The organism is Acidovorax sp. FW305-C-20-28, assembly GCF_058783375.1.
This window is the reverse complement of record NZ_JBYSYM010000001.1, coordinates 110,946-218,212: the sequence shown is the minus strand read 5'-3', so window position 1 is coordinate 218,212 and position 107,267 is coordinate 110,946. Positions and strand designations below refer to the sequence as shown.

The 107,267-nt window shown below is 68.6% G+C and carries 111 protein-coding genes and 1 pseudogene (1 of these 112 only partly in view); 55 read left to right on the top strand and 57 right to left on the bottom strand.

Translation table 11 applies throughout. The features are described from left to right. The 5 genes in view from AC3WOH_RS01070 to AC3WOH_RS01050 are tightly spaced (at most 43 nt apart) and all read right to left on the bottom strand, a layout consistent with a single transcriptional unit that may run on beyond the window. Positions 1 to 529, bottom strand: the 5' portion of a protein-coding gene (locus AC3WOH_RS01070) for an ABC transporter ATP-binding protein (protein WP_492227566.1). Its footprint begins 290 nt before the window's first position; 529 of the gene's 819 nt are visible here — the first part of the coding sequence; it begins with the start codon at positions 527 to 529; its stop codon lies off the left edge, out of view. Positions 530 to 536: 7 nt separating this feature from the next. Further along, positions 537 to 1,724, bottom strand: coding sequence for an ABC transporter substrate-binding protein (locus tag AC3WOH_RS01065; RefSeq protein ID WP_492227565.1), 1,188 nt, complete (start codon positions 1,722 to 1,724; stop codon positions 537 to 539). A gap of 43 nt (positions 1,725 to 1,767) precedes the next feature. After that, positions 1,768 to 2,805: a branched-chain amino acid ABC transporter permease gene (locus tag AC3WOH_RS01060; protein WP_492227564.1), complete on the bottom strand. Its 1,038-nt coding sequence runs from the start codon at positions 2,803 to 2,805 to the stop codon at positions 1,768 to 1,770. Further along, positions 2,805 to 3,689: a branched-chain amino acid ABC transporter permease gene (locus tag AC3WOH_RS01055; protein WP_492227972.1), complete on the bottom strand. Its 885-nt coding sequence runs from the start codon at positions 3,687 to 3,689 to the stop codon at positions 2,805 to 2,807. The genes AC3WOH_RS01060 and AC3WOH_RS01055 overlap by 1 nt, the downstream gene beginning before the upstream one ends. A 2-nt stretch (positions 3,690 to 3,691) precedes the next feature. Next, on the bottom strand, positions 3,692 to 4,558 hold the full coding sequence (locus tag AC3WOH_RS01050) for an ABC transporter ATP-binding protein (protein WP_492227563.1): 867 nt from the start codon (positions 4,556 to 4,558) through the stop codon (positions 3,692 to 3,694). Between the two features lie 149 nt (positions 4,559 to 4,707). Here AC3WOH_RS01050 and AC3WOH_RS01045 point away from each other — a divergent pair, with 149 nt between their 5' ends. Then, a complete protein-coding gene (locus AC3WOH_RS01045) occupies positions 4,708 to 5,436 on the top strand; it encodes a TetR/AcrR family transcriptional regulator (RefSeq protein WP_492227562.1) in 729 nt (242 codons plus the stop codon). Here the strand turns inward: AC3WOH_RS01045 and cueR are convergent. From cueR to AC3WOH_RS01030, 3 genes are all read right to left on the bottom strand, one after another. Next, complete coding sequence (cueR, locus tag AC3WOH_RS01040) at positions 5,433 to 5,861, bottom strand: Cu(I)-responsive transcriptional regulator (RefSeq protein ID WP_492227561.1); 429 nt, start codon at positions 5,859 to 5,861, stop codon at positions 5,433 to 5,435. The genes AC3WOH_RS01045 and cueR overlap by 4 nt on opposite strands. Further along, complete coding sequence (locus tag AC3WOH_RS01035) at positions 5,858 to 6,079, bottom strand: heavy-metal-associated domain-containing protein (protein ID WP_492227560.1); 222 nt, start codon at positions 6,077 to 6,079, stop codon at positions 5,858 to 5,860. Before AC3WOH_RS01035 ends, cueR begins: the two co-directional genes overlap by 4 nt. Positions 6,080 to 6,190: 111 nt before the next feature. Then, positions 6,191 to 7,279: a flavodoxin family protein gene (locus AC3WOH_RS01030; RefSeq protein ID WP_492227559.1), complete on the bottom strand. Its 1,089-nt coding sequence runs from the start codon at positions 7,277 to 7,279 to the stop codon at positions 6,191 to 6,193. A gap of 109 nt (positions 7,280 to 7,388) precedes the next feature. On the opposite strand from AC3WOH_RS01030, the gene AC3WOH_RS01025 reads away from it, so the two are divergent. The 3 genes from AC3WOH_RS01025 (at position 7,389) to AC3WOH_RS01015 (ending at position 12,180) form a co-directional block, all read left to right on the top strand. Next, entirely contained in the window at positions 7,389 to 9,641 is a 2,253-nt protein-coding gene (locus AC3WOH_RS01025) for a heavy metal translocating P-type ATPase (protein WP_492227558.1), read from the top strand. A gap of 146 nt (positions 9,642 to 9,787) precedes the next feature. Next, complete coding sequence (locus tag AC3WOH_RS01020; RefSeq protein WP_492227557.1) at positions 9,788 to 11,452, top strand: methyl-accepting chemotaxis protein; 1,665 nt, start codon at positions 9,788 to 9,790, stop codon at positions 11,450 to 11,452. 149 nt (positions 11,453 to 11,601) lie between these two features. Next, on the top strand, positions 11,602 to 12,180 hold the full coding sequence (locus AC3WOH_RS01015) for a hemerythrin domain-containing protein (protein WP_492227556.1): 579 nt from the start codon (positions 11,602 to 11,604) through the stop codon (positions 12,178 to 12,180). Between the two features lie 5 nt (positions 12,181 to 12,185). Here the strand turns inward: AC3WOH_RS01015 and AC3WOH_RS01010 are convergent, their stop codons facing one another. Further along, a complete protein-coding gene (locus AC3WOH_RS01010) occupies positions 12,186 to 13,313 on the bottom strand; it encodes an alkene reductase (RefSeq protein WP_492227555.1) in 1,128 nt (375 codons plus the stop codon). 172 nt (positions 13,314 to 13,485) lie between these two features. On the opposite strand from AC3WOH_RS01010, the gene AC3WOH_RS01005 reads away from it, so the two are divergent. The 4 genes from AC3WOH_RS01005 to AC3WOH_RS00990 all read left to right on the top strand — a co-directional run bounded on the left by AC3WOH_RS01005 (position 13,486) and on the right by AC3WOH_RS00990 (position 17,546). Beyond that, positions 13,486 to 14,715 carry a YbfB/YjiJ family MFS transporter gene (locus AC3WOH_RS01005; RefSeq protein ID WP_492227554.1) on the top strand — a complete coding sequence of 410 codons (1,230 nt, stop codon included), beginning with the start codon at positions 13,486 to 13,488 and terminating at the stop codon, positions 14,713 to 14,715. Positions 14,716 to 14,847: 132 nt separating this feature from the next. Continuing rightward, on the top strand, positions 14,848 to 15,864 hold the full coding sequence (gene tauA, locus AC3WOH_RS01000) for a taurine ABC transporter substrate-binding protein (protein WP_492227553.1): 1,017 nt from the start codon (positions 14,848 to 14,850) through the stop codon (positions 15,862 to 15,864). Continuing rightward, entirely contained in the window at positions 15,854 to 16,669 is an 816-nt protein-coding gene (locus AC3WOH_RS00995; RefSeq protein ID WP_492227552.1) for a taurine ABC transporter ATP-binding protein, read from the top strand. The genes tauA and AC3WOH_RS00995 overlap by 11 nt, the downstream gene beginning before the upstream one ends. A 4-nt stretch (positions 16,670 to 16,673) precedes the next feature. Further along, positions 16,674 to 17,546, top strand: coding sequence for an ABC transporter permease subunit (locus AC3WOH_RS00990; protein WP_492227551.1), 873 nt, complete (start codon positions 16,674 to 16,676; stop codon positions 17,544 to 17,546). Positions 17,547 to 17,567: 21 nt separating this feature from the next. Here AC3WOH_RS00990 and gstA read toward each other — a convergent pair whose 3' ends face one another. The 3 genes from gstA to AC3WOH_RS00975 form a co-directional block, all read right to left on the bottom strand. Next, complete coding sequence (gene gstA, locus AC3WOH_RS00985) at positions 17,568 to 18,176, bottom strand: glutathione transferase GstA (RefSeq protein ID WP_492227550.1); 609 nt, start codon at positions 18,174 to 18,176, stop codon at positions 17,568 to 17,570. A 97-nt stretch (positions 18,177 to 18,273) separates the two neighbouring features. Next, positions 18,274 to 19,044, bottom strand: a complete 771-nt coding sequence (locus AC3WOH_RS00980) for a class II aldolase/adducin family protein (RefSeq protein WP_492227549.1) — start codon at positions 19,042 to 19,044, stop codon at positions 18,274 to 18,276. Between the two features lie 94 nt (positions 19,045 to 19,138). Then, positions 19,139 to 19,582, bottom strand: coding sequence for a GNAT family N-acetyltransferase (locus tag AC3WOH_RS00975; RefSeq protein WP_492227548.1), 444 nt, complete (start codon positions 19,580 to 19,582; stop codon positions 19,139 to 19,141). A 178-nt stretch (positions 19,583 to 19,760) separates the two neighbouring features. Between AC3WOH_RS00975 and AC3WOH_RS00970 the strand changes: the two genes are divergently transcribed. Beyond that, the gene (locus AC3WOH_RS00970; protein ID WP_492227547.1) at positions 19,761 to 20,642 is read left to right on the top strand and encodes an ABC transporter substrate-binding protein; all 882 of its coding nucleotides are present in this window, start codon (positions 19,761 to 19,763) and stop codon (positions 20,640 to 20,642) included. A gap of 68 nt (positions 20,643 to 20,710) precedes the next feature. Here AC3WOH_RS00970 and AC3WOH_RS00965 read toward each other — a convergent pair whose 3' ends face one another. Beyond that, the gene (locus tag AC3WOH_RS00965) at positions 20,711 to 21,850 is read right to left on the bottom strand and encodes a GlxA family transcriptional regulator (RefSeq protein WP_492227546.1); all 1,140 of its coding nucleotides are present in this window, start codon (positions 21,848 to 21,850) and stop codon (positions 20,711 to 20,713) included. Between the two features lie 157 nt (positions 21,851 to 22,007). Here AC3WOH_RS00965 and AC3WOH_RS00960 point away from each other — a divergent pair, with 157 nt between their 5' ends. From AC3WOH_RS00960 to AC3WOH_RS00940, 5 genes are read left to right on the top strand one after another with little or no spacing between them, the layout of a single operon-like run. Beyond that, positions 22,008 to 22,787 (top strand): amino acid ABC transporter ATP-binding protein, encoded by a 780-nt coding sequence (locus tag AC3WOH_RS00960; RefSeq protein ID WP_492227545.1) that lies wholly within the window; start codon positions 22,008 to 22,010, stop codon positions 22,785 to 22,787. After that, on the top strand, positions 22,784 to 23,449 hold the full coding sequence (locus tag AC3WOH_RS00955) for an amino acid ABC transporter permease (RefSeq protein ID WP_492227544.1): 666 nt from the start codon (positions 22,784 to 22,786) through the stop codon (positions 23,447 to 23,449). Before AC3WOH_RS00960 ends, AC3WOH_RS00955 begins: the two co-directional genes overlap by 4 nt. Then, positions 23,446 to 24,132, top strand: coding sequence for an amino acid ABC transporter permease (locus tag AC3WOH_RS00950; protein WP_492227543.1), 687 nt, complete (start codon positions 23,446 to 23,448; stop codon positions 24,130 to 24,132). Before AC3WOH_RS00955 ends, AC3WOH_RS00950 begins: the two co-directional genes overlap by 4 nt. Continuing rightward, entirely contained in the window at positions 24,129 to 25,556 is a 1,428-nt protein-coding gene (locus AC3WOH_RS00945) for an amidase (protein ID WP_492227542.1), read from the top strand. The genes AC3WOH_RS00950 and AC3WOH_RS00945 overlap by 4 nt, the downstream gene beginning before the upstream one ends. 19 nt (positions 25,557 to 25,575) lie before the next feature. Next, on the top strand, positions 25,576 to 26,460 hold the full coding sequence (locus tag AC3WOH_RS00940) for an amino acid ABC transporter substrate-binding protein (protein WP_492227541.1): 885 nt from the start codon (positions 25,576 to 25,578) through the stop codon (positions 26,458 to 26,460). A 169-nt stretch (positions 26,461 to 26,629) separates the two neighbouring features. Here AC3WOH_RS00940 and AC3WOH_RS00935 read toward each other — a convergent pair whose 3' ends face one another. From AC3WOH_RS00935 to AC3WOH_RS00915, 5 genes are all read right to left on the bottom strand, one after another. Continuing rightward, positions 26,630 to 27,085, bottom strand: coding sequence for a carboxymuconolactone decarboxylase family protein (locus AC3WOH_RS00935; protein ID WP_492227540.1), 456 nt, complete (start codon positions 27,083 to 27,085; stop codon positions 26,630 to 26,632). A 125-nt stretch (positions 27,086 to 27,210) separates the two neighbouring features. Then, positions 27,211 to 28,107: an RNA polymerase sigma-70 factor gene (locus AC3WOH_RS00930; protein ID WP_492227539.1), complete on the bottom strand. Its 897-nt coding sequence runs from the start codon at positions 28,105 to 28,107 to the stop codon at positions 27,211 to 27,213. Between the two features lie 77 nt (positions 28,108 to 28,184). Next, positions 28,185 to 28,913: an aldolase gene (locus tag AC3WOH_RS00925; protein WP_492227538.1), complete on the bottom strand. Its 729-nt coding sequence runs from the start codon at positions 28,911 to 28,913 to the stop codon at positions 28,185 to 28,187. 28 nt (positions 28,914 to 28,941) lie between these two features. After that, positions 28,942 to 30,168, bottom strand: coding sequence for a diaminopropionate ammonia-lyase (locus AC3WOH_RS00920; RefSeq protein WP_492227537.1), 1,227 nt, complete (start codon positions 30,166 to 30,168; stop codon positions 28,942 to 28,944). A 16-nt stretch (positions 30,169 to 30,184) separates the two neighbouring features. Continuing rightward, positions 30,185 to 31,363 carry a M20 aminoacylase family protein gene (locus AC3WOH_RS00915; RefSeq protein WP_492227536.1) on the bottom strand — a complete coding sequence of 393 codons (1,179 nt, stop codon included), beginning with the start codon at positions 31,361 to 31,363 and terminating at the stop codon, positions 30,185 to 30,187. Positions 31,364 to 31,522: 159 nt separating this feature from the next. Here AC3WOH_RS00915 and AC3WOH_RS00910 point away from each other — a divergent pair, with 159 nt between their 5' ends. Continuing rightward, positions 31,523 to 32,020, top strand: a complete 498-nt coding sequence (locus AC3WOH_RS00910) for an Lrp/AsnC family transcriptional regulator (protein WP_492227535.1) — start codon at positions 31,523 to 31,525, stop codon at positions 32,018 to 32,020. On the opposite strand, the gene AC3WOH_RS00905 is transcribed toward AC3WOH_RS00910, so the two are convergent. The 4 genes from AC3WOH_RS00905 to AC3WOH_RS00890 are packed head-to-tail and all read right to left on the bottom strand — an operon-like array spanning position 32,021 to position 33,978. Continuing rightward, on the bottom strand, positions 32,021 to 32,281 hold the full coding sequence (locus AC3WOH_RS00905; RefSeq protein WP_492227534.1) for a YkgJ family cysteine cluster protein: 261 nt from the start codon (positions 32,279 to 32,281) through the stop codon (positions 32,021 to 32,023). It abuts the gene before it with no gap. Positions 32,282 to 32,308: 27 nt separating this feature from the next. Continuing rightward, positions 32,309 to 32,896 (bottom strand): NADPH-dependent FMN reductase, encoded by a 588-nt coding sequence (locus AC3WOH_RS00900; protein ID WP_492227533.1) that lies wholly within the window; start codon positions 32,894 to 32,896, stop codon positions 32,309 to 32,311. A gap of 49 nt (positions 32,897 to 32,945) precedes the next feature. Further along, positions 32,946 to 33,446, bottom strand: a complete 501-nt coding sequence (locus AC3WOH_RS00895; RefSeq protein ID WP_492227532.1) for an anthrone oxygenase family protein — start codon at positions 33,444 to 33,446, stop codon at positions 32,946 to 32,948. A 34-nt stretch (positions 33,447 to 33,480) separates the two neighbouring features. Then, a complete protein-coding gene (locus AC3WOH_RS00890; protein WP_492227531.1) occupies positions 33,481 to 33,978 on the bottom strand; it encodes a Crp/Fnr family transcriptional regulator in 498 nt (165 codons plus the stop codon). Positions 33,979 to 34,247: 269 nt separating this feature from the next. On the opposite strand from AC3WOH_RS00890, the gene mnmG reads away from it, so the two are divergent. The 16 genes from mnmG (at position 34,248) to AC3WOH_RS00810 (ending at position 48,502) form a co-directional block, all read left to right on the top strand. Then, complete coding sequence (gene mnmG, locus AC3WOH_RS00885) at positions 34,248 to 36,221, top strand: tRNA uridine-5-carboxymethylaminomethyl(34) synthesis enzyme MnmG (protein WP_492227530.1); 1,974 nt, start codon at positions 34,248 to 34,250, stop codon at positions 36,219 to 36,221. Further along, positions 36,199 to 36,960 (top strand): hypothetical protein, encoded by a 762-nt coding sequence (locus AC3WOH_RS00880; RefSeq protein ID WP_492227529.1) that lies wholly within the window; start codon positions 36,199 to 36,201, stop codon positions 36,958 to 36,960. The genes mnmG and AC3WOH_RS00880 overlap by 23 nt, the downstream gene beginning before the upstream one ends. Positions 36,961 to 37,028: 68 nt before the next feature. Then, the gene (gene rsmG, locus AC3WOH_RS00875; RefSeq protein WP_492227528.1) at positions 37,029 to 37,706 is read left to right on the top strand and encodes a 16S rRNA (guanine(527)-N(7))-methyltransferase RsmG; all 678 of its coding nucleotides are present in this window, start codon (positions 37,029 to 37,031) and stop codon (positions 37,704 to 37,706) included. A gap of 99 nt (positions 37,707 to 37,805) precedes the next feature. Continuing rightward, a complete protein-coding gene (locus tag AC3WOH_RS00870; protein ID WP_492227527.1) occupies positions 37,806 to 38,420 on the top strand; it encodes a LysE family transporter in 615 nt (204 codons plus the stop codon). A gap of 17 nt (positions 38,421 to 38,437) precedes the next feature. Continuing rightward, positions 38,438 to 39,238, top strand: coding sequence for a ParA family protein (locus AC3WOH_RS00865; protein WP_492227526.1), 801 nt, complete (start codon positions 38,438 to 38,440; stop codon positions 39,236 to 39,238). Between the two features lie 35 nt (positions 39,239 to 39,273). Next, positions 39,274 to 39,846, top strand: a complete 573-nt coding sequence (locus AC3WOH_RS00860; protein WP_492227525.1) for an RBBP9/YdeN family alpha/beta hydrolase — start codon at positions 39,274 to 39,276, stop codon at positions 39,844 to 39,846. Between the two features lie 12 nt (positions 39,847 to 39,858). Then, positions 39,859 to 40,155 carry a cupin domain-containing protein gene (locus AC3WOH_RS00855; protein ID WP_492227524.1) on the top strand — a complete coding sequence of 99 codons (297 nt, stop codon included), beginning with the start codon at positions 39,859 to 39,861 and terminating at the stop codon, positions 40,153 to 40,155. A 2-nt stretch (positions 40,156 to 40,157) separates the two neighbouring features. Continuing rightward, positions 40,158 to 40,418, top strand: coding sequence for a hypothetical protein (locus AC3WOH_RS00850; protein ID WP_492227523.1), 261 nt, complete (start codon positions 40,158 to 40,160; stop codon positions 40,416 to 40,418). A gap of 14 nt (positions 40,419 to 40,432) precedes the next feature. After that, positions 40,433 to 41,350 (top strand): ParB/RepB/Spo0J family partition protein, encoded by a 918-nt coding sequence (locus AC3WOH_RS00845; protein ID WP_492227522.1) that lies wholly within the window; start codon positions 40,433 to 40,435, stop codon positions 41,348 to 41,350. 205 nt (positions 41,351 to 41,555) lie between these two features. Beyond that, complete coding sequence (locus AC3WOH_RS00840; RefSeq protein ID WP_492227521.1) at positions 41,556 to 42,851, top strand: hypothetical protein; 1,296 nt, start codon at positions 41,556 to 41,558, stop codon at positions 42,849 to 42,851. Between the two features lie 7 nt (positions 42,852 to 42,858). Continuing rightward, a complete protein-coding gene (locus AC3WOH_RS00835) occupies positions 42,859 to 43,605 on the top strand; it encodes a class I SAM-dependent methyltransferase (RefSeq protein WP_492227520.1) in 747 nt (248 codons plus the stop codon). Positions 43,606 to 43,926: 321 nt separating this feature from the next. Next, on the top strand, positions 43,927 to 45,480 hold the full coding sequence (locus AC3WOH_RS00830; protein ID WP_492227519.1) for a COG3014 family protein: 1,554 nt from the start codon (positions 43,927 to 43,929) through the stop codon (positions 45,478 to 45,480). Positions 45,481 to 45,512: 32 nt separating this feature from the next. Beyond that, positions 45,513 to 45,911: a YcfL family putative periplasmic lipoprotein gene (locus tag AC3WOH_RS00825; protein WP_409961563.1), complete on the top strand. Its 399-nt coding sequence runs from the start codon at positions 45,513 to 45,515 to the stop codon at positions 45,909 to 45,911. 29 nt (positions 45,912 to 45,940) lie between these two features. Then, positions 45,941 to 46,555 (top strand): penicillin-binding protein activator LpoB, encoded by a 615-nt coding sequence (gene lpoB, locus AC3WOH_RS00820; protein ID WP_492227518.1) that lies wholly within the window; start codon positions 45,941 to 45,943, stop codon positions 46,553 to 46,555. A gap of 28 nt (positions 46,556 to 46,583) precedes the next feature. Continuing rightward, positions 46,584 to 47,516, top strand: coding sequence for a hypothetical protein (locus AC3WOH_RS00815; protein ID WP_492227517.1), 933 nt, complete (start codon positions 46,584 to 46,586; stop codon positions 47,514 to 47,516). A 23-nt stretch (positions 47,517 to 47,539) separates the two neighbouring features. Next, entirely contained in the window at positions 47,540 to 48,502 is a 963-nt protein-coding gene (locus AC3WOH_RS00810) for an alpha/beta fold hydrolase (protein ID WP_492227516.1), read from the top strand. Positions 48,503 to 48,509: 7 nt separating this feature from the next. Here AC3WOH_RS00810 and AC3WOH_RS00805 read toward each other — a convergent pair whose 3' ends face one another. Further along, positions 48,510 to 49,934: a hypothetical protein gene (locus tag AC3WOH_RS00805; RefSeq protein WP_492227515.1), complete on the bottom strand. Its 1,425-nt coding sequence runs from the start codon at positions 49,932 to 49,934 to the stop codon at positions 48,510 to 48,512. A 323-nt stretch (positions 49,935 to 50,257) separates the two neighbouring features. Then, a complete protein-coding gene (locus tag AC3WOH_RS00800; RefSeq protein WP_492227514.1) occupies positions 50,258 to 50,890 on the bottom strand; it encodes a flavin reductase family protein in 633 nt (210 codons plus the stop codon). A 359-nt stretch (positions 50,891 to 51,249) separates the two neighbouring features. Between AC3WOH_RS00800 and AC3WOH_RS00795 the strand changes: the two genes are divergently transcribed. From AC3WOH_RS00795 to AC3WOH_RS00775, 5 genes and pseudogenes are all read left to right on the top strand, one after another. Further along, positions 51,250 to 51,909, top strand: coding sequence for a hypothetical protein (locus tag AC3WOH_RS00795; protein ID WP_492227513.1), 660 nt, complete (start codon positions 51,250 to 51,252; stop codon positions 51,907 to 51,909). Continuing rightward, the gene (locus tag AC3WOH_RS00790) at positions 51,909 to 53,144 is read left to right on the top strand and encodes an efflux RND transporter periplasmic adaptor subunit (RefSeq protein WP_492227512.1); all 1,236 of its coding nucleotides are present in this window, start codon (positions 51,909 to 51,911) and stop codon (positions 53,142 to 53,144) included. The genes AC3WOH_RS00795 and AC3WOH_RS00790 overlap by 1 nt, the downstream gene beginning before the upstream one ends. Beyond that, positions 53,141 to 55,113 (top strand): annotated as a pseudogene (locus tag AC3WOH_RS00785) (MacB family efflux pump subunit). Before AC3WOH_RS00790 ends, AC3WOH_RS00785 begins: the two are co-directional and overlap by 4 nt. Before the next feature lie 8 nt (positions 55,114 to 55,121). Next, complete coding sequence (locus tag AC3WOH_RS00780; protein ID WP_492227511.1) at positions 55,122 to 56,546, top strand: efflux transporter outer membrane subunit; 1,425 nt, start codon at positions 55,122 to 55,124, stop codon at positions 56,544 to 56,546. Beyond that, positions 56,543 to 57,019 (top strand): Fur family transcriptional regulator, encoded by a 477-nt coding sequence (locus AC3WOH_RS00775; RefSeq protein ID WP_492227510.1) that lies wholly within the window; start codon positions 56,543 to 56,545, stop codon positions 57,017 to 57,019. The genes AC3WOH_RS00780 and AC3WOH_RS00775 overlap by 4 nt, the downstream gene beginning before the upstream one ends. Positions 57,020 to 57,101: 82 nt before the next feature. Here AC3WOH_RS00775 and AC3WOH_RS00770 read toward each other — a convergent pair whose 3' ends face one another. After that, the gene (locus AC3WOH_RS00770; RefSeq protein ID WP_492227509.1) at positions 57,102 to 58,109 is read right to left on the bottom strand and encodes a LacI family DNA-binding transcriptional regulator; all 1,008 of its coding nucleotides are present in this window, start codon (positions 58,107 to 58,109) and stop codon (positions 57,102 to 57,104) included. Between the two features lie 300 nt (positions 58,110 to 58,409). Here AC3WOH_RS00770 and AC3WOH_RS00765 point away from each other — a divergent pair, with 300 nt between their 5' ends. From AC3WOH_RS00765 to AC3WOH_RS00750, 4 genes are read left to right on the top strand one after another with little or no spacing between them, the layout of a single operon-like run. Then, positions 58,410 to 59,417, top strand: a complete 1,008-nt coding sequence (locus tag AC3WOH_RS00765; RefSeq protein ID WP_492227508.1) for a sugar ABC transporter substrate-binding protein — start codon at positions 58,410 to 58,412, stop codon at positions 59,415 to 59,417. A 51-nt stretch (positions 59,418 to 59,468) separates the two neighbouring features. Further along, the gene (locus AC3WOH_RS00760; protein ID WP_492227971.1) at positions 59,469 to 60,428 is read left to right on the top strand and encodes an ABC transporter permease; all 960 of its coding nucleotides are present in this window, start codon (positions 59,469 to 59,471) and stop codon (positions 60,426 to 60,428) included. Continuing rightward, a complete protein-coding gene (locus AC3WOH_RS00755) occupies positions 60,428 to 61,219 on the top strand; it encodes an ATP-binding cassette domain-containing protein (RefSeq protein ID WP_492227507.1) in 792 nt (263 codons plus the stop codon). Before AC3WOH_RS00760 ends, AC3WOH_RS00755 begins: the two co-directional genes overlap by 1 nt. Positions 61,220 to 61,237: 18 nt before the next feature. Further along, complete coding sequence (locus tag AC3WOH_RS00750; protein WP_492227506.1) at positions 61,238 to 61,879, top strand: nucleoside/nucleotide kinase family protein; 642 nt, start codon at positions 61,238 to 61,240, stop codon at positions 61,877 to 61,879. 140 nt (positions 61,880 to 62,019) lie between these two features. Here AC3WOH_RS00750 and AC3WOH_RS00745 read toward each other — a convergent pair whose 3' ends face one another. After that, on the bottom strand, positions 62,020 to 62,940 hold the full coding sequence (locus AC3WOH_RS00745) for a LysR substrate-binding domain-containing protein (protein WP_492227505.1): 921 nt from the start codon (positions 62,938 to 62,940) through the stop codon (positions 62,020 to 62,022). Between the two features lie 111 nt (positions 62,941 to 63,051). On the opposite strand from AC3WOH_RS00745, the gene AC3WOH_RS00740 reads away from it, so the two are divergent. Then, a complete protein-coding gene (locus AC3WOH_RS00740) occupies positions 63,052 to 63,459 on the top strand; it encodes a tautomerase family protein (RefSeq protein ID WP_492227504.1) in 408 nt (135 codons plus the stop codon). A gap of 27 nt (positions 63,460 to 63,486) precedes the next feature. Here AC3WOH_RS00740 and AC3WOH_RS00735 read toward each other — a convergent pair whose 3' ends face one another. Together AC3WOH_RS00735 and AC3WOH_RS00730 are read right to left on the bottom strand one after the other, a co-directional pair. Continuing rightward, positions 63,487 to 64,062 (bottom strand): DUF4124 domain-containing protein, encoded by a 576-nt coding sequence (locus AC3WOH_RS00735; protein WP_492227503.1) that lies wholly within the window; start codon positions 64,060 to 64,062, stop codon positions 63,487 to 63,489. 108 nt (positions 64,063 to 64,170) lie between these two features. Further along, the gene (locus tag AC3WOH_RS00730; RefSeq protein ID WP_492227502.1) at positions 64,171 to 65,010 is read right to left on the bottom strand and encodes an AraC family transcriptional regulator; all 840 of its coding nucleotides are present in this window, start codon (positions 65,008 to 65,010) and stop codon (positions 64,171 to 64,173) included. Between the two features lie 98 nt (positions 65,011 to 65,108). Between AC3WOH_RS00730 and AC3WOH_RS00725 the strand changes: the two genes are divergently transcribed. After that, positions 65,109 to 66,356, top strand: a complete 1,248-nt coding sequence (locus AC3WOH_RS00725) for an MFS transporter (RefSeq protein ID WP_492227501.1) — start codon at positions 65,109 to 65,111, stop codon at positions 66,354 to 66,356. Between the two features lie 32 nt (positions 66,357 to 66,388). Here AC3WOH_RS00725 and AC3WOH_RS00720 read toward each other — a convergent pair whose 3' ends face one another. From AC3WOH_RS00720 to AC3WOH_RS00695, 6 genes are all read right to left on the bottom strand, one after another. Further along, complete coding sequence (locus AC3WOH_RS00720; protein WP_492227500.1) at positions 66,389 to 67,267, bottom strand: sugar phosphate isomerase/epimerase family protein; 879 nt, start codon at positions 67,265 to 67,267, stop codon at positions 66,389 to 66,391. Between the two features lie 5 nt (positions 67,268 to 67,272). Beyond that, positions 67,273 to 68,484 (bottom strand): dihydrodipicolinate synthase family protein, encoded by a 1,212-nt coding sequence (locus AC3WOH_RS00715; RefSeq protein WP_492227499.1) that lies wholly within the window; start codon positions 68,482 to 68,484, stop codon positions 67,273 to 67,275. A 37-nt stretch (positions 68,485 to 68,521) separates the two neighbouring features. Continuing rightward, positions 68,522 to 69,685, bottom strand: a complete 1,164-nt coding sequence (locus tag AC3WOH_RS00710) for a Gfo/Idh/MocA family protein (protein WP_184855143.1) — start codon at positions 69,683 to 69,685, stop codon at positions 68,522 to 68,524. 105 nt (positions 69,686 to 69,790) lie between these two features. Next, complete coding sequence (locus AC3WOH_RS00705) at positions 69,791 to 70,783, bottom strand: tripartite tricarboxylate transporter substrate binding protein (protein ID WP_492227498.1); 993 nt, start codon at positions 70,781 to 70,783, stop codon at positions 69,791 to 69,793. Positions 70,784 to 70,978: 195 nt separating this feature from the next. After that, entirely contained in the window at positions 70,979 to 71,311 is a 333-nt protein-coding gene (locus AC3WOH_RS00700; RefSeq protein WP_492227496.1) for a hypothetical protein, read from the bottom strand. 16 nt (positions 71,312 to 71,327) lie between these two features. Continuing rightward, entirely contained in the window at positions 71,328 to 71,978 is a 651-nt protein-coding gene (locus AC3WOH_RS00695) for a TetR/AcrR family transcriptional regulator (protein WP_492227495.1), read from the bottom strand. Between the two features lie 285 nt (positions 71,979 to 72,263). On the opposite strand from AC3WOH_RS00695, the gene AC3WOH_RS00690 reads away from it, so the two are divergent. After that, on the top strand, positions 72,264 to 73,664 hold the full coding sequence (locus AC3WOH_RS00690; protein ID WP_492227494.1) for an alpha/beta hydrolase: 1,401 nt from the start codon (positions 72,264 to 72,266) through the stop codon (positions 73,662 to 73,664). Between the two features lie 63 nt (positions 73,665 to 73,727). Here AC3WOH_RS00690 and AC3WOH_RS00685 read toward each other — a convergent pair whose 3' ends face one another. From AC3WOH_RS00685 to AC3WOH_RS00640, 10 genes are all read right to left on the bottom strand, one after another. Further along, entirely contained in the window at positions 73,728 to 75,965 is a 2,238-nt protein-coding gene (locus tag AC3WOH_RS00685; RefSeq protein ID WP_492227493.1) for an NADP-dependent isocitrate dehydrogenase, read from the bottom strand. Positions 75,966 to 76,259: 294 nt separating this feature from the next. Further along, positions 76,260 to 76,811 (bottom strand): tetratricopeptide repeat protein, encoded by a 552-nt coding sequence (locus tag AC3WOH_RS00680; protein WP_492227492.1) that lies wholly within the window; start codon positions 76,809 to 76,811, stop codon positions 76,260 to 76,262. A 30-nt stretch (positions 76,812 to 76,841) separates the two neighbouring features. Further along, entirely contained in the window at positions 76,842 to 77,522 is a 681-nt protein-coding gene (gene pdeM / locus AC3WOH_RS00675) for a ligase-associated DNA damage response endonuclease PdeM (RefSeq protein WP_492227970.1), read from the bottom strand. 44 nt (positions 77,523 to 77,566) lie between these two features. Next, on the bottom strand, positions 77,567 to 80,275 hold the full coding sequence (locus AC3WOH_RS00670; RefSeq protein ID WP_492227491.1) for a ligase-associated DNA damage response DEXH box helicase: 2,709 nt from the start codon (positions 80,273 to 80,275) through the stop codon (positions 77,567 to 77,569). Further along, a complete protein-coding gene (locus tag AC3WOH_RS00665) occupies positions 80,272 to 81,981 on the bottom strand; it encodes an ATP-dependent DNA ligase (protein ID WP_492227490.1) in 1,710 nt (569 codons plus the stop codon). The genes AC3WOH_RS00670 and AC3WOH_RS00665 overlap by 4 nt, the downstream gene beginning before the upstream one ends. After that, positions 81,978 to 83,039 (bottom strand): ligase-associated DNA damage response exonuclease, encoded by a 1,062-nt coding sequence (locus AC3WOH_RS00660; protein ID WP_492227489.1) that lies wholly within the window; start codon positions 83,037 to 83,039, stop codon positions 81,978 to 81,980. The genes AC3WOH_RS00665 and AC3WOH_RS00660 overlap by 4 nt, the downstream gene beginning before the upstream one ends. A 77-nt stretch (positions 83,040 to 83,116) precedes the next feature. Then, on the bottom strand, positions 83,117 to 83,362 hold the full coding sequence (locus AC3WOH_RS00655; RefSeq protein WP_492227488.1) for a hypothetical protein: 246 nt from the start codon (positions 83,360 to 83,362) through the stop codon (positions 83,117 to 83,119). Beyond that, on the bottom strand, positions 83,334 to 83,570 hold the full coding sequence (locus AC3WOH_RS00650) for a hypothetical protein (RefSeq protein WP_492227487.1): 237 nt from the start codon (positions 83,568 to 83,570) through the stop codon (positions 83,334 to 83,336). Before AC3WOH_RS00650 ends, AC3WOH_RS00655 begins: the two co-directional genes overlap by 29 nt. Before the next feature lie 119 nt (positions 83,571 to 83,689). After that, the gene (locus tag AC3WOH_RS00645) at positions 83,690 to 84,274 is read right to left on the bottom strand and encodes a hypothetical protein (RefSeq protein WP_492227486.1); all 585 of its coding nucleotides are present in this window, start codon (positions 84,272 to 84,274) and stop codon (positions 83,690 to 83,692) included. A 29-nt stretch (positions 84,275 to 84,303) separates the two neighbouring features. Further along, a complete protein-coding gene (locus AC3WOH_RS00640) occupies positions 84,304 to 84,807 on the bottom strand; it encodes a DUF2199 domain-containing protein (protein ID WP_492227485.1) in 504 nt (167 codons plus the stop codon). Between the two features lie 55 nt (positions 84,808 to 84,862). Between AC3WOH_RS00640 and AC3WOH_RS00635 the strand changes: the two genes are divergently transcribed. Next, entirely contained in the window at positions 84,863 to 85,393 is a 531-nt protein-coding gene (locus AC3WOH_RS00635; RefSeq protein ID WP_492227484.1) for a BON domain-containing protein, read from the top strand. Positions 85,394 to 85,553: 160 nt separating this feature from the next. Further along, positions 85,554 to 87,140: an ABC transporter substrate-binding protein gene (locus AC3WOH_RS00630; RefSeq protein ID WP_492227483.1), complete on the top strand. Its 1,587-nt coding sequence runs from the start codon at positions 85,554 to 85,556 to the stop codon at positions 87,138 to 87,140. Positions 87,141 to 87,395: 255 nt separating this feature from the next. On the opposite strand, the gene AC3WOH_RS00625 is transcribed toward AC3WOH_RS00630, so the two are convergent. The 7 genes from AC3WOH_RS00625 to AC3WOH_RS00595 form a co-directional block, all read right to left on the bottom strand. Further along, a complete protein-coding gene (locus tag AC3WOH_RS00625; protein ID WP_492227482.1) occupies positions 87,396 to 88,865 on the bottom strand; it encodes a M81 family metallopeptidase in 1,470 nt (489 codons plus the stop codon). Next, positions 88,862 to 90,121, bottom strand: a complete 1,260-nt coding sequence (locus AC3WOH_RS00620; protein ID WP_492227481.1) for a Zn-dependent hydrolase — start codon at positions 90,119 to 90,121, stop codon at positions 88,862 to 88,864. Before AC3WOH_RS00620 ends, AC3WOH_RS00625 begins: the two co-directional genes overlap by 4 nt. Before the next feature lie 24 nt (positions 90,122 to 90,145). Continuing rightward, entirely contained in the window at positions 90,146 to 90,871 is a 726-nt protein-coding gene (locus tag AC3WOH_RS00615) for an ABC transporter ATP-binding protein (RefSeq protein ID WP_492227480.1), read from the bottom strand. After that, positions 90,868 to 91,668 carry an ABC transporter ATP-binding protein gene (locus AC3WOH_RS00610; RefSeq protein WP_492227479.1) on the bottom strand — a complete coding sequence of 267 codons (801 nt, stop codon included), beginning with the start codon at positions 91,666 to 91,668 and terminating at the stop codon, positions 90,868 to 90,870. Before AC3WOH_RS00610 ends, AC3WOH_RS00615 begins: the two co-directional genes overlap by 4 nt. Then, the gene (locus AC3WOH_RS00605) at positions 91,665 to 92,666 is read right to left on the bottom strand and encodes a branched-chain amino acid ABC transporter permease (RefSeq protein ID WP_492227478.1); all 1,002 of its coding nucleotides are present in this window, start codon (positions 92,664 to 92,666) and stop codon (positions 91,665 to 91,667) included. Before AC3WOH_RS00605 ends, AC3WOH_RS00610 begins: the two co-directional genes overlap by 4 nt. A gap of 8 nt (positions 92,667 to 92,674) precedes the next feature. Continuing rightward, positions 92,675 to 93,535, bottom strand: coding sequence for a branched-chain amino acid ABC transporter permease (locus AC3WOH_RS00600; RefSeq protein ID WP_492227477.1), 861 nt, complete (start codon positions 93,533 to 93,535; stop codon positions 92,675 to 92,677). Positions 93,536 to 93,626: 91 nt separating this feature from the next. Next, complete coding sequence (locus AC3WOH_RS00595; RefSeq protein WP_492227476.1) at positions 93,627 to 94,832, bottom strand: ABC transporter substrate-binding protein; 1,206 nt, start codon at positions 94,830 to 94,832, stop codon at positions 93,627 to 93,629. Between the two features lie 257 nt (positions 94,833 to 95,089). Between AC3WOH_RS00595 and AC3WOH_RS00590 the strand changes: the two genes are divergently transcribed. Further along, entirely contained in the window at positions 95,090 to 95,944 is an 855-nt protein-coding gene (locus AC3WOH_RS00590) for a FadR/GntR family transcriptional regulator (RefSeq protein ID WP_492227475.1), read from the top strand. Positions 95,945 to 96,113: 169 nt separating this feature from the next. Here the strand turns inward: AC3WOH_RS00590 and AC3WOH_RS00585 are convergent, their stop codons facing one another. Then, a complete protein-coding gene (locus AC3WOH_RS00585; protein ID WP_492227474.1) occupies positions 96,114 to 96,440 on the bottom strand; it encodes a YnfA family protein in 327 nt (108 codons plus the stop codon). A gap of 118 nt (positions 96,441 to 96,558) precedes the next feature. On the opposite strand from AC3WOH_RS00585, the gene AC3WOH_RS00580 reads away from it, so the two are divergent. Then, positions 96,559 to 96,903, top strand: coding sequence for an NIPSNAP family protein (locus AC3WOH_RS00580; protein ID WP_492227473.1), 345 nt, complete (start codon positions 96,559 to 96,561; stop codon positions 96,901 to 96,903). Next, a complete protein-coding gene (locus AC3WOH_RS00575; protein ID WP_492227472.1) occupies positions 96,900 to 97,244 on the top strand; it encodes an antibiotic biosynthesis monooxygenase family protein in 345 nt (114 codons plus the stop codon). Before AC3WOH_RS00580 ends, AC3WOH_RS00575 begins: the two co-directional genes overlap by 4 nt. A 43-nt stretch (positions 97,245 to 97,287) precedes the next feature. On the opposite strand, the gene AC3WOH_RS00570 is transcribed toward AC3WOH_RS00575, so the two are convergent. The 3 genes from AC3WOH_RS00570 to AC3WOH_RS00560 all read right to left on the bottom strand — a co-directional run bounded on the left by AC3WOH_RS00570 (position 97,288) and on the right by AC3WOH_RS00560 (position 100,369). Then, entirely contained in the window at positions 97,288 to 98,028 is a 741-nt protein-coding gene (locus tag AC3WOH_RS00570) for a metallophosphoesterase family protein (protein ID WP_492227471.1), read from the bottom strand. A 30-nt stretch (positions 98,029 to 98,058) separates the two neighbouring features. Next, the gene (locus AC3WOH_RS00565) at positions 98,059 to 98,808 is read right to left on the bottom strand and encodes a hypothetical protein (protein ID WP_492227470.1); all 750 of its coding nucleotides are present in this window, start codon (positions 98,806 to 98,808) and stop codon (positions 98,059 to 98,061) included. A gap of 136 nt (positions 98,809 to 98,944) precedes the next feature. After that, entirely contained in the window at positions 98,945 to 100,369 is a 1,425-nt protein-coding gene (locus tag AC3WOH_RS00560) for an FAD-binding oxidoreductase (RefSeq protein ID WP_492227469.1), read from the bottom strand. Between the two features lie 196 nt (positions 100,370 to 100,565). Here AC3WOH_RS00560 and AC3WOH_RS00555 point away from each other — a divergent pair, with 196 nt between their 5' ends. From AC3WOH_RS00555 to AC3WOH_RS00535, 5 genes are all read left to right on the top strand, one after another. Next, positions 100,566 to 101,354: a GntR family transcriptional regulator gene (locus AC3WOH_RS00555; RefSeq protein WP_492227468.1), complete on the top strand. Its 789-nt coding sequence runs from the start codon at positions 100,566 to 100,568 to the stop codon at positions 101,352 to 101,354. Then, positions 101,351 to 102,169, top strand: a complete 819-nt coding sequence (locus tag AC3WOH_RS00550) for a transporter substrate-binding domain-containing protein (protein ID WP_492227467.1) — start codon at positions 101,351 to 101,353, stop codon at positions 102,167 to 102,169. The genes AC3WOH_RS00555 and AC3WOH_RS00550 overlap by 4 nt, the downstream gene beginning before the upstream one ends. A gap of 72 nt (positions 102,170 to 102,241) precedes the next feature. Beyond that, positions 102,242 to 102,916, top strand: a complete 675-nt coding sequence (locus AC3WOH_RS00545) for an amino acid ABC transporter permease (RefSeq protein ID WP_492227466.1) — start codon at positions 102,242 to 102,244, stop codon at positions 102,914 to 102,916. A gap of 1 nt (position 102,917) precedes the next feature. Continuing rightward, positions 102,918 to 103,571 carry an amino acid ABC transporter permease gene (locus tag AC3WOH_RS00540; RefSeq protein ID WP_492227465.1) on the top strand — a complete coding sequence of 218 codons (654 nt, stop codon included), beginning with the start codon at positions 102,918 to 102,920 and terminating at the stop codon, positions 103,569 to 103,571. Further along, entirely contained in the window at positions 103,555 to 104,346 is a 792-nt protein-coding gene (locus AC3WOH_RS00535; RefSeq protein WP_492227464.1) for an amino acid ABC transporter ATP-binding protein, read from the top strand. The genes AC3WOH_RS00540 and AC3WOH_RS00535 overlap by 17 nt, the downstream gene beginning before the upstream one ends. A gap of 88 nt (positions 104,347 to 104,434) precedes the next feature. Here AC3WOH_RS00535 and AC3WOH_RS00530 read toward each other — a convergent pair whose 3' ends face one another. Further along, on the bottom strand, positions 104,435 to 104,902 hold the full coding sequence (locus AC3WOH_RS00530) for an EF-hand domain-containing protein (RefSeq protein ID WP_492227463.1): 468 nt from the start codon (positions 104,900 to 104,902) through the stop codon (positions 104,435 to 104,437). A 276-nt stretch (positions 104,903 to 105,178) separates the two neighbouring features. On the opposite strand from AC3WOH_RS00530, the gene AC3WOH_RS00525 reads away from it, so the two are divergent. Beyond that, on the top strand, positions 105,179 to 105,628 hold the full coding sequence (locus AC3WOH_RS00525) for a hypothetical protein (RefSeq protein WP_492227462.1): 450 nt from the start codon (positions 105,179 to 105,181) through the stop codon (positions 105,626 to 105,628). A 233-nt stretch (positions 105,629 to 105,861) separates the two neighbouring features. After that, positions 105,862 to 106,434, top strand: a complete 573-nt coding sequence (locus tag AC3WOH_RS00520) for a cob(I)yrinic acid a,c-diamide adenosyltransferase (RefSeq protein WP_492227461.1) — start codon at positions 105,862 to 105,864, stop codon at positions 106,432 to 106,434. A gap of 21 nt (positions 106,435 to 106,455) precedes the next feature. On the opposite strand, the gene AC3WOH_RS00515 is transcribed toward AC3WOH_RS00520, so the two are convergent. Further along, positions 106,456 to 107,244 (bottom strand): GntR family transcriptional regulator, encoded by a 789-nt coding sequence (locus AC3WOH_RS00515; protein WP_492227460.1) that lies wholly within the window; start codon positions 107,242 to 107,244, stop codon positions 106,456 to 106,458. Positions 107,245 to 107,267 lie beyond the last annotated feature (23 nt).

The following is a 107,267-nucleotide window of genomic DNA, read 5'->3' as shown; positions in this document are numbered from 1 at the left end:
GCGAGGGCTCGTCGAGCAGGATCAGCTGGGGCTGGGCGATGAGGGCGCGGCCGATGGCCAGCATCTGCTGCTCGCCGCCCGAGAGATACCCCGCCAGACCCTTGCGGCGTTCGTGCAGGCGCGGGAAGTAGCCGTAGACGCTGTCGAAGTCGGGCCTGGCATCGCCCCGGCCCGTGAGCGCATAGGTGGCGGCCACGAGGTTCTCTTCGACCGTGAGGTCCTCGAACACGCGGCGGCCTTCCATCACGTGCGAGAGCCCGGCGCGCACCAGCTGCTGCGGCGCCAGGCCTGCCGTGGGCTGGCCGTTGAAGCGGATGCTGCCCGACTCCACCGTGCCGTCTTCGAGCGCGAGCAGGCCCGAAATCGCCTTGAGCGTGGTGGACTTGCCCGCGCCATTGCTGCCCAGCAGTGCCACGATCTGGCCGCGCGGCACGGCCAGCGACAGGCCGCGCAGGGCCTGCACGACCTGGTTGTAGATGACCTCGATGTTGTTGACTTCGAGGACCGGGGCCGGGGCTTGCTGGGTCATGGCAAGGTCACAATTTGATCCAGTCGGAGGCCGCCACCATTTTTTGCGCCTTCATGTCCGCGCGGTACACGCGGCCCACGGGAATGGAATTGCCGCTGATGGTGATCGGCACGCCGATCAGGCCGCCGGTGTCGAAGTCCTTGATGCTGTTGAGCGCGGCTTTGAGGTTCTTTCCGTCGAGCGGCTTGCCTGCATCGAGGCAGCGCTTGGCCGACTCGGTGAACAGCATGGCGGCCAGGAAGCCCTGCACGTAGGCAGTGCTCTGGTACTCGGGGCGCATGGCGCGGATCTTCTCCAGCATGGGCGCCTTCTCGGTGTCGTAGTAGTAGCGGTAGGGCATCACGCCCATGAAGCCGTCGGCGGCCTCGCCCATCTTCATCACGGTGGAGCTGTCCATGGTCCAGAAGGTGCCCATCCACTTGCTGGTCATGCCCTGTTGCTTGCCCTGGGTGATGAACTCGGGGATGGGCGCGAGGATGTAGCCGTGGAAGATGGTGTAGTCGGGTGCGGCACGGCGCAGCTTGATGACCTCGCCCGAGACGTCCACGCTGCCCGCGGGCGTCATGATCTTGATGGGCACCGACAGGCCCAGCGCCTTGGCGGCGGCCTCGCTCTTGTCGATGGGGTCGCGGCCGAACTCGGAATCGGAGTACACGAAGGCCACCTTGGCGCCGGGTTTCTCCTTGGCGATGTGCTTGAGCAAGATGCCGAACATCTCGGTGTAGTCCGGGCCCACGAGGAACTGGTTCGGGTACTTCTTGGGGTCGTTGAGTTCGCTGGCGAACGAGGCGCCGGCCATCAGCGTGGTGCCGGCGCGGTCGAGCTCGGGGTTGATGGTCTTGGAAAAGCCCGTGGAGTCGCCGTAGTAGAGGTTTACCTTGTTCTGGCTGGTGATCTTCTTGTAGGCCGCCACCGAGACGTCGACCTTGTAGCCCGTGTCCTCGGGCACGTACTTGAGCTTGCGGCCCTTGATGCCGCCTGCGTCGTTGACCATCTTCACGTAGTCGCCGATGCCGGCGTTGATGCCCACGCCCGCGAACGCGAACACACCGGTGAGCGGGATCGAGCCGCCGATCACGATGTCCTCGCCGCTGGCCTGCGCGGTGGCGGTGAGCGGTGCGGCCAGCGTGGCGCCGGCGGCGAGCAGCAGGGAGCGGCGGCGCTGCGAGGTGGGGGATGCGTTGGTGGTGGGCATGGTGCTTGTCTCCTTCATGGTTTTATGGGCTGTGGCGGCTCTCTCAATTGCGGAAGGGCCACAGATGGAAAAAGCGGCGAATGCGCCGCCACACTTCTGCGAGCCCCTGTGGCTCGAACACCAGAAATCCGATGATCAGCAGGCCGAAGATCACGGTGCGCACGGGCGAGAGAAACACCGTGAGCTCGTTGCCGCCGGGCAGCAGGTCGACCACCAGTTTGAGCAGCTCGGGCACCATGGTCATGAACACCGCACCCAGGATGCCGCCCAGGATGGAGCCCATGCCGCCGACGATGATGGCCGCGAGGAAGAAGATGGACATGAGCAGCGGAAAGCTCTCGGGCGTGACCACGCGGAAAAAGTAGGCCCAGAGCCCACCGGCCACGCCCGCATAGAACGAAGACAAGCCGAAGGACAGCAGCTTGTAGCGCAGCAGGGGGATGCCCAGCACCTCGGCCGAGATGTCGCGGTCGCGGATGGCGATGAAGGCGCGGCCCACGCGCGTGCGAAACAGGTTGGCTGCGCCCAGCAGCATGAGCACGGTGACCGGCACGATCACCCAGTACAGGCGAAACGAGGTGTCGAGGGCCATGCCGAAGAATTTGGCCGGCGGCACGCTCAGGCCGCCGGTGCCGCCCGTGAACTTCCAGTTGGCGAAGATGAAGTGCGCGATGAACGAGGCCGCGATGGTGGCGATGGCCAGGTACAGGCCCTTCACGCGCAGCGAGGGGATGCCCACGACGATGCCGCCCAGCATGGCGACGAAGCCGCCCGCCAGCAGGTTGAGCACGAAGGGTGTGCCCACGCGCGTTTCCAGCACGGCCACGGTGTAGGCCCCCAGGCCCATGAAGGCCGCTTGCCCCAGGCTCACCAGGCCCGTGTAGCCGGTGAGGATGTTGAGCCCCGTGGCGCTGGCCACGTTGATGCTGACCAGGCAGGCCAGGTAGAGCCAGTAGTCGCTGGCCATGAACGGGAAGAGCAGCAGCAGCGCCGCGGCCACGGCGAGCCAGACCTTCTGCGTGCGCGAGTCGAACAGCGCCGCATCGGCGACGTAGGATTCCTTGAGGGTGCCTATGCGCATCAGAGTCTCTCGATTTCGTGGGTGCCGAACAGGCCGTATGGGCGCACCAGCAGCACCGCGACCAGCACGATGAAGGTGGCCAGGAGCTTGTATTCACCGCCCAGGTAGGCGCCCGCCAATGCTTCGACCAGGCCGATGAGCAGCCCGCCCAGCAGGGCGCCCAGCACGCTGTCGAGCCCGCCCACGATGACGACGACCAGCACCGACAGGCCGAACACGCCCATGCTCGACGAGATGCCGCCGATGGAGCCGACGATGATCCCCGAGACCGCCGCGATCATGGCCGAGGCCACCCAGGCCAGCGAGAACACGCGCGGCACGTTGATGCCGACCGAGTAGGCGGCGGCCTGGTCGCTGGCCGTGGCGCGCAGGGCCACGCCGCCGCGCCAGAAGCGGAACACCAGCAGCACCGCCGCGATGAAGGCCACGGCGATCATGGCGCCCCAGAACACCTTGGGGGCGAGGAAGGCGTCACCCACCATGATGGGCTTCGTGGGCATGAACTCGGGCAGGCGGCGCTGGTCGGCGGTCCAGATCATCTCCACCAGGCCCACGAGCACCGAGGCCAGGCCCACGGTGACCATGAAGACGGAGATCGGCGGCTCGCCCAGCAGCGGGCGGATCATGGTGCGCTCGATCACCGCGCCCAGCAGGCCCGAGCCCAGCACCGCAGCGGGAATGGCCAGCCACAGCGGCAGCGCGAAGGTGGCGGCAAAGGTGAAGAACAAATAGGCGCCGACCATGAGCAGTTCGCCGATGGCGATGTTGACCACGCGCGTGGCCTTGTAGACCATGACGAAGGCCAGCGCCGCCAGGGCGTACAGGCCGCCGCCGGCAATGCCGGTGAGGCTGATCTCGAAGAGGTAGGCCCAATCGACATTCATCATCATGCGGTGGCTCCCTGCACGGGTGCAGCGGCGCCCGCCTGGAACCGGGCGCGCAGGTCGCCCACATTGCCCGCGCCCAGGTAGGCGCGGACCACCTCGGGGTTGGCCTGCACCTCGGCCGGCGTGCCCTGGGCGATGACCTGGCCGAAGTTGAGCACCACCACATGGTCCGACAGGTCCATCACCATGCCCATGTCGTGCTCGACCATGAGCACGGTGACGCCCCATTCGGCGCGCACGTCGAGGATGAAGCGTGCCATGTCCTCGGTCTCCTCGCGGTTCATGCCGGCCACGGGTTCGTCGAGCATCAGCACCTCGGGCTGCATGGCCAGGGCGCGGGCCATCTCCACGCGCTTTTGCAGGCCGTAGGGCAGGGCCGAGACGGGGGCGTGGCGGATGTGGTCGATCTCCAGGAAGTCGATGATGCGCTCCTCGATGTCGGCGCGCAGCTGCGCCTCTTCGCGGCGCGCGCGGCCGATGTAGAGCAGCGCGTCGAGCACGTTGGTCTTGAGGTGCGCGTGGCGGCCGAGCTTGATGTTGTCGAGCACCGTCATGCCGCGAAACAGCGCGATGTTCTGGAAGCTGCGCCCCAGGCCCAGGCGGGCGCGCTGCGGTGCCGGCACGCGCGTGATGTCCTGGCCCTTGAAACGGATGGCGCCGCTGGCTGGGCGGTAGAAGCCCGAGATGGTGTTGAACAGCGAGGTCTTGCCCGCGCCGTTGGGGCCGATCACGGCGGTGATGGAGCCGGCCTGCACGCCAAAGCCCACGCCGGTGAGCGCCTTGACCCCGCCAAAGGCCAGGGTCACGCCATCGACCTGCAGCAGGGGCGCGCTGGCGGGGGGAATGCCGGGTGGGTGTGTCTCCATTGGCTTTCTAATGCGGGTTTGTGCTGACCAGAAAATGCCTGCAGCGCTGCAGAAATTTCCTACTTGTGCGTAAACTGTTTACTCGCGAGTAGATTCTGGAAGCCCCTGCGCCAAACCAGCATCCGTACTTTCCCGAGGAATTGCCTGCCATGCCCAGCCCCACCGTGTCGCCCCCCCGCAGTGCCGAGCGCCCCTCTGCCTCGCCCTGGGCGCCCGCGACCCACCGCGAACAGCAGCGCGAGGCCAAGCGCAATGCCGTGCTGCAGGCGGCCGCCCAGCTGTTCAATGAACGCGGCTTTCACGCCACCTCGCTCGACGACATCGCCGCGCGGCTGAACGTGACCAAGCCCACGCTGTACTACTACGTGAAGAACAAGGACGAGATCCTGCTGCAGTGCGTGAGCAAGGGCCTCGAAATGATGCTCGAGGGCATCGATGCCTCGCGCGCCGCTGGCGGCAAGGCCATCGACCAGCTCATGACCTGCATGCAGGTCTATGCGCGCATCGTCACCGAGGATTTCGGCAAGTGCCTGATCCGCGTGGGCGACGAGCAGTTGCCGCCCGAGAGCCGGGTGGAGCTGCGGCGCCTCAAGTCCGCCATCGACAAGGAATTCCGCCGCCTGGTGGCCGAGGGCGTGGAGGAGGGCTCGTTGCAGCCCTGCGACCCGAAGATGACGGCCTTTGTGATCGCCGGCGCGCTCAGCTGGATCGGCCGCTGGTACCAGCCTGGCGGCGAGTACACGGCCGAGCAGGTGGCCGAGCAGTGCATTGCGACGCTGTGCCAGGGCGTGCTGCGGCGTGCCACCGATGGGGCCGCGGCCAAGGCGCCTGCCAAGCGGGTGCGCAAGGCCGCGCCGGCCGCCCGCAAGCGCACTTAGTGCCGGGCAGGGGCTGGCTCCCCGGCCAGGTCATCGAGGATCGGGCAGTCCGGCCGCTCGTCCCCATGGCAGCACGAGACCAGCGTCTGCAGGCTGCGCTGCATGGCCTGCATGGCGGCGATGCGCTCTCCCAGGTCGGCGATGTGCTCCTGCGCAATGCGCTTGACCTGGCTGCTGGCGCGGCTGCGGTCCTGCCACAGGGCGAGCAGGCCGGCGATCTCCTCCATCGAGAAACCCAGATCGCGTGCGCGGCGGATGAAGCGCAGGCCGTGCACGTCGGCTTCGGTGTACTGGCGGTAGCCGCTGTCGGTGCGTGCCACGCCGGCCACCAGGCCCAGGGATTCGTAGTGGCGCACCATGCGCGCCGAGACACCGGCGCGGCGCGCGGCCTCGCCGATGGGCACGGGCCAGGCGGTCTTGCTCATGCCGCGACGGCGTAGCCTTCTTCGGCGATGGCCGCGGCCAGCGCTGCGCGGTCGGCGCTGCTGCGCTCCACGCGCACACTGCCGCTGGCGCGGTCGATGCGCACCGTGGCATCGGGGTCCACGCCCTGCACGGCCTGGGTTACGGCGCGCTCGCAATGGCCGCAGGTCATGCCCTGAACCTGGAAGTCGTAGCTGGTGGGGGTGAACGGTGCTGTCATGGGAAGGCTCCTTGCTGAAAAAGTCATTGGGATGGCAGGGAGCGTAAACCTTCACATGGCGGCAAGGTCAAGCGCTGTGCACAAGACCTTGGCGCGGGCCGCCTTTTGCAGCTACTTGGGGCGCGGCCGCTTCACGCGTGCATCGGGGCGCGAAAGCCGGCCCGCGCGCAGCTCGCCCACGGCCACCGCCAGGGCCTGGGCAGCCCCACGGATCTCGGCCTGCATGGCAGTGTCGCGGTCCAGTACCTCGTGGCTTTCGGCATAGCTTTCGTAGTAGCCGATGTAGCGGTCCAGGCGGGCGGCGGGGCCGGCGTCGATGAAGCCCATCCAGTCGAGCCAGTCCGACAGGCCGCGGCGCGTCATCTCGATGCCGGCCACGTCGCCGTGCACGGCCAGGGCGTAGGTGCGGCCTTCCAGGTGCTTGGGGTAGCCCCAGCCGGCCAGCTCCAGCGCCTTGGCCTCGGCGGACTTCTTGCCGTGGGTGCTGGTGGGGTCGGGGTTGCCGCCGTCGGCGCAGACCAGGCGGTCGATCATGAGCTTGAGCGGGCTGGGCGATTGGTACCAGTACACGGGGGTGATGATCATCACCCCGTGCGCGGCGGTCCAGCGCTCGTAGATCTCGTTCATCCAGTCGCCGGTCTGGCGCATGGCGTGGTTGGGGTAGCAGCTGCACGGAAAGTGGCACAGCGGCATGGCGGTGGAGACGCAGCCCTTGCAGGGGTGGATATGGCGGCCGTAGTCCGACGTGACGCGGCTCAGGTCGAGGGTGTCGACCTCGATGTGCTCGGCCGCCAGCACGTCGCGCGCCATGTTCAGCATGCGCCAGCTCTTGGAGATCTCGCCGGGGCAGGTGCCGTCGTTGCGGGCCGAGCCGCATACCAGCAGCACGCGCGAGGGGCTGGCCGGGTCGGCCCAGCGCTGGCGCGCGGCATCGATGCGCTCCTTGGCCTCGATCCAGTCGACCGACAGTTCGTAGTCCGGGTCGGCATAGCCGGGGCCGGCCTTGCGCGTGCGCGGGGCCTTGCGGTTGTCGTCGTAGTTGCGCCAGGCGATGGCTTCGATGCGGTCCAGTGCGTCGGCAGCCTCCTGGGCAAAGCGCGGGTCTTGGAAGTCCAGCAGAAAGCGTTCGCGGAAGGCGGCGCGGTCCAGCGGGTCCGGGGCCTGGCCGGTGCGCGCCCGGGGGGGTGTGGGGCTTGTCATGGAGAAAATTCGACCACCGGCCGCCCGGCGGATGTATCGGACAAGGCGCCGACTTGATCTGCGGCAAGGGCTTGACCTTGACACCATGGCAAGCTGTAACTTCGCTGCCATGAACACACTTTCTTCCACCCCACTCCCCGATCCGGCGCTGGCAGCACCGGCCCTGCAATTCGACCTGGGCGTGGGCGGCATGACCTGCGCGAGCTGCGTGGGCCGCGTGGAGCGCGCGCTGCGCAAGGTGCCGGGCGTGCAGGAGGCCTCGGTCAACCTGGCCACCGAATCGGCCCGCGTGGCCCTGGCCGCGCCCGCAGGCAGCGACGCGGCGGCGCTGGAGGCACAGCTGCGCCGCGCGGTGCGCAATGCGGGCTATGAGCCACTGGCCAAGGGGGAGGGCGAAGCGGCCGAGGATCTCTCGCCCTGGGCGGGCTTCCTGCCCGTGGGTGTGGGCCTGGCGCTCTCGGCTCCACTGGTGCTGCCCATGCTGGGCGACCTGTTCGGCCAGCACTGGATGCTGCCCGCCTGGCTGCAGTTCCTGCTGGCCACGCCGGTGCAGTTCATCCTGGGCGCGCGCTTTTACAAGGCGGGCTGGCATGCGGCCCGGGCGCTGACAGGCAACATGGACCTGCTGGTGGCCGTGGGCACCAGCGCGGGCTGGGGCCTGTCGGTGTGGCTGTGGCTCACGGCGCACGCAGGGCATGCGCCGCACCTGTATTTCGAGGCCTCGGCCGTGGTGGTCACGCTGGTGCTGCTGGGCAAGTGGCTGGAGGCGCGCGCCAAGCGCCAGACCACGGCGGCCATCCGCGCGCTGCATGCGCTGCGCCCCGATGTTGTGCACCTGCTCGGCAAGGCCGGCGAGGTGGACGTGCCCGTGGCCGAGGTGCTGGTGGGCGACCGGCTGGTGGTGCGCCCGGGTGAGCGCATTCCGGTGGACGGCACGGTGCATGAGGGCCACACGCAGGTGGACGAATCCATGCTGACCGGCGAGCCCCTGCCCGTGGCGCGCGAGGTGGGTGCGCCGCTCACGGGCGGGTCCATCAATGGCGATGGGCGCATCGTGATGGCCGTGACGGCCGTGGGCGCCGAGACGGTGCTGGCCCACATCATCCGCCTGGTGGAGGATGCGCAGGCCGCCAAGGCGCCGCTGCAGCGCCTGGTGGACAAGGTCTCGGCCGTGTTCGTGCCGGTGGTGCTGCTGATCGCCCTGGCCACCCTGCTGGGCTGGCTGTGGGCCGGTGCGGGGCTGGAGGTGGCGCTGATCCATGCCGTGGCGGTGCTGGTGATCGCCTGCCCCTGTGCGCTGGGCCTGGCCACGCCGGCCGCCATCATGGCGGGCACGGGCGTGGCGGCCAAACACGGCATCCTGATCAAGGACGCGCAGGCGCTGGAGCGCGCCCACCAGGTGGACACGGTGGCCTTCGACAAGACCGGTACGCTGACCGTGGGCCAGCCGCGCCTGACCGCCTTCGAGGTGGTACCCGGTGTGGACGAGGCCGCCGTGCTGGCTGCCGTGGCCGCGGTGCAGAGCGGCAGCGAACACCCGCTGGCGCGCGCCGTGGTGCGTGCGGCGCAGGAGCATCAGCTGGCCCTGCAGGCCCCCGATGCCGTGCGCGCCGTGCCCGGCCGGGGCACGGAGGGCGAGGTGCAGGGCGCCAGCGTCCTCGTGGGCAGCCTGCGCTGGATGCAGGAACTGGGCGTGGAGCTGGGCGCCCTGGCGCGCCGTGCAGCCGACCTGCAGGCCGAAGGCGCCACCGTGTCGGTGGTGGCCGAGCGCACGGCCCAGGGCCTGGCCTTGCGCGCGCTGCTGGCCTTTGGCGACGAACCCAAGCCGGGCGCGCGCGAGGCCTTGGCGGCCCTGAAGGCCCGGGGCATCCGCACGGTGATGGTCTCGGGCGACAACCGGGGCGCGGCCGAGGCCATGGCGCGCCGCCTGGGGCTGGACCCGGCGGCCGGCGAGGTGCGGGCCGAGGTGCTGCCCGGCGACAAGGCCACGCAGGTGGCCGCGCTGCAGCAGCAAGGCGGCCGCGTGGTGGCCATGGTGGGCGATGGCGTCAACGATGCACCGGCCCTGGCCGCCGCCGACGTGGGCATGGCCATGGGCAATGGCACGGACGTGGCCATGCATGCGGCCGGCATCACCCTGATGCGCGGCGACCCGCTGCTGGTGGCGGCGGCGCTCGATATCTCGCACCGCACGGTGCAGAAGATCCGCCAGAACCTGTTCTGGGCCTTTGCCTACAACGTGGCCGGCATTCCGCTGGCGGCGCTCGGTTACCTGAGCCCGGTGGTGGCCGGGGCGGCCATGGCGCTCAGCTCGGTCAGCGTGATGGCGAATGCCCTCTTACTCAAGCGCTGGCGCATGTGATAAACACGTATGGCGTGCGGTCACACATGTCTGGCAAACTGCAACGTTTTGTTGCAGTCGGGCGGACACGGGGGCAGGGTGCTTGCATGGCAGAGTATCCCTTGCAGTCCGGCACCGGCATCCCTACCAAATGAAGGATGACAGACATGAATCTTTTCACGCTCATGCGGCAGTTCACCATTCGATTTCGAATGCTGGGTGCCATTGCCGTGGTGCTGGGCCTGCTGGGCCTGCTCGGTGGGGCCGGCATGCTGGGCATGTTCCGCATTGCCGCGCTCAGCGAGGACTTCATGTCCCACTCGTTCGCCGAAGTGGGCCACATGGCCGAGCTGCGCGGCGAGATGGGCACCATCCGCCAGCTCGAGAAGGACATGATCATCGGCTATGAAAAGCCCGAGGTCGTGAAGGCCGCGCACGCCAAGTGGCTGGCCAGCCAGGAGAAGGCCAAGAAGGTCGCGAACCAACTGCTCGAAGGACCGGAAGACGCGAACAACCCGGTGGTGCGCGACATCATCAAGCGCCTGGACAGCTACCGTGAGCAGTTCGCCCATGTGGCGCGCCAGCTCGAAGCCGGCGGCTACGACACGGCCACCATCGCCAACCGCATGAGCGGCAAGGCCGTGGCCGAGTTCGACCAGGCCGACAAGCTCATGGTGCAACTGGACACGGTGCTGCGCTCCGACGTGACCCAGGCCGTGGAACAACAGGGCAAGGTGACCAGCCAGACCAAGTGGCTGTTCGTGCTGGCCGTGCTGATCACCGTGGTGGTGGTGGTGCCGCTGACGCTCTTGAACATGGTCTCCATCTGCAACCCGCTGGCCGAGGCGCGCCGCATGGCGCAGGCGATCGCTGGGGGTGACCTGTCGCAGCCCATCCGCGCCGAGGGCAAGGACGAGGTGGCCGACCTGCAGCGCGCGCTGGGTGACATGCAGCAGGGCCTGGGTTCGCTGGTGGCGCAGGTGCGCGATGCCAGCGGCAACATCGCCACGGCCAGCCAGGAGATCGCCACGGGCAACCAGGACCTGTCGCAGCGCACCGAGCAGACGGCCAGCAACGCGCAGGAGGCCGTGGCCTCGCTGTCGCAGCTGACCTCCACCGTGCAGCAGACGGCCTCGTCCTCGCAGATGGCCAACCAGCTCGCGGCATCGGCATCGAACACCGCCACGCGCGGCGGCTCGGTGGTGCAGCAGGCCGTGGCCAGCATGCAGGAGATCTCGGCCTCGAGCCGCAAGATCGGCGACATCATCGGCCTGATCGACTCCATCGCCTTCCAGACCAACATCCTGGCGCTGAATGCGGCCGTGGAAGCCGCCCGTGCGGGCGAGCAGGGCCGCGGCTTTGCCGTGGTGGCCTCGGAGGTGCGCAGCCTGGCCCAGCGCTCGGCCGCGGCGGCCAGCGACATCAAGGGCCTGATCCACAACAGCGTGACCGCCGTGGACGGCGGCGTGCGCCACGTGGAAGACGCCGGCACGGCCATGAAGGAAATCGTGGCCAGCGTGCAGCGCGTGGGCGACATCATCGGCGAGATCACGGCGGCGGCCACCGAGCAGTCCGCCGGCATCGGCCAGGTGAACCAGTCGGTGGGCGAGATCGACCGCATGACGCAGCAGAACGCGGCGCTGGTGGAGGAGTCCGCCGCGGCCGCTGAGTCGCTGCGCGAGCAGGCGGCGCGCCTGTCGCAGGTGGTGCAGCAGTTCCAGCTGGCCGAATCGATGTCCCATGGCGGCCACGGTGGCGGCCCCGTGGCCCAGCCGCAGCAGCACGCATCCTTGCGCGCACCCTCGGCCTCGCGCCCGCTGCTGGCACGCTGATACCGGCCCCCAGGCGGTCTGCACAAGGCCCCGCGCGCTTCGGCGAGCGGGGCCTTTTTCATGGGCAGGGTTGACTTGCGTCAGCCGGCGCGCGGGGCCTGCATGGCACCCTTGGGGTTGTTGAACAAACACCATCCCGGAGCCGTGCCATGCCCTACACCAGTCTGCAAACCATCCGTGAAGAGCATGCCTCGCTGGCGGCCGTGCTGCGCTCGCTGGAGCTGATGCTCGACCGGGGGCCGGGCGATGCGCCAGCCCCGTTCTTCGATGTGATGCGCGCGATGCTGTTCTACATCGACGAGTTTCCCGAGCGCCAGCACCACCCCAAGGAATCGCAGTGGCTTTTTCCGCGCGTGGCCGAGCGTGCACCCGAGGCGGCCGAGGCCATTGCCCGGCTGGAGCGCGAGCACGCCGGGGGCGAGGCCGCCGTGCGCGAGCTGCAGCACCTGCTGTTGGCCTGGGAACTGCTGGGAGAGACGCGGCGGCCCCCGTTCGAGGAGGCCCTGCACCGCTATGTGGCCTTCTACCTGGAGCACATGCGGCTGGAGGAGTCCGTGGTGCTGCCGGCGGCGCATGCGCACCTGGAGGCCATGGACTGGGTGGAGATGGACATCGCATTCGCAGCGAATGCCAACCCTCTGGAGTCCGGCCCAGCCCGGGATGCAGCCTATGACCGCCTGTTCACGCGCATCGTGATGCGAGCCCCCAGCCCTATCGGGCTGGGGTAGATGCCTTACGTCGCCTCAGCGAGCGTGGGGTAGTCGGTATAGCCCTTTTCGCCGCCGCCGTAGAAGGTGCTCTGGTCCCAGGCGTTGAGCGGGGCTTTCTGGCGCAGGCGCTCGACCAGGTCGGGGTTGGCGATGTACAGCTTGCCGAAGGCCACGATGTCGGCCGAGCCGTCGGCCACGGTCTTCTCGGCCAGGCTGGCGTCGTAGGCGTTGTTGGTCATCCAGGCGCCCTTGCCGCCGGCTGCGCGGTAGGCGGCCTTGAGGGCGGCGTAGTCGAAGGGGCGGTCGGGCAGCTCGCGTGGGCCGCCGGTGGCGCCTTCGATGATGTGGATGTAGGCCAGGCCCAGCGGGGCGAGCTGGCGCACCACGTAGTCGAACAGGGGTTGCGGGTCGGCGTCCACGATGTCGTTGGCAGGCGTGACGGGCGAGAGGCGGATGCCGACCTTGCCACCGCCCACGGCGTCGACCGCGGCGCGCGTGGCTTCGAGCAGCAGGCGGGCACGGTTTTCGATGCTGCCGCCGTAGTCGTCGGTGCGCTGGTTGGCGCCGGTCTTGAGGAACTGGTCGAGCAGGTAGCCGTTGGCACCGTGGATCTCCACGCCGTCGAAGCCGGCGGTCTCCACCGCGTTGCGCGCGGCGGCGGCGTAGGCGTGCACGATGCCGGGCAGCTCGGAGGCGTCGAGCGCGCGCGGCTGCGAGGTTGGCGCAAAGCTGCCCTTGCCGGTGGCGCGGTCGATCAGATAGGTCTTGGACTTGGCGATGATCGCCGAGGGCGCCACGGGCGCGCCGCCATCGGGCTGCAGGTCGTTGTGCGAGATGCGGCCCACGTGCCACAGCTGGGTCACGATCTTGCCGCCGGCTTCGTGCACGGCGCTGGTGACCTTTTTCCAGGCGTCGAGCTGCTCGGTGCCGTACAGGCCGGGCACGTCGGCATAGCCCTGGCCCTGGTGGCTGATGGCGGTGGCCTCGGTGATCAGCAGGCCGGCGCTGGCGCGCTGGGCGTAGTAGGTGGCGGTGATGCCGGCCGGCACGGCGTTGGGCGCACGGTTGCGCGTGAGCGGCGCCATGGCGATGCGGTTGGCCAGGTGCAGGTCACCGACCTGGATGGGATCGAAAAGCGAAGGTGTGGACATGCTGCGGTGCTTTCTATCGTTCGTTCCTGCGGAGGTCGCAGGGACCGGAAATGACGGACAAGCGTATTCGCAATCGGCAAAGCCTGCAGTGGACTGGCGCAACCAAGGGCAAGGGATTTGTGCTATTTTCAGGCGCCCGGGGCGACAGCGTGGCGGTGCCCTGCGCGGCACAATGGCCGCCATGAGCACTGCCGCCCCTGCGCCTTCTTCTACCCCCTTGCTGCGCCATGGCCTGTGGCTGGCCGTGGCCCTGTCGATGGGGGCGGCGGTGTCGCTGGGCATCACGCGCTTTGCCTATGCGCTGCTGCTGCCGCCCATGCGCGCGGACCTGGCCTGGTCGTACACGCTGGCCGGTGCCATGAACACGGTGAACGCGCTGGGCTACCTGCTGGGTGCGCTGGCCACGCCCTGGCTGCTGCGCCGCCTGGCGCCGGGCACGGTGCTGGTGGCGGGCTCGGTGCTGGCCACCGTGTTCATGGGCCTGTGCGGCTTTTTCGTGGAGGCCGCCCCGCTGCTGCTGCAGCGCCTGCTGGCGGGGGTGGCGAGCGCGCTGGTCTTCGTTTGCGGCGGGCTGCTCGCTGCGCGGCTGGGGGCGCAGCAGCCCGGGCGCAGCGGGCTGCTGCTGGGCCTGTACTACGGCGGCACGGGCTGGGGCATCAGCCTGTCGGCCGTGCTGGTGCCGGCAGTGCTGGCTGCCGCACCGGGCCCGCACCCCTGGGCCTGGGCGTGGTGGGCGCTGGCGCTGGCCTGCGTGGCGGCCACGCTGGTGCTGCTGTGGCCGGCGCGGGCGCTGCAGGCCCTGGCGGCACCGGCTGCTGCGTCTGCACAGCCGGCAAGCGGCAGCGTGCGCTGGGCTGCATTTGCGCCAGCGCTGCTGGGCTATGGCCTGTTCGGCGTGGGCTATATCGGCTACATGACCTTCGTGGTGGCGCTGCTGCGCGAGCAGGGCGCCAGCGGCACGGCCGTGACCTGGTTCTATGCGCTGCTGGGGTTGGCCGTGGTGCTGTCCTCGCGCATCTGGGCGGGCCTGCTCGACCGCAGCTGCGGCGGGCAGGCGCTGGCCCTGCTCAACGGCCTGCTGGGCGTGGCCACGGTGCTGCCCGCGCTGACCTCGGCCTGGCCGGTGGTGCTGGCCTCGGGCCTGCTGTTCGGGGCGGTGTTCCTGTCGGTGGTGGCATCCACCACGGCGCTGGTGCGCCACAACCTGCCGCAGGCGCTGTGGGCCAGCGGCATCAGCGCCTTCACCATCGTCTTCGCGGGGGGGCAGATCGTCGGGCCCACGGTGGTGGGCTGGATCGCCGATGGCCCCGGCGGCCTGGCGCGCGGGCTGGTGTTCTCAGCCTGCGCGCTGTGGGTGGGCGCAGCGGTGGCATCGCGGCAGAAGCCATTGGTTGCTGCATAGACGCTTTTCGCATATCCAAGCGCGAAAGCAGTGCAAGGCCGCGAGGGCCCTGCTGCCTAGAATTTTTCTTTCCTGCCGGACCGTTTCGGGCTGGCGTCGACAGACCCGAGAGAGAAAAAGGAATTCGTCCCGATGGCAGCAACACGCAGAACCAGCATCCAGGCCGCGGCCCTGGCCGTGGGCATGGCCCTGGGCTTCAGTGCCCTGGCGCAGACGCGCGAAGTGGTGATCGGCTACCAGGACATGGTCGTGCCCTGGCGCCATGCGCAGGAAACGCGCGAGGTCGAGAAGCGCACGGGCTACAAGGTCACCTACCGCAAGCTGGGCAGCGGCGCCGAGGTGGTGCGCGCGCTGGCCTCGGGCGCCATCCACATCGGCGAGGCGGGGTCCTCGCCCATTGCCTCGGCGATTTCGCAGGGCGTGCCCGTCGAGGTGTTCTGGGTGCTGGACAACATCAACGATGCCGAGGCCCTGGTGGCGCGCAACGGCGCGGGCGTGAACAGCCTGGCCGACCTCAAGGGCAAGAAGGTCGGCCTGCCCTATGTGTCCACCACGCACTTTCATGCGCTGGTGGCGCTGCAGGACGCGGGTGTGGACCCCAAGAGCGTGCAGATCCTGAACCTGCGCCCGCCCGAAATCCTGGCGGCCTGGGAGCGCGGCGACATCGACGCCACCTTTGTCTGGGACCCGGTCCTCGCCAAGGCCAAGGCCGGCGGCAAGGTCATCGTGACCTCGGGCCAGATCGCGGCCAAGACGGGCAAGGCGACCTTCGATGGCTTGGCGGTGAGCAAGTCCTTCGCCAAGGAGCACGACGCCTTCCTCGCGCAGTTCGTGCAGGTGCTGGCCGATGCCGACAAGGCCTACACCGGCAACAAGGCCGCGTGGAGCGCCGATTCGGCCGAGGTCAAGTCCCTGGCCAAGTGGAGCGGGGCCGAAGCGTCCACCGTGCCCGCAAGCCTGGCGCTGTATGCCTTCGTGCCGCCCACCGAGCAGGCATCGAACCAATGGCTGGGCGGCGGCAAGGATTCGGGCGTGGCGAAGTCGCTGGCGGCCACGGCGGCCTTCCTCAAGGAGCAGGGCACCATCCAGAACGTGCTGCCCGACTACGCCGTGGGCGTGAACCCGGCCTGGGTCCGGCGTGCCAAGTGACGACGACAACGCCGAGGGCCTGCGCATACGCGGCCTGAATGTGCGCTACGCCGGTGCATCGCCCGTGCTGGCGCTGCAGGACGTGGACCTCGACATCGCGCGCGGCGAGCTCGTGGTGGCGCTCGGTGCCTCGGGCTGCGGCAAGACCACGCTGCTCAACTGCATTGCGGGCTTCACCGAGGCCTCCTCGGGCCGCATCACGCTGAATGGGCGCGAGGTGGCCGGGCCCGGTGCGGAGCGCGGCGTGGTGTTCCAGAAGCATGCGCTCATGCCCTGGCTCGACGTGGTCGACAACGTGGCCCTGGGCCTGCGCCTGCGCGGCGTGCCGCGCGAGGAGCGGCGCCGCCTGGCCACCGAGCAGCTGGCCCTGGTGGGGCTGGAGGCCTTTGCCAGGGCGCCCGTGTGGCAGCTCTCGGGCGGCATGCAGCAGCGCGTGGGCATTGCGCGCGCGCTGGCCAGCGACCCCGAGGTGCTGCTCATGGACGAGCCGCTGGGTGCGCTCGACGCCTTCACACGCGAGTCGCTGCAGGAGCTGGTGCTGCAGCTGTGGCAGCGCACGGGCAAGACCATTTTCTTCATCACCCACGACGTGGAGGAAGCGCTGTTCCTGGCCTCGCGCCTTATCGTGATGACGCCGCGGCCGGGCCGCATCGCGCAGCAGCATGCGCTGGACTTCAACCGCGAGCACCTGGCGGGCCGGGCAGCACGCGCGGTGAAGTCGGACGCGCAGTTCATCGCCTGGCGCGAGCGCGTGCTGGACTGGATCGCACCCAGCGTGGCCCAGGGGGAGACAGCCGGTGCCTGATGCGATGAGCCAGATCCTGGTGATCCCCGGTATCGGCCGCGATGCACCCGGGGCCGCCGTGCCCGCGCAAGCGGCCTTGCCGCGCGCCGTGGCCCCCTTCCGCCTGCCCGGCAGCGGGCCCAGCCGCGCCATCAGTGCCGCCACCGTGGCCGCGTTGGTGGCGCTGTGGTGGCTGGCCACGCAGCGCGGCTGGGTGCCGCCGCTGTTCCTGCCCGCGCCCGAGGCCGTGCTGCGCGCCTTCGGCGATGCCTGGCGCGGCAACATCCAGGGCGGCGAGCCCTTGTGGAAACACCTGCAGTGGAGCGCGATCCGCGTGTTCGGCGCATTTGCGCTGGCGGTGGTGACGGCCGTGCCGGTGGGCATTGCCATGGGCGTGAGCCGCGTGGCGCGCGGGGTGTTCGATCCGCCCATCGAGTTCTACCGGCCGCTGCCGCCGCTGGCCTATTTGCCGCTGATCGTGATCTGGCTGGGCATCGACGAGGCGTCCAAGATCCTGTTGATTTACCTGGCGTGTTTTGCGCCCATCGCGCTGGCCGCCAAGGCCGGCGTGCGCAGCGCCAGTGTGGAGCAGATCAATGCGGCGCTGTCGCTGGGCGCCAGCCGCTGGCAACTGGTGCGGCACGTGATCGTGCCGGCCGCGCTGCCCGAGATCCTGGTGGGCCTGCGCATCGCCATCGGCTTTGGCTGGACCACGCTGGTGGCTGCCGAGATGGTGGCGGCGACCGTCGGGCTGGGGCAGATGGTGCTCAATGCCTCCAACTTCCTGCGCACCGATGTGGTGGTGATGGGCATCCTGGCCATCGGCCTGGTGGCCTGGGGCTTCGACTGGTGGATGCGCTGGCTGGAGCAACACCTGGTGCCCTGGAAGGGGCGCTGAGCCCCTCCGGGGTTGGCTGGCTTACTTCAGCAGGCCTTCGGCCTTCATGGCTTCCTGCACGGCGGGGCGGGCGCCCACGCGCTCGCGGTAGGCCGCCAGGTTCGCCAGGGCGGAGATGTCCACGTTGGTGGGCTTGGCCCAGTTGGTCACGGTGAACAGGTAGCCGTCGGCCACGGTGAACTGCTCGCCCATCAGGTACTGCTTGTCCGCGAGCTGGCCGTCCACCCACTGCAGGCGCTGCAGCAGCTTCTCGCGCGCCATGGTCTTGTATTCCTCGGGCGTGGCGGGGTTGAACAGGGGGCTGAAGCCCTTGTGGACCTCGGTGCCGATGAAGGTCAGCCATTCCTGCAGGCGGTAGCGCTGCAGCGAGCCATTCTGCGGGGCCAGCATCTTGAGCGGCACCTGGTCGGCGATGTACTGCACGATGGCCGGGCCTTCGCGCAGGCGCGTGCCATCGTCCAGCTCCAGCATGGGCACGTAGCCCAGCGGGTTGATGGTGTAGTAGTCCGTGCCATCCTGCAGCTTGTGGCTCTTGGTGCTGGCCAGCACGGGCGTGTAGGCCAGGCCTGCTTCGTGCAGGGCGATGTGCGGGGACAGGGAGCAGGCGCCAGGAGAGTAGTAGAGCTTCATTTTTGGGTCCTCTGGTGAAAATGGCAGGAGCCCACTATCCTATGCGTTGCGCCCGCCTTTTGCATGACGCGGGCGGTAAAGCACCGCAGGGCCCGTGTCAGGTGTCGTAACCAGGTGCATCGCGCTGCGCCTTGCGCAGCAGCGACGGCCAGACAAAGGCACCGCCCAGCCCGCCGGTCTGCACGCGCATGGCCTGGGCCACGCCGCTCACGATCTGCGGGTCCACCGAGGTGACTTCGCCGCCGGCCTGGGCGTCGATCTGGATGCGGCAGGTGTTCTCGAAGGTGTACATCGACAGGAAGGCATCGGCGATCGACTTGCCCACGGTGAGCAGGCCGTGGTTGCGCAGCATGAGGAAGTTGGCCTCGCCCAGGTCGGCCTGCAGGCGCGGCTTTTCCTCGTCGCGGAAGGCCACGCCCTCGTAACCATGGTAGGCCAGCGAGGCCAGCACGAAGGTGCTCTGCTGGCTGATGGGCAGCACGCCGCATTTCTGCGCGCTCACGGCGACCCCTGCGCGGGTGTGGGTGTGCAGCACGCACTGCGCATCAGGCCGGGCCTCGTGCACGGCGCTGTGGATCACGAAGCCGGCCGGGTTCACGGGGAAGGGCGAGTCGTGCAGCTTGTTGCACTGCATGTCCACCTTGATCAGGCTCGACGCGGTGATCTCGTCGAACATCAGGCCATAGGGGTTGATGAGGAACTGGTGCTCGGGGCCCGACACCGATTCGGGCAGCTTGGCGCTGATATGGGTGAACACCAGGTCGCTCCAGCCGTACAGCGCCACCAGGCGGTAGCAGGCGGCCAGGTCGCAGCGCAGCTGCCATTCTTCGGGGCTGACGCTCTCTTGCAGGGAGGGGATGGCGATCATGGGGCGTGTCTCCTGGAATGTCTTGTGAGGGAAAGCCACTGTAGGGCGCTGCGCGCACGGGCGCTGTCAGGCAGGCTACACAAGCCGCAGAAAGTCAGGGCGCCGCAGCACCGGTCTCGTAGAGGGCGGGAAAGTAGCGCTCCATCAGCGACTGGGGGCGCAGCGGCGCGGTGAAGCCGAAGCTGGCATACAGGCCATGGGCGTTGCTGGTGGCCAGGGTGAAGCGGCGCAGGCCCTGGAGGTCGGGGTGGTCCATGACGGCCTGTACCAGCTGCCTGCTGTAGCCCCGGCCGCGGAACGCCGGCAGCACGAACACATCCACCAGGTTGGCGAAGGTGGCGCGGTCGGAAATCACGCGCGCAAAGGCCACCTGGGCACCGTCCACGAAGCCGCCAAAGCACAGCGAATGCGCCAGCGCGCGCTGCACCGTGGCCAGCGGAATGCCCCGGGCCCAGGTGGACTGCTCGGACAGAAAACGGTGGATGAGTGCCACGTCGAGCGCGGCCGGGTCGGTGGAAATGCGCAGGGTGGTGTCCATGGCAAAAAGTATACGGATGGGCGGGCGAGGCGGCTGCAGCGGTGTTTTCCCGCAATGTCGCGGGCATTCCATTTCGCCGTGCGCGCCTCCAATCGCGGCGTGGCGGGCGTCCCTACAGTCGATTCACCCCATCGCCCGATGGGAGGAAACAACCCCCGGACTTCTGGAGATCACCACCATGTTCATCACCACGCCCACTTCAAAAATCGGGAGGCTGCTGGCCTCGTTCGCGGCCGCCACCGGCCTCTTGTCCCTGGGCCTGTCCGCCCATGCCCTGGAGACCGTGGACAAGGGCGCCTTCACCATCGCGTTCTCGGGCGACATGCCCGGTACCGGCTACCAGGACGGCAGGATGGTGGGCTACGACGGCGAGATCCTGCAGCGCGCCGCCGAGTCGCTCAAGCTCAAGGTCAAGCCCGCGCTGATGGAGTGGTCGGGCACCATCGCCTCGGTGCAATCCAAGCGCGTGGACGTGATGGCCGGCACCATGGGCTGGACGGAGCAGCGCTCCAAGATCATGGCGCTGAGCGATCCCATCCACTATTTCAAGAACGGCATCACGCAGTCCGACAAGACCGACTGGAGCAAGCTCCGGGACCTGGAGGGCAAGAAGGTCGGCACCATCACGGGCTTCTCGTTCATCCCGGAGCTGCGCAAGATCAACGGCCTGCAGCTGGCGCTGTACGACACCTCGGACGCGGCCGTGCGCGACCTGCTGGCCGGGCGCATCGACGCGGTGATCGGCGACCCGCCGGTGATGCAGTACGCGATCTCGCAGAACCCGCAGTGGAAGATCAAGTTCAATGCCTTCACCGATGCCTCGCCCGACTACCCGCTGCTCACGGGCCTGGGCCAGGTGGTGTTCGGCCTGAACAAGGACAACCCCGAATTGCTCAAGGCGGTGAACACCGAGATCGCCAAGCTTTGGCAGAGCTGCGACCTGCGCAAGATCGGCAAGGCCTATGGCCTGGTGCAGGATGTCTGGTACGTCCCCGTGGGCCAGAACGCCCGGGCCGGCGTGGACCGCGCGGCGGACTGGAAGCTGCCGTCCTGCAAGTGACTTTCTGACTCCTGGCGAGCCGCATGCATGCCCCGTGGGCACGCATGCGGCTTTCTTGCTGGCTTGCCTCAGGCCTCCACGGTGCCGGCCTGCAATGCCTTGCGCATGCGCCCTGGCGGCATGCCGTACAGCTGCTGGAAATGCCGGATGAAGTGCGAGGCATCGGAGAAGCCGCACTCGTAGGCGATGGTGATGATGGGCAGCTCGGTGCTGGTGAGCATCCAGCGTGCGTATTTGAGGCGCGCGTTGCGGTAGTACTCGGACGGGGTGGTGCGCGTCTCGGCGAGGAAGACGCGTTCGAGCTGGCGGCTGCTCGAATCCACGAGGCGCGCGATGACCGCGATCTCCAGCGGCGTGCCGATGTTCTTTTCCATCAGCACGATGGCCTGGCGCAGCTTGTCGTGGTCGGCCGTGCCGTAGCCCAGCGCGTGGCGGCGCGCCACATGGGTGCTGCGTGCGGCGGGGTTCACCGTCATCTGGTGGATGACCTTGGCCGCACGGTCGGGGCCGCAGTGCAGGCGCACCAGCTCGGCCGTGAGCTCCACGATGGAGATGCCGCCCGCGCAGCTGATGCGGTCGCCGTCAAACACGTAGTGGCAGTCGGTGCTGTAGTCGAGCGCGGGGAAGGCGGTCTTCCAGTCCTCCACATGGTAGGGGTGCACACAGGCGCGGCGCCCGGCCATGAGGCCCGCGTGCGCGAGTGCGAACGTGCCCGTGCAGATGCCGATCAGCGGCTTGCCCTGCGATGCCGCTTCGCGCAGGAAGGCGGTGTAGCGCGGGTGCACCGTGGGGATGGCGGGCAGCAGCCCGCCGATGACGGCGATGTAGTCGTAGTCGTTCTCGGACGAGAGCGAGTCCTGCACCGCCACGGGCACGCCGCAGCTGGCCTGCACCGACTGGCCGGGTACCCCGAGGATGGTCCACGAACAGCGGATCTGGCGGCTCTGGTCGCCCACGTCGGCGGCGTGGCGCAGGCCGTCGCACAGGCCGGCCAGCGAGAGCAGGGGGAACTGCGGCCACAGCAGGATGCCCACGCGCAGTTCCGTGGCCGTGCCCGAGGGCCTGCGCTTGGGTGCGGCCACTGCCTTGGCTGCATCAAGCTTGCCGATCAATGCACCAATGTCGCCTGTGTTCTGTGCACTGGCCTGGTGCGGTTGCGCACCAATCTTGGCAGGATTGAGGTCGGCTCGGTGTTTGGGTGGTGGCATGGGGTTTTCCCTGCATGTCGCATACGTTCAATATAGCGGCGACCGCCTGCAATGAACAGAGGGGCACCCTTCCTAGCATGGAGGCACTGGGTAACGAGGGCGAACGGCTGCAAGGACCGTGCCGCGGCACCCGTTGTCTTGTCTGGAGAACCATGCTGTGAACGACGACCAACCCCCCCTGCTGCGCGTGAGCGGCCTCAAGAAAAGCTACGGCCCGGCCGAGGTGCTCAAGGGCATTTCCTTCGACCTGAAGAAAGGCGAGACGCTGTCGCTGATCGGGCCCAGCGGCTCGGGCAAGTCCACCTGCCTGCGCTGCCTGAACTTCCTGGAAAAGCCCCAGGCCGGCGAGGTGCTGCTCGGCACCGAGCGCATCGGCCAGCGGCCCGATCGCAAGGGCGGCTGGCGCCTGATGAGCGACACCGAGATGGCGCCGCAGCGCCGCGAGATCGGCATGGTGTTCCAGCTGTTCTACCTGTGGCCGCACCTCACGGTGAGCGAGAACGTGGCGCTGGCCTCCATCAAGGCGGCAGGCATGCGGCGCGACGAGGCCCATGCGCTGGCCGAGGAGATGCTGGAGAAGGTGCACCTGCGCCACAAGGCCGATGCCTACCCCGAGCAGCTCTCGGGCGGGCAGCAGCAGCGCGTGGCGATTGCGCGCACGCTGGCACAGAAGCCCCAGCTCATCCTGTTCGACGAGCCCACCTCGGCGCTCGACCCCGAGCTGGTGGGCGAGGTGCTGGGTGTGATCCGCGAGCTGGCCGAGGAGGGGCGCTCGATGATCCTGGTGACGCACGAGATCCGCTTTGCGCGCGATGTGGCGGACCGCGTGATCTTCATGGATGGCGGCCACATCGTGGAAGAGGGCCCCGCCGCGCAGGTGATCAACCAGCCCCGCATGGAGCGCACGCGCAGCTTCCTCGGCCAGGTGGGGGCATGAGCATGCCGGGCATCGACACCCTGACCCTGATCGTGGCCACGCTGGCGCGCGGCGCGCTCACGGCCGCGCAGGTGGCCCTGGGCGCGGGCCTGCTTGCGGCCGGCCTGGGCCTGTTGCTGGCGCTGGTGGTGGTCTTCGTGCGCAATCCGTTGCCGCGCGCCGCCATCGCGGCCTATGTGGAATGGATGCGCAACGTGCCGGCGCTGGCGCACCTGTTCGTGCTGTACTTCGGCCTGGCCTCGGTGGGCGTGCGGCTGTCGCCGCTCACGGCCGCCGTGCTGGGCCTGGGCCTGGTGGGCGCGGCCGTGCTCTGCGATGTGTTCGCGGCCGGCCTGCGCTGCCTGCATGCGGGCCAGCGCGAGGCGGCCCTGGCCGTGGGCCTGACGCCCGCGCAGGCACTGCGTTCGGTGCTGCTGCCGCAAATGCTGCGCGTGACCTTGCCCTCGCTGGGCAACTATGCGAGCCAGCTCGTCAAGGACACGTCCATCGCCTCGGCCATCGCGGCACCGGAGGTGATGTTCTACGCGCGCAACCTGGTCACCTCGACCTTCGAGACGCCGCTGATCTACCTGACGGCCATGCTGCTCTACGCGGCCATGGTGCTGCCCATCAGCTGGGCCTTTGCGCGGCTGGAACGCCGCACCGCAGGGGGTGTGCGATGAATGCCTTTTTCGCGATCTATGCCGAGTACCTGGGCGAGTGGGGACCGCGCCTGCTGCAGGCGGCCCGGGTGACGGCCGAGCTCTCGGCCATCGGCTTTGCCATCGCGCTGGTGCTGGGCGCCGTGCTGGTGTGGATGCTGCGCAGCGGCGTGGGTGTGCTGCGCCATGCCGCCAACGGCTTCATCCAGCTGCTGCGCGCGGTGCCGCTGCTGGCCCTGCTGCTGGCGGTCTACTTCGCGCTGCCTTCGGTGGGCATCACGCTGTCGGGCTACTGGGCCGGGGCCATCGGCCTGGGGGTGCACGGTGCGGCCTATGTGGCCGAGATCCTGCGCGGCGGGCTGCAGTCGGTGCATGGCGGGCAGCGCGAGGCGGGGCTGGCCGCGGGCCTTACGCCGCGCCAGGTGTTCCTCTGCGTGACGCTGCCGCAGGCCCTGCGCGTGATGCTGCCGCCGCTGCTGTCGAGCTATGTGGCGCTGCTCAAGGACAGCTCGCTGTGCGCGCTGATCGCCACCAACGAGTTGATGCTGGCAGCGCGCGCCATGTCCAGCGAGTACTTCCTGCCGCTGCACATCTTCCTGCTGGTGGGCTTGCTGTACTTCGCCATCGCCTTTCCCCTGTCGATGTGCTCGCGGCTGCTGGAACGCCGCCTGGCCCAGGGACGCCGCACGGTGGGTGCGGCATGACCACGACGACCAAGGATTCCATGACCTCCCTGACCTATGCACCGCTGGAGCAGCTGGCCCAGGCCATCCAGCACGGAGAGCTGACGAGCGAGGCGCTGCTGGAGGCGCAGCTCGCGCGCATCGCGCGCCACGGCAAGCAGCTGCATGCCTTCACCGAGGTCTATGCCGACGAGGCCCGCGCCGCGGCGCGTGGCCTGGACCAGATGGCACGCGCCGGCATCCGCCTGGGGCCGCTGCACGGCGTGACGGTGGCGGTGAAGGACTTGTTCGAGGTGGCGGGCAAGCCCATCGCGGCGGGATCGAAGGCGCGGCCGCCGCGCACCTCGGTGGTCAGCGCGACCGTGGTGGAGCGGCTGCGTGCAGCCGGCGCCGTGGTGATCGGCAAGACGCACACGGTGGAGTTCGCCTTTGGCGGCTGGGGCACGAATGCCGTGATGGGCACGCCCTGGAACCCCTGGGACCTGCGCACCCACCGCACGCCGGGGGGCAGCAGCAGCGGTTCGGCTGTGGCGCTGGCGGCCGGCCTGTGCACGGCCAGCATCGGCACGGACACGGGGGGCTCGGTGCGCATCCCGGCGGGTCTGTGCGGGGTGGTGGGCCTCAAGACCACGCGCGGGCTGGTCAGCCGCCACGGGCTCATCGAGCTGTGCCCCACGCACGACACGGTGGGCCCGCTCACGCGCACGGTGCGCGACAGCGCCATTTTGCTCGACGTGCTCTCGGGCCCCGACCCGCGCGATGCCGTCTCGCTGCCGGTGCCCGCACGCGCGGTACTGCCGCAGCTCGATGCGGCGCGCGGCGTGGCCGGCATGCGCATGTGGGTGCTGCCCGAGGCCGAGCGCGCGGACGTGGCCCCCGAGGTGCTGGCCGCCTGCGACGAGGCCGTGCGCGTGCTCGAAGGCCTGGGCCTGCAGCGCGTGGAGCGCGCGCTGCCGCAGAGCCTGGCCGAATCCATGCGCGTGGCCGGCAGCCTGATGAGCGCCGAGGGCTATGCGAACCTGGGTGCCCTGTTCGAGCAGGAGGGGCTGGAGTTCGACCCGCATGTGCGCCGGCGCATCCTGCTGGGGCGCGACATCGGGGCGGCGCAGTACCTGCAGCTGCTCAGGCTGCGCGAGCAGGCCAAGGCCGAGATGCTGGCCGCCATGGACGGGGTGGACGTGTGCGCCTTTCCGACCAATGCCATCGCCGCGATCCCGCTCACCGAGGTGGACGAGCTGGCCACGCCGCTGTCGCGCCTGGGCCGCTTCGTGAACCTGCTGGACCTGTGCTCGGTAGCGGTGCCGGCGGGCTTCACGCGGGCCGGCATGCCGGTGTCGCTGCAGTTCATTGCGCGGCCGTTCGACGAGACCACGGCCCTGCGTGTGGGCCAGGCCTTCGAGCGCGCGACGCGCTGGTACCTGGCCGTGCCGCCGGGCCTGGGCTAGGCCGCACGAGGAGCCCACCATGCATGCACGCGTTCTCGCAAAGTCCCTGCCGCTCCTGGTCGCGCTGGCCTTGTTGGGGCCGTTGTGCCAGGCGCAGGGCACGACGGGCGGCGCGCTGGCCCGCATCGCGCGCAGCGGCACGGTGCAGGTGGGCTACATCCCCACGCCGGGCACCTTTGCCTTCCGCGATGCGGCGGGCAACACCGTGGGCTATTCGATCGCGGTGTGCATGAAGGTGGTGGAGGCCCTGCGCAATCAGCTGGGCCGGCCGGACCTGCGCGTGGCGTTCCGCCCGCTGGAGGCGGCGCAGCGCATCCCGCTGCTGCAGGCCGGCAGCATCGATATCGAGTGCGGGGGCAACACCAACACGGTGGGCCGGCAGAAGGCGGTGGATTTCTCGCACACGCTGTTCACCACCGGCGTGCGCTTTCTCGCGCGCCAGTCGGTGCAGCTCGACGGCGTACCCAGCCTGTGGCGCCGGCGCATTGCGGTGAGCAAGGGCACGACGGCGCAGGAGACGCTGCAGCGCGTTGAACGCGAGCAGGAGATCGCCGTGACCGTGGTGGCCACCGACGCTGAGGGCGTGCGCCTGGTGGAGCAGGGCGAGGTCGATGCATTCGCGCAGGACGATGTGCTGCTCTACGGCCTCATCGCATCCTCGCCGCTGCGCGGGGAGCTGCATGTGACGGGCCGCCACCTCACGGTGGAGCCCTATGCCTTCATGCTGCCCAAGGACGACGTGCCGTTGCGCGAGGTGGTGGACCGCACGGTGCTGGGGCTGATGCATTCAGGCGAGCTGGCGGCGCTGTACCGCCAGTGGTTCGACACGGCCACGCTGCGCATCCCGATGAGTGCGCACATGCGCGAGAACATCCGCTACCCCAACAAATACGGTATTCCGTAGTGAAGCACCCCCTGAGTCGCTTCGCGCCTTCACCCCTCTCTCGACCCGCTGCGCGGGTCGGGAGGGGGACGCTCCCAGCGCGGCGGGGCGGCCCTTGCGCGGGAGCACTGGCATTGGCCGCGCCAGTTGCATGCGTTGCGTAGCGCAGTAAATGGCCCAGATGGCCGGCTCAGGTCCCCTGCGGGATGGGGCTGCGCATGCCGGCGTTGATCAGGTTCCAGGCGTTGATGACGCCGATGGCAAAGCCGAGTTCGGCGATCTCGGTGTCGTTGAACTGGGCCTTGAGCAGGGCGAATTCCTCGTCGCTGGCGTCGCTGTGCGGCGTGGCGGTGATGATCTCGGCCCAGCGGAAGGCGGCACGCTCGCGTTCGCTGAAGAAGGGGGCTTCGCGCCAGCCGGCCACGGCGTTGAGGTGGCGCGGCTCCATGCCGTCCTTGACGAGGTAGGTCCAGTGCATGTCCATGCAGTAGGCGCAGCCGTTGATCTGCGAGACGCGCAGGAACACGAGTTCGGCCAGGCGGGCGCCGATGCTGCCCTTCTTGATGGTTTCGGACAGGTTGACGAGGCCCATGAAGGCCTTGTTGGCGAGCTGGTGGTAGGGCAGGCGGGCGGTGTGCTGGGACATGGTGAAAACTCCGTTGGGTGGTGATGAAGGGTTGAAACCTGGAAGGCGCCGAGCCTTTCGTTGCCTTCCATACCCTTCAAGACGCGCGGGCCTGTGCCGTTGTGACAGCCGCGCCCAAAAATTCTTCAATCCAGCGTGAGCGGGATGCCCTGCAGCTTGTCCGGGTTGCGGATCGCATAGATGGCGACGATGCGCTCGCCATCGGTGACGATGGCCTGGGCCGATTCGAGCCGGCCGTTGATGTAGCGCAGCAGGCCCGGCTCGCCATTGATGAGCACGGTGCGGTAGACCACCTGCTCGGCCATGCGCCGCCACTGCGCCCAGAACAGGTTGGCGATGCGGAAGGCGCCCACCAGCGGGTGCGGGAAGGACTGCACCTTGCCGCCCCCGTCACCGATCAGCAGGGCGTCTTCGGACAGCAGGGATTCGATGGCATTGCGCTGGCCGCTGTGGGCGGCCGCGATGAAGCGTTCGAGCAGCTGGTGGTGCACCTTGCGCGGCACCTCGAAGCGGGTGCGCGCCTGCTGCACGCGCTCGCTGGCGCGGTGCACCATCTGGCGGCAGCTGGCCTCGCTCTTGCCCAGCTGGGCGGCGATCTCGGGGTAGTCGTAGTCGAAGACCTGGCGCAGCAGGAAGGCGGCGCGTTCCTCGGGGCCCAGGCGTTCGAGCACGTAGAGGAAGGCGACCGAGAGCTCGCCGGCCAGTTCGGCGGCGGCTTCGGGCGTGCGTTCGTCAAGCGGCTCCACCAGCGGCTCGGGCAGCCACCAGCCGACATAGGCCTCGCGCTCGGCCTTGGCGGCGCGCAGCCGGTCGATGGCCAGGCGCGTGGTCACCGTGACCAGCCAGGCCTCGGCCGATTGCAGGGCCGCCGTGTCCGTGCCGCTCCAGCGCAGCCAGGCGTCCTGCACCACGTCCTCGGCGTCGGCGCGCACACCCAGCATGCGGTAGGCGATGCCGAACAGGCGCGGGCGCAGGGCGGCAAAGGTGTCGTCGACCGAAGTGGTGGGCGGGAGGGTGGTCATTGCAGGGCTCCAAGCATAGTCTGGTACCTACCAGACGCGCCAGGGGTCCGCCGTGTGACAGGCTGGCCGCAAAAAAATCAGAGCGTGCGGCGCAGTGCTTCGAAGAACAACTCGGATTGCAGGCGCTCACCCATGGACTGCTCGCTCACGTGCTGGGCGAGCGCGGCACTGGCCGGCGCCAAGGGGCGGCCGGTGGACTGGGCGAGCACCTGGGCCATGCAGGCGCGCTCCAGGTAGTAGAGGTCGTCGTAGGCGTAGTCGATGCGGTCGCCGCAGACGACCACGCCGTGGTTGCCCAGGAAGCCGATGTCCGCCGTGCGCAGCACGCCCGCGATGCGCTCGCCCTCGCGCACGTCGAGCGCGAAGCCGTTGTAGTTCGGGTCCACGGCCGTGCGGCCATGGAAGCGCATGGCATTCTGCGAGAGCGTGGTGTCGAGCGCGCGGTCGGTGGTCAGCGTGAGCGCCGTGGCGTAGGGCATGTGGGTGTGCAGCACGCAGGCCTTCTGGCACAGGCGGTGGATGGCGGCATGGATGAACATGGCCGTGGGTTCCACCGCGTGGCGGCCGGCCAGGCGCTGGCCCTGTTCGTCGATGAGCACGATGTCCTCGGCCTGCACCTCGCTCCACATCAGGCCGCGGGGGTTGAGCAGGAAGCGGCCGGAGCGGTCGGGCAGCTCCACGCTGAAATGGTTGCACACGCCTTCGGACAGGCCATGGTGGGCGGCGGCGCGCAGGGCCAGGGCAAGGTCTTCGCGCAACTGGCGCACGGAGGGCGAATCGAAGTCGAGAGGGGCGGTGTCGTTCATCGGGGTTCCTGGGGTCACGGGTGGATTGTCACGTGTGCAATGGGCGTGCCATCCATTCAGCCTGGGCCTGCAGCACGCTGGCCGGGCTGCGGCCGGTGATGGCTTCGTAGACGCCCGGGGCGGTGGCGCCTTCGGTGCTGATGAGCAGCACACGCGAGTCTGCACCCAGGCCGGCCTGGGCGGCCTGCACCGGGTCGGCCATGAGGGCGGCCAGCCCGGCCAGGCCCGCGGCGCCCGATTCGCCGCTGAGCACGGGCACATCGCCCGCCGCACCGCCGGCCAGGGTGCGCATGGCCGCTTCGGCCTGGGCGTCGCCCACGGTCATGAAATGGTCCACGGCAGGCTGCAGGAATCGCCAGGCCAGGGGCGAGGTCTCGCCGCAGGCCAGGCCTGCCATCACCGAATCCACACTGCCCGTGGCGCGGCTCGCGCGGCCGGCGATGGCGCTTTGCAGCAGGCAGTCGGCCTGCTCGGGTTCCACTGCGATGAAGGTGGGGCGCTGCGCGCCGTAGCGCTCCCACAGGGGCGCCACGACACCGGCAGCCAGGCCGCCCACACCGCCCTGGAGCATGACGTGGGTGAAGGGGCAGGGATTGCCGGGCATCTGTTCCAGCAGTTCGTCGACCAGGATGCCGTAGCCCTGCATGACGTCGCGCGGAATGTCCTCGTAGCCCTCGTACGAGGTGTCGGAGACCACCCACCAGCCATGGGCGCGGGCCAGGCGCTCGGCCTCCTGCACGGAGTCGTCGTAGGTGCCGGTGATGCGCACGACCTCGGCGCCCAGGTCGCGGATGGGCTGCTCGCGCTCGGCGCTGACATGGGCATGCAGCACGATGACGCAGCGGCAGCCCATGCTCTGCGCGGCGGCGGCCAGTGCGCGGCCGTGGTTGCCATCGGTGGCGCTGATGGCGGTGAAGCCGGCCAGTGCATCGGCATGCCGGCCCGCGAGCAGGTCGGCCGGGGCCCATCCTGCCTCGGGCCATTGGCGCAGCACCAGGCGCAGCAGGGCCACGGGCGCGCCCAGCACCTTGAAGCTGGCCAGGGGCGAGCGCGTGGACTCGTCCTTGAGGTACAGCCCGCCCAGGCCGAGCTGGCGTGCCAGGTGGGGCAGGGCGTGCAGCGGTGTGCTGCCGCGGCGCAGCTGGTTCCAGCCGGCCAGCCACTGGCGGCTTTCGCGGGCGGTGGCGAGGTTCATCACCTGCTGCAGGGCGGGATCGTAGGGGCGGCGTGTGGCCGCAGGGTTGGTGAACAGCATGGGTGGTTTTCCGGGCTCAGGCGTTGTTGACAGGCAGGCGCAGGCGCGCGAGCTCGGCGAAGTAGCGCGCGCCCACGGGCAGCACAGCGTCGTTGAAGTCGTAGGCGGCGTTGTGCAGCGGCACGCCGCCGGGCGTGCCTGCCTCGCCGTTGCCGATGAACATGAAGGCGCCAGGGACCACCTGCAGGAAGGCGCCGAAGTCCTCGGAGATCATCATGGGCGTGACGTTCGTGTCCAGCCGCTCGGCGCCGATCACGGCCTGTGCCGCGGTCACCGCCACCTCCACGCAGGCCGGCCAGTTCACGGTGGGGGCGAACTCGTGGGTGTAGGTAAAGCGGCAGCTGGCGCCATGGGCGGCGCAGATGCCTTCGCAGAGCTCGCGCATGCGCTTTGCGAGCAGGGCCTGGACGTCGGGCGAGTAGCTGCGCGTATCGCCCTTGATCGTGACATGGGTGGGCAGGGCATTGCGGATGCCGTCGGTGGTGAATTCGGTGCAGGAGACCACGGCGGGCTGGCTCGGGTCGACCGAGCGGGCCACCACGGTCTGCAGCGCGAGCACGATCTCGGCACCGATGACCAGCGGATCGATGGCCATGTGCGGGCGCGCCGCGTGGCCGCCGCGGCCGGTGATCTCGATCACGAAGTTGTCCTCGCTGGCCATGATGCCGCCGCTGCGGATGGCCATGTGGCCGGCCGGCATGCCCGGGATGTTGTGTGCGCCGTAGATCTCGTCGACCGGGAAGCGCTGGAACAGGCCGTCGGCCATCATCGCTGCCGCCCCCTTGCCGTGTTCCTCGGCGGGCTGGAAGATGAAGCGCACCGTGCCGTCGAAGTCGCGCCGCTCGGCCAGCAATTGCGCCGCGCCCAGCACGATGGCCATGTGGCCATCGTGCCCGCAGGCGTGCATGCAGCCCGCGTTCTGCGAGGCATGTCCGCGGCCCGGGGCCGATTCGCCCATGGCCAGCGCGTCCATGTCGGCACGCAGGCCGATGCTGCGCGCGCTGTTGCCCACCGTGAGGCTGGCCACCACGCCCGTGCCGCCGATGCCGCGGTGCACATCGAGGCCCAGGGCCGCCAGGTGCCGGGCCACGTAGTCGGCGGTGTCCACCTCGTTGAAGCCGGTCTCGGGGTGGCGGTGCAGGTGGTGGCGCCAGCGCACGAGCTGCTGGTCGAAGTCGGGTGGGGTGGTGGTCATGGCGGAGGGGTTCCTGGGTGTAGGAGGTTTCCTGCACATTGTTGCGGCGCCTTTACGGTTGAATTCACCGCAATCCGGCGTTCAATGAGTGCCATGTCTCAAAATCGGGAGCAATGTGATGCATTTGTCCCGCGATTGTTTGGTACCTTGAAGCCTGCCATGAACCTCGACCGCCTGGACATCCAGATCCTCAACCTGCTGCAGGACGATGCGTCCCAGCCCCTGCGGGTGCTGGCCCGCAAGGTCAACAGCTCACCCGCAACCTGCCAGCGGCGCATCGCCATCCTGCGCGCGGCGGGCATCCTGCTCAAGCAGGTCGGGGTGGTGAACCGGCAGCGGGTGGGGCGGCCGCTCACGGTCTTCGTGTCGGTGGAGCTGGACAAGCAGAACGATGCGCTGCTGCGCAACTTCGAGGCCAAGATGGCGGCGCAGGACGATGTGATGGCCTGCTACGAGGTATCGGGCGAGTTCGACTTTCTGCTGATCATCAACTCGGCATCGATGGAGCGCTACCACGCGTTCACGCGCGAGGTGTTCTCGTCGAACAACAACGTGCGCAACTTCAAGAGCACCTTCGCGATGAACTGCTCCAAGTTCGAGACGCGCGTGGCGCTGGATGTGCCGCCCGAAGCCGACAAGGATGACGACGAGGACTGATCAGGCCGCAGGCCGGGTGAGGTCTTCCAGCCGGGTCAGGAAGGCCATGGCCTCGTGCGTGCTGCCCGCGCACATCTCGGCCGAGGGCTGCAGGCCGCTGCAGACAGCGGGGCGCTCGGGGTGCCCAAAAATAAGGCAGCGTGCATCGTCTGCGAGCTGGATGCAGCGCACGCCCGCCGGCTTGCCTTGGGGCATGCCAGGGATGGGCGAACTGATGGAGGGGGCGGTGCAGCAGGCACCGCAGCCCGATCTGCACTGCATGGTTTGCTATCTATTCAATAGCTGAAATCAGGCATTCAACCTGGCGGAGGCCCAGAGCACCTGGTCGACCACGGCGCGCACACGCTCGTTGTGCACCGGTTGTACCAGCGCGCCCGTTTCGTTGAAGGCCGTGCTGGCCTGGCCCAGGGCAAAGGCCTTGGGAGCCAGCCAGCATTCGAGGTTGACCAGCAGCGGGGCCAGGTGGCTTTGCGAGCGCAGGCCGCCCAGGCCGCCGTTGGAGGCGCTGAGCATGCCGACCACCTTGCCGCGGAAGGGCTTGGTGCCGTCCTGCCATTCGGCGCTGCCGGCGACAGGGCTCGAGGCCCAGTCGATGGTGTTCTTGAGCAGGGCGGTGTAGCTGCCGTTGTACTCGGGCGAGCAGATGATCCAGGCCGGGTGCTCCCACAGCACCTGCTTGAGGCGCACCACGTCGGCCGGCGTGCCCCGGGCTTCGAGGTCGGCGTTGTACATGGGGATGTCGTAGTCCGACAGCTCCAGCAGCGTGACATCGGCCCCCGCATCGCGTGCGATGGCGGCGGTCGCCTGGGCCAGGCGGCGGTTGAAGGACTGCTGGCGCGTGCTGCCGGCGAAGACGAGGAGGGAGTTCTTGTGCATGGTGCTGCATTGGAGCACAGGCACCGGGCAGGATTCCTGCAAGCGAGGGTTATCTCGGCGTGCGCGATGGCGCCAGCCGCCACACCAGGGTGGCCAGGGCCAGCACAAAGGCCGCGAGGCTGAGCAGGGCGCGCCACAGGTTGGCAGCATTCCACTGCGCCCGCACTTGCGCCCAGTCCTGTGGCACCGCCCTCGGATCCCAGGCCTCGGTGGTGGCATTGAGCGGCAGGTTGACCTGCTGGGTGAAGACGATGATGCCCAGTGCGTAGGCCAGCATCACCGTGGCCAGGGTCAGCCACCAACCCTCGCGGCGCCGGGTCCAGTCCATTCCCAAGGCCAGCGCGCACCACAAGGGCGGGCCGAAGAACAGTGCGAAGAACAGGGCATGGCGCACATTGCGGTTGAGGGCGGACTGCACGGTGGTATAGGTCGCGCCGTCCATCTGCAGCATGGCCAGGTTCACATTGCCGCTGTAGGTGCCGAAGAAGCCGGCCATGAGACCGAGCCAGACGACGGCGAGGAAATGGGGTGCGATGGCGAGAGCAGGCATGCGCCCACTGTGCCTGCGGCGGCGGATTGGCGCCTTAACCTTTGATAAGTCCCATCTCGCTGCGCAGGCGGGAGAGCGTGACATCGGTGATGCCGAGGTAGGACGCCAGGTGCCGCAGCGCAATGCGATCCGGCCAGTCGGGGTGTTGGGCCAGCAACCGGGTGTAGCGCTCGCGCGCGCTCAACTGCAGGAACTCCTGCTCGCGCTGCATCTTGCCGTCGAGCAGGGCGCACAGCACCCGGTGTTCGAGTGCGGCCCAGGGCGCCCAGCCGTCGGTGGGCGCTGATGCGCCCCAGGCGGGCAAGGGCAGGGCCCATAGCCGGCTGTCTTCCAATGGTTCCACGTGGAACATCGCGGGCTGCTGCCGCAGGCTGGGGGTGATGGGCCAGCACAGGGCACCGTCGAGAAAGAAGTTCTTGTTGGCCTCGGCCCCCTCGCGATCCACCAGGTACAGGCGCAGGGCGCCATGCTCCACCCACCACAGGTGGTGCCAGGTTTCCCCGGCACGCAGCAGGGGTTGGCCTTTGACCAAATGGACCGACCTGGCGCTGGCCCACCACGACGCCACCGGTAAGGGCGGATCGCCCACCAGTCGGGTAAGGAAGTGGGTCAGAGGGCTGTGGGCAGACACGGTGGGCGCAAAGTGGGAAAATCCCGGGTTGCCCGCCGGGGCAGGGTGCAGGGTTGCGCCCATGCGCCCGGGCGGGGCCGGTATGCATGGCGCACCCAGGCAGGGGCTGCCGCCAAGGCGTCGTACCGGGACTTTTGATTATCGGGCCCGACAGGCCCCGGAGCGCTCCCATGTTGTACCCCCAGGAATTTGATGTGATCGTCGTCGGCGGAGGCCATGCCGGCACCGAGGCCGCGCTGGCCGCTGCCCGCATGGGCAGCAAGACGCTGCTGCTCACGCACAACATCGAGACGCTGGGGCAGATGAGCTGCAACCCCAGCATCGGCGGCATCGGCAAGGGCCACTTGGTCAAGGAGGTCGATGCGCTGGGTGGGGCCATGGCCCTGGCCACGGACGAGGGCGGCATCCAGTTCCGCATCCTCAACAGCTCCAAGGGGCCGGCCGTGCGCGCCACGCGGGCCCAGGCCGACCGCATTCTGTACAAGGCCGCCATCCGCCGCATGCTGGAGAACCAACCCAACCTGTGGCTGTTCCAGCAGGCGGTGGACGACCTGATGGTGGAGGGCGACCGCGTGGTGGGTGCCGTCACCCAGGTCGGTATCCGCTTCCGTTCGCGTACCGTGGTGCTGACGGCGGGCACCTTCCTGGACGGCAAGATCCACGTGGGCCTGAACAACTACTCCGCCGGCCGGGCAGGGGACCCGCCGGCCGTGTCGCTGTCGGCACGCCTCAAGGAACTCAAGCTGCCCCAGGGCCGCCTGAAGACCGGCACGCCGCCGCGCCTGGACGGGCGCAGCATTGACTTCTCCAAGTGCACAGAGCAGCCCGGCGATGGCATGCCCGGTGGCGTGAACGAAGGGGCGGTGCCGGTGTTCAGCTTCATGGGCAATGCGGCCATGCACCCGCAGCAGATGCCTTGCTGGGTCACGCACACCAACGAGCGCACGCACGACATCATCCGCAGCGGCTTCGACCGCAGCCCCATGTTTACGGGCAAGATCGAGGGCGTGGGCCCGCGCTACTGCCCGAGCGTGGAAGACAAGATCAACCGCTTTGCCGACAAGGACAGCCACCAGATCTTCCTGGAACCCGAAGGGCTGACCACGCACGAGTTCTACCCCAATGGCATCAGCACCAGCCTGCCCTTCGACATCCAGTACGAGCTGGTGCGCAGCATGCCGGGGCTGGAGAACGCGCACATCCTGCGCCCGGGCTATGCGATCGAGTACGACTATTTCGACCCGCGCTCGCTCAAGAGCAGCTTCGAGACGCGCCAGATCGAGGGCCTGTTCTTCGCGGGCCAGATCAACGGCACGACGGGTTACGAGGAGGCCGCGGCCCAGGGCCTGTTCGCCGGCATCAATGCCGCGCTGCAGTGCCGGGGCGATGCGCCCTGGCTGCCCGCGCGCGGCGAAGCCTACCTGGGCGTGCTGGTGGATGACTTGATCACCAAGGGCGTGAACGAGCCCTACCGCATGTTCACCAGCCGGGCCGAGTTCCGCCTGCAGTTGCGCGAAGACAACGCCGACCTGCGCCTGACCGAAATGGGTCGCCAGATGGGCCTGGTGGACGATGCGCGTTGGGATGCCTTCAGCCGCAAACGCGATGCGGTTTCACGTGAAACAGAACGCCTCAAGGCCACCTGGGTGAACCCGCGCAACCTGCCTGCGAGTGAATCCGAGCGCGTGCTGGGCAAGAGCATCGAGCACGAATACAACCTGTTCGAGCTGCTGCGTCGGCCTGACGTGGCCTATGCATCCCTGGTCGGCATGGATGGCGGCAAGTACGCCTCGGCCGAGGTTTCACGTGAAACCCTGGGCGATCTGGCCGAATCCGTGGTCGAGCAGCTGGAGATCGCGGCCAAGTATTCGGGCTACATCGATCGCCAGAAGGACGAAGTGGAGCGCGCCGCCCACTACGAAAACCTCAAGCTGCCCGAGGACCTGGACTACATGCAGGTGGCCGCGCTGTCCATCGAGGCACGCCAGATCCTGAGCCGCCACCGGCCCGAGACCCTGGGCCTGGCATCGCGCATTTCGGGCATCACGCCCGCGACCATCTCCCTGCTCATGGTGCACCTCAAGAAGGGCGCCTTCCGTTCCATCCCCGGTGCCCGCGCCCATGCCGAAGCGCCCGCGCACTGAAGCGGCCTCAGGCCGGCGGGGCCGGGCGGCCCGCAGGGATCGCCAGCGCGGCGAGTTGTTGATGGTGCGCACCGTGGCGGTGGTGGCCGTGCTGCTGCTGTTGCTCGGCATTCCCCTGTGGATGAAGCACGAGCGGGACAAGCGCACCGAAGGCCAGGCACGCAAGGAAAGCCCGGCACCGGCGGCCAAGCCTCCGGCTGCCAAGGCGGCGGCGCCCGCAGCGGCACAGGCCAGCGCACCGGCAGTGACAGGCGGCATGGGCCATGGACTGACCTTCGCACTGCTGGCAGACGATGCCAAGCTGCCCGCCGAGGTGGCGCGCCTGGGTTGCGCGGGCGAACCCCGCGCAACGGACCGGCCGCTCAAAGACGACCACCCCTGCAACCACCAGCAGGGTGATACCTCGTGCCGCGTGGTCCTGCCGGTGCTGTGCATCCAGCCGGGCTCGGCGGCCAAACCCGTGGGTGGCACCGACGGCAGCTACGCCGGCTGGACGGGTGGGCAACTCGCGCCCACCCAACCCGTGATGGGCGCCATCCTGACCTCTGCCGCGCAGGCATCGGCCCGCTGCGAGAAGGAACTGGGCAGCGGCTGGCGCATGGCCGACGTGAAGGATGGCCTGGACAGCGGCAGCATCACTGGCCTGCGCACCACCAACACCACCCTGGGCCAGGGCACCCGTTACTGGGTACAGACCAGGGAGCAGCCCGCCAACTGCTGGAACAGCAGCGGCTCCTGAGGCCGCCCGCGCCATGGTTCCACGTGAAACCATGGCCCTGCCCACCGAACAATGGAAATGCGATACCCATGAACACCCCCTCCGCCACCACGCAGGCGTTCCGCCCCACGCTGCTCTCTGCTGCGGAGCAATTGGGCGTGGCGCTCACCGATGCCCAGGCCGATGCCCTGCTGTGCTACCTGGACCTGATCCAGAAATGGACCAAGGTCTACAACCTCACGGCCGTGCGCGATCCCAAGGAGATGCTGACCCACCACCTGCTCGACAGCCTGGCGGCAATTCCCCCGCTGCGCCGCGCGCTTGCCCAACTGGACCTGCCGGCAGGGCAGGGTGCTCGCCTGCTGGATGTGGGGGCCGGGGCCGGTCTCCCCGGTGTGGTGATCGCCATCTGCTGTCCTGAAGTCGATGTGAGCTGCGTGGACACCGTGGCCAAGAAGGCGGCTTTCATCCAGCAGGTGGCGGTGTCGCTCAAGCTGCCCAAGCTGCGCGGCGTGCACGCCCGGGTCGAAAACCTGGAAGGCCCCTTCGACGTGGTGACCAGCCGGGCCTTTGCCTCGCTGGTGGATTTCACCACCTGGTCGCACCAGGCCCTGGGTCCGCAGAGCGTGTGGCTGGCCATGAAGGGCAAGCACCCGGCCGAGGAAATTGCGGCCTTGCCGACCAGCGTGCAGGTGTTCCACGTGGAACCATTGGCGGTGCCGGGGCTGGATGCGGAGCGTTGCATCGTCTGGATGCGCCCGGCCTGACCGGGCATTCGGCAAAAAAGCCCATGCCTCCTGCGTGGGTCGCGTAAACTTCCCCGCTCACCGGCTGGATTCGCGGCAGGCTCTTCCCAGGGGATTCTCATGTTTGGCATTGCAGATTACGGCGCCTTTGTGGCCGCCATCGTGTTGTTCCTGGCGATTCCCGGTCCGGGCAATCTGGCGCTCATCACCTCCACCAGCAAGGGCGGCATCCGCGGCGGACTGGCCGCCACCCTGGGCGTGATCGCTGGCGACCAGGTGCTGATGTGGGCGGCGGTGGCCGGCGTGGCCGCCTTGCTGTCCACCTACCCGGCGGCTTTCCACGCCGTGCAGTGGCTCGGTGCCGCCTACCTGGCCTGGCTGGGCTTCAAGATGCTCACGGCCAAGCCCGGTGCCCAGCCCATCCTGAACATCCAGCCGCGCCACTACTTCAAGCAGGCCGGCCTGATCACGCTGCTCAACCCCAAGGCCATCGTGTTCTACATGGCCTTCTTTCCGCTGTTCGTCGATCCGGCGCGCCATCAGGGCCTGCTGACCTTCGGCGTCATGGCGGCCACGGTGGCGGCCTTGACCTTTGCCTACGGCCTCATCGCCGTGCTGCTCACCCACCACCTGGCGGAGCGCATGCGCGCCAACCCCACCATCGGCCGCGTGCTCGAAAAAGTCGCTGGCGTGTTCCTGATCGGCTTCGGCATCAAGCTGGCCATTTCGAAGTAAACGAGGCACCCAACCCCATGGCCCAGATCTTTTGCATTGCCAACCAGAAGGGCGGCGTCGGCAAGACCACCACCACCGTCAACCTCGCCGCAGGCCTGGCCAAGATCGGCCAGCGCGTGCTCATGGTCGACCTGGACCCGCAGGGCAATGCCACCATGGGCTCGAACCTGGACAAGCGCAAGCTCGACCTCACGGTGTACGACGTGCTGCTCGAATCCGCCTCGGTGCGCGAAGCGGCCGTGCTGAGCGAGAACTGTGGCTACCATGTGCTGGGCGCCAACCGCGAACTGGCCGGTGCCGAGGTGGAGCTCGTGACGCTCGAACACCGCGAAAAGCGCCTCAAGGCCGCGCTCGCCGCGGCCGATGCGGACTACGACTTCGTGCTCATCGACTGCCCGCCTTCGCTGTCCATGCTCACCCTCAACGGCCTGTGCTCGGCCCATGGCGTGATCGTGCCCATGCAGTGCGAGTACTTCGCGCTCGAAGGGCTGACCGACCTGGTCAACACCATCAAGCAGGTGCATGCCAACCTCAACCCCGACCTGCAGATCATCGGCCTGCTGCGCGTGATGTTCGATCCGCGCATCACCCTGCAGCAGCAGGTGAGCGAGCAGCTCAAGGACCATTTCGGCGACAAGGTGTTCAACACCGTGATCCCGCGCAATGTGCGCCTGGCCGAGGCGCCGAGCTACGGCCTGCCCGGCGTGGTGTTCGACCCGCTGGCCAAGGGCAGCCAGGCCTTCATCGAGTTCGCCCAGGAGATGGTCGAGCGCGTGCAGACCATGAAGGCCCTGGGCCGCAAGCCCGCCGTGGTCTGACCGGGCAGGGCACCGATTGCTATCAAATTCATAGTATGAGTCCATCCCCCGACACCGTGCTGGTGCTGCCTGGCTGGCAGAGCTCCGGCCCCGAACACTGGCAGAGCCGCTGGGAGGCGCTGCACGGCTTTCACCGCGTGGAGCAGCACGACTGGATGCGCCCGCTGCGCGGCGACTGGACCGCGCGGCTGGAGGAAAGCATCATCGACGCCCCTGGCCCCGTGGTGCTGGTGGCGCACAGCCTGGGCTGCATCCTCACCGCCTGGTGGGCTGCGCATTCGTCCAACACGCACCGCGTGAAGGGGGCGCTGCTCGTGGCCCCCGGCGACGTGGAGCGCGAGGACATTGCAGGCTACCTGCCCGGCTGGTCGCCCATTGCGCGCCAGGCGCTGCCGTTCCCCGCCGTGCTGGTGGGCAGCCGCAACGACCCCTACTGCAGCTTCGAGCGCGCCGAGGCCATGGCCGGTGCCTGGGGGGCACGCTTCATCGACTACGGCGCACGCGGCCACATCAATGCCGAGTCCGGCCTGGCAGACTGGTCCGAAGGCCTGGCCCTGCTGGCCGGCCTGCGTGCGCCCGCGGCACCGTCGACTCCCTCCCTTTCCTGACCGGCTGCTGCCATGTCCAAAACCAATCTCCTGGAGACGGCGCGCACGTTTCCCAAAGCCTGGTCGTCCCGCGTCGTCGGCCGGGCCGCCAATGCCAACGTCAAGGTGCTGCGCATGGACGACGGCGCCTACCCCGACGAGTCGCACGACTTCGACGAGGCCCTGATCGTGGTCGAGGGCTGCATGCGCCTGGATCTGCAGGGCCAGGTCACAGAGGTGCAGGCCGGCGAAGTCTTCATCGTGCCTGCGGGCGTGCCCCATGCGGTGGCGCCGGGCAGCCATGGCACGCTGGTGATCATCGACCAGTGATGATGTCCTGGTTCTCCAACGCCTCTTCAGCGCCCCGCCAGTCCTGGACACAGCGGCTGGGCTACGAGCTGGGCGGGATGCTGGAACTGCTCGCCGGTGTGGCAAGCCTGGCCGGAGTTCCCCTGGCCGTGATGCTGGGCAAGCTGTTCCTGGCAGCCGTATTGGCGGCCCTGGTACTGGGCATAGGCCTGCGGTTTGCCCGGCGGCGCAGACTGCCTGGCCGCGTGCGTGCTGCGGCCCCTCTCGAATCTCTCAAAAAATAAGCAATCAATTCACCATGGTCACCAAAAAACCCAAGGGCCTCGGACGCGGCCTCGAAGCCCTGCTCGGCCCCAAGGTCAGCGAAGCCACCGAGAAGGCCCAGGCTGTCGAAGCGGGTCTGCCCAGCACCTTGCCGCTGACCGAGATGGTGCCCGGCATGTACCAGCCGCGCACGCGCATGGACGAGGGCGCGCTCTATGAGCTGGCCGAGAGCATCAAGGCCCAGGGCATCATGCAGCCCATCCTGGTGCGCCGCCTGGCCGATGGCGAGAACGCCGGCAAGTACGAAATCATTGCCGGCGAGCGGCGCTTCCGTGCGGCGCGCCTGGCGGGCCTGGACCAGGTGCCGGTGCTGGTGCGCGATGTGCCCAACGAGGCCGCGGCCGCCATGGCGCTGATCGAGAACATCCAGCGCGAGGACCTGAACCCGCTCGAAGAGGCGCATGGCCTGCAGCGCCTGATCCGCGAGTTCGGGCTCACGCACGAGCTGGCGGCGCAGGCCGTGGGCCGCTCGCGCAGCGCCGCGAGCAACCTGCTGCGCCTGTTGAACCTGGCCGAGCCGGTGCAGACCATGCTCATGGCGGGCGATTTGGACATGGGCCACGCGCGCGCGCTGCTGTCGCTGGAGCGGGCCGCGCAGATCACGGCCGGCAACCAGATCGCGGCCAAGAAGATGTCGGTGCGCGAGGCCGAGGCCCTGGTCAAGAAGATCGGCGCCGAGTTCAGCCTGGTGCCGCAAAAGCCCAAGAAGGAAAAGTCGCGCGACCTGCGCCGCGTCGAGGAAGAACTGTCCGACCTGCTCATGGCCGAGGTCGAGGTGCGCGTGAAAAAGCGCGTCAAGCGGGGCGGCAAGGTGGAAGACATGGGCGAACTGGCCATCCAGTTCGGCTCCATCGAGGAACTCAACGGCCTGATCGAGCGCCTGCGCGGCTGAGAACAGGCGCTGCCGGCCCTGTGCGGGACGCCATGGCAGCGGTGCCTGCAGGGATGTGCACACGGGGCTGGAAGCCACGTGACAAAGTGCACACAATTGGGTTGCAGGGCCTGGCACGCGTGTGTTGCAGCGCGCCATGCAGACCTACACTGCGCTCCATTCCATCCCGGGGCACCCGCACCGGGGGAGTTTTCCGGAGAGCCCCATGTCCCGCGCACGCCGTCTGTCCCTGCATCCGATCGCCCTGGCCACCGGGCTGTGCCTGGTGGGCATGGCCGCGTCGGCACAGACGCCTGCGGCCAAGCCTGCCAAGACCCAGCTGTGGATCGACGTCTCCACCGGCTCCATGGCCGGCATGCCGGAGATGGACACGATGCCCCTGGGGGGCCTGATGGGCGGCAACCGCACGCCGGGCATGGGCAGCAACACCGCCTACGGCCAGGCGCGCGCCATGTCCATCATGCCGCCGCGTGTGATCGACATCGCACTGCACAACAGCCTGCGCCCCGGCGTCGAAGCCAGCCAGGCGATCCCGGCCGGCATGCGCATGGGCGATGCGCTGCCGCTGCTGCCACCCGCCGTGCAGCCCGCCCAGCGCGAGCCTGGCGAAGTGCCGCAGGAATACCAGCAGCACCAGCCCAAGGGCCGCATCCTGGTCTACTGGGGCTGCGGCACCACGGTGCGTGCCGGCCAGCCCCGCGTGATCGACCTGGCACGTGCCAAGGCCGCGGACTATGGCCAGGCCTTTGCCGGGCGTGCCGTGCCCGACCGCGCGCCGCGCGTGGGCCCGGCCCATGCGCTGTTCCCGAACGAGCGCAACCAGCGCACCCTGTCGCGTGACAGCTCCCTTGTGGGCGAGCACCGCGTGACGGGCGAGGGCGTTCCCGCCTCGATGAAATTCACGCTCGGTGCCGCCCAGGACCTGATGCCCGCCATCGACCTGCGCACCAGCGGCAAGCCGCAGGACAGCATGCTCGCCAGCTGGCAGCCGGTGCGCGGTGCCCAGGCCTACTACCTGCACGCCATGGCACAGGACGGCGACGACCTGGTGATGTGGTCCAGCGCCGAGGCGCCCGACACCGGCATGGGCCTGTTCGACTACCTGCCCCCCGCCACCCAGGAGCGCTGGCTCAAGGAGCGCGTGCTGCTGCAGCCCGACGCCACGCAATGCGCCATTCCGCAGGGCATCTTTGCCGCCGCTGGGCGCGAGACCAGCCCCATGCTGCGCATGATGGCCTATGGTGGCGAGAGCCACATCGTGCACCCGCCGCGCCCCGCCGACCCCAAGGCCGCCTGGAACCCCGAATGGTCCGTGCGCGTGCGCGCCAAGTCGCACACCATGGCCATGCTGGGCGAGGACATGGCACGCAGTGGCCGGGGCGGCTCGGCCGCCGCCGCCGACATGGCCGCCGGCGAAGCCGCTGCGCCGCCGCAGTCGGCCAGTGAGGGCCTGATCCCCGCCAATCCCGTCAACCTCTTGCGCGGCCTGTTTGGCCGTTGATGCTGCCATGCCACTGCGCCTCCTGCCCTGGCCCCTTCCCGCGCTGCTCGCGTGGGCGGGTGCCTGGCTGCTGTACCTCAGCCTGCTGCGTGCCGTGCCACCCGTGGCGGCGCTGGTCGCGGCCAGCCTGCTGGGTACGGCGGCCAGTGTCCTGGGGGCCAGCTGGTGGCGGCGCGGGCTGATTGCGCTGGGCTTCCCGCTGTCGCTGGCGCTCACCGGCATGGCCAGCCTGCCGGCCTGGGCCTGGCTGGTGCCGCTGGCGCTGCTGCTGCTGGTGTACCCGCTCAATGCCTGGCGCGATGCACCACTGTTCCCGACCCCACACCACGCGCTGCAGGCGCTCGCCGTGCAGGCGCCGCTGGCGCAGGGGGCACGCGTGCTCGATGCCGGCTGCGGCGTAGGCGACGGGCTCATCGCCCTGCGCCATGCCTACCCCCATGCCCGCCTGGAGGGGCTGGAGTGGAGCTGGCCGCTGCGCCTGGCCTGCGCACTGCGCTGCCCCTGGGCCCAGGTGCGCCGCGGTGACATGTGGGCTGCCGACTGGAGCGGCTACCAGATGGTCTACCTGTTCCAGCGCCCCGAAAGCATGGCCCGCGCCGCGGCCAAGGCCCAGGCCGAGATGGCGGCTGGCAGCTGGCTGGTGAGCCTGGAGTTCGCCGTGCCCGACCTGCTGCCCAGCGCCCAGCTGCGCGTGCCCGGCGGCCGCGTGGTGTGGCTCTACCGCCTGCCGCTGCTGCTGGAAAAGGGGGGCTGAAATGCACCGCAACAACTGTTTTTCCAGGCCCCTGGCGGTTACAGAAAAGATACATCCTTTTGCTACATTGCGCCCTGGCTACCAACCACACAAGAACCTAGAAATTCAAAGCCACAGGGGGCTTGCAGCAGCAGCAGCGAGGACCAGCGCCAGGAGGGAGCGCTCGGGCCTGCACAGCCTTCCTTGTCCGGTCGACATCCTCCCTCGCCAGCGGCATGCCGCGTGCGGCACCTCTTCGGGTGCCCGCCGCAGCATTTCCGTGGCAGGGCGCGTCGCCGGGGGTTTTCTGGTGAGCACCCGATCCATTTGCAAGGAGTATCCATGACATCCCAACCCCAATTCCGTCCCCGCCTGCTGTGGGCGCTGGCGCTGAGCGCGGCCCTCACGGGCTGCGCGACGATGCAGAGCCACGACAAGCTGGCCAGCGACGTGCAGGGCGCCGGCCGCGCCGGCGGCATTCCCGCCGCCATCGCGCAGCTCGAATCCACGGCCAAGAGCGAGGATGAGAAGACCGCGCTGCTGTTCAACATGGAGCGCGGCGAGCTGCTGCGCATGGACCGCCGCTACGTGGACAGCACGAATGCCTTCCTGCTGGCCGACATCAAGGTCAAGGAATGGGAAGACACGGCCAAGAGCAACCCGCAAAAGCTCATGGGCACCGTGGGCGCGGCACTGATCAGCGAGCGCCTGAAGGCCTATGAAGGCCAGGACTACGAGAAGGTCTGGCTGACCACGCGCCTGGCGCTCAACCGCGTGGCCGTGGGCGACGTCGAGAACGCCCGTGTGGACATCAAGCGCACGCACGAACGCGAGGCCATCATCGCCGAGTTCCGTTCCAAGGAAACCCTGGCGGCCGAGCAGGAAGCCAAGTCCAAGGGTGCCAGCGCAGGCGGCAAGGAGCTCAACGGCTACCCCGTCGAGACCTTCAACGACCCCGAGGTGCTGGCCCTGAAGAACGGCTACCAGAACGCGCTGAGCCACTACCTGGCCGGCTTCCTGTACGAGATGCTCAACGAGCCCGGCCTGGCAGCGCCCGGCTACCGCAAGGCCATCGAGCTCAAGCCCGAGACTGGCGTGCTCGAAGAAGGCCTGCGCGGCCTGGACAGCCGCACCAGCTTCACCTGGAAGCGCCGCCAGCGCATGACCGACGTGCTGTTCGTGGTCGAGGCCGGCGACGCCCCCGCGCGCAAGCCCCGTGCCTTCACGCTGCCGGTGCCCGTGGGCAGCCGCTGGACCACAGTGAGCGTGTCCTACCCCGTGATCGAGCCCTCGCGCGACGCGCCGCTGACCAACCTGTCGGCTGCGGGCACCGATTTCAAGCTCGAGAAGGTGGTCGACGTGAACGTGATGGCACGCCGCGCCCTCAAGGACGAAATGCCCGGCATGGTGCTGCGCGGCTTCACGCGCGCCGTCGCCAAGGGCGTGATGCAGGACCAACTGCAGAAGAAGGGCGGTCTCTTGGGCGGCATCGTGGGTGCCGTGGCGGCTTCGGCCACCGAGCAGGCCGATGACCGCATGTGGCGCATGCTGCCCGGCCGCGTCTACGTGGCCCGCGGCTACCTGCCGCCCGGTGAGCACACCGTGACCATCAACGGCCGCGCGCTGCCCCAGCCCGTGAAGGTCGATGGCCAGTACGCCTTGGTGCCCCTGCGCCTGTACGAGAACAGCGTGCTCATGGGCGACGTGGCCTCGGTCGGCCAGCTGGCGGCCGCGGCTTCCACGGCGGCGGTGGCGCCTGCGCCCGTCAACGTGCCCGCCGCGTCGACCACGTCGGTCTCCACCACCACGACGACCAAGACCACCACCACGACCACCAACCGCACGCGGCCTGCGGCCAAGCCCGCGCAAGCGCCCGTGACCCCGGCCAAGAACTGAACCGACGACTGTTTCCCCAAGGAGTTTGATCCATGACTATCCGCACCCACCTGACCGCCATCGGCGTTGCCCTGATGGCACTGACCGGCGCAGCGGCGCACGCCCAGCTGCATGACCCGGCCACCCCGATCGCTGTGGCCTCCAAGGTGGCACTGCGCGGCGAGGCCAACAACATCGCCGTGCGCGAGATGCGCATCGTGCGCACCAACGACATCCTGGTGGTGCAGGCCGACATGGCCAACATGGGCCGCACCGACCGCACCGTGTTCTACCGCTTCAAGTGGGTGGACCAGGTGGGCAACCAGGTGGGTGACGGCGAGTCGTGGAAGCAGATGAGCGTGCTCGGCCTGGGCCAGCAGACCGTCAAGAGCGTAGCCCCCACCAGCGCCGCAGTCGACCTGCGCCTGGAAATGAACGTAGAACCGCGCTGAGCACTTCAGCGCCGACCGGAGAACCCACCATGCAACGCAATACCATCCAGCGCAGTGCGCTCGTCCTGGCCTTCGCGGCCAGCACCCTGGCCCTCTCGGCCTGCCAGAACCTGTCCTCGCCCACCGTGCGCTTCGACCGCCAGGTCAACTACGGCGACGCCAAGGCCGTGGAACTGGTGACCAACGAGTTCGGCTCCACCGACCTGCAGATGATCGCCGAGAAGATGACCGGCGGCCTGCTCGAAACCGGCATCTTCCAGGGCCGCCCCACGGTGACCATCTCCACCGTGAAGAACAAGACCAGCGAGTACATCGACACCACCAACGTGATGAACTCGATCCAGACCGCGCTGGTCAAGTCCGGCAAGGTGCGCTTCGTGCGCTCCATCAACGAGATGCAGCAGGGCGTGGACGAGCTGCAGCGCCAGAACCAGAGCGGCCTGTACAAGCAGGGCACGACCGCCAAGGTCGGCCAGATGACGGCCGCCAAGTACACCATGGAAGGCGAGCTGACCAGCATCGTCAAGCAGAGCAACACCACCAAGGACGTGTACTACAAGTTCACGCTCAAGCTGTTCGACGTGCAGGAAGGCACCGTGGAATGGCAGGACGAGAAGGAAATCCGCAAGACCAGCAAGCGCTGATCGGCCGCGGCACTGAAAGGACTTCACCATGCAACGCAGAACCACCCTGGCGGCCGCACTCTCCGTGCTGGCCCTGACCCTCGGCACGGGCGCCCAAGCGCAAAATGCTGCCCCCAAGATCGCCGTGACCGACCTGGCCTATGCCCAGCAGGTTTCGGAATACTTCGTGGCCGGCGCCTACCAGCGCAGCGCCCAGATGAGCGCCGGCGGCAGCCACAGCCACGGCATGTACGGCGGCTCGGGCAGCCACTCCATGCAGGCCTCGGAGCAGGCCAGCGGCACCTTCGTGGCCGGCCGCTACAGCTACATCGAGCAGCGCGAGCTCGGCGGCTACACCAACGACATCAAGGGCGCGCTGCTGCAGGGCACCTACTTCCGCCTGGTGCAGGGCAAGGGCTTCGATGCCGGCAAGCCGCAGAACAGCAAGGCCGAGCAGGTGCTCAACCAGGTGCAGACCGGCAAGATGGCTGCACCCCAGGCGCAGAACCAGGTGGCCAACGTGATCGCGCGCATCAAGAAGGGCGAGTTCGCCGGTGCCGACTACGTGCTCTTCGGCGTGGTCTCCAGCATCAACTTCACCGATGCGCTCTCGCCCCTGCAGGGCACGACCAGCGCCACGCGCCAGTACGGCCTGCAGCTGTTGGCCGACTTCTCGCTGATCAACACCCGCACCTATGAGATCAAGGCCGCCTTCTCCGCACAGGGCGAAGGCAACGACACCAAGATCCTGTCCAACCGCGGCGACATCGCCCCGCCCAACCGCGCCAAGGTGATGAGCGAGACCTCGCGCAGCCTGGCAGGCAGCGTGTACGAACAGCTGGCCACCCAGCTGGGCTACACCGACGCCCACCTGGCGCGCGGCGTGCGCCCGGCCGCTCCGCCGCCACCGCCCGTGGTCTACCAGGGCGGCGGCCAGCCCATGCCGGCACCGCAGGCCGACCAGGTGCTGATCCTCAAGTGAGTCGTGCCCCTCGCGCAGCGTGGATGGCCCGCGCCATCCCGACCCGCGCCCTCAAGGCCAGCCTGGTGCTGGCCTTTTTTGTGGGCGGCTGCGCCGCAGCGCCCGAGCCAGAGTCACCGGCCACCACCGCCTTTGCGTCCTACCCCTTGCCCGGGGCGGGCGGGGCCAGCGTGCAGGCCCTGCAGCGCCCCGCGCGCACCGCACCGCTGCGTTACCGCGTGATCGTGGTGCCGGGCTCGGGCTGTGCCGGCATGGGGCCGCTGGCCGACCGCTATTTCGCCGGCCTGCTGCATGCCGAGGTGCTGGTGCTGCACAAGCCCGGCGTCGATCCCGCGGCCCGCACGGCAGCAGGCGCCTGCCCCGCCGAATTCGTGCAGGCCGACCGCCTCTCGGCCTGGCGCGAGCATGCACGGGCCGCGCTGCAGGCCGATGCCCGCCAGCGCCAGGCGCAGGGCTTGCCCGCCATGCCCCAGGTCCTGGTGGGCATCTCCGAAGGGGCCGAACTGCTGCCTGCGCTGGCGCCCGAGGTGCCGGGCCTGGCGGGCCTGGTGCTGCTGTCGGGAAGTGGCCTGGACCCGCGCGAGGCCGGCGCCCTGCAGGCGCAGCGCCTGGGCGTGGCGGCCGACTGGGAGGCCCTGGGCCGCCAGCAGACCGGCAGCCTGCCCGACAGTGCGGTGGTGCAGGGCCGCAGCCTGGGCTACTGGCGCGACCTGTGGCACTGGCCGCTGGCCCGGCCCTTGCGCGAAGGGCCATGGCCCGTGCTGCAGGTCTGGGGCGCGAACGATGCCTTGGTGCCTGTGGAGGCTTTCCGCCGCGGGGCGGGCCAGGCCCAGGGCCGCCAGGCGCCCTGGTGTGCGCGTGAACTGCCCGGTGCCGACCACGGTCTGCAAAGCCCCGGGCGCGACGGCGTGCAGCAGCTCTGGGCGTGGCTGGAGCAGTGGGGCAGGGCGCCGCGGCAGGGCCTGTGTGCGCCGCTCTCCCGTTGAAAGGGCCTCAGGGGACCGTGTAGATCAGCTGGAACTTGCCGTTGTTCAGCATGTCTGCCAGGCTGGTGCCGTAACCCAGGAAGAACTGCGTGCCGCGCAGGCTGCTCACATTGACCAGTTCCAGAATGGGTACGGTCTGCGTAGCGCTCAGCGTGCCCTGCCAGGCCGGCGCTGGGGTCGAGGCGCCGTTGAACAGCGTCCAGCCCTGTGGCGTCAGCACCGCCACGCCCACGTTGGGTACCACGGCCACGACATAGACCACGCCGCCCTGGCCCACATCGCCCGATGCGGGCTGCACGCGCCCGGTCAGGCGCAGCGACTGCACCGTGCCCTCGGTCGTGCCCGAAAAGCTGGCCGGCGTCAGCGGCCCGCCGCCGGGCGCGGGCGGCACGCGCGCGCTGTCGGCGCTGAAGCCCACGCGCGTGGTGATGGGCGACAGGTCCACGGCCTCGAAGGCCGTGTGCGGCACGGTCTGCACCTGGGTGATGGTGGCGCTTTGCCACAGCCGGCTCGGGTCGCCCGTGATGTACATGTCGGAGCCGCCGTCGGCGATGTACATGCCGTAGCGCTTGAGCGCGTTGAGGATGGCCTTGGCCTGCGCCGTGTAGTTGTCGGGCACGGGGTAGTCGGCGCGCAGGCGGAACAGCTGGCCCATGGGCGGCTTGGCGGCCGAGGCATCGCCATTGCGCGTGAGGTGGCGCGCGGGCCAGGTGTAGCTCGTGCGGATCTTGCTGCTCTGGATGGTGAAGCGCAGCGCGTGCTGGATCTCTCCGGTGCTGGCCTCGTCGGCGCGCAGCAGCAGCGGGAAGATCGGGAAGCCCGCCGCGTCGGACGAGGTCCAGCCTGCAGGCCGCAGCGCGTTGGAGCGCAGGTCGAATGCCGCGCTGCTGTAGATGTCCCAGCCGCCGTCGGCGCGGGCATAGCTCAGGTAGCTTTCCCACAGCGTGCAGGTGTCGGTGTCCACGCTGAGGATGTGGTGGTCGTTGTAGATGGCCTTGTTGCTGCTGATGCCGCCCTCCACCTTGGGCTGCAGCGGGAAGGGCAGGCGCGCAGGGCTGGTCAGGCCCGTGCAGGGCCGCGCCAGGCTGCCGTCGGCGCGTGCGCAATCGCTTTCATCGGGGGCACCGTCGGCATCGAAATAGACCGCAGGCCAGGTGATCTTGCTGCCCTGCACCACGTTGTACGGAATACCCCAGTACTCGGTGCTGGCCATGTCCTCGCTCTGGCCCAGGTCCAGGTGCAGGCGCCGGCTGCCGGTGCTGATGGTCTGCAAAAAGGCCGCCGACTGCGGGTGCACCGGCAGCTGGTCGATGCGGGTGTTGAACACATGGTCGGCCGGCAGCACGGGGCAGGGCCCGATGGTGGGCGCGGCTACGGCGGCGGTGGCGAGCAGCGCCAGCGAGGCCAGCAGGGCAAGGTGGGGGCGGGGCATGGTGGGTCTCCTGGGTACTCGCCAGGATGCTGCCACGCCTTGTTACAGCGCGGCGCGCTCAGTTGTAACTGCCAGCAACCAGCAACCAGCAACCAGCAACCAGCAACCAGCAACCAGCAACCAGCAACCAGCAACTGCAGCTTCTATTGGGCCTCGCATTTTGGCCGCTGACCTGCCCATGTCTGGTGAAGGCGAGAACTGGCACGCTCAAGGCCAGTGCTCCCGCGCAAGGGCCGCCCCGCCGCGCTGGGAGCGTCCCCCTCCCGACTCGCGCAGCGAGTCGAGAGAGGGGTGAAGGCGCGAAGCGACTCAGGGGGTGTGGGCTACCTCGGCCTGTACATCTTGAACAGCTGTTCCGGGCCGACCGTGAAATAGTCGGCCGGGCCTCCTGCGCGCAGGATGTGGCCCGCCGCGGCTGTGTCGTAAATCCCGTCCTTGAGCAGCGCCTTGTCGATGTGGATGGCCACCACCTCGCCCAGCACCAGCCAGGTCGGCACCTCTGCCCCATCGGCGCCCTGCAGCTGCAGGATCTGGGTGCGCCGGCATTCGAAGGTGACGGGGCTTTCCGCCACGCGCGGCGGCGCCACCTGGGTGCTGGCCAGCGGCGTGAGGCTGGCCAGCTCGAATTCGTTGACCTCGGGCGGCACGGCCGCGCAGCTCTGGTTCATGGCCTCGGCCAGGCTGCGCGTGGCCAGGTTCCACACGAACTCGCCGGTCTCCTCGACATTGCGCACCGTGTCCTTGTAGCCGATGCTCGCAAAGCCCACGATGGGCGGCACATAGTTGAAGGCGTTGAAGAAGCTGTAGGGCGCCAGATTGAGCGCACCCGCAGCGCTCTGCGTCGAGATCCAGCCGATGGGGCGCGGCCCGACGATGGCGTTGAACGGGTCGTGCGGCAGGCCATGGCCGTTGCGCGGCTGGTAGCTGTGGATCAGGGTGGGGTCGGGTGTGGCCATGGGGGAGGGCGGTGGTTCGTTCAGTCCAGCCGCCACCATACGTGAAGCGCGCATGGCCTGCACGGCTGGGGTCGATGGACGCAGCGAAAGGCGCTGGCCGGGCAGGGGCTCCTGTGCCGGCCACGGGGTGACCAACACCTACAATATTGAGAATAATTCGCATTTGATGGGGATGACTGTTCCACGCCAGGTGGGACACCGGCCGCCCTTCTTTTTTTGGCAGGACAAAAAAAGCGCGCTTTGTGTTGCCCTTTTTTCCGTTTCGTCGGTCATAGATGGCAAGAGCCTTTCGAAAGGCCGGCTGCACGCCGGCCCGGGGCATTGCTGCTGTCGCCCTCCCGTTTTTCCCACCACACGCCATGCTGTCTATCTCGATCCCTGCCTCTCTCCATTCCAAGAACCTGCGCGCTACGGCCCTGGCCGTGCTGGCCACCACAGCGGCAGCCTTCATGGCCCCCGCAGCCCATGCGGACTACCTGTGGCTGCAGCGCGAGGGCGCGCAGGCCCGCGCCTACGCCGGCGAGGTGGCGCGCCGCAGCGCCGCGCTGCCGGCCCTGAAGGCCCCGCGTGCCACCCTGGCCGATGGCAAGGACCTGCCGCTGGCGCCAGAGGCCGGCCATATCGACATCACCGCGCCCGAGGGCCAGGACTTGCGCCTGACCACCAGCGTGGTGGGCGACAAGGGCGCGCTGACCTTCTACCAGGCGCGCCATGGCCGCAATGAGACCCGCGCCGCGAACGACCTGGAGCTGGTGCCCACCACCCCCGGCGGCAACACCTTCAAGCTGGTGTGGAAGGGCCAGACCGTGGCCGCATCGCAGGTCAACGTGGACACCAGTGCGGGCTGGCAGCGCACGCTGGCGCCCGCCAAGGACGGCACGGTGAGCCTGGCGACCCCGTTCCCGGGGCTGTACGTGCTGGAGGTGACGGCCCGCGTCAACGGCGCGGCCACGGTGGATGGCACGAAGTACGAGGACGTGCGCCACACGGCCACGCTGAGCTTCGAGGTGGCCCGCTGATGGCGCCCATTTCTGCTCCCTCCGCGCGCTGGGGCCGCTGGCTCGGGTCTTTCGCCCTGGTGGCCGTGGCCGGCGCCCTGGCGGCTGCCTGGTGGGCCCGGCCCACCCCGGTGGTGTACGAGACCGCGCCCGTGGCCCTGGGCGACATCGAGGCCACGGTGAGTGCCATCGGCACGCTGCAGCCGCGCCGCTACGTGGACGTGGGCGCCCAGGTCTCGGGCCAGATCAACCGGCTGCACGTGCAGCCCGGCGCCGAGGTGAAGAAGGGCCAGCTGCTCGTGGAGATCGACCCCAGCGTGCAGCAGGCCACGGTGGACGGCGGCCGCGCCGCGCTGGCCGGGCTGCGCGCCCAGCAGGCCGAGCAGCAGGCCCAGCACCGCCTGGCGCAGCAGCAGCTGGCGCGCCAGCAGCAGATGGAACGCGAGGGCGCCACGCGCCTGGAGGACCTGCAGACGGCCGAGGCCACGCTGGCATCCACCGCCGCGCGCATCGAGCACATCAAGGCCCAGATCGACCAGACCCAGGCCAGCCTCAAGGCCGACGAGGCGCGCCTGGGCTACACGCGCATCTACGCGCCCATGGCCGGCACCGTGGTGGCGCTGGAGGCACGCGAGGGCCAGACGCTCAATGCCACCTACCAGACCCCCAACATCCTGCGCATTGCCGACCTCTCGGCCATGACGGTGTGGACCGATGTGTCCGAGGCCGACATCCGCCGTGTGAAGGTGGGCATGCCGGTGTACTTCACCACGCTGGGCAACCAGGCCGATGCGGGCGCCCGCCGCTGGCAGAGCAGCGTGCGCCAGGTGCTGCCCGCGCCACCCACGCCCGAGGGCAAGGCCGCCGGCGGCAGCGCCAACGCGCAGGCCGCAGCGAGCAAGGCCGTGTCGTACACCGTGCTGTTCGATGTGGACAACACCGACGGTGAGCTCATGCCGCAGATGACGGCGCAGACCAGCTTCGTCACTGCGCAGGCCAAGGGTGTGATCACCGTGCCCATCTCCGCATTGAAGGAGGCTTCCGGTGCGGTGGCCAAGGACGCCAAGGCCGCGCCGGAACTGCGCCAGCACCAGGCGCGTGTGCTGCTGGCCGATGGCAGCGTGCAATCGCGCACCGTGGAAGTGGCCGTGAGGAGCCGCCACCGCGCCGAGGTGCGCAGTGGCCTGCAGGTGGGCGAGCAACTCGTCACCGGCGAACGGGCAGCGCAGGGCGGCACCAAGAGGTTCAAGCTGTGAACGTTGTAGCCCCCGCAGTTCCCCTGATCGAACTCACGGACGTGCGCCGGCGCTACGGCGGCGGCGACCAGCCCGAGGTGGAGGTGCTGCGCGGTGTCTCGCTGTCCATCCACGCGGGCGAGTTCGTGGCCATCGTCGGGGCCTCGGGCTCGGGCAAGTCCACCCTCATGAACCTGCTCGGCTGCCTGGACCGGCCCACCAGCGGGCGCTACCGCTTCAACGGCGAGGACGTGGCCGGCTTCGACGCTGACCAACTGGCCTGGTTGCGGCGCGAGGCCTTCGGCTTCGTGTTCCAGGGCTACCACCTGATCGCGGCCGAATCGGCGCGCGAGAACGTGGAGGTGCCGGCCATCTACGCCGGTCTGTCGCGCCAGGACCGGGCCGCGCGTGCGTCCGCGCTGCTCACGCGCCTGGGCCTGGCCGACAAGCTGGAAAACCGGCCCAGCCAGCTCTCGGGCGGGCAGCAGCAGCGCGTGTCCATCGCGCGGGCGCTGATGAACGGCGGGCGCATCATCCTGGCCGACGAGCCCACGGGCGCGCTCGACACCAAGAGCGGCACCGAGGTCATGGCCCTGCTCAACGAGCTGGCCGATGCCGGCCACACCATCGTGCTCATCACCCACGACCGCGAGGTGGCCGCCCAGGCGCGCCGCGTGATCGAGATCCGCGACGGCCAGATCGTGGCCGACAGCGGGCGCACGGAGCCCGCCCGGCTGGCGCAGCCGGCCGCCGTGCCGTCGGTCCATGCGGCAGGCGAGGGGGGTGGCGAGCATCGCGCCCTCTGGGCCGAGCTGGCCGAGGCCGCGCGCAGCGCCTGGCGCGGCATGCGCATGAACCGGGCGCGCACGGGGCTCACCTTGCTGGGCATCGTCATTGGCGTGGCCTCGGTCATCGTGATGATGGGGGTGGGCGAGGGCGCCAAGCAGCGCGTGGTGGACCAGATGGGCGCCATGGGCACGACCATCATGTACCTGGGTGGCGCCCATGTGGGCAGCGGCGGGCCGCCGGGGGAGATCACCGATGGCGACCTGGAGGCGATTGCCGCGCTGCCCGAGATCGGTTACGTGATGCCCGTGATCGGCGACCCCACGCCTGTGCGCCAGGGCAATGTGGAACGCCAGGTCTATGTCTTCGCCGCGAGCGAGGACATGCCTGCCGTGCACCACTGGAAGGTGGCCCAGGGCCGCTACTACACCGAGGCCGAGGACCGCGACTTGGCCGCACTGGTGGTGCTGGGGCACAAGGCGCACCAACAGTTCTTTCCGGACACGCCGAATCCGCTCGGCCGCATCCTGCTGATCGGCAACGCGCCCTTCGAGGTGGTCGGCGTGATGGCCGAGCGCGGTGCCGACTCGGGTGCACAGAACTACGACGACATGGTCTTCATCCCCTACCAGGCGGGCCGGGCACGCGTGTACCGCGTGCAGACCCAGCCCGACTACACGGTGATCTCGGCCGCGTCGGTGGAGCAGGTGACGGCGGCCGAGAAGGCCATGCACGCCCTGCTGCTGGCGCGCCACGGGCGCGAGGACTTCCGCATCGGCAATGCCGCCGCTAAGCTGCAGGCCGAGGCGCAGACGCGCAACACCATGACCATGATGCTGGGCCTGATCGCTGCGGTCTCGTTGGTGGTGGGCGGCATCGGTGTGATGAACGTGATGCTCATGACCGTGCGCGAGCGCACGCGCGAGATCGGCATCCGCATCGCCACCGGTGCGCGCCAGCGCGACATCCTGCGCCAGTTCCTGACCGAGGCCGTGCTGGTCACGCTGGTGGGGGGCTCGCGGGCCTGGCCATCGGGCTGGCCGTGGGGGCGGTGCTCATCGCCACCGGTGTTCCCGTCATCTTCTCGCTCACGGCCATGGGTGGGGCGTTTGCCTGCTCGGTGGCCACGGGCCTCGTCTTCGGCTACATGCCGGCGCGCCGCGCGGCGGGGCTCGACCCCGTGGTGGCCCTGGCTTCGGAATGAATGAACCGATGTCTGCTGCTTCCTCCCATGCCCTGACCCTGCTGACCGCAGCGCTGCTGTGCGGGTGCGCCAGCACCACCCCGCCGCCTCTGGCGGCCACAGCGCCGGCCTTGCCTGTGCAGTGGTCGGCGCAGGGCAGCCCCGGCCCCTTGTCCATTGCCCCCGACTGGTGGCGCAGCCTGGGCAGCGCCGAACTCGATGCGCTGGTGCAGGCCGCCCAGGCGCAGAGCCTGGACGTGGCCGCTGCGGCGGCCCGCCTGCGCCAGGCCGAGGCCACGGCGCGCCAGGCCGGCGCCGCGCTGCTGCCCGCCGTGAACGCCACGACGGACGCGAGCCGCCAGGCCCGCTTCTCGGGCGGCAGCAGCACCGAGGGCACGGCGGCCAACCGCTATGCCGCGGGCCTGGCCGCGAGCTACGAGCTCGACTTCTGGGGCCGCCAGCGCGCAGGGCACGACAGCGCGCTGGCCAGCCTGCAGGCCAGACGCTTCGACCGCGACACGGTGGGCCTCACGCTCACGGCCGCCGTGGCCGAGGCCTGGCTGCGCCTGGTGGGCGGGCGCGAGCGCCTGGCGATTGCCGGGCTCAACCTGCACAGCGCCGAGCGCGTGCTGGCCCTGGTCGAGTCGCGCGCCCGTGCCGGTGCCGCCACCCCGCTGGATCTGGCCCAGCAGCGTGGCCTGGTGGCCACGCAGCGCCAGGCCATCGAGGTGCTGCGCCAGCAGGTGCAGGGCCTGCATACGGCGCTGGCCGTGCTGCTGGGCCAGATGTCGGTGCCCGCCGTGCAGGCCGACAGCCTTGCTGCGCTGCAGCCACCCGCCATTGGCGCGGGCCTGCCGGCCGACCTGCTGGTGCGCCGGCCCGATGTGGCGCGCGCCGAGGCCCAACTGGCCGCCGCCCATGCCGACGTGCAGGCCGCGCGCGCCGCACTGCTGCCGCGCATCACCCTGAGCGCCGGCCTGGGCGTGGGGGGCGATCGCCCGGGCCGCGCCTTCGACCACCCCTTGTACAGCCTGGCCGCAGGGCTCACGGCCCCCATCTTCGATGGCGGCCGTCTGGCCGCCGGGGCCGACATCGCCCAGGCGCGGCGCGACGAACTGCTGGCGCAGTACCAGGCCGCCGTCATCGCGGCCGCGGGCGATGCCGAGCGGGCGTTGCAGGCCGTGGCCGGCACCGACGCACAAGCCGCCGCGCAGGCCCAGGTGCTGGAGCAGGCGCAACAGGCCTACACCCTGGCGCAGGTGCGCTACCGCGCGGGTGCCGATACGCTGCTCACCCTGCTCGATGCCCAGCGCACGCTGTATGCCGCACAGGACCACGCGGCCCAGTTGCGCCAGGCGCGGCTGGTGGCGGCCGTGGCCTTGTACAAGGCGTTGGGCGGAGGCTGGGAAGCGCCCCGGCCCGCCCTGGGCCTGGCCGCCATGGAGCGCCCGTGAGCGCGTGCCCCTCGCTGCTGCAGCGCCTGCGCGATGCGGGCCTGCGGCCGACCACGGCGCGCATCGGCATCCTGCAGGTCATCCAGGCCGCAGGCGCCTGCGGTGTGGCGGCCGACGAGGTGTTTCGCCAGATGCTGTTGCGCGGCACGCGCGTCAGCGTGAGCACGGTGTACCGGGCCATCCACCAGCTGGAGTTTCTGGGCGTGCTGCTGCAGGGGCGGGGCGAGCACAGTCAGCGCGCCCTCTACAGCCTGTGCCCGGTGGACGCCGCGGAGACCACCGTGGTGCGCATGGCCTGCCGGGGTTGTGCGCGCTCGGTGGCGCTGCCCGGTGCCCCATTGCGCAGCGAGGTGGAGCGCCGTGCGGCCGAGCAGGGCGTGCATCCTGCCCTGGGGGAGCTGGTGCTCCAGGTCGATTGCCTGGCACCCCAGACCTGCGCTGCGGGGGCATCGGTTGCAGACCGGGTCCACTGAACGCAGGATGGCCAGGGGAATGCGCTTTCGCTGAGAAGCCGGGCGCCCCAGGCCGCAATGCTGCAACGGGGCAGGGTCGGGGTCACCGGGGTCCGGGAACGCCCGCAGAGTCGCGCATGCGCAGCGTGGGCGCGAGCCGCACGGTCTGGCGGCGCGCACCGGGGTCGGCGATGCGCCGGGCCAAAAGGCGTACCGCCCGGGTGCCGAGTTCTTCCACGGGCTGCGCCATGACCGTCAGGCGTGGTGAGAAGACGTCGGCCCAGTCAAAGTCGTCAAAGCCGACGAGCGAAATGTCGCCGGGAACGCTCAGCCCTGCAGCGCGCAAGGCCTGCATGGCGCCAATCGTCATCAGGTTGTTGCCAGTCATCAGGGCCGTGGGGCGCTGGTCCAGCGACAGCAGGTGGTGCACGGCCGCGCTGGCGGGCTCGGACCGCGACTCGCCACTGCGGACCAGGGCCGGGTCGAAAGCGATGCCTGCCGCCGCCAGGGCGCGGCAGTAGCCTTCGAGCCGTTCCGTCGTCGTGGACAGCCCTGCTGCCCCCGACACCAGGGCAATGCGCCGGTGGCCCAGTCCGATGAGGTGCTCCACCAGGGTCTGGGCCGCGTCGCGGCTTTCCACGCCGATCTGGTCGAACGTGGTTCCGACGAACCGGTCCACCAGGACCGTCGGCACGCCCTTGTCGCGCAGGTAGTCCAGCGCACGGTGCTGCGGCTCGGCGGAGGGGGCAATCACGATGCCGTCGACACGCCTCTCGTGCAGGGCCTGCACCACTTTCATTTCGTAGTCGGCATCCTCGTGGGTGTCGGCCAGCAGCATCATCAGGCCCCGTTTGGCGCATTCGGCCTCGATCGCGCGCACCACGGCAGCGAAGTAGTGGTTCGACAGGACGGAAATGGCGACCCCGACCGTCCTGGTCGGGGCACCTGCCAGTGCGCGCGCCAGGTGGTTCGGCGAGTAGCCGACCCGCTCGATGGCGTCCAGCACGGCCCGCTCGGTATCGGGGTGGACCTTGCGCGTCTTGTTGATGACGTGCGAGACCGTAGAGGTCGATACCCCTGCGGCCGCCGCGACGGTTTCCATCGTAATCATCACTTCTCCATTGAGCTCCAAGCCCCATGGCCGGCACTGCCACGCCATGCCATCGGATGCACGGTATGGTGGGCAGGCATGGGAGTTTTCTTCATCGTATCGCACCCATCCCGGGAATTCCGGGCGGAGGACCGCACGGCCCAGGCCCACCGCCGAAGACATGCCGAGGCCTATGGATTTCCCTAGGTCGCAAGCGCTTGCGCAAGCGCTTGCGTATTCCCATAATCGCACACGGCATGTGTCCAGGCAAGGGCTTGCACAAGGCCGAATTGGGACCCGACCACACCCTGGAGACATCCGATGAACTTGAAGTACGCCACCCTGATCGCAACCCTGCTGACCACTTCTGGCACGGCGATGGCCGATACGCCGGTCATCGGGCTGATCACCAAGACCGAGACCAATCCCTTCTTCGTGAAGATGAAGGAAGGCGCCGCCGAGGTTGCCAAGGCCAAGGGGGCCAAGCTGCTGAGCGGTGCCGGCAAGGCCGATGGCGACAACGCCGGCCAGATCACCGCGATGGAGAACATGATCGGCGCGGGCGCCAAGACCATATTGATCACGCCCAACGACTCCAAGGCCATCCTTCCCGCGATCAAGAAGGCGCGCGACAAGGGGGTGATGGTGATCGCGCTGGACAGCCCGACGGATCCTGCCGATGGCACCGATGCACTGTTTGCCACCGACAACTACAAGGCCGGTGTGCTGATTGGCCAGTACGCCAAGGCAGCCCTCGCCGCCAGTGCGCCGGGCAAGCCCTTGAAGATCGCAACGCTCGATCTTCTGCCGGGCCATCCGGTGGGTGCGCAACGGCACAACGGCTTCCTGCAGGGCTTCGGCCTGGCCAGCTACGACGCGAAGAACAACGAGCTGGCCCGGCCCGCAGAGGTGGTGTGCATGGCCGACAGCTTTGGCGACCGCGCGAAGGCCCAGACGGCCATGGAGAACTGCCTGCAGAAGAACCCCGACATCACGCTGGTCTACACCATCAACGAGCCGGCAGCCGCTGGCGCATTCAATGCGCTGCAGAAGGCCGGCAAGGAGAAGGGCGTGATGATCGTCTCGGTGGACGGTGGATGCGACGGCATCAGGGACGTGGCGGCCGGCAAGATCGCCGCCACCTCGCAACAGTACCCGCTGAAAATGGCGGCCATGGGGGTGGAGGCCGGCATCGAGTACGCCAAGAGCGGCAAGAAGGTCAGCGGCTACACCGACACCGGCGTGACCTTGATCGCCGGCAAGGCCGTCGCGGGTGTCGACAGCAAGGACGTGAAAACCGGCACCGACCTGTGCTGGGGCAAGAAGTAGCCGGCCTTGGCGCAGGCCCCGGGCGCCCGCCTTCAGCTCCCCATCCTGAGGATCCCCACGTTGAAAGACAAACTGCCCCCCCTTGGCCAGCTCGGGCCCTTCATTGCGTTGCTGATCGCCTGCGCCATCTTTGGCAGCACCACCGAGCGCTTCCTCAGTGGTGACAACTTCTCGCTGATCCTGCAGCAGGTCATGGTCGTCGGCGTCATCGCCATCGGCCAGACGCTGATCATCCTGACCGCCGGCATCGACCTGTCGTGCGGCATGGTCATGGCGCTGGGCAGCATCGTGATGACCAAGGTGGCCGCCGACTTCGGGCTGCCGCCGTTTCTCGCGGTGCTGGTCGGCATGGCGGTGACGACCCTGTTCGCCCTGCTCAACGGCTTGCTCGTCACGCGGCTGAAGCTGCCGCCGTTCATCGTCACGCTCGGCGTGTTCAACATTGCCTTCGCGATCACGCAGCTGTATTCGGGGGCGCAGACGGTCACCGAGGTGCCTGGGGCCATGACCTGGCTGGGCAGCACCTTCGCCATTGGCGGCACCAACATTGCCTACGGCACAGTGCTGATGGTGCTGCTGTACCTGGGCGTATGGTTCTGGCTGCGCGAAACGGCGTCGGGTCGGCATGTCTATGCGGTGGGCAACAACCCGGAGGCGACGCGGCTGGTCGGCATTCCGCCCGAGCGCGTCATCCTGGGCGTGTATGCCCTGTCCGGGGTGTTCTACGGCATTGCCTCGCTGCTGGCCGTGGCCCGCACCGGCGTGGGCGACCCGAACGCCGGGCAGACCGAGGCACTGGATGCCATCACCGCCGTCGTGCTGGGCGGCACCAGCCTGTTCGGCGGCCGCGGTGTGGTGCTCGGCTCGCTGATCGGGGCCGTGGTCGTGGGCGTGCTGCGCAATGGCCTGACGCTGATGGGCGTGTCTTCCGTCTACCAGATGCTGATCACCGGCATCCTTGTGATCCTGGCGGTCGCGGTCGATCAACTGTCGCGCAAAGGAGGCCGCTGATGGCTGCGCAACCCCCCGTCGTCATGCGGGCCGCGGGCCTGGTCAAGCGCTACGGCCAGGTCACGGCACTCGATGGCGCCGACTTCGAGCTGCGTGCGGGCGAAATCCTCGCCGTGATCGGCGACAACGGGGCCGGCAAGTCCTCGCTGATCAAGTGCCTGTCGGGCGCGACCATTCCTGACGCTGGGGTGATCGAACTCGACGGCAAGCCGGTGCATTTCAAAGGCCCGGTCGACGCGCGCCGCGAAGGCATCGAAACCGTGTACCAGGACCTGGCCGTCGCTCCCGCGATGACGATTGCCGAAAACCTCTTCCTGGGTCGCGAACTGCGCCGCACCGGTTTCATGGGCCATGTGCTGCGCATGCTCGACAAGAAGCGCATGCTGGAAGAAAGCATTGCGCGCATGAACGACCTGAAGGTCGGCATCCGCTCGATGACGCAGGCGGTTGAAACCCTGTCCGGCGGGCAGCGGCAGTGCGTGGCCGTGGCGCGCGCGGCGGCCTTCGCCGAGCATGTGGTGATCCTCGACGAGCCGACGGCAGCGCTGGGTGTCAAGGAGGGCAACATGGTGCTGGAGCTGATCCGCCGTGTGCGCGACCGGGGCCTGGCCGTGGTGCTGATCTCGCACAACATGCCCCATGTGTTCGAGATCGCCGACCGCATCCACGTCGCGCGCCTGGGCAAGCGCGGTGCCGTGCTCAACCCGAAGGCGGTGACCATGAGCGACACGGTGTCGGTCATGACGGGGGCCTTGCCTGCGGAACAGATCCCGGCCGCGTGGCGGGCATGAAGACCGACCCATGAACGCATGACGACCCGCGCACTTCCCACCATCCCGCCCTGCCATCTGGCGCGCGTGCACCAACTCCTGCAGGATGGCCAACGCAAGCTGCTCGGGCTGGTCGGGCCCCCGGGCGCCGGAAAATCCCTCCTGGCCACGACCTTGCAGCAGGCTTTCGCCGATGTTTCGCAGGTGGTTCCCATGGATGGCTACCACCTGGCCCATGTGGAACTTGAGCGGCTGGGCCGCGCGGACCGCAAGGGGGCCCCCGACACCTTCGACAGCGCAGGCTATGCCGCCATGCTGCGGCGCCTGCGGGCGCAGCAGCCCGGCGAAACCGTCTATGCACCGGAGTTCCGGCGCGAGATCGAAGAGCCGGTCGCAGGTGCCATCGCCGTGGCGCCGCAGACCCGGCTGGTCATCACCGAAGGCAACTACCTGCTGCTCGACAGCGGCCATTGGGCAGGCGTGGCCGGGCTGCTGGACGAGGTCTGGTACGTCGATGTCGACGACGGCCTGCGCACCCGCCGCCTGACCCGGCGCCATGAGGAATACGGCCGCAGCCGCGAGGATGCGCTGGCGTGGGTGGACCGCACGGATGCACCCAACGCGCGCCTGATCGAGACCACCAGGCACCGCGCCCACAGGCTGTTCCGCTGGGACGACTGAGGCCTGAACCCGGCGTGGTGCCTCCTGCAGCCCTTTTGCATCCATACCCCCCATGAACCCACGCGTTCAGCTCCAGCAGTTCAGCACCGCCGTGGCCGACACCGCGACTTCCATCGTGCGCGAGCGCTGGATCGACGAGCTCAAGGCTGTGCGCTGAGGGGCGGGGACATCGCGCACGCCTGCGCGACCAGCCAGGCGCAGAACACGTCGAGCCGGGGGTGTGCGGCCCCCGTGCGCCGCAGCGCCAGGTAGTCGTAGCCCGAGGCGGCAAAGCCGAACGGCGCCAGCAGCCGACCGGCCTGCACATCGTCCGCTACCAGGTGCCAGGGGGCCATGGCAATGCCCAGGCCGCGCGCGGCGGCCTCCAGCGTGAAGTAGTAGTGCTCGTAGACAGGGCCGGCAGCCGCCGTGGCCTCGGGCCAGTCCGCACCGGCCGCTGCCGCCCAGGTGGCCCAGGCGCTGCGCCGCGCACGCGTGTGCAGCAGGGGCTGGCGGGCGAGGTCGGCGGGTGTGTGCAGCACACCGGTGCGCGCAGCCAGTGCAGGCGACAGCACGGGCCCCAGGCGCTCGGCGAACAGGGGCAGGGTGGTGGCCGCGTCGCGGGGCGTGCCGCTCGCCTCCTCGGCGGTGATGAGCAGGTCGCAGCCTTCGCGCGCGGCATCGGTGCCCGTGTCGGTGGTGCGCAGGCGCACCTCGATGCCCGGGTGCTGTGCATGGAAGTCGAACAGCCGCGGTATCAGCCACTTGACGGTGAAGGTGCTGAAGCAGGCCACGTCCAGCGGGCCCTGGTGGGCGTCGCCCAGTGCGCGCACGGTGTCTGCGATCTGCTGGAAGGCCGTGGTCAGCACCGGCTGCAGCGTGCGTGCCGCGGCGGTCAGGGTGGGGCGGGCCTTGCTGCCGTCGAACAGCGCCAGGCCCAGGTGGTCTTCGAGCTGGCGCACCTGGCGGCTGATGGCACCGGGCGAGACCGAGAGCTCATCGGCGGCCGCCGTCATGCGGCCCAGGCGGGCAGCGGCTTCAAAAGCGCGCAGGGCAGCGAGCGGGGGCAGGCGGTGGGGCATGGCTATGTGATCAAGACGCACATAGGAACGGAGCATAAATCGCTTTTCCAGTGAAAGGGCAGGGGCAAGAATTCGGGCTCAGCCAATTTTGATTTTCAGGAACATAAGCCCATGCCCTTCATCCACACCCATCTGCCCCAGGCCACCCCGGCCGCAACGCGCGAGGCCGTCGTCCAGGCCATCCACCAGGCCTTGGTCGAGGGCATCGGCATGCCCGAAGACGAGTTGTTCAACATGGTCACCGGCTATGCGCCAGGGCAGTTCGCCTTCAGCCGCAGTTTCAACGGCGTGGCGCGCTCGGACGCCGTGGTCGTGGTGGAGATCACCCTGCGCCGTGGGCGCAGCGATGCGATGAAGCGCGCGCTGTATGCCGCCATCGCGCGCAAGCTGCAGGCCATGGCGCAGGTGGAGCCGGCCGATGTGTTCATCTTCATGCACGAAAACGACTATTCGGACTGGTCGGTCGGCCATGGGCGCTTTGCCATGGCGCTGGTGCAGCAGGTGGGGGCGCCGGGCTGAGCGTTCGAAGGGGCCCTTCTGTGGACGCTACTTCTTGCTCAATTCCTTGAGCTCTTTCTCCAGCGCATCCACATTGGCCTGCAGCTCGCGCGAGCGCATTTCGCAGGCGGCGGTCGCGGCCTGCATCTCGGACGCAAGGGCCTGTTCGGACGTGGCCACGGCCGTGTTGGTGCGGGCCTGGGTGCGGCGCGCGGCGCGCTCGCGCTGCTCGGTGGCGCAGCGCTGCTGGTGGGTCTGGAGGGCGCCGCGCGCTTCGCGGATCAGGCGCTGCTCCAGGTCGGTCTTGCGGCGCCAGGTCTCGCCAAAGGCGCCCTCCTTGCGTGGGGCGGGAGCGGTGGCTGCAGCCGGGGCGGATGCGGCGCCCGCGGCAGGTGCCGCCGCCGATGCACCCGAGGCCGGTGTGGCGGCCGCCGGCGCTGCCGCTGCAGTACCGATGCCACTGCTCGACAGCCGGACTTCGATCTTCTCGCCCTTGCCTGCGCCCACGCAGGGCGCATCCTGGAAAGACACCTTGCCATCGGGCCCCGTGCACTTGTTGATGGCCCACGCCGGCGCGGCCAGCGCCAGGCAGGCGGCCGTGCCAAGGAACAACTGTCGAATCATGCTTTCCCTCTCCCCTGAAACCTGGTGTTACTGCTTCCCAGTATCGCCGCATCGGGCGTGCGCGGGGCAGCCCACTGTCCCCGGCGGTTGCCGAAGGCCCCCTGGCGGTCATGCCGAAGACGGCCCATAGGCATCGTTCCTGCCGATGAACCAGCTCGGCGGTTGCCCCATGGCGGCCTTGAACATGGCCGAGAACGCGCTTTCACTGGCGTAGCCGCTGGCAGCGGCCACGGCGCCCACCGATTCGCCGCGCGCCAGGCGGGGCAGGGCGTGGGCCAGCACGGCCTGCTTGCGCCAGGGTGCAAAGCCCATGCCGAATTGCGCCTGGAACAGCCGCGCCAGGGTGCGCTCGCTGGCGCCGCTGTCGGTGGCCCAGCCGTGCAGCGTGGCATGGCGGCCAGGGGCTTCCAGCACGGCCTGGCACAGGGCGCGCAGGCGTTTGTCGCTGTCCGGCCCGGGCAGCGGCACGCCCAGGGCGAGGCTTTCGGCCTCGCCGATCTCGTCGAGCACCAGCCGGGTCAGCGCCGCCTCGCGCACCGGGCCGGGCGGCGGACCGCCCACGGGGTCCAGGGCGGACACCAGCTCGCGCAGCAGCGGCGTCACGGCCATCACGCGGCAGACGGCACCATCGGCGGGCACCACGCTGGGGTCGATGTACAGGGTGCGAAAGGCCGCCGCCTCCAGCACGGCAATGGCGTGCAGCGCGCCCGGGGCGATCCACACCGCGCGCGAGGGCGGCACGATGTAGGCCGTGGGCGCCACCGGGGCCACCACGCTGACCTGGATCACGCCGCTGGCGCAGTAGGCCAGCTGCCCCCAGGCATGGCGGTGCGGCTCGAAATGCGTGTCGGCCGGCATGTTGCGCGCGCGCACCCGCACCGGGTGTGCGGGGTTCGGGGCAAAGGGGTCGGTGTCCCCGAGCGGGGCGACCTGGCTGGTGCGTGCCATGGGGTGGGTGGTTTTTGTATACGGAGTTGGCGCAAATTCGCCGAAAACTGTCTATCCGTCGCATTCCAGAAACTCAGGCGCAATACTACGATTTCGGCATGACTTCTGCCAACCCCGCCGCCAGCCCCGCTGCCGCCGTTCCCCTGCGTGCCGACGCAGGTGTGATCGGCCTCGTGGGCATCGCCCACCTCATCAGCCACTACAGCCAGCTGCTGCTGGCGCCCCTGTTCCCCTGGCTCAAGGATGCCTTCCAGGTCGGTTACACCGAGCTGGGCTTTCTCATGACCATCTTCTTCGTGGTCTCGTGTGCCGTGCAGGCGGGCTCGGGCTTTGTGGTCGACCGCTTCGGCCCGCGCCCCATCCTGTTTGGTGGCCTGGCGCTGCTGGGCCTGGCGGCGTTCGGCTTCGCGGCCAGCACCAGCTACGCCATGCTGGCCGCGTTCTCGGTGCTCGCGGGCATCGGCAACGGCGTGTTCCACCCGGTGGACTACACCCTGCTCAACCGCCGCGTGAGCGCGCCGCGCCTGGGCCATGCCTACAGCGTGCACGGCATCACCGGCAGCCTGGGCTGGGCGCTGGCACCGGCCATGCTGGTCCCGCTGGCCATCGCCTTCTCGTGGCGCGTGGCCCTGGTCTGCGCGGGCGTGCTGGCCTTTGCTGTGCTCGCGCTGCTGCTGTTCAACCGCCGCGTGCTGGAGCTGCCTCCCGCCCCGGCAGCCGTCGCCAAGGGTGGCGCGGCCGGCCAGCAGGGCAACTTCGCCTTCCTGCGTATCCCGGCCGTGTGGATGTGCTTTGCGTTCTTCTTCTTCTACGCCGTCTCGCTCAACGTGGTGCAGGCCTTCGCGCCCGAGGCCGCGCGCCAGCTGCATGCGGTGCCGGTGGCCCTGGCTGCGATGTGCCTCACGGTCTACATGGTGGCCAGTGCGGGCGGCATGGTGCTGGGCGGCTTCCTCGCCGCCGACCCGAGCCGCTGCGAACGCATCGTGGGCGTGGGCTTCGGCCTGGCGGCCTGCGTGGCGGTGGCCCTGGCCCTGGCGCACCCGCCCGGCGCCCTGGTGCCCGTGATGTTTGGCGTGATGGGTTTCTGCGCCGGCATCGCCGGCCCTTCGCGCGACCTGCTGGTCAAGCGCTCCACGCCCGAAGGCTCCACGGGCCGCGTCTACGGCATCGTGTACTCGGGCCTGGACATTGGCCAGGCCATGTCGCCGCTGCTGTTTGGCGTGCTGCTCGACCAGGGGCGCTTCACCGCCGTGCTGCTGGGCCTGGCCGTGGTGCAGGGCGTGCTGATCGCCAGCGCCTTCAATGTGCGCCGCGTGCGGCGCACCGTAGCTCCCGTTCCCGCCTGAAGCCGATGTGCCGGGCGGCACCCGGCACATCGTCAGACCACGGTGCAATGCCGTGCGATGCAGGTGTCCAGCGTGTCTTCGCCCGTACGCTGCCACCAGTCCAGCGCCGAGAAGATCTCCACCTCGGCGTAGCCGTCGAAGCCCGCGGCCTCGACCCACTGGCGGATCTTCTTGAGTTCGATCACCCCATCGCCCATCATGCCGCGGTCGCTGAGCAGATCGCGCGTAGGCAGGCGCCAGTCGCAGACATGGTAGGCCAGCAGGCGCTCCTTGCCGGCCCGCGCGATCTGCTGCGCCAGCTTGGGGTCCCACCACACGTGGTACACGTCCAGCGCCACGCCGAGTGCGCCGGTCTTGCGCGCATCGAGCGCGTCGCAGATGTCCAGCGCCTGCTCCAGCGTGTTGATGCAGGCGCGGTCGGCCGCCTGCATGGGGTGCAGCGGCTCGATGGCCAGGGGCATGCCCACCTGGCGCGCGTATTCCAGCGATGCGGCAATGCCATCGAACACCTCGCTGCGTGCCCGCGCGAGGTCGGTGTAGTGCGGTGTGCCGTCCAGCGCGCCGGGCAGGGCGCCCACCACCAGCACCAGGCAGGCGGCGTCGAGCGTCTTGGCCTCATCGATGGCGCGGCGGTTGTCATCGAGCGCTGCGCGCAGGCCGGCCGCATCGGCCGCCGGGAAAAAGCCGCCCCGGCAGTAGCCCGACAGCGCCATGCCATGGGCGCGCAACTGGCGCGCCGTGGCATCCAGCCCGACGGCAGCCACCTGGTCGCGCCAGGGGCTGATGGCGCGGATGCCGCGCTCGGCGCACTGGTCGATGATGCGGGGCAGCGGTACCTCCGCCCCCTGCTGCTTGCGCACGGTGGCGGTGTTGATCGACAGCCAGCGGTGGTCTTGCGAGAAATCACGCATGGTGCTCAGGCGCTCACGCCGTGCAATGCCAGCAGGTGGCCCATGCGCTGCACGGCCAGCTCGGGCTGCTCCAGCAGGTCGGCCTGATCGGCCAGGCGGAACAGCTCGGCAAAGTGCACCAGCGAGCGCGTGCTCTGCTGCCCACCCACCATGGTGAAGTGGCCCTGGTGCCCGTTGAGCCAGGCCATGAAGACCACGCCCGTCTTGTAAAAGCGCGTGGGCGCCGCAAAGATGTGGCGCGACAGTGGCACCGTGGGCCCCAGGATGGCGTGGAAGCGCGCTGTGTCACCTGCGGCCAAGGCCGCGAGCGCCGCACTCGCGGCCGGTGCGATGGCGTCGAAGATGCCCAGCAGCGCATCGCTCTGGCCCTGGCGTAGCGTGCTGCCGGCGCCATCGCCCGCAATCAGTTCGGCGTAGCTGAAGTCGTCGCCCGTGTACATGCGCACGCCCTGGCCGTCGGTGCCGCCCGTGGCGGGCAGGCGGCGGCGCATGGCGACCTCCTTGTCCTTGTCGAGCAGCGAGATCTTGATGCCGTCCACCTTGTCCGGGTGGGCGGCGATCACGGCCAGGGCCGTGTCCATGGCCGTATCCACATCGCGCGAACCCCAGTAGCCCGCGAGCGCCGGGTCGAACATGTCGCCCAGCCAGTGCAGCACTACGGGCTGGCGTGCCTGCGAAAGGATGCGGTCGTACACGCGCTCGTAGTCGGCAGGGTTTTTTGCCACGCGGGCCAGCGCGCGGCTGGCCATCACGATGAGCTTGCCGCCGAGCTTTTCGATGGCCTCCATCTGCTCCTCGTAGCCGCGGATCACGTCGTCCACCGACTTCACCTCGTCCAGCACCAGGTGGTCCGTGCCGCAGCCCGAGGCCACGAGCGCGCCCGGGCCGAAGTCGCGCGCCGCGTCGAGCGAGCGGCGGATCAGCTCCAGCGAGGTTGGCCAGTCCAGCCCCATGCCGCGCTGCGCGGTGTCCATGGCCTCGGCCACGCCCAGGCCCAGCGACCACAGGCGCTGGCGGTAGGCGATGGTGGCGTCCCAGTCCACCGCGCACTGCAGCCACGGGTCGATGGCGGCCAGCGGGTCGGCCACCACGTGGGCGGCCGAGTAGGCGATGCGGTTGAACACCGCACCCTGCTGCGGCACCACGGGCGTGCGGCCTTGCAGGGTGTAGGGACTGATGCGGCCGTCGGCCGTGGGCAGGGAAAGGCGAAGGGCCATGGTGAGCTCGGGAGATGAAGTGAAATGAATCAGGACGTCATGCCTTCAGTGGCGCTACGTCCACCCAGCGGCGTTCCTTCCAGCTTTCCAGGGCCGCTTCCACCAGCTGCACGCCCTTGGCGCCTTCGGGCAGGGTCCACTTGTACGGGGCGTCTTCCACCACGTGGCGGATGAAGTGCTCCCACTGGATCTTGAAGCCGTTGTCGTAGACCTGCGAGTCAGGGATCTCCTGCCACTGGTCGAAGAAGTTCATGGTCTGCTTCTCGTCGGGGTTCCACACCGGGCGCGGCGTGGCCACGCGGCTTTGCGCGCGGCAGCTCGACAGGCCGGCCACGGCCGAGCCGTCGGTGCCGTCCACATGGAAGGTGACCAGGTCATCGCGGCGCACGCGCGTGGCCCAGCTCATGTTGAGCTGCGCGATCACCGGCTCGCCGTTGTGGCCCGTGAGCTCGCAGGTGGCATAGGCCGCGTCGTCGGCCGTGGCCTTGTAGGGCTGGCCCGCCTCGTCCCAGCGCTGCGGGATGTGGGTGGCGCCGATGCACGAGACGGACTTCACTTCGCCGAACAGGTTGTCCAGCACATAGCGCCAGTGGCACATCATGTCCAGGATCATGCCGCCGCCATCTTCGCTGCGGTAGTTCCAGCTCGGGCGCTGGATGGGCTGCAGGTCGCCCTCGAAGACCCAGTAGCCGAACTCCAGGCGCACGCTCAGCATGCGGCCGAAGAAACCCGCGCGGCGCAGCATGTCCAGCTTGCGCAGGCCGGGCAGGAAGAGCTTGTCCTGCACGGCGCCGTGCTTGAGGCCCGAGCCCGAGGCCAGGCGTGCGATCTCCACCGCCTCGTTGAGGTTGGTGGCAATGGGCTTTTCGCAGTACACATGCTTGCCGGCGCGGATCGCCTTGGCCAGCAGGGTGGGGCGCATTTGCGTGGTGCCGGCGTCGAAGAACACCGTGTCCTCGGGGTTGGCCAGTGCCGCATCGAGGTCTGTGCCCCAGCGCGCGATGCCATGCGCCTTGGCCAGGGCCTCCATCTTCTCGGCATTGCGGCCGATGAGGATGGGGTCGGGCATCACGCGGTTGCCGTTGGCCAGCAGCACGCCGCCCTGCGCACGGATGGCGCAGATGGAGCGGATCAGATGCTGGTTCATGCCCATGCGGCCGGTGACGCCGTGCATGATGAGTCCGAGTCGTTGGGTGGCCATGGTGTCGTCCGCTTTCAGTTCAAAGGTTGCAAAAATGAATGGGCAAAGGCGCGGCCTGGCCATCCCCATGGCAGGGGCTGGCGGCGCAGTGCAGCGCTCAGGGAATTACGGGGTGGGCGAGAGGCCGGCCGCCTTGACCAGCGCGGCGTTGTTCTTGATCTCGTCCTTGATGTAGGCGTCGAACTGCTCGGGCTTGAGCGTCCAGGCATCGGCACCGAGCTTGAGGAAGCGCTCCTTCACCTCGGGCGTGGCCAGGGCCTTGACCACCTCGTCGTGCAGGCGGTTGACGATGTCGCGCGGCGTCTTGGCCGGCACCATCATGCCGATCCAGAAGTTGAATTCCGATCCGGGCACGCCGGCCTCGGCCGTGGTGGGCACGTCGGGCAGGGCGGCCGCGCGCTTGGGCGAGCCCACGGCCAGCGCCAGCAGCTGGCCGTCCTTGATCTGGCCGATGACGGGCGCAATGGGCGAGAAGTAATAGTCCACCCGGCCCGACAGCACCTCGGTCACGGCCTCGGCCGAGCCCTTGAAGGGGATGTTGGTGGCGTCGATCTTCGCGGCCAGCTTGAATTTCTCGGCGTTCAGGTGCGTGGCGCTGCCCTGGCCGGCCGAGGCGAAGTTCACCGTGCCGGGCTTGGCCTTGGCCGCGGCTACCAGGTCCTGCAGCGTCTTGATGCCTTTGGCGGGCGAGATCACCAGCGCATTGGGCAGCGAGGAAATCGGCGTCACGCCCGCGAAGTCGCCCGTGGTGTCGAAGGGCAGCTTGGCAAAGGTGAGCGGGCTCACCGTGTGCGAGGAGGAATGGATCATCACCGTGTAGCCATCAGGCGCGGCCGTGGCCACCGCCTGCTGGCCGATGGTGCCGCTGGCGCCGCCGCGGTTGTCCACCACCAGCGACTGCCCCATGCTCTGGCCCATCTTGTCGGCGATGGCGCGCGCAATGATGTCGGTGGTGCTGCCGGCCGCAAAGGGCACGATCACGCGGATGGGCTTGGTGGGGTAGCCGCCCTGCGCGAAAGCGCTGAAGGACAGCGACGTGAGCGTGGCAACTGCCAGGGCAGTGGCGGCAGCGCGGCGGGTGGTGCGGATGAAGGGCATGGATTTGTCTCCGTTGGCAGGCTTGGACTTGCTCTTTAATTCACTGATTGGTGAATAAGCGGATTTTTAGGCATTGCTGCGCCTGCGTCAACGCAGACGCGTTCTACGAAGCTAGGTATTTACCCGAGGGCCGGGTGGGGCAGGGGCCGTGGGCAGCGGTGGGCTTGAATCAAGGGAGCGCGCTGCGGCTGCAGGTCAGCGAGGCGCCTTCTTGCGCAGCCTGGCGAGTGAGTACCCGGTAAAGCCCTGGTGCACGAAGCCGCCGAGCGCCATGAGCGGGATCCATGCGGCCGCATAGTGCGGAAGGCAGAGCAGCAGGCCGAGGGCAAGCAACAGGTTTGCCGCAAAGAGCAGGTCGCGCCATGCAAACAGGCGCGCGCAGCCTTCGATCCCTTCGGGCGGGCGCACGATCCACTGGCGCGTGAGTTCGACACGCTTGCCGGTGCCCATCTGGTAGGCGCGCCAGAGGAGAAAGGCAGCCATGGCTGCGGGGGCGACGACGAAGAGCAAAAGCGTTGCGATGGACATGGGGTGTGGTTTCCTCTCAGTCCTTCAGCACATAACCGAGGATCACGTCGCACATGTGTGTCAGCCGCTCGTTGCGGGCCTTGGGGGTCATCAGGTCGCGCCCGAAGATGGCTGACAGGGTGTGGTTGTTCGACAGGTAGAAGTACGACAGCCCCGCAATGGAGACGTAGAGCTGCAGCGGGTCCACCCCGCCGCGAAAGCTGCCCTCGCGCCGGCCGTGCTCCAGCACCTCGCCGAGCATGGCGATCAGGGGCGAGTTCATCTCGCGTGCGCGCTGCGACTCCTGCAAGTGGCGCGCCTTGTGCAGGTTGGCACTGTTGAGCAGGGTCAGGAACTGGGGGTTCTCCAGGTAGTACACCCAGGTGAACTCCACCAGCCGGCGGATCGCGGTGGCAGGCTCCAGCTCCAGCAGGTTGAGCTTGCGTTCCTCCTCGCGGATGTGCAGGTAGGCCTGCTCCAGCACGGCCTGGAACAGGGTCTCCTTGTCCTCGAAGTAGTAGTAGATCAGCCGCTTGTTCAGACCCGCACGCTCGGCGATGCGGTCCATGCGGGCGCCCCCCAGGCCATGCTCGGCGAATTCGTCGCGCGCCGCGCTGAGGATGGCGCCCTGGGAGCGGTCGGCGTCGCGCTGGCGCTCCTTGGCGGTGGTGTCGGTGTCTTTGCTCATGCCTGGATAATTCACTAAATGGTTAACAAAATCCAGTCCTGCGCAGGGCCAGGGAGGATTTTGGGGTGGCGATGCACGGCGCGGCACGGGCACACACAGGCACCGGGGAACTATAGCCAGGGTGCGGGCGGCTTCCGGCTGGCGCATCTGCATACGCGCAGCATATGGAGCTGTCCCGTGCAGGCTATTTGACGGGGCGCCGGGCGCTTCCTACGATGCCATGCGGCTCCATTGCCCGTTTTGCCCCCAAAGAACCACTCCCCTACCGCCGGAGACGAATCGCCCATGCACGCCCTTTCTGCATCCCTTGCGCCTGCGCTGCGCCTGTCCCTGCTGGGCCTGGCCGCCGGCCTGCTGGCGGCCTGCGCCCCGATGAAGACGCCGCCCGCCGCTGGCGTGGGCACCGCCGTGCCCGCCAGCAAGGAGGCAGCCCCCGTCGCCACGGCCTGCCCCAAGGACATCGAGGCCATCGCGCGCTGCCTCTCGGGCCAGGACTCGGCCGGCGCCTACTACCTCATCGCCATGCCCAACGCCTGGAACCAGGTGCTGGTGATGCACTCGCACGGCGGCCCCACGCTGGGCGCGCCCAAGCCCGAGCGCGCGGTGGAGGACCTGGAGCGCTGGTCCATCATGGTCCGCGCCGGCTATGCCTGGGCGGGCAGCACCTTCCGCCAGGGCGGCGTGGCCGTGCGTGCCGCGGCAGAAGACACGGAGCGCCTGCGCCGCATCTTCATCGCCCAGGTGGCCCAGCCGCGCCGCACCATCCTGCACGGCCAGTCCTGGGGGGCCAGCGTGGCCGCCATGGGGGCCGACATGTTCGGCCACGGTGCCGTCAGCCCCCGGCCCTACGACGCGGTGCTGCTCACCAGCGGCCTGCTGGCCGGCGGCAGCCGTTCGTACGACTTCCGCACCGACCTGCGCGTGGTCTACCAGCACCTGTGCCACAACCACCCGCTGCCCAACGAGGCACCGTACCCGCTGAACATCGGCCTGCCGGCCGGTGCGAAGCTGACCGGCGCCGAGCTCGCGGCCCGGGTCAACGACTGCCTGGGCCTGGACAAGCCCGCCGCCCAGCGCACGTCCGAGCAGCAGCGCAAGGTCAAGACGATTGTCGACGTGATCCGCATCCCGGCCAGCTCCATCCAGAGCCACCTGAACTGGGGCACCTTCCATTACCGCGACGTGGTGCACCTGCGCACGGGCGATGCCAGCCCCTTCGGCAACACCGGCGCCAAGTACACCGGCTCGCCCGATGACGTGGCGCTCAACGCCGCCGTGCTGCGCTACAAGGCCGATCCGCAAGCCCTGGCCCGCTTTGCCCAGGACACCGACCCCACAGGCCGCATCGACGTGCCGGTGCTCACCACCAAGGGCGTGGACGACCCGACCGCCTTCGTCGAGCTCGATGCCTTCTTCAAGGGCACCATGGAGCGCGCAGGCAGCGGCGCCCGCCTGGTGCAGACCTTCACCCAGCACAACACCCACAGCTACCTGAGCGACCCGACCTACCCCACGCTGATGACCGCGCTGCTGCGCTGGGTGGACGAGGGCGCCAAGCCCACCCCCGAGGGCATCGCCCAGCAGTGCCCGGCCAATGAAGCCAAGTTCGGCAAGGGCTGTGCGTTTCTGCCGGCGTATGTGCCCAAGCCCTTGAACAGCCGCGTGGTGGACCGCGAAAGACCCTGATCCTTCAAAAAATGAAAAAAGGCCCCGCGTAGCGGGGCCTTTGCATTGTGGGTGCCGAAAAGATCAGGCGGCCACAGCAGCCAGCGCCTTGTTCAGCGTCTCGCTGGGGCGCATCACCTTGTCGAGCTTGGCCACGTCGGGCTGGTAGTAGCCGCCGATGTCGGCGGGCTGGCCCTGCACGGCAGCCAGTTCGGCCACGATGGTCTCTTCCTTGGCCGTCAGTTCCTGGGCCAGCGAGGCGAAGCGCGCGGCAAGGTCCTTGTCGTCCGTCTGCGCGGCCAGTTCCTGGGCCCAGTACAGGGCCAGGTAGAACTGGCTGCCGCGGTTGTCCAGCTGGCCGGTCTTGGGCGAGGGGTTCTTGTTGTTGTCCAGGAGCTTGCCCGTGGCCGCGTCCAGCGTCTTGGCCAGGACCTTGGCCTTGGCGTTGCCGGTCTTGATGCCCAGGTCCTCGAACGACACGGCCAGCGCCAGGAACTCGCCCAGCGAATCCCAGCGCAGGTGGTTCTCTTCCACCAGCTGTTGCACGTGCTTGGGCGCGGAGCCGCCGGCACCCGTTTCGTACATGCCGCCACCGGCCATCAGCGGCACGATGGAGAGCATCTTGGCCGAGGTGCCCAGTTCCATGATGGGGAACAGGTCGGTCAGGTAGTCGCGCAGGATGTTGCCGGTGGCGCTGATGGTGTCCAGGCCGCGGATCACGCGCTCCAGCGTGTAGCGCATGGCACGCACCTGGCTCATGATCTGGATATCGAGGCCGGTGGTGTTGTGCTCGTGCAGGTACATCTTGACCTTGGTGATCAGCTGCGCCTCGTGCGGGCGGTACGAGTCGAGCCAGAACACCACGGGCATGCCGGAGTTGCGGGCGCGGTTGACGGCCAGCTTGACCCAGTCGCGGATCGCGGCGTCCTTGACCTGGCACATGCGCCAGATGTCGCCGGCTTCCACGTCCTGGGACAGCAGCACTTCGCCGGTCGCCAGGTCGGTGATGTTGGCCACGCCGTCTTCGGCGATCTCGAACGTCTTGTCGTGCGAGCCGTACTCTTCGGCCTGCTGGGCCATCAGGCCCACGTTGGGCACCGTGCCCATGGTCTTGGGGTCGAACGCGCCGTGCCATTTGCAGAAGTTGATGATCTCCTGGTAGATGCGGGCGAAGGTCGACTCGGGCATCACGGCCTTCACGTCCTTCAGGCGGCCGTTGGCGTCCCACATCTTGCCGCTGTTGCGGATCATCGCGGGCATGGACGCGTCCACGATGATGTCGTTGGGCGAGTGGAAGTTGGTGATGCCCTTGGCCGAGTCGACCATGGCCAGCTCGGGGCGGTTCTCGTGGCAGGCGTGCAGGTCGCGCTTGATCTCGTCGCGCTGGCTTTGGGGCAGTGTCTCGATCTTGGTGTACAGGTCGACCATGCCGTTGTTCACGTTCACACCCAGCTCGTCGAACGTCTTGGCGTGCTTGGCGAACGCGTCCTTGTAGAAGATGCGCACGCAGTGGCCGAACACGATGGGGTGGGACACCTTCATCATGGTGGCCTTCACGTGCAGCGAGAACATCACGCCGGTCTTGCGCGCGTCTTCGATTTCCTTCTCGTAGAACTCCAGCAGCGCCTTCTTGCTCATGAACATGCTGTCGATCACCTCGCGGTCGAGCAGCGCGACCTTGGGCTTCAAGACAATGGTCTTGCCGCTCTTGGTGATCAGTTCCATCTTCACTTCACGGGCGCGGTCCAGCGTCATGGACTTTTCGCCGTGGTAGAAGTCGCCGTGGTGCATGTGCGAGACGTGGCTGCGCGATGCCTGGCTCCATTCACCCATCGAATGGGGGTTCTTGCGCGCGTAGTTCTTCACGGCGGCGGGCGCGCGGCGGTCGGAGTTGCCTTCGCGCAGCACGGGGTTCACCGCCGAGCCGATGCACTTGCCGTAGCGTGCCTTGATCTCTTTTTCCTTGTCGTCCTTGGGCTGGTCCGGGTAGTCGGGCAGCGCATAGCCCTTGCCCTGCAGCTCGGCGATGGCCGCCTTGAGCTGCGACACCGAGGCGCTGATGTTGGGCAGCTTGATGATGTTGGCGTCGGCCTGCAGCGTCTTCTTGCCCAGCTCGGCCAGGGTGTTCGGAGCGCGCTGCTCTTCCTTCAGGAACTCGGGGAACTCGCCCAGCACGCGGGCGGCCACGGAGATGTCGGACTCCGCCACGTTGATGCCCGCAGGCGCCGCGAAGGTGCGGATGATGGGCAGGAAGGAAGCCGTGGCCAGGCGAGGCGCCTCGTCGGTCAGGGTGTAGATGATGGTGGGTTGCTGGGTCGTCATGGCTTGTCTCACGAAACGAGTGTGTAAATGCCCTTGCCGGGGTACAGCAGGGCCAAACGCGAATGCTCTCGCATTCTCGTCCTTTGGCGCTTTCCCGGGACCCGGTTTTTGCAATCGAATCCCATAATGCAAAATTTACCGCCGGGTAGGCACAATTTTTTAACGCGTTGCCTATAGCGGAAGCGGTTTGGGGGTGGGAAATTGGGCTGCGGCAAGACCGAAAGGCCTCATTGCCACAAGGGCCAAGAGGTTCGGGATCAGACAGACCCTGCGGGCCCCGAGACCGGCGTGACCTCAAGGCCGGCGGTAGCTCAAGCCCAGCAGGACACCCTGCGCGCGCAGCAGGGACTGGGCCTCTTCGCGACCGGCAGGTGTGATGAACCGGGAGCGGAGCGCCCGCCTGAGGCAATCCCGGGCGCTGGCGTTGGAGACGGGCGTTCCCTGGCCCTCCAAATGGCATTTCGCCATTTCTACCCAGGCGTCGCCATCACCGTCCAGGGCCGCCTTGTGGAACCAATGGAAAGCGCTGCGATGGGCGTGGCGCTCCCGGAAAAGAATGGCCAGGTTGTTGGCGGCCACGAAATCCCCTGCGTGCCGGGCTTTGCGGTACCAGATCCGTGCCAGATACTTGCTGGAACGAATGCCCAGGCCTTCGTCGTAGAAATACCCCACATCGAGCATGGCGCCCCTGGCCCCTCGGTGTGCACAAGCCAGAAAAAGCTGAAAGGCTCGCGGCAGGTCATTTGCGTCCCAAGCCTCATGGGCTCGGTTTTCCATTTCATCCGGCTCGGTCATCCAGCGCCTTTCATCGACCCCATGATGCGGCCAGTGGGTCGGGGCATCCATGGTAGCGGCTTGATCTGCGCACGCTGATGCTCAACTGGAAGATCGAACCTCCACCACCCGATCCCCCACCACCGCAAACCGCCGAGTCTGCGGCGCAATGGATTGGCTCGATGTTCCGGTGAACGCCCCGAAGGCGGGCAGCACCAGAAGCCCCGGCGCGAAGGCAAAGCAGGGCAGGCGCGCGGCATCGCGTGCCAGGCCGTACAGGGTCACCGTGGGGTGCAGGTGCCCCGCCAGCACGGTGCTGCCGGCAACGGCCAGGGGGTGGTGGCAGGCCAGCACCTCGGCGCTTTCCACTGGTTGCCAGGGTTCGTCAGCGAGGTCGATGGCGAGGGCCGCCGGCGGATCGCCTGCATGCAGGTCGTGGTTGCCGCGCACCAGGGTCATGCGGATGCCGGCGTGGCGCTCGCGCCAGGGCTGCAGCTGGGCCCACAGCGGTGCATCGGCGCCGCTGCGCGCGTGCAGAAAATCGCCCAGGAAGACCAGGTGCTGCGCACCCGTGGCGGCCAGCACCGCGTCGAGCCGGGCCAGGTTGTCGGCCGTGGTGCCGTGCGGCACAGGCTGGCCGGCGCGGCGGAAGGTGGCGGCCTTGCCGAAGTGCACGTCGGCCACGCAAACCATGCGCGCGGCGGGCCAGACCACCGCGCGCTGGGGCAGCAGCCACAGCACCGTGCCGCCAGGCAGGGTGATGGCCTGGGCGCCTGGGGGCATGGTGGTCGGGGCGGCGTCGTTCGGCAAGGGCGGAGTGGCTGGGCTCAGAATCCGTGGCGTCTGCGGGGCCGGCGGGGTGTGTCCTGGGCATCCCCGCGGCGCGCGCGCCGCGGGGATGCGGTGGCCCCGTCGGGTACATCCCAGGCCATGTCGGCCGGGTCCACCAGATTATCGGCCTCGTGGGTGCCGGTGGTCTCGTCGGCCGCCTTCTCCAGCGCCTGCACCATGCGCGCCAGCCGGTCGGCCAGGGTCTCGGTGCTCAGGCGCTCGCGAAAGCGCTCCACCATCAGCGGCAGGGCGAAGGGCGTGGGCCGCTTGATGGCGTGGACGGACAGGGTCTGCGCCTGCATTCCCCGCAAGGTGCGGGCCAGGCGGTCCATGTCCAGCTCGTTCGCCAGCAACTCGGCGCGCGCCTGGGCCAGGAGCAGGTTGCCGGGGTCGTACTGGGCGAACACGTCGTAGTACAGCGAGGACGAGGCCTGCAGCTGCCGGCTGCTGCGCTGCTCGCCCGGGTGGCTCTGGAAGATGAGGCCGGCGATGCGCGCGATCTCGCGAAAGCGTCGGCGCGCCATCTCGGTGGCGTTCAGGCTGGCGAGCACCTCCTCTTCCAGTCCGCCGCCCAGCGTGGTGGCCGTGCCCTCGCCCAGGATGCGCGGCAGCAGCGTGGCCCAGGCGATGGGCTTGGCAGAGAGCAGCTCCAGCCCGTAGTCGTTGACCGCGATGGAGAAGGTGTTGGCCACCTGCTGCGACGCGCGCCAGGCCAGCAGGCCGGCCAGGCCCAGGTGCACCAGGCGGCCCGCCAGCGGGTACAGGTACAGGTGCCAGCCCTCGCGCGTGTGCAGGGTCTCGGCCACCAGCCGGCCGGGTGTGGGCAGGGCGGACCAAGCACCCTGCACGGCCAGCAGGGGGCGGGCGCACTGCATCTCGGGCGAGGCGTAGACACCGCGCTCGGCCTGCTCCAGCACTTCGAGCATGGCATCGGCCAGCGTGTTCGACAGCGGCATGCGCCCGCCGTTCCAGCGCGGCAGCGCGGCACTGCCCTTGGGGGCAATGCGCACGTAGGCCGTCATCTGCTGGGTGCGCACGAGCTCCAGCAGGCGCCCGGCGAACATGAACACGTCGCCCTTGCGCAGCCGTGCGATGAAGCTTTCCTCCACCGAGCCCAGGCGCCCGCCGCTCACGAACTGCACCTGCATGCTGGCATCGCTCACGATGGTGCCGATGTTGCTGCGGTGGCGGCGCGCCAGCCGTGCATCCGGCACGCGCCACACGCCTTCCTCGTCGGGCACGGCGCGCTGGAAATCAGGGTAGATGGCCAGCGAGGCCCCGCCCTGGCGCACGAACTGCAGGGCCCATTGCCAGTCATCGTCGGCCAGCGTGGCATAGGCCGGGGCGCGGCGCACCTCGGCCAGCAGCTCTTCGGGCACGAAGCCGCCGCCCAGCGCCACGGTGACCAGGTGCTGCACCAGCACGTCGAGTGGCGCGTGCGGCGTGTGCCGGTCTTCGATGCGGCCCAGCGCCAGCGCGTGGCGCGCAGCGGCGGCCTCCACCAGCTCCAGGCTGTGCGTGGGCACCAGCGTGATGCTGGAGGTGCGCCCTGGCGCATGGCCCGAGCGTCCCGCGCGCTGCACCAGCCGCCCCACGCCCTTGGCCGAGCCGATCTGCAGCACCTGCTCCACCGGCAGAAAGTCCACGCCCAGGTCCAGGCTCGACGTGCAGACCACGGCCTTGAGCTGGCCGGCCTTGAGCCCGTTCTCCACCCAGGCGCGCACCTCCTGGCCCAGCGAGCCGTGGTGCAGTGCCAGCGTGCCGGCCCAGTCGGGCCGCGCCTCCAGCAGCGCCTGGTACCAGCGCTCGGCCTGCGAGCGCGTGTTGGTGAAGACCAGCGTCGATGCGCAGGCCTCGATGGACTGCACCACCTGCGGCAGCAGCGCCAGGCCCATGTGGCCGGCCCAGGCAAAGCGGTCCACCTTGGGCGGCAGCATCACGTCCACCTGCAGCGCCTTGTCGATGCGGCCCTGCACCAGCACGGCGGGCGGCGCTGCGGGGGCATGGTGCACCGTCCGGGGCAGCAGCGTATCCAGCGCCTCCGGCAGATTGCCCAGCGTGGCCGACATGCCCCACACCTGCAGCGCCGGGCTCCAGCCCGACAGGCGCGCCAGCGCCAGCTGCGCTTGCACGCCGCGCTTGTTGCCTACCAGCTCATGCCACTCGTCCACCACCACCAGTTGCACGTGGCGCAGGCGCTCGTGCGCATCGGCGCGCGCCAGCAGCAGCGAGACGCTCTCGGGCGTGGTCACCAGCAGCGTGGGCAGGCGCCGGTCTTGCGCGGCGCGCTCGCCGCTGGCGGTATCTCCCGTGCGCAGGCCGCTGGTCCAGGCCGGCGCCAGATCGGGCAGTGGGGCCTGCAGCGCGCGCAGCGTGTCGGCCGCCAGGGCGCGCATGGGCGTGATCCACAGCACCGTGAGCGGTGGTGCGGCTGCGCGGCGGGCCTGCAGCGTGGTGGGCGTGTTCTCCATCGGCGCTGTCGCAGGTTCGGGCGGTGCCAGGTGCTGCAGCGCGCCCAGCCACACGGCATAGGTCTTGCCCGCGCCCGTGTTAGCGTGCAGCAGGCCCGAGCGGCCCTCACCCAGGGCCTGCCACACCTCGTGCTGGAAGGCAAAGGGTTCCCAGCCGCGCGTGGCCATCCAGGCCGCAGCGGCACCGTCGGCCTTGGGCGGCTTCTGGCGTGAACGGCGAGCCGCCGCGTTCATGCGGCTGCGTCCTGTCCCGGCAAGAGTGCCATCAGCGTCTGCAGGGTATCGGCCTCGGCCACGCTCTTGTCCTGGCGCCAGCGCAGCATGCGCGGAAAGCGCACCGCGATGCCGCTCTTGTGGCGCGGGCTCTTGCCGATGCCCTCGAAGCCGAGCTCGAAGACCAGGGTCGCATCCACACTGCGCACGGGCCCGAAGCTCTCGCGCGTGGTCTTGCGGACGATGGCGTCCACCTGGGCGATCTCGGCGTCCGTCAGGCCCGAATAGGCCTTGGCAAAGGGCACGAGCTGCCGGTCGGGGTCGTCCTGCGGCCCGGTCCACACGGCAAAGGTGTAGTCGGTGTACAGGCTCGCGCGCCGGCCGTGGCCGCGCTGGGCGTAGATGAGCACGGCGTCCACGCTCATGGGGTCGATTTTCCACTTCCACCACACGCCCACGTCCTTGGTGCGGCCCACGCCGTAGCGGGCCTGGCGGTGCTTGAGCATGAAGCCCTCGGTGCCCATGCCGCGCGCAGCCTCGCGCTGGCGCGCGAGGTCCGGCCAGCCGGCGCCGTGCAGCAGGGCGCTCAGGCGCAGGGCGGGTGGAGTTGCGGGTTCTGCGATGGCGTCGGGTGGCTGGAGCACTGCTTCCAGCAGGGCGCGGCGGGCCTGCTGCGGCTGCTGGCGCTGGTCCTGGCCCGCATGTTCGAGCAGGTCGTAGGTGACCAGCACCACGGGCAGCTCGCGCAACAGCTTGGGGGTCAGGGTCTTGCGGCCCAGGCGCTTTTGCAGGTCGGCAAAGGGGCGGGGCTGGGGCTCGTCGGGCAGCCACACGAGGATTTCGCCATCCACCACCGTGCCATCGGGCAGGGCCGCCAGGGCCGCCTCGGCCAGCTCGGGAAAGCGGTCGGTCACCAGTTCCTCGCCGCGCGACCAGACCCAGACCTCGCCCGCGCGGCGCACGATCTGCGCGCGGATGCCATCCCACTTCCATTCCACCAGCCAGTCGCGGGGTGCGCCCAGCAGCGCGGGCATCTCGACCACGGGCTGGCTGAACGGGTGGGCCAGGAAAAAGGGGTAGGGCTGGCCCGCCATGCCGCTGTCGCCCGTGCCGGGAGCGCTGCCGTCAGCGGCATCGTCCACGGGCGCGATCAGGGCGGCATAGTCGTCTGCCGCGGGCTGGCGGCCGATCTGCGTGTAGCCCATCAGCCGGTGGGCGACGCGCTTGGGGTCCAGCGCGCTCACTGTGGCCAGCGCCTGCGTCACCTGCAGGCGCGACACCCCCACCCGGAAGTTGCCGGTGATGAGCTTGAAGTACACAAAGCGCTGCTCCGGCGCCAGCAGGTCCCACTGCGCGCGCAGGCGCGCATCAGCCTCCTCGGGTGGCAGGGCACGCAGGGGCAGCAGCTGGGCCATCCATTCGACCAGCGGCAGGTCCACCGGCTGAGCGGGCGGGGGCAGCAGCAGGGCCAGCGTTTCGGCCAGGTCGCCCACGGCCTGGTAGCTTTCTTCGAACAGCCACTCGGGCAGGCCCGCCGCCTCCTGCGCCAGGGCCTTCAGGCGTTTGGTGGGCACCATCTGGCGCGGCTTGCCGCCAGCGAGGAAGTAGACCGCCCAGGCCGCATCGGGCGGCGCTGCCACGCGCAGGTAGGCCACCAGCGCCGCCAGCTTGGCCGACTGCGCGGTGGTGGAATCGAGCGCCTGGAACAGCGCGGCAAAGGCCTTCATGCCGCGGCCTCAGGCGCCGGTACGTCGGCATGGGCTGGTGGCGCAGCACCTGCATCGTCCTCGTTGTCCTCGGCACCGTATTCGGTCGCAAAGACCTGCGCATCCAGCCCCTGCTCGCACAGCCAGCGCACCATCACCTCGGTGCTGCCATGGGTCACGATGATGCGCTCGGCCCCGGTGGCGCCTATGGCCTTCTGCAGGCTGGGCCAGTCCGCGTGGTCGCTCATCACGAAGCCCCGGTCCACGCCGCGGCGCCGACGCGCGCCGCGCACCAGCATCCAGCCGCTGGCAAAGGCATCGGAATGCTCGCCAAAGCGCTTGAGCCAGGGCGTTCCGGCTGCCGAGGGCGGTGCCAGAACCAGCGCGCGGCGCAGATCCGCCTTGGTCACGCCCGGGTCCGTCACGCGCAGCGTGGGCGGCAGTGCCACGCCCGCTGCGCGGTACACGGCGTTGAGCGGGTCCACCGCGCCGTGCACGACGATGGGGCCGATGCCGGCGTCCACCCCGTGCAGCAGCCGCTGCGCCTTGCCGAAGGCGTAGGCATACAGCACGCTGGCCTTGCCCGCCGCCGCGTTCGCGGCCCACCAGGCATTGATGTCCGCGAACAGCACGGGCTGCGCAGGCCAACGGTAGATGGGCAGGCCAAAGGTCGACTCGGTGATGAAGGTGTGGCAGCGCACCGGCTCGAAGGGCGGGCAGGTGCCGTCGTCCTCCAGCTTGTAGTCGCCCGAGGCCACCCAGACCTGGCCACCATGCTCCACCCGCACCTGGGCCGAGCCCAGCACATGTCCCGCCGGGTGCAGCGACAGGCGCACGCCGTGGTGGTCGATGGCGTCGCCATAGGCCAGCGTCTGCAAGTCAATGTCCGCGCCCAGCCGGTTGCGCAGCGTGCCCTCGCTGTCCCTGTGTGCAAGGTAGTGGGCTGAGCCCATGCGCGCATGGTCGGAATGCGCATGCGTGATCACGGCCCGCTCCACCGGCCGCCAGGGGTCGATGTAGAAGTCTCCGGCCGGGCAGTACAGGCCTTCGGGGCGGTGGACGATGAGGTCGCTGGGCATGGGCAGGCCATCCTAAGCGCTGGGCGTGGTGGGACGGCCGCCCGCCAGGCAAATCGCAGCCGTGTCCTACAGCGGGGTCAACCGCCCGGCGCGTCTTTTTCTTCTTCCTGGTCCAGCAGAGGCCCGACCAGCACGGCGCCATTGGGCAGCAGCACGCTGCCAAAGGCGAAGACAAAGCCGTTGAATGCGTCCGCAATGCGGAACAGCGCGGGCCAGATCGCCGGGTTGTCCTCGAACTCGCGCTCCGTCACGAGCCCGAGCACCACCGTGGTGTGGCCGATGGCGTGGGCCGTATCACGCTTGCGCGCCTCGTCCTGGTCCAACGAGGCGATGTAGCCCAGGAAAGCCCTGCACGTGGGCCGCAACCGTCTTGGCATTCATCACATTGAAACGCACCGTCTCCCCACCCAAGGGCACGTCGTACCGCGTGGCCGTGCGGCGCAGCAGGCCCTTGTCGGATTTCACGCCGTCAAAGACGGTGGCCAGGTCGCCCGAGCCCTGCTGGATATAGATGGCTGCGTTGGCAGGCATGGTGGTGGAGCCCTCTGTGTGTTGGTGTGTTTTGATGCTGTTGGTATCTGGCGGGTTGCGCATCCATTTCAGTAGCGACCCGCATGGTTGCGAAAGGTTGGTGTGCCCAGCAAGGCCCATCAGCGGTTCTCAGTTGGTGTCTTTGGCTGCAATGCCCGTTCGTAGGCCTTGGCCAGGACCGGGAGCAGGGAGACCTGCTCTCCCTTGCAGTCACGAAGCGTGATGCCCCCCGATTGGGCAGGCCCATCAAAACGGACATTTGGGTTTTCAGGGTCGTACAATTGCCTGACCCGTGTTGTGCTTCTCTCGCAGTACTCAAACTCCGCTACGTTGTGAAGCGCGAAAAGGCTCATGCGGCCATCACGCGATAGCACCATGACAGCGGCTCCAGGCAGCCCTTGATTTGAGAGTCCGACCAGCGAGTACCCATCTGGTGATTCCACGATGTCATCGAGCGCAACCCCTGGAAAATGCGCAATCTGCTTTGTGCCCATATACATCCGAAGATGAAACGCAGGATTGCGCGGATCTTTGCTCGCATCGATGGTCTGCACGATTCGAAGTCCCCGTGAAAACTTCAGCTCCCGCTGTGCACTCTTGAACCACCAGGTATCCGCGAAGCTTGTCGTCGCGGTGACGGCAAGCAGAGCACCGAGCAGCAGGCGGCGCAAGGGTCTTGAAGCCATTCTGTGGGTCATGTTCATGGGCTGTGTATGGATACTTGGACGTGAAGTCAACCGTGGAACGCAGCCTCCGCAATCTGCTGCACCCGCGCCATGGTGATGCCTTCCCGCTGCTCCACCGCCAGCGGATGGTCCGTCGGCTCCAGTGTGATGAGGGGGCGCTGCCCCAGGGGCATGGTCTGCACGTTCGTTTTCAGGCTCAGCGTGCCGGGCGTGTATCCCGGCAGGGCACTTTGCAGCCAGCCGAAGTAAGGGGGCTCGGCCTCACGCCCTTCGCTCTCCCACAGTTCGCCGCTGCGCACAAAGTTCGCCTCGCTCAAGGACACCCAGGCGAGCCAGACAAAGGAATCGTCCCCGCCGATGACAGGCAACAGGATGCGGCCGAGAATGAAGAAATGGCGTCCGTCGATGACGCACTGGTCGGATGAAAGATGCACCCGGTCAGCGCGCTCTGCTTCGGGGATGGAGTGCCACAGGTCCGGTACGGGCGCACCCAGGCACATCGGTATGCTGTCGTGGGTCTGGCCGCAGGTCGCGCAAAGGAATCCGGTCATGGAAACGCGTTCATTCATTGGTGGAGCAGGGGCTGTGCTGCAAGGAGGGCATCCGATGGAAGGCATTTTCACATTCCGCAAGCGCCTCGCGTGCGCCCTGGTGCTGGCGGCGCTCGGGCTGCCGAATGCGTTCGCGCAAGGCCAGGCTGCCCAGCTGCCAGCGCCCCGCACCAACGCCTTCAACGACCCCTTCCTCCAGGTCACCTCCGCCATGCCCGGCTGCCCCGTGCCCGAGGGTCCGCTGTACACCGAAGCCGAGGTACGCGAGCTGGCCCATGTGCGCTCGCAGCATGGCGGCAGCTGCCACCGCGTGGGGCGCTGCCGGCTGCCCAACTCCTACCTCTACGATGCCGAGATCATCCCGCGCGTGCAGCGCTACATCCGCGAGGAGGGGCGCTTCGACAACACCAGTGTGTGGGTGCTGGGCGAGCGGCGCCTGGTCACGCTGATGGGCTGCGTGCAGTCGGCCGAGCAGGCGCGGGCGCTGGAAAAGGCCGTGGAGCTAGTGGACGACGTGATGGGTGTGATCAACCTGCTGCAGGTGGGAACCGATCGCAGCGCGGCGCGCTACCCCCTTGCCAGGTAGGTACCGGTAGATACCGCAGTTGCGGCATTTGCGCAATCGGCCATGACGCGCAGTTGCGCGGCGGAACCACACTGCCCGGACGGGGGCTTTTGCGCGCGCCCGTCCTGCTGCATATTGCCGGTTCTTCACATCCATCCTGTCTTGCAAAGGAAACCCTCCCATGCACTTCAAGCACTCCCTGCTCGCGGCCGCCACCCTGGCCCTGGCAGCCGCCGCCCCCACCGTTTCGGCAAAACCGTTCAAATGGGCCGGGTCCACCGACATCCAGACCATGGACGTCCACTCGCAGAACAGCGCGCTGGGCAATGGCATCCATGCGGCGGTGTACGAGTCGCTGGTGATGTTCAACAGCCGCACGCTCAAGGTCGAGCCGCTCTTGGCCACTTCGTGGCAGCAGGTCAGCCCCACGCAGCTGCGCGTGAAGCTGCGCCAGGGCGTCAAATTCAGCGACGGCTCGCCCATGACGGCCGACGATGTGGTGTTTTCGCTGCAGCGCGCGATGAGCAAGACCTCCACCTATGCCATCTACACGCAGGGCATGGACCGCATCGCCAAGGTCGATGGCGAGACCATCGACATCTTTTTGAAGAGCCCCAACCCGGTGCTGCTCAACCAGCTGACCGAGCTGCGCGTGATGAGCAAGGCATGGTCCGAGAAGAACAACTCCGTCGAGCCCAAGGACATCAAGTCCAAGGACGAGACCTTCTCGCACCGCAATGCCATGGGCACGGGGCCTTTCGTGCTCAAGGAATGGGTGCCCGACCAGAAGCTGGTGTTCACGGCCAACCCGCAGTGGTGGAACGCGGGCAAGGCCGAGGGCAACGTCACCGAAATCGTTTTTACGCCCATCAAGTCCGAGGCCACGCGCATTGCCGCCCTGCTCTCGGGCGAGGTGGACATGGTGCGCGAGGCCAACCTGCAGGATCTGGAGCGGCTCAAGGCAAATCCCAACCTCAAGGTGATGGAGATGGTCGAGAACCGCACCGTCTACCTGGCCCTGGACCAGTTCCGCGATGAACTGCCGGGCAGCAGCGTGAAGGGCAAGAACCCGCTCAAGGACCTGCGCGTGCGCAAGGCGCTGTACCAGGCCATCGACGTGGCCGCGCTGCAGCGTGTGACCATGCGCGGCATGTCCAAGCCCACGGGGGCCATGGTCTCGCCCCTGGTCAATGGCTGGACGGAGGCGGTGGACAAGCGCCTGCCCTACGACGCCAATGCCGCCCGGGCGCTGCTGGCCGATGCAGGCTACAAGGACGGCTTCGAGGTCGACTTTGCCTGCAGCAACAACTCCATCATCCAGGACGAGAACCTGTGCCAGGCCATCACCTCGATGTGGGCGCGCGTGGGCGTCAAGGCCAAGCTGCGCACCCTGCCGTCCGTCACCTACTACCCCATGGCCCAGCGCCACGAGGCCAGCATCGCGCTGCTCAGCTGGGGCGTGCCGACCTTCGACGCGCTGTACACCCTGCAATCGCTCACGCGCACCAAGACCACGGGCGGTGATGGCAACTACAACCTGGGCCGCTACAGCAACGAACGCATGGACTACGTCGTGGACCGCGTGAAGACCGAGATCGACCAGCCCGTGCGCAACCGCCTGCTGACCGAAGGCCTGCAGCTGCAGAACGACACGGTGGCCAACATCCCCCTGCACAACCAGATGCTGGCCTGGGCGATGAAGAAAAACGTCGAACTCGTTCAGCGCCCCGACAACCGCATCGACTGGCGTCTGATAAAAGTGAATTAACCCCCTGAGTCGCTTCGCGCCTCGGTGTGCCCGCCAGAGGCGGCCCTCTTCGTGCCGTCCAAGCCTGCGCAGGCAGGCTTGGAGCCGCTGCACTCAGCCCCTTTCTCTCAAATCGCTGCGCGATTTGGGAAGGGGGACGCCCCCAGCGCGGCGAGGCGGCCCTTGCGCGGGGGCACTGGCTTCGGTCGCGCCAGTTGCGTCGGCTTGCGCTTGCTGGCGATGCAGGTTCTTGGGGGACTTCTGCGCGATGGAACGTCAGACTGGATCGAGCGGGAACACCGGCCGGCGCACGTTCCTGAACGGGAACAGCGCGTAGTTGGAACTGGTCACGCCCGTGGGGCTGTCGCATTCGACCAGCGCATGCGACAGCGGCACGAACACCGGGCGGCAGTACATGCGCGACTTGAGCAGCACGAAGCGGTGCGCCGTGGGGTCCACGCCCACGCAGGAGAACACACCCAGGTCCCAGGGTTCGTGGGTCTTCTCGGTCACCACGATCAGGGCGCTGCCGGTGTCGAACAGCACGGTACGGCCCATGGCACAGCGCGCGCCGGTGTAGATGGGGCCGGTCACGGTGTACTCGCCGTCGCTGATGGCACGCACGGTGCCCGACAGGGCCACGGGCTTCTTGGCCACATTGAGCTGTGTGAGGGGCACCTTGTTGCCCAGGCGCACCGTGCACTGCGCACCCACGCCAGCGGCCACCAACTGGGCCACGGCCTCGGGGTCGCACAGCGGGCCCACGGCGATGTCCTCCAGGCCCTCGGCCAGCGCGGCCTGCAGCACATCCATGGAGTCGCAGGTGCCACCCGACATGCAGTTGTCGCTGTGGTCCAGCAGCAGCACCGGGCGCTCGGCGCCCTGCGCCAGGGCCTGGGCGCGCTGCAGCGATTGCGCCAGGGGCTCGCTGTCGTAGACGAACTCCGCACGTTCTTCCCAGATGGTGGCCGCAATGCGGTCGGCCACGGCCTGCGCCGCTTCGGGGGCGTCGGCCAGTCCGGTGACCACCACGCTCATGCAGGGCGCCTCGATGTCGGCCAGCGAAAAGCCCGCGAACACCGTGACGGCGGGCACGCCATCGGCCTCGGCTGCACGGGCCGCATCCACCGCGCGCAGCATGGCGCCCTGCAGCGTGGTGCTGCGCAAGGTATGGCCCATCATGGGCAACTGGTGCCATTGCACGCGGTAGTGCTGCTTCCCCTGCAGCATCGCCAGCAGCAGGCGGCCGGCGTGCTCGCCGGTCTCGTACATGTCGATGTGCGGGTAGGTCTTGAAGCCCACCATGACATCGGCGTTGGCGACCATCTTCGGGGTGATGTTGCCGTGCAGGTCCAGCGCCACGCCAATGGGCACGCCGGGTGCTGCGGCGCGCACGCGTTCCAGCAGGTCGCCCTCGCCGTCGGCGCTGTTCTCGGCCACCATGGCGCCGTGCAGGTCGAGCAGGATGGCATCGCAGCCCGGTGCGGCATCGACGATGCGGCGGGTCAGCTCGTCGTAGGCGGCCGCATGCACCGGGCCGCTGGGGTTGGACATGGCCGACACCGGCGTCACCAGCGTGGCGCCCAGGCCCTGGGCCAGGTCGATGAAGGCGGCCATGGCCGTGCGCATGCCCAGGTTCTCGCGCAGGGCGTCCTCGCCGTAGGTGGGCGCAAACGCCGAAAGCGGCGTGGGCACGGGCGAGAAGGTGTTAGTCTCGTGGTTCAAGCGAGCGATCAGGAACTTCATGCGGCCACCACCTTGGCGCTGCGCAGCATGGCCTGCAGCAGCACGTTGCAGCCAGCCTCCAGGTGTTCGGGCTGGGCGTCTTCGATCTCGTTGTGGCTGATGCCGTCGGCGCAGGGCACGAAGACCATGGCCGTGGGCGCCAGGCGCGCCAGGTACACGGCGTCGTGGCCGGCACCGCTCACCACGTCCATGGCGCTGTAGCCCAGTGCCTGGGCATCCGCGCGCACGCCTTCCACCAGCGGCGGCGCGAAGGGCTGCGGCGGGAAGTAGACGACCTGTTCCACCGCGATGGGGGTGCGATGGGCCGTGCCGATGCGCTCGCACGCGGCGCGCAATTCAGCATCCATTTGCAGCAGCACGGCATCGTCGGCGGCGCGCAGGTCCACCGTCATGCGCACGCTGCCAGGAATCACGTTGCGCGAGCTCGGGAACACCTCCAGCACGCCCACGGTGCCGCGCGCGTGCGGTGCGTGGGCCAGCGCGATGCGGTTGACCTCGGCCACCAGGGCGCTGGCGGTCAGCAGGGCGTCGCGGCGCAGCTCCATGGGCGTGGGGCCGGCATGGGCCTCCATGCCCTGCACGCCCACGTCGTACCAGCGCTGGCCCAGGGCACCCTGGACCACGCCGATCACGCAGTTGTGGGCCTCCAGCACCGGACCCTGCTCGATGTGGGCCTCGAAATACGCGCCCACGGCCGGCGTGGGCCCCTGTTCGCCCGCATAGCCAATGGCGGCCAGCGCCTCGGCCACGCTGGTGCCCTGGGCATCGCGCTGGGCCAGCGCGTGGTCGAGCGTGAAGGCGCCTGCGAACACGCCCGAGCCCATCATCACCGGCACGAAGCGCGAGCCTTCCTCATTGGTCCACACCGCCACCTCGATGGGTGCCTCGGTCACGATGCCCCGGTCGTTGAGCGTGCGCACCACCTCCAGACCTGCGAGCACGCCGTAGTTGCCGTCGAACTTGCCGCCCGTGGGCTGGGTGTCGATGTGGCTGCCGGTCATCACCGGCGGCAGGGCGTCGTTGCGCCCGGCACGGCGCGCGAAGATGTTGCCGATGGCGTCCACGCGCACGCTGCAGCCGGCCTCGCGTGCCCAGCGCACGAAGAGGTCGCGGCCTTGGCCGTCGAGCGCGGTGAGCGCCAGGCGGCACACGCCGCCCTTGGGGGTGGCGCCGATCTGCGCCAGGTCCATCAGCGATTGCCACAGGCGCGCGCCATCCACGCGCGGTTGCAGGGCAGGGGAGGGGGTCGTCGTCATGTCCACAGTCGAATTCCTGAAAATCTATGCCAGGCCCACGCCCAGGTAGCGGTCCTTGATGGCGTCGTCGGCGAGGAAGGCGGCGTTGTCTGCCTCGTGCACGATGGCGCCCTGTTCGATCACGTAGTGCCGGTCGGCCAGCTGGGTGCAGACCTCCAGGTTCTGCTCCACCAGCACAATGGCCACGCCCGCGGCCTTGATGGTTTGGAGCTGGGCCACGATCTCTTCCACGATCACCGGCGCCAGGCCTTCCACGGGCTCGTCCAGCATCAACAGGCGCGGCGCGTTCATCAGCGCGCGGCCGATGGCCAGCATCTGCTGCTCGCCGCCCGAAAGCTGGCCGCCACCGTTGCGCCGCCGCTCCTGCAGGCGCGGGAAGATGCGGTAGATGTCGGGCAACTGCCAGGGCGAGCGCTTGCGCTGGCCCAGCAGCAGGTTTTCTTCCACCGTGAGCAGCTTGAAGATGCCGCGGTGCTCGGGCACCAGGCACACCCCGCGCTGGGCGATGGCGTGCGTGGCCTGGCCCTGCAGCTCCTGGCCTGCAAAGCGCACGCGGCCCTGCGTGGGCGGCACCACGCCGCAGATGCTCTTGAGCGTGGTGGTCTTGCCCGCGCCGTTGCGCCCGAGCAGGGTGACGAGTTCGCCGTCGTTCACGTGCAGGTCCACGCCCTGCAGCACATGGCTCTTGCCGTAGTGGGCGTGCAGCCCTTCGACGGCGAGGAGGGGGCTGGAAGTGGTGGTGCTGCTCATGCTGCGGCCTTGCCCCCGGTGATCATGTTGCCCAGGTAGGCGCTGCGCACCCGGTCGTCGCTGCGGATCGCGTGCGGGTGGCCTTCGGCCAGCACGCGGCCCTGCTGCATCACCGTCACGGTGTCGGAGATGTCCATCACGATGTTCATGTTGTGCTCGATCAGTACCACGGTGTGCTCGTCCTTGAGGCCCTCTATCAGCCGCTTCATGTCATCGAGGTCGTCGATGCCCATGCCCGAGGTGGGCTCGTCCAGGAAGATGGCCTTGGGGCGGGCCGCCAGGGCCATGCCCACCTCCAGCCGGCGCTGCTGGCCGTGCGAGAGGTTGCCCACGGGCGTGTCGGCATGGCGCTCCAGCCCCAGGCGCGCGAGCACGCTGGCCACCACATCGGCCTGCGAACGAGCGCCCAACGGCGCATGCCAGCAGTTGAGCGCGTGGCGCGGCGCCGTGCCTTGCGCGCCCAGGCGCAGGTTCTCGCGCACCGGCAGGGTGAGGAACAGGCTGGTCACCTGGAAGGAGCGCGCCATGCCGCGCTGCACGCGGCGGTGGTCGGGCTCGTGCGTCACGTCGTGGCCATCGAAGACGATGCGCCCGCCGCTCACGTTCTTGGTGCCCGTGAGCATGTGGAACAGCGTGGTCTTGCCCGCACCGTTGGGGCCGATGACCGAATGGACTGTATTGGCGCGCACCTTGAGGTCCACGCCCGCGAGGGCAGCGAACTTGTCGTAGCGCTTTTCCACGCCCACGGCTTCGAGCAGGATGGGGGCAGAAGAGGAAGAAAGGGTGGCGTTGCTCATGCGTGACCTCCCTGCGTTGCGGCGTCGGCCTTGCCGTTGCCATGCTTGCCGCGCAGCCGATTCCAGGCCGATTCGCCCAGGCCCCACAGGCCGCGCTGCATGCCGAGGCTCACCACCATCAGCACCACGCCCAGGATCAGCAGCCAGCGTGGCCACAGGGTGGACAGCCAGTCGCCCACCAGCAGGTAGAAGGCCGAGCCCAGCAGCGAGGCCAGCAGGTTGCCCGTGCCGCCGATCACCGTCATGATGAGGATCATCTCGCTCGTGTGGTATTCGGCGCTCGCCAGCGGGGCGATGCCCGTCATCATGGCGTGCAGCGCGCCCGCCAGGCCCGTGACCGCGCCCGAGATCACAAAGGCCTGCAGCTTGAGCAGCTTCAGGTTGTAGCCGATGGCGGCGGCGCGCTCCTCGTTGTCGCGTACGGCCAGCAGCGTGCGCCCGAAGATGGAGGCCGACACCTTCTGCAGCAGCCAGAAGGACACCAGAAACAAGGTGGCCACGAAGCCGTAGTACTGCCAGGGCGAGGTCAGCGGCCACAGCGTGAAGCCGCCCACGGCCAGCGAGGGGCGTGGAATGTCCAAGAGGCCGTTGTCCCCGCCCGTGAGGCCGGGCATGGAGTAGGCGAGGAAGTAGAACATCTGCGCGAAGGCCAGCGTCAGCATCACGAAGTAGGTGCCGCGCTGGCGGATGGCGACCCAGCCCACGATGGCCGCGCCCAGCGCGCCCATGGCCACGGCGAGCACCAGCGCCAGCGGCATGGGCAGGGGCCAGCGCGTGAGCGTGAGCGCAATGGTGTAGCTGCCCAGCCCGAAGAAGATGCCCTGCCCGAAGGACAGCAGCCCGGTATGGCCCAGCAGCAGGTTGCAGCCCATGGCAGCCAGGCCGTAGATCAGCACCTCGCTGGCAAGGGACCCCGATTGCATGGTCAATGGCATCACCAGCACGACGGCCAGGGCCAGCAGCAGGTGGAAGTGTTTGTGCAGGAGTTTCGTGGTCATGGCGGGTTTCATCCTTTGCGGCCCAGCAGGCCATGCGGGCGCAGCAGCAGCACAGCGGCCATGGCGATGTAGATCATGAGGCGCGCGCCCTCGGGCCACACGGTGCTCATCACGCTCTGCACCACGCCGATCAAGAGGCCGCCGATCAGTGCGCCGAAGAAGCTGCCCATGCCGCCCACCACCACCACGATGAAGGCCACGCCCAGCGCCTCGATGCCCATGAAGGGCTCGGCCCCGCGCATGGGCGCGGCCAGCACCCCGGCAATCGCGGCAGTCGCCGCGCCGAGCGCGAACACCAGGCTGAAGATGCGGAACACATTGAGGCCGAGCAGCGAGACCATCTCGGTCGATTCGCTGCCCGCACGCACCGCGCTGCCCAGGCGCGTGCCTTCGAGCACGTACCACAGGATGAGGGCCAGCACCGCGGTGAAGCCGATCACGAACAGCCGGTACTTGGGGTAGACGATGCCGCCCCACATGACCACGCCCTGCAGCAGCTCGGGCACGGGCACGCTGTCGCCCAGCGGCCCCCACTGCAGGATGACCAGTTCCTGCACCGCCAGGGCCAGGCCCACGGTGACCAGAATGTGGAACTCGTGCGGGCTGGCGTACACGTGGCGCAGCACCAGCTTCTCGGTGAGCCAGCCCAGTGCTCCCACCACCAGCGGCACCACGGCCAGCGCGAGCCAGAAGCTCAGGCCCCAGCGCGTCATCTGGTAGCAGAAGTAGGCCCCCAGCAGGTAGAAGGCCCCGTGCGCGAAGTTCACGAAGCGCAGCAGGCCGAACACGATGGACAGGCCGACCGCCAGCAGGAAGTACAGCATGCCGATGCCGATCCCGTTGATGGCCTGTAGCAGGTAGATGTTCATGGGCGAAGGGACGAAGGAGGGGGCACACGGCCCGTGGTCGGGCCGTGGAAGGCGATGGGACCGGGGCGCAGCCCGCCGGGCCGCGCGGTGCTCAGGCGATCTTGCAGCCTGTCTGGTCCAGGGGCAGGAACGATTTGCCCGAGCTCACCACGTCCACGTAGTCGTCCTTGTTGGCCATCTTCGCCTTGGCCTTGCCCTTGAGCAGGTAGTAGTTCTTGAGCACCTGGTGGTCGCCCTTGCGGATCTCTTCGTCGCCCGTGAGGCCCTGGTACTTCATGCTTTCCATGGCGGCGATCACGGCCTTGGGCTCCACCGTGCCGGCCTTGATGATGCCGTCGATCATGAGCTTGGTGCAGATGTACGAGCCCGCCAGGCTGTAGTTGGGGTTGGACTTGAACTTGTCGTTGCTGCGCTTGACCAGGTCGAGGTTGAGCGGCGCGTTGACCGTGTGCCAGTACTGCGCACCGAAGTACACGCCCTCGCACAGGTCGGCGCCCAGCGACTCGAACTGCTCCAGCCCCGAGGCCCAGGCCACCAGGATGGTCATGTTCTTGTGCATGCCAAAGCTCACGGCCTGGCGCAGCGCGTCGGACGACTGCGAGCCGAAGTTGAGCAGCAGCAGCACGTCGGGCTTGGCGGCCATGGCATTGGTCAGGTAGCCGCTGAACTCCTTCTCGGTCAGCGAGTGGTAGCTGTTGCCCACATGCTCCAGGTTCTTTTCCTTGAAGATGTTCTTGGCCGCGGAGAGCAGGCCGTCGCCGAACACGTACTGCGGCGTGATGGTGTACCAGCGCTTGGCCTTGGGCAGGGCCTCGGCCAGGGGGCGCACCGTCTGCTCGATGGCGCCGAAGGTGGGCACCGACCAGCGGAAGGTGGCGGCATTGCAGTCCTTGCCCGTGATCTCGTCGGCCCCGGCGGTGGTGATGAAGATGCCGCCGGCCTTCTCGGCCTCCTTGCCCATGGCCAGCGCCTCGGACGAAAGGATGCCGCCCGCGAAGAAGCGCGCGCCCTGCTGTTGCGAAGACTCCTGCAGCTTGCGCACGGCCGTGGCGGGCTTGCCCTCGGTGTCCAGCACCGTGTAGGCCAGGGGGCGCTTGAGGGCCGTGCCGTACTGCTCGATGGCGAGCTTCATGCCCAGGTCGGCGAACTTGCCATTGGCCGCGAATGCGCCCGACATGGGCACCGGGCAGCCGAACTGGATGGCGCCGCTGGCCTGCGCAAAGGCGCTTTGGGCCAGACCCAGCGATGCGGGCAGAGCGCCCAGGGCCGAGAGTTGCAAGAGGTGACGACGGTGCATGGGGCGAGCTCCTGTACAGGGGTTGGGGCCGGTCGGCCCTGGGACGGAAATGCGGTTGTGGCATCTGCAAAGCACACGGCGTGCCACCGCTACAGAGCGTCGTTCGCGCTCATTTCTGCTATTTATAGTGATAAATACAATAAACAGCGTGCGTGAAAACCCTGCATGCCCTACATTGCCCTCTTGCGGTGCATGCCCTGCACCATCGATGGCACTGCGCTGCGCCGGGGCAGTGCCGAGCAACGACAATCGCGACCATGGCAAGTACGACGACCACCTCCACCAAGAAGCCGCTCAAGGCCCTCAAGCGCTCCGACCTGATCGCGCAGGAGATCAAGCGCCTGATCACCGAGAAGAACCTGAGCCCGGGCGACCGCCTGCCGCGCGAGAGCGAGCTGCAGTCGCAGTTCGAGGTGAGCAAGGGCACCATCCGCGAGGCGCTCAAGTCGCTGGAGGTGCAGGGCCTGGTGACCATCTCCACCGGTCCGTCGGGTGGCGGCACCATTGCCGAGGTGCCGCTGGACCGCACCCTTCAGTTCATGCAGAACTACCTGTTCTTCCAGGAAGTGACCATCGACAACATCTACACGGTGCGCCAGTTCCTGGAGCCCGAGCTGGCCGCCTGCGCCGTGCCCCACCTGACGGAGGCCGATTTCGAGGCGCTGGAACACTCGATCTCCTGCTGCGACCCGGCATCGAGCAGCGAGGACATGCTGAGCCAGCGCCGCGAGGACGTGAACTTCCACGACATCCTGGCCGCTGCCTGCCCCAACCCCTTCCTGCGCTTCAACTGCGAGCTGATCAACGAGATGCTGCGCCAGCTCATCGTCTACGGCAACCGCACCTCCAAGGCCGAGCACAAGCGCTTCGGCGAGGTCAACGCCGAATTCCACCGCGAGATCGTGCAGGCCGCGCGCGCGCGCGATGTGGAAAAGGTGCGCAGCCTCATGGTGGACCACATGCAGGACGCGGCCAGCAGCGTCAAGCGCATGAAGGGCCGCCTGCAGGGCCGGCTGATCCTGGACGCCGAGACCCTGCGCAGCCCGCGCACGGCGCATGTGCGGCCCAAGGCTGCGGCCAAAACCTCCAAAGCATCGAAGCAGGGGGATTGACGCCGTGTCTGCGGCCCGAGGCGGTTAACGGTGAAAACCCACCATGCGGCGGGCGTGACCCGGCCAGTGCCCCCGTGCAAGGGCCGCCCCGCCGCACTGGGGGCGTCCCCCTCCCAGATTGCGAAGCAATATGAGAGAGGGGTGAAGGCGCGAAGCGACTCAGGGGGTGCTACTTTGCCGCTGGCTGGAACATGATGATGGCCATGCCGGCGAGAGCCACGGCCACACCGGCAACATCCCAGACGGTGGGCCGGATCTGGTCCACCGCCCAGAGCCAGGCCAGCGCCACACCGATGTAGACGCCGCCATAGGCGGCATACACGCGGCCGGCGGCAGCCGTGTCGTGCAGGGTCAGCAGCCAGGCAAACAGCGCCAGGCTTGCGGCGGCCGGCAGCAGCAGCCACACGGGCTTGCCCTGCTTGAGCCACAGGTAGGGCAGGTAGCAGCCCACGATCTCGGCCAGCGCGGTGGCGATGAACAGCAGCAGGGTCTTCATGCAGAGGGCTGGAGGAGGGGAGCGGTCGTGGTCATGATGCTTCGATGGTGGGCGAAGCATCCGGGGCGGTCAAGCGCCTATCGTGAAGCCTGTTTCCACCACAAGACTTGCCATCACCATGATCACCTGCTTCATCCGCTACGAGATCGACCCCTTCCAGCGCGACAGCTTTGCCGAGTACGCGCGGCGCTGGGGCCAGATCATCCCCCGCTGCGGCGGCCACCTGCTGGGCTATTTTTTGCCGCACGAGGGCAGCAACTACGAGGCCTGGGGCCTGATAGCCTTCGACTCGCTGGCCGCTTACGAGGCCTACCGTGCGCGGCTGCGCAGCGATGCCGAGGGGCGGGCCAACTTCGCCTTCGCGCAGGAGAAGCGCTTCATCCTGCGCGAGGAGCGCAGCTTCACCCAGGGCGTGGAAGGCACGCTGGGCCTGCCGGCCCATGCGCAGGGGGCCACGCCATGATGGCCGTGATCTTCGAGGTGACGCCCGCACCCGGCCAGCGCGGCGCCTACCTGGATGCGGCGGCCGCGCTCAAGCCGCTGCTGGCGCAGATCGACGGTTTCATCTCCATCGAGCGCTTCGAGAGCCTGGCCACGCCGGGCAAGCTGCTGTCGCTGTCCTTCTGGCGCGACGAGGAGGCCGTTGCCCGCTGGCGCCAGCAGGAGGCGCACCGCAGCACCCAGGCGGCCGGGCGCGACCAGGTGTTTGCCGACTACCGGCTGCGCGTGGCGGCGGTGGTGCGCGACTATGGCATGAACGACCGGGCGCAGGCGCCCGGTGATTCCCGCGCGGTACACGGCTGAAAAGCGAGGGCCTTCGCGACCCCCAAATTGGTGTGAACAGGCCCTAGCCCGGCATCAGGCCTGTGCGCAGGGCGTGTGCCCATTCCAGCCGGCCACGCTGCTCTGCAAGCGCGGCCATGGATTCGTGGTCATAGGGGACTGCGTGGTGTTCCACCTGCCAGTCCTGTGCGGTCCGCTCCGCGATGGCGTAGCGCGCATCGGGCGTGCCGTTCTCCACCTTGTGGGCCACGGGGTGGTCGTCGCCGTAGGCCTGCAGGCCCACGCTGCCGGGGTTGACCAGCAGCATGCCCGCGCCCAGGCGCACCTGGCGCGGCACATGGGTATGCCCGCTGGCAATCAGCGGCGCGTACTGGCCCGCCAGGCGCTCGTCGATCTCTGCCGGGGTGGCGGCGCGCACCGTATGTCCGTCCAGGGTTTCGAGCAGGTATTCATGGTCGCTGCGTGGCGAGCCGTGGCACAGCAGCACCTCCTCGTCCAGGCGCAGGGTGTGGGTGAGGCTGCGCATCCAGGCGAACTCCGCCTCGGTGAGCTGGCTGTGCGCGTACTGGTCCGAAGGGCCGCCGTGGCCCGGGCGCAGCTGCAGCACCTGGCGTTCGTGGTTGCCGGCCAGCGACAGCCAGTCCGAAGCCATGAGCCACTGCGCCGTTTCGCGCGGCAGCAGCGGGCCAGAGAGGTTGTCACCCAGGTTCACCACGCGGTCGGCACCGCGGTGGGCGATGTCCGCCGCCACGGCTTCGAGGGCGGCAAGGTTGCCATGGATGTCGGAGACGAAGGCGATGCGCATGGGTGGGGTGGGGTCTTGTTGCTTCGGGGGTTAGCAGGGCGAAACGCTGCCGCCTGCGCTGCTGAGCAGGTGGGCCGTCACCTGTGCGTGGTTGAACAGCAGGTCGCACAGCCATGCATAGACCAGCCCAATATAGCCCAGCAGCGCCCAGCCCACATAGTCGCCAAAGACGATGGTGTGCAGCCAGTTCTGCCCGAACAGGTAGAACCCGCTGGCGGCCAGGGTGGCCAGCAGCAGGGTGGCCGCGGCCGGCAACAGCTGCAGGCGGGCGGCAGGGCGGTGCAGGGCGGCCACGCCCAGCAAGGCGAAGGCCAGTGCATTGGCACCGCTGAAGATGCGCAGCTCGCGCTGCAGCTGGTCGGCGGTGTCCAGGTACTGGCTGCGGATCAGCGCTGCGAGCTGGGCCTGCATCTGCTGCAGGGTGCCCAGGCGCAACTCCGTGCCTTCGCGGTAGCGTTTGCGGCACTCGCATTCGGGCACGCCCATCTGGGCCGCGATGGCGGCGATGCGCGCGGGCAGGCCCTCGGTGAGGGCGCGGCGCGCTGCGGCGATCTCGCGCTCATGGTCCCGCAGCAGGGCGCGGGCCCGGCCGTCGAGGAAGTTGGCGTCCAGCGCCGCGATCTTCTCGCTGGTCTTGTGTTCGATCTGCTGGCGGATCAGCTCCCGGGCCTGGTGTTCCACCCAGGTCGGTTTGGCCACGGACAGCAGCAGCAGGGCGCCGAAGAACAGGCCGCCCATCAGGGCGATGGCCAGAACCAAGGGGCGGATGAAGGTGTGCATGGGCGGGGCGAAGCAAGAGGCCGGGGATGGGCCACGATACGCCAGCCCGGGCGCAACGCAAGCCACGCCCTGCACGATTGCGTGACTTATGCCCGCAAACCGGGCCGCGTCGGCAGGCGCTGCCCGGCGGCAGCGTTCACAGCGCGAAGATCTTGCCCGGGTTCAGGATGTTCTTCGGGTCCAGCGCGCGCTTGATGGCGCGCATCATGTCCACCGCGCCGGCGCCGGTCTCGTCGAGCAGAAAGCCCATCTTGTGCAGGCCCACGCCGTGCTCGCCCGTGCAGGTGCCGCCCAGCGCCAGGGCGCGCGCCACCAGCTTGTGGTTCAGGTCTTCGGCGGTCACGCGCTCCTCGGGGATGTTCGGGTCCAGCAGGTAGCCGAAGTGGAAGTTGCCGTCGCCCACATGGCCCACGAGGAAGTAGGGGATGCCGCTCGCGTCCGCTTCGGCGACCGAGTCGAGCAGGCAGTCCGCCAGGCGGCTGATGGGCACGCAGGTGTCGGTGCTGATGGCGCGGCAGCCCGGGCGGCTCTGCACCGCCGCGAAATAGGCGTTGTGCCGCGCGGTCCACAGGCGCGTGCGCTCCTCGGGCGTGCTGGCCCATTCGAAGGCATTGCCGCCGAACTCGCTGGCGATCTCCTGCACGGTCTCGGCCTGTTCCTTCACGCTCAAGGGCGAGCCGTGGAACTCCATGAGCAGCATGGGCTCTTCGCGCAGGCCGAGCTTGCTGTGCGCATTGACCATGCGCACGGTGTTGTGGTCGATCAGCTCCACGCGCGCGATCGGCACGCCGAGCTGGATGGTCTGGATGGTGGTGCGAACGGCCGCCTCGATGCTCGGGAACGAGCAGATCGCGGCCGACACCGCCTCGGGCAGCGGGTACAGGCGCACGGTGATCTGGGTCATGATGCCGAGCGTGCCCTCGCTGCCCACCATCAGGCGCGTGAGGTCGTAGCCCGCGCTGCTCTTCTTGGCGCGCGTGCCGGTGTGGATGACCTCGCCGCTGGCCGTCACCACCTCCAGCGCCAGCACGTTCTCGCGCATGGTGCCGTAGCGCACGGCATTGGTGCCGCTGGCGCGCGTGGCGCTCATGCCGCCGATGCTGGCGTCCGCTCCGGGGTCGATGGGGAAGAACAGGCCCGTGTCCTTGATCGCATCGTTGAGCGCCTTGCGCGTGATGCCGGGTTGCACCGTCACCGTGAGGTCTTCGGCATCGATGCTGAGCACCTGGTTCATGCGCGCCACGTCGATGCTGATGCCGCCCTGCACGGCCAGCAGGTGGCCCTCGAGCGAGGAGCCTGCGCCGTAGGGGATCACCGGCACTTCGTACTGGGCGGCCAGCTTCACGGCGTCGGCCACGTCCTGGGTGCTCTCGGCAAACACCACAGCCGAGGGCGGCGGTGCCTGCAGCGAGCCCTCGTCGCGGCCATGCTGCTCGCGCACGGCCTGGGCCGTGGAGCACTGCGCGCCAAAGCGTGCCTGCAGGGCCTCGATCAGCGCCTGGGGCACCTCGCGCAGGTGGATTTCGGGCAGCAGGTGCGAGGCGGCGGTGGGGGCGTTCATGGCGTGTCTCCGTGCGGTATCTGGTGTGGATTCATTTTAGGGCGCCCCGCCCAAACGCGGGGCGGCCTGTGGATAACCCGACTGCGGTGTGCGCCAGCGTAGTGCAGCGATTGCTGCTTGCGCATCCCATTGGTGCGCCAAGCTGGTGCATTTTGCTTGTATACCAGTTGGCACGGAAGCTGCAAAGGTGGTGGCAATGACCTCCGCCACCGACATCAGCAACCGCATCATCGAAGCCGTGATGGCCCAGAAGCTCGCGCCCGGCTCGCGCCTGGGCGAGCAGCAGCTGGCCATGCTGTTCGACTGCAGCCGCACCATCGTGCGCGAGGCGCTCACGCGGCTGTCCACGCGCGGCATCGTCACCGTGAGCGCGCGCCGCGGCTGGTATGTGATCGAGCCGTCCGAGGACGAGGCGCGCGAGGCCTTCGAGGCCCGCCGCGTGATCGAACTCGGCCTGCTGCACCAGCTCAAGTCGGTGGACAAGGCGGCCGTGCGCCAGCTCAAGAACCACCTGCAGCGCGAGAAGGCGGCGCTGGCCGGCACCGATGTGGGTGCGCGCAGCTTTTTGCTGGGCGACTTCCACGTCTGCCTGGCCGAGTGCCTGGGCAACAGCCTGCTGGCCGACACGCTGCGCGACTTCACGGCGCGCACCACGCTGATCGCCATGCTCTACCAGTCTTCGCACGACGCGGCGCAGTCCTGCGCCGACCATGTGCGCATCGTCGAAGCGCTCGAAGCCGGCGACATCGCCCGCGCTGAGGCGCTCATGTCCGAACACATCGGCACCGTGCAGGACGCGCTGCGCCTGCAGGCCGCCCACGACCCGCTGGCCGAGCTGCGCGATGCGCTGGCCCCGGTGCGCAAGAGCGCCGCGGCCCCCGACGCCCCGGCCAAGGCCCGCACAGCCCGCGGCAAGACCGCGGCCAAGAAGCCTGTTTCCACCCCGCCCGACGACACATCCCCCTACCTAGGAGCCCTGCTATGACCCCCCGCGCCGTCTCTACCCACCGCCGTACCACCCTGGGCCTGCTGGCCGCTGCCGGGCTGTCGGCCGCCGCCTTCCTGGCCCCCGCCGCGCATGCCCAGAACGCGCTGGACAACATCCTCAAGGCCAAGGAAATCAAGATCGCCATCCCCACCGACTACCCGCCCTACGGTTTTGTCGGCACCGACCTCAAGCCCCAGGGCCTGGACGTGGAAATGGCCAACTACATCGGAGCCAAGCTGGGCGTGAAGGTCGAGCTGATCCCCGTGACCAGCGCCAACCGCATCCCCTACCTGCAGACGCAGAAGGCCGATCTGGTGATCTCCACCCTGGGCAAGAACCCCGAGCGCGAGAAGGTGATCGACTTCACCGCCGCCTATGCGCCCTTCTTCCAGGCCGTGTTTGCCAGCAAGAGCCTGTCGATCAAGAGCTTTGCCGATCTGGCCGGCAAGTCGGTGGCCGTGACGCGCGGCGCCATGGAAGACCAGGAACTGGCCAAGGTTGCGCCCGCCGGCGTGGACGTCAAGCGCTTCGAAGACCATGCGGGCAGCATCTCGGCCTTCGTCTCGGGCCAGACGCAGGCGATTGCCACCAGCGCATCGACGGCCGGCACCATCATGGTCAAGAACCCCAACCTGGCCACCGAATACAAGCTGCTGCTCAAGGACAGCCCCAACTTCATCGGCGTGGCCAAGGGCGAGGACAAGCTGCGCACGCGCGTGAACGAGATCATTGCCGACGCCAAGAAGTCCGGTGACATCGACAAGCTGTCGAGCAAGTGGCTGGGCCGTCCCGCCGGCGATCTCCCCCAGTAAGTCACCACCTCCCCGTCCCCTTCCTCCCTGCACAGGCCTGCCGCGCGATGAGCGCGGCGGGGTAGGCACACCATGCTGATCCAACTGGATTTCTCTGCCGTGTTCTCGCAGTGGCCCCTGCTGCTGCGTGGCGTGGCCTGGACGATAGGGCTCACCATCGTGGGCACCGTGCTCGGTCTGCTGCTGGGCACGGCCTGCGCCTGGGCCCGGGCGCGCAACCTGGGCCCGCGCCCAGCGGCACTGCGCTGGGCCGTGGCCTCGTACGTGGAGCTGGTGCGCAACACGCCCTTCATCGTGCAGCTGTTCTTCATCTTCTTCGGGCTGCCGGCGCTGGGGCTCAAGCTCACGCCCGAAGTGGCGTCGGTGCTGGCCATGGTGATCAACCTCGGGGCCTACTCGGCCGAGATCATCCGCGCCGGCATCGAGGCCACGCCGCGCGGCCAGGTCGAGGCTGCCGCCAGCCTGGCCCTCACGCCCGGCCAGACCTTCCGCCGCGTGGTGCTGCCGCCGGCGCTGCTCAAGGTGTGGCCGGCCATGGTGAGCCAGGTCATCATCGTCATGCTGGGCTCGGCCGTGTGCGGCCAGATCTCCACGCCCGAGCTGAGCTATGCGGCCAACCTGATCTCGAGCAACACCTTCCGCGCGTTCGAGGCCTTCATCGTGGCCACCCTCGTGTACCTGGCCTTGTCCATGCTGACGCGGCGCCTGCTGGTGTGGGTGGGTGCGCGCTTTCTGGTCGGGAGGTAATGTGGTCGAGTTCTCCATCTGGGACATCCTGCGCAACCTGCTGGGCGCCGCGCGCTGGACGGTGAGCCTGTCGCTCATCGCCTTCATCGGCGGCGGCCTGGTGGGCATGGCGCTGCTGGTGCTGCGCCTGTCCAAGGTGCGCGGCGCGCAGCGCGCCATCAGCGCCTACGTGCAGGTCTTCCAGGGCACGCCGCTCCTGATGCAGCTGTTCCTGGCCTATTTCGGCATCGCGCTGTTCGGCATCAAGACCTCGCCCTGGACCGCGGCGGCCTTTGCGCTCACGCTCTACACCAGTGCCTACCTCACCGAGATCTGGCGCGGCTGTGTGGAGGCCATCCCCAAGGGCCAGTGGGAGGCGGCGCAAAGCCTGGCGCTCAACTTCCGCGAGCAACTGCGCCACGTGGTGCTGCCGCAGGCGCTGCGCATCGCCGTGCCGCCCACGGTGGGCTTTCTGGTGCAGGTGATCAAGGGCACGGCCCTGGCTTCGGTGATCGGCTTCGTGGAGCTGACCAAGGCCGGCAGCATGATCTCCAACGCCACCTACAAGCCCTTCCTGGTCTACGCCTGCGTGGCCCTTCTGTACTTTGCGCTGTGCTTCCCGGTGAGCCTGGTGGCGCAATCCCTTGAAAGGAAACTCCATGGCAACCGCCACTGACACCCTGGGCACTGCAGTGCCCCCCGACGCCGTGCCGGGCCGCCCCATCGTGGACATCACGGCGCTGCGCAAGTCCTATGGCACGAACGAGGTGCTCAAGGGCATCGATCTCAAGGTGCAGCGCGGCGAGGTGATCGCCATCATCGGCAAGAGCGGCTCGGGCAAGAGCACGCTGCTGCGCTGCGTGAACGGGCTGGAGGTGTTCCAGGAGGGCGCGCTCAGCGTCAACGGCCAGAAGCTCCTGCACGAAAGCCCGACCGCCATGCGCACGCTGCGCCAGCAGGTGGGCATGATCTTCCAGAATTTCAACCTGTTCCCGCACCTCTCCGTGGGCCGCAACATCATGCTGGCGCCCACGCTGGTCAAGGCGCGCGATGCCAAGGCCGCGGCCGAGCAGGCGCGCCAGCTGCTCACGCGCGTGGGCCTGGCCGAGAAGTTCGATGCCATGCCCGACCAGCTCTCGGGTGGCCAGCAACAGCGCGTGGCCATTGCCCGCGCCCTGGCCATGGAGCCGCAGGTGCTGCTGTGCGACGAAATCACCTCGGCGCTGGACCCCGAGCTCGTGGGCGAGGTGCTGCGCGTGGTCGAATCGCTCGCGCTCGAAGGCATGACACTGATGATGGTCACGCACGAGATGGCGTTCGCGCGCAAGGTCAGCGACCGCGTGATCTTCATGCACCAGGGCCGTGTGCACGAAAGCGGTACGCCCGCCGAACTCTTCGGCAGCCCGAAGACGCCCGAGCTGCAGCAGTTCCTGTCGTCCTTGCACGACTGACCGAAGAACCCGGCCACCACGAAAAAGGCACGCCGCAGCGTGCCTTGGGAAGGGAAGAAGCAAAAGGAAAGCGCAAAGGGCGCGTTGGTCAGGACTTGGTGGCCAGGGCGAATTCCTCCAGCGACAGGAACTTGTCCTTGTTGCGGTCCAGGGCCTCGAACTTTTCACTGATCGCGGGCAGCATCACGGCCTCCTGCGGGCTCAGCTGGCCGTCGCGGTTGGTGTCCGCGCGGGCAAAGGCGGCACCGGCCTGCGAGTTCTGCACCTGCTGGGTGGTGTTGGCCGTGCCGCCGAACTGCGGTGCCAGCGCGGGCGATGGGGTCGTTGCGCTGTGGGGAATGGGCGGGGTCACGCCCCCGCTCGGTGCCGCCGTCCGGGCATTGCTGTTGGCCGGTGCGGTCAGGGGCGGATTGGACTGTGCGGTCTGGGCATGGGCCGAAGACACTGCGGTGAAACCCCCGATGGAAAGCACCGCAAACAGCAGGGCACTGCTGGCATCGAAGGGATGGGCGGCCTTGAGCGGTTTGGAGGTGTTCAGGGTCGTTGGGGTCTTCATGGGTGGTGTGCTCCAAAGTTGAACAGGTCGCCATTGCACCGCAGGCAGCCTTTGGGGGCCAGCCATTTTGCCTGCTGTTGCCTGGGCCTACATTTGCCTGCCCGGTGTAACGCCTGGTGAGTGTGGTTTCCTGAAGTGGGACACGGTGTTACGTGCCGCGCTTGAAGTCCCACGCAAGGGCCTGCGCACGTCCTACAGCCTCGGCGCAGGGCGGGTTGAACAATGGCACCAGAGCTTCAAGGCTCTTGCTTTTCCAACCATCTCAAAGGACTCCCAATGACCACCAAGCACACCCTCCTCGCTTCCCTGGCTGCCATCGCCTGCAGCGCTGCACTGGCCCAGGCCCCTGTCGGCGTGGGCAAGACCCCGGCCGAAGTGGCACCTTCCGCATCGGGCGGCGCGGCAGCGGCCACGGCCCAGGACAAGGTCGACAACCGCAAGGCCCACTCGGCCGCTGCCGTGGCCAACCCCGCCGCCGGCATGGGCAAGACCGCAGCAGCGCCGGAGATCGACGCCACGGCGGCCGGCCGCAAGGCAGCCGCCAATGCCGAGAAGAAGACCAACGCCCGCCTGATGGACGCCAACGGCGACGGCATGGTGTCGCGCGCCGAATGGGACCGCTACCATGCCGATGCCTGGTCCAGCATGCAGTCCAGCGCCAAGAACGGCCTGGTTTCCACCGCCGAGATCGATGCGGCCAACCGCCGCGCCACGGCCGTGCACTGACCGCCGCCATGGCGGCCTCTGAACCTGGCGGCGCAGGCGCTGGCCCGCGCCGCCAGCCCCCAACGGCGGATGGCGCACAGCCTCCGCCGTTTTTCTTGGTGCAAGCCCCTTGGCCGAACCGGTGCCGACGGCAGGGTTGCGCCCGATGCGGGACAATGCGGCCCACACCATCCCTTTCCCCGCACCCGCTCGGCGCGCCAGAGCCGGGCACGCCGCACCGGAGACCTGCCGCCATGGGCAACCGACTCACCGCCATCACCACCCGCACCGGCGACGCCGGCACCACCGGCCTGGGCAACGACCAGCGCGTGTCCAAGAACAGCACGCGCGTCCACGCCATGGGCGATGTGGACGAACTCAATTCCCACATCGGCCTGCTGCTGTGCGAGACCTTGCCCGACGACGTGCGCACGCTGCTGGTACAGATCCAGCACCAGCTGTTCAACCTGGGCGGCGAGCTGTCCATTCCGGGCTACGAGCTGCTCAAGCCCGAAGCCGTGCTGCAGCTCGATGAAGCGCTGGCGCACTACAACGCCGCGTTGCCGCGGCTGCAGGAGTTCATCCTGCCCGCGGGCACGCGCGCGGCAGCGCAGGCCCATGTGTGCCGCACCGTGGCACGGCGTGCCGAACGCGTGGTGGTGGGGCTGGGCAGTGAAGAGGCCTTGAACGACGCCCCGCGCCAGTACCTCAACCGCCTGTCGGACCTGATGTTCGTGCTGGCGCGTGTGCTCAACCGCATGGATGGCGGCGACGGCGTCTATTGGCAAAGCGAGCGCTTGGCTCGGTCGCAAGCCGCCGACAACTGACAAGGGGCCTTGGCGGTAGCGTCAGGCCATGCCCAGCATGCGCGCCAGGTTGTTGTCGCTGCGCTCCTGCTGCAGCGTGATGCTGTGCTCCAGCGCGAGCAGATGGGCCTCCATCTCACGCGCGGCGCCTTCGGCGTCGCCCTGGGCGATGAGGTCCACCACGCGCGCATGCTCCTCGTGCTCGCACGAGGCCTTTCCGGGCGGCTCGTAGAGCGCCACGATCAGCGAGCAGCGCGAGACCAGTTCCATCAGGTAGCGCTGCAGCACCGGGTTGCGCGACAGCTCCGCCAGGTGCAGGTGGAAGGCGCTGGCCAGGCGCGCCCACGCGGGCTGGGTGAAGCGGTGCATGGCCTCGTGCTCGGCGGCCAGCTGGCGGCGCAGGGAGGCGATGTCCTCGGGTGTTGCGTGGCGCGTGGCCAGGCGCACGATGGCGCCTTCGAGCGCGCGGCGCGCCTCGAAGACCTGGCGTGTCTCCTCGGGCGTGGGTTCGGCCACGATGGCGCCGCGGTTGGGGCGCAGCTCCACGATGTGGTCGTGCGCCAGCGCCTGCAGCACCTTGCGCACGGTGGCGCGGCGCACATCGAACAGCTCGCACAACGAGGCCTCGGGCAGCTTGGTGCCCGGCGTCAGGCGCTGGGTCATCACGCTCTCGTAGACCGTGTTGTAGATGCGTGTTTCCACATCGTCGCCCGTGCGCAGGCCTGGCAGGCCGGGCAGGTCGCTTTCCTGCAGCGGCGCAGCGGGTTTGGCAGAGGGGAGGGGGGCCCGCGCTGGCTTGGCGCTGGCGCGGGGAGTTGTCTTGGTGGCCATGGTGTTCGCCCGGAACGCCTGCT

Excerpts from the sequence above, each read along its gene's own strand:
- AC3WOH_RS01065 (WP_492227565.1), bottom strand. The coding sequence starts at position 1,724 with ATGCCCACCACCAACGCATCCCCCACCTCGCAGCGCCGCCGCTCCCTG.
- AC3WOH_RS01060 (WP_492227564.1), bottom strand. The coding sequence starts at position 2,805 with ATGCGCATAGGCACCCTCAAGGAATCCTACGTCGCCGATGCGGCGCTG.
- AC3WOH_RS01055 (WP_492227972.1), bottom strand. The coding sequence starts at position 3,689 with ATGAATGTCGATTGGGCCTACCTCTTCGAGATCAGCCTCACCGGCATT.
- AC3WOH_RS01050 (WP_492227563.1), bottom strand. The coding sequence starts at position 4,558 with ATGGAGACACACCCACCCGGCATTCCCCCCGCCAGCGCGCCCCTGCTG.
- AC3WOH_RS01045 (WP_492227562.1), top strand. The coding sequence starts at position 4,708 with ATGCCCAGCCCCACCGTGTCGCCCCCCCGCAGTGCCGAGCGCCCCTCT.
- cueR (WP_492227561.1), bottom strand. The coding sequence starts at position 5,861 with ATGAGCAAGACCGCCTGGCCCGTGCCCATCGGCGAGGCCGCGCGCCGC.
- AC3WOH_RS01035 (WP_492227560.1), bottom strand. The coding sequence starts at position 6,079 with ATGACAGCACCGTTCACCCCCACCAGCTACGACTTCCAGGTTCAGGGC.
- AC3WOH_RS01030 (WP_492227559.1), bottom strand. The coding sequence starts at position 7,279 with ATGACAAGCCCCACACCCCCCCGGGCGCGCACCGGCCAGGCCCCGGAC.
- AC3WOH_RS01025 (WP_492227558.1), top strand. The coding sequence starts at position 7,389 with ATGAACACACTTTCTTCCACCCCACTCCCCGATCCGGCGCTGGCAGCA.
- AC3WOH_RS01020 (WP_492227557.1), top strand. The coding sequence starts at position 9,788 with ATGAATCTTTTCACGCTCATGCGGCAGTTCACCATTCGATTTCGAATG.
- AC3WOH_RS01015 (WP_492227556.1), top strand. The coding sequence starts at position 11,602 with ATGCCCTACACCAGTCTGCAAACCATCCGTGAAGAGCATGCCTCGCTG.
- AC3WOH_RS01010 (WP_492227555.1), bottom strand. The coding sequence starts at position 13,313 with ATGTCCACACCTTCGCTTTTCGATCCCATCCAGGTCGGTGACCTGCAC.
- AC3WOH_RS01005 (WP_492227554.1), top strand. The coding sequence starts at position 13,486 with ATGGCCGCCATGAGCACTGCCGCCCCTGCGCCTTCTTCTACCCCCTTG.
- tauA (WP_492227553.1), top strand. The coding sequence starts at position 14,848 with ATGGCAGCAACACGCAGAACCAGCATCCAGGCCGCGGCCCTGGCCGTG.
- AC3WOH_RS00990 (WP_492227551.1), top strand. The coding sequence starts at position 16,674 with ATGAGCCAGATCCTGGTGATCCCCGGTATCGGCCGCGATGCACCCGGG.
- gstA (WP_492227550.1), bottom strand. The coding sequence starts at position 18,176 with ATGAAGCTCTACTACTCTCCTGGCGCCTGCTCCCTGTCCCCGCACATC.
- AC3WOH_RS00980 (WP_492227549.1), bottom strand. The coding sequence starts at position 19,044 with ATGATCGCCATCCCCTCCCTGCAAGAGAGCGTCAGCCCCGAAGAATGG.
- AC3WOH_RS00975 (WP_492227548.1), bottom strand. The coding sequence starts at position 19,582 with ATGGACACCACCCTGCGCATTTCCACCGACCCGGCCGCGCTCGACGTG.
- AC3WOH_RS00970 (WP_492227547.1), top strand. The coding sequence starts at position 19,761 with ATGTTCATCACCACGCCCACTTCAAAAATCGGGAGGCTGCTGGCCTCG.
- AC3WOH_RS00965 (WP_492227546.1), bottom strand. The coding sequence starts at position 21,850 with ATGCCACCACCCAAACACCGAGCCGACCTCAATCCTGCCAAGATTGGT.
- AC3WOH_RS00955 (WP_492227544.1), top strand. The coding sequence starts at position 22,784 with ATGAGCATGCCGGGCATCGACACCCTGACCCTGATCGTGGCCACGCTG.
- AC3WOH_RS00950 (WP_492227543.1), top strand. The coding sequence starts at position 23,446 with ATGAATGCCTTTTTCGCGATCTATGCCGAGTACCTGGGCGAGTGGGGA.
- AC3WOH_RS00945 (WP_492227542.1), top strand. The coding sequence starts at position 24,129 with ATGACCACGACGACCAAGGATTCCATGACCTCCCTGACCTATGCACCG.
- AC3WOH_RS00940 (WP_492227541.1), top strand. The coding sequence starts at position 25,576 with ATGCATGCACGCGTTCTCGCAAAGTCCCTGCCGCTCCTGGTCGCGCTG.
- AC3WOH_RS00935 (WP_492227540.1), bottom strand. The coding sequence starts at position 27,085 with ATGTCCCAGCACACCGCCCGCCTGCCCTACCACCAGCTCGCCAACAAG.
- AC3WOH_RS00930 (WP_492227539.1), bottom strand. The coding sequence starts at position 28,107 with ATGACCACCCTCCCGCCCACCACTTCGGTCGACGACACCTTTGCCGCC.
- AC3WOH_RS00925 (WP_492227538.1), bottom strand. The coding sequence starts at position 28,913 with ATGAACGACACCGCCCCTCTCGACTTCGATTCGCCCTCCGTGCGCCAG.
- AC3WOH_RS00920 (WP_492227537.1), bottom strand. The coding sequence starts at position 30,168 with ATGCTGTTCACCAACCCTGCGGCCACACGCCGCCCCTACGATCCCGCC.
- AC3WOH_RS00915 (WP_492227536.1), bottom strand. The coding sequence starts at position 31,363 with ATGACCACCACCCCACCCGACTTCGACCAGCAGCTCGTGCGCTGGCGC.
- AC3WOH_RS00910 (WP_492227535.1), top strand. The coding sequence starts at position 31,523 with ATGAACCTCGACCGCCTGGACATCCAGATCCTCAACCTGCTGCAGGAC.
- AC3WOH_RS00905 (WP_492227534.1), bottom strand. The coding sequence starts at position 32,281 with ATGCAGTGCAGATCGGGCTGCGGTGCCTGCTGCACCGCCCCCTCCATC.
- AC3WOH_RS00900 (WP_492227533.1), bottom strand. The coding sequence starts at position 32,896 with ATGCACAAGAACTCCCTCCTCGTCTTCGCCGGCAGCACGCGCCAGCAG.
- AC3WOH_RS00895 (WP_492227532.1), bottom strand. The coding sequence starts at position 33,446 with ATGCCTGCTCTCGCCATCGCACCCCATTTCCTCGCCGTCGTCTGGCTC.
- mnmG (WP_492227530.1), top strand. The coding sequence starts at position 34,248 with ATGTTGTACCCCCAGGAATTTGATGTGATCGTCGTCGGCGGAGGCCAT.
- AC3WOH_RS00880 (WP_492227529.1), top strand. The coding sequence starts at position 36,199 with ATGCCGAAGCGCCCGCGCACTGAAGCGGCCTCAGGCCGGCGGGGCCGG.
- rsmG (WP_492227528.1), top strand. The coding sequence starts at position 37,029 with ATGAACACCCCCTCCGCCACCACGCAGGCGTTCCGCCCCACGCTGCTC.
- AC3WOH_RS00870 (WP_492227527.1), top strand. The coding sequence starts at position 37,806 with ATGTTTGGCATTGCAGATTACGGCGCCTTTGTGGCCGCCATCGTGTTG.
- AC3WOH_RS00865 (WP_492227526.1), top strand. The coding sequence starts at position 38,438 with ATGGCCCAGATCTTTTGCATTGCCAACCAGAAGGGCGGCGTCGGCAAG.
- AC3WOH_RS00860 (WP_492227525.1), top strand. The coding sequence starts at position 39,274 with ATGAGTCCATCCCCCGACACCGTGCTGGTGCTGCCTGGCTGGCAGAGC.
- AC3WOH_RS00855 (WP_492227524.1), top strand. The coding sequence starts at position 39,859 with ATGTCCAAAACCAATCTCCTGGAGACGGCGCGCACGTTTCCCAAAGCC.
- AC3WOH_RS00850 (WP_492227523.1), top strand. The coding sequence starts at position 40,158 with ATGTCCTGGTTCTCCAACGCCTCTTCAGCGCCCCGCCAGTCCTGGACA.
- AC3WOH_RS00845 (WP_492227522.1), top strand. The coding sequence starts at position 40,433 with ATGGTCACCAAAAAACCCAAGGGCCTCGGACGCGGCCTCGAAGCCCTG.
- AC3WOH_RS00840 (WP_492227521.1), top strand. The coding sequence starts at position 41,556 with ATGTCCCGCGCACGCCGTCTGTCCCTGCATCCGATCGCCCTGGCCACC.
- AC3WOH_RS00835 (WP_492227520.1), top strand. The coding sequence starts at position 42,859 with ATGCCACTGCGCCTCCTGCCCTGGCCCCTTCCCGCGCTGCTCGCGTGG.
- AC3WOH_RS00830 (WP_492227519.1), top strand. The coding sequence starts at position 43,927 with ATGACATCCCAACCCCAATTCCGTCCCCGCCTGCTGTGGGCGCTGGCG.
- AC3WOH_RS00825 (WP_409961563.1), top strand. The coding sequence starts at position 45,513 with ATGACTATCCGCACCCACCTGACCGCCATCGGCGTTGCCCTGATGGCA.
- lpoB (WP_492227518.1), top strand. The coding sequence starts at position 45,941 with ATGCAACGCAATACCATCCAGCGCAGTGCGCTCGTCCTGGCCTTCGCG.
- AC3WOH_RS00815 (WP_492227517.1), top strand. The coding sequence starts at position 46,584 with ATGCAACGCAGAACCACCCTGGCGGCCGCACTCTCCGTGCTGGCCCTG.
- AC3WOH_RS00810 (WP_492227516.1), top strand. The coding sequence starts at position 47,540 with ATGGCCCGCGCCATCCCGACCCGCGCCCTCAAGGCCAGCCTGGTGCTG.
- AC3WOH_RS00805 (WP_492227515.1), bottom strand. The coding sequence starts at position 49,934 with ATGCCCCGCCCCCACCTTGCCCTGCTGGCCTCGCTGGCGCTGCTCGCC.
- AC3WOH_RS00800 (WP_492227514.1), bottom strand. The coding sequence starts at position 50,890 with ATGGCCACACCCGACCCCACCCTGATCCACAGCTACCAGCCGCGCAAC.
- AC3WOH_RS00795 (WP_492227513.1), top strand. The coding sequence starts at position 51,250 with ATGCTGTCTATCTCGATCCCTGCCTCTCTCCATTCCAAGAACCTGCGC.
- AC3WOH_RS00790 (WP_492227512.1), top strand. The coding sequence starts at position 51,909 with ATGGCGCCCATTTCTGCTCCCTCCGCGCGCTGGGGCCGCTGGCTCGGG.
- AC3WOH_RS00780 (WP_492227511.1), top strand. The coding sequence starts at position 55,122 with ATGTCTGCTGCTTCCTCCCATGCCCTGACCCTGCTGACCGCAGCGCTG.
- AC3WOH_RS00770 (WP_492227509.1), bottom strand. The coding sequence starts at position 58,109 with ATGATTACGATGGAAACCGTCGCGGCGGCCGCAGGGGTATCGACCTCT.
- AC3WOH_RS00765 (WP_492227508.1), top strand. The coding sequence starts at position 58,410 with ATGAACTTGAAGTACGCCACCCTGATCGCAACCCTGCTGACCACTTCT.
- AC3WOH_RS00755 (WP_492227507.1), top strand. The coding sequence starts at position 60,428 with ATGGCTGCGCAACCCCCCGTCGTCATGCGGGCCGCGGGCCTGGTCAAG.
- AC3WOH_RS00750 (WP_492227506.1), top strand. The coding sequence starts at position 61,238 with ATGACGACCCGCGCACTTCCCACCATCCCGCCCTGCCATCTGGCGCGC.
- AC3WOH_RS00745 (WP_492227505.1), bottom strand. The coding sequence starts at position 62,940 with ATGCCCCACCGCCTGCCCCCGCTCGCTGCCCTGCGCGCTTTTGAAGCC.
- AC3WOH_RS00740 (WP_492227504.1), top strand. The coding sequence starts at position 63,052 with ATGCCCTTCATCCACACCCATCTGCCCCAGGCCACCCCGGCCGCAACG.
- AC3WOH_RS00735 (WP_492227503.1), bottom strand. The coding sequence starts at position 64,062 with ATGATTCGACAGTTGTTCCTTGGCACGGCCGCCTGCCTGGCGCTGGCC.
- AC3WOH_RS00730 (WP_492227502.1), bottom strand. The coding sequence starts at position 65,010 with ATGGCACGCACCAGCCAGGTCGCCCCGCTCGGGGACACCGACCCCTTT.
- AC3WOH_RS00725 (WP_492227501.1), top strand. The coding sequence starts at position 65,109 with ATGACTTCTGCCAACCCCGCCGCCAGCCCCGCTGCCGCCGTTCCCCTG.
- AC3WOH_RS00720 (WP_492227500.1), bottom strand. The coding sequence starts at position 67,267 with ATGCGTGATTTCTCGCAAGACCACCGCTGGCTGTCGATCAACACCGCC.
- AC3WOH_RS00715 (WP_492227499.1), bottom strand. The coding sequence starts at position 68,484 with ATGGCCCTTCGCCTTTCCCTGCCCACGGCCGACGGCCGCATCAGTCCC.
- AC3WOH_RS00710 (WP_184855143.1), bottom strand. The coding sequence starts at position 69,685 with ATGGCCACCCAACGACTCGGACTCATCATGCACGGCGTCACCGGCCGC.
- AC3WOH_RS00705 (WP_492227498.1), bottom strand. The coding sequence starts at position 70,783 with ATGCCCTTCATCCGCACCACCCGCCGCGCTGCCGCCACTGCCCTGGCA.
- AC3WOH_RS00700 (WP_492227496.1), bottom strand. The coding sequence starts at position 71,311 with ATGTCCATCGCAACGCTTTTGCTCTTCGTCGTCGCCCCCGCAGCCATG.
- AC3WOH_RS00695 (WP_492227495.1), bottom strand. The coding sequence starts at position 71,978 with ATGAGCAAAGACACCGACACCACCGCCAAGGAGCGCCAGCGCGACGCC.
- AC3WOH_RS00690 (WP_492227494.1), top strand. The coding sequence starts at position 72,264 with ATGCACGCCCTTTCTGCATCCCTTGCGCCTGCGCTGCGCCTGTCCCTG.
- AC3WOH_RS00685 (WP_492227493.1), bottom strand. The coding sequence starts at position 75,965 with ATGACGACCCAGCAACCCACCATCATCTACACCCTGACCGACGAGGCG.
- AC3WOH_RS00680 (WP_492227492.1), bottom strand. The coding sequence starts at position 76,811 with ATGGATGCCCCGACCCACTGGCCGCATCATGGGGTCGATGAAAGGCGC.
- pdeM (WP_492227970.1), bottom strand. The coding sequence starts at position 77,522 with ATGCCCCCAGGCGCCCAGGCCATCACCCTGCCTGGCGGCACGGTGCTG.
- AC3WOH_RS00670 (WP_492227491.1), bottom strand. The coding sequence starts at position 80,275 with ATGAACGCGGCGGCTCGCCGTTCACGCCAGAAGCCGCCCAAGGCCGAC.
- AC3WOH_RS00665 (WP_492227490.1), bottom strand. The coding sequence starts at position 81,981 with ATGAAGGCCTTTGCCGCGCTGTTCCAGGCGCTCGATTCCACCACCGCG.
- AC3WOH_RS00660 (WP_492227489.1), bottom strand. The coding sequence starts at position 83,039 with ATGCCCAGCGACCTCATCGTCCACCGCCCCGAAGGCCTGTACTGCCCG.
- AC3WOH_RS00650 (WP_492227487.1), bottom strand. The coding sequence starts at position 83,570 with ATGCCTGCCAACGCAGCCATCTATATCCAGCAGGGCTCGGGCGACCTG.
- AC3WOH_RS00645 (WP_492227486.1), bottom strand. The coding sequence starts at position 84,274 with ATGAACATGACCCACAGAATGGCTTCAAGACCCTTGCGCCGCCTGCTG.
- AC3WOH_RS00640 (WP_492227485.1), bottom strand. The coding sequence starts at position 84,807 with ATGACCGGATTCCTTTGCGCGACCTGCGGCCAGACCCACGACAGCATA.
- AC3WOH_RS00635 (WP_492227484.1), top strand. The coding sequence starts at position 84,863 with ATGGAAGGCATTTTCACATTCCGCAAGCGCCTCGCGTGCGCCCTGGTG.
- AC3WOH_RS00630 (WP_492227483.1), top strand. The coding sequence starts at position 85,554 with ATGCACTTCAAGCACTCCCTGCTCGCGGCCGCCACCCTGGCCCTGGCA.
- AC3WOH_RS00625 (WP_492227482.1), bottom strand. The coding sequence starts at position 88,865 with ATGAAGTTCCTGATCGCTCGCTTGAACCACGAGACTAACACCTTCTCG.
- AC3WOH_RS00620 (WP_492227481.1), bottom strand. The coding sequence starts at position 90,121 with ATGACGACGACCCCCTCCCCTGCCCTGCAACCGCGCGTGGATGGCGCG.
- AC3WOH_RS00615 (WP_492227480.1), bottom strand. The coding sequence starts at position 90,871 with ATGAGCAGCACCACCACTTCCAGCCCCCTCCTCGCCGTCGAAGGGCTG.
- AC3WOH_RS00610 (WP_492227479.1), bottom strand. The coding sequence starts at position 91,668 with ATGAGCAACGCCACCCTTTCTTCCTCTTCTGCCCCCATCCTGCTCGAA.
- AC3WOH_RS00605 (WP_492227478.1), bottom strand. The coding sequence starts at position 92,666 with ATGACCACGAAACTCCTGCACAAACACTTCCACCTGCTGCTGGCCCTG.
- AC3WOH_RS00600 (WP_492227477.1), bottom strand. The coding sequence starts at position 93,535 with ATGAACATCTACCTGCTACAGGCCATCAACGGGATCGGCATCGGCATG.
- AC3WOH_RS00595 (WP_492227476.1), bottom strand. The coding sequence starts at position 94,832 with ATGCACCGTCGTCACCTCTTGCAACTCTCGGCCCTGGGCGCTCTGCCC.
- AC3WOH_RS00590 (WP_492227475.1), top strand. The coding sequence starts at position 95,090 with ATGGCAAGTACGACGACCACCTCCACCAAGAAGCCGCTCAAGGCCCTC.
- AC3WOH_RS00585 (WP_492227474.1), bottom strand. The coding sequence starts at position 96,440 with ATGAAGACCCTGCTGCTGTTCATCGCCACCGCGCTGGCCGAGATCGTG.
- AC3WOH_RS00580 (WP_492227473.1), top strand. The coding sequence starts at position 96,559 with ATGATCACCTGCTTCATCCGCTACGAGATCGACCCCTTCCAGCGCGAC.
- AC3WOH_RS00575 (WP_492227472.1), top strand. The coding sequence starts at position 96,900 with ATGATGGCCGTGATCTTCGAGGTGACGCCCGCACCCGGCCAGCGCGGC.
- AC3WOH_RS00570 (WP_492227471.1), bottom strand. The coding sequence starts at position 98,028 with ATGCGCATCGCCTTCGTCTCCGACATCCATGGCAACCTTGCCGCCCTC.
- AC3WOH_RS00565 (WP_492227470.1), bottom strand. The coding sequence starts at position 98,808 with ATGCACACCTTCATCCGCCCCTTGGTTCTGGCCATCGCCCTGATGGGC.
- AC3WOH_RS00560 (WP_492227469.1), bottom strand. The coding sequence starts at position 100,369 with ATGAACGCCCCCACCGCCGCCTCGCACCTGCTGCCCGAAATCCACCTG.
- AC3WOH_RS00555 (WP_492227468.1), top strand. The coding sequence starts at position 100,566 with ATGACCTCCGCCACCGACATCAGCAACCGCATCATCGAAGCCGTGATG.
- AC3WOH_RS00550 (WP_492227467.1), top strand. The coding sequence starts at position 101,351 with ATGACCCCCCGCGCCGTCTCTACCCACCGCCGTACCACCCTGGGCCTG.
- AC3WOH_RS00545 (WP_492227466.1), top strand. The coding sequence starts at position 102,242 with ATGCTGATCCAACTGGATTTCTCTGCCGTGTTCTCGCAGTGGCCCCTG.
- AC3WOH_RS00535 (WP_492227464.1), top strand. The coding sequence starts at position 103,555 with ATGGCAACCGCCACTGACACCCTGGGCACTGCAGTGCCCCCCGACGCC.
- AC3WOH_RS00530 (WP_492227463.1), bottom strand. The coding sequence starts at position 104,902 with ATGAAGACCCCAACGACCCTGAACACCTCCAAACCGCTCAAGGCCGCC.
- AC3WOH_RS00525 (WP_492227462.1), top strand. The coding sequence starts at position 105,179 with ATGACCACCAAGCACACCCTCCTCGCTTCCCTGGCTGCCATCGCCTGC.
- AC3WOH_RS00520 (WP_492227461.1), top strand. The coding sequence starts at position 105,862 with ATGGGCAACCGACTCACCGCCATCACCACCCGCACCGGCGACGCCGGC.
- AC3WOH_RS00515 (WP_492227460.1), bottom strand. The coding sequence starts at position 107,244 with ATGGCCACCAAGACAACTCCCCGCGCCAGCGCCAAGCCAGCGCGGGCC.